This window comes from Massilia sp. Mn16-1_5 (genome assembly GCF_004798585.1).
Classification (GTDB): Bacteria; Pseudomonadota; Gammaproteobacteria; order Burkholderiales; family Burkholderiaceae_D; genus Telluria.
In genome coordinates this window covers 113882-199023 of the sequence record NZ_PPXQ01000012.1, presented here as the reverse complement: position 1 = coordinate 199023, position 85142 = coordinate 113882, and the positions used below count along the sequence as shown (strand labels likewise).

At 65.0% G+C, this 85142-nt stretch carries 75 protein-coding genes and 4 tRNA genes (1 of these 79 cut by a window edge); 43 read left to right on the top strand and 36 right to left on the bottom strand.

Annotation, left to right across the window (positions count from 1 at the left end; translation table 11 throughout):
- Window positions 1–355: 355 nt before the first annotated feature.
- The 4 genes from C2862_RS16275 (at window position 356) to C2862_RS16260 (ending at window position 4125) form a co-directional block, all read left to right on the top strand.
- Window positions 356–1585, top strand: a complete 1230-nt coding sequence (locus C2862_RS16275; protein WP_136221176.1) for a glycosyltransferase family 4 protein — start codon at window positions 356–358, stop codon at window positions 1583–1585.
- 21 nt (window positions 1586–1606) lie between these two features.
- A complete protein-coding gene (locus C2862_RS16270) occupies window positions 1607–2203 on the top strand; it encodes a sugar transferase (protein ID WP_136221175.1) in 597 nt (198 codons plus the stop codon).
- A gap of 7 nt (window positions 2204–2210) precedes the next feature.
- The gene (locus C2862_RS16265) at window positions 2211–3386 is read left to right on the top strand and encodes a DegT/DnrJ/EryC1/StrS aminotransferase family protein (protein ID WP_136221174.1); all 1176 of its coding nucleotides are present in this window, start codon (window positions 2211–2213) and stop codon (window positions 3384–3386) included.
- A 70-nt stretch (window positions 3387–3456) separates the two neighbouring features.
- Window positions 3457–4125, top strand: coding sequence for a membrane-associated phospholipid phosphatase (locus C2862_RS16260; protein ID WP_136221173.1), 669 nt, complete (start codon window positions 3457–3459; stop codon window positions 4123–4125).
- A gap of 149 nt (window positions 4126–4274) precedes the next feature.
- Here C2862_RS16260 and wecB read toward each other — a convergent pair whose 3' ends face one another.
- From wecB to C2862_RS16215, 9 genes are all read right to left on the bottom strand, one after another.
- Window positions 4275–5384 carry a non-hydrolyzing UDP-N-acetylglucosamine 2-epimerase gene (gene wecB / locus C2862_RS16255; protein WP_136221172.1) on the bottom strand — a complete coding sequence of 370 codons (1110 nt, stop codon included), beginning with the start codon at window positions 5382–5384 and terminating at the stop codon, window positions 4275–4277.
- Window positions 5385–5438: 54 nt separating this feature from the next.
- A complete protein-coding gene (locus C2862_RS16250) occupies window positions 5439–6218 on the bottom strand; it encodes a hypothetical protein (protein WP_136221171.1) in 780 nt (259 codons plus the stop codon).
- Window positions 6215–6910, bottom strand: coding sequence for a hypothetical protein (locus tag C2862_RS16245; RefSeq protein ID WP_136221170.1), 696 nt, complete (start codon window positions 6908–6910; stop codon window positions 6215–6217). Before C2862_RS16245 ends, C2862_RS16250 begins: the two co-directional genes overlap by 4 nt.
- A complete protein-coding gene (locus tag C2862_RS16240; protein WP_229467471.1) occupies window positions 6882–8096 on the bottom strand; it encodes a glycosyltransferase family 4 protein in 1215 nt (404 codons plus the stop codon). The genes C2862_RS16245 and C2862_RS16240 overlap by 29 nt, the downstream gene beginning before the upstream one ends.
- A gap of 65 nt (window positions 8097–8161) precedes the next feature.
- Window positions 8162–9328 carry a DegT/DnrJ/EryC1/StrS aminotransferase family protein gene (locus tag C2862_RS16235; protein WP_136221168.1) on the bottom strand — a complete coding sequence of 389 codons (1167 nt, stop codon included), beginning with the start codon at window positions 9326–9328 and terminating at the stop codon, window positions 8162–8164.
- A 15-nt stretch (window positions 9329–9343) separates the two neighbouring features.
- Entirely contained in the window at window positions 9344–9949 is a 606-nt protein-coding gene (locus C2862_RS16230; protein WP_136221167.1) for an acyltransferase, read from the bottom strand.
- Between the two features lies 1 nt (window position 9950).
- On the bottom strand, window positions 9951–11012 hold the full coding sequence (locus C2862_RS16225) for a Gfo/Idh/MocA family protein (protein ID WP_136221166.1): 1062 nt from the start codon (window positions 11010–11012) through the stop codon (window positions 9951–9953).
- Window positions 11013–11033: 21 nt separating this feature from the next.
- A complete protein-coding gene (locus tag C2862_RS16220; protein ID WP_136221165.1) occupies window positions 11034–12362 on the bottom strand; it encodes a nucleotide sugar dehydrogenase in 1329 nt (442 codons plus the stop codon).
- A gap of 51 nt (window positions 12363–12413) precedes the next feature.
- Window positions 12414–14243: a nucleoside-diphosphate sugar epimerase/dehydratase gene (locus tag C2862_RS16215; RefSeq protein WP_229467470.1), complete on the bottom strand. Its 1830-nt coding sequence runs from the start codon at window positions 14241–14243 to the stop codon at window positions 12414–12416.
- Between C2862_RS16215 and C2862_RS25300 the strand changes: the two genes are divergently transcribed.
- On the top strand, window positions 14242–14487 hold the full coding sequence (locus C2862_RS25300; protein ID WP_168710078.1) for a hypothetical protein: 246 nt from the start codon (window positions 14242–14244) through the stop codon (window positions 14485–14487). The genes C2862_RS16215 and C2862_RS25300 overlap by 2 nt on opposite strands.
- Window positions 14488–14892: 405 nt before the next feature.
- Here the strand turns inward: C2862_RS25300 and C2862_RS16210 are convergent, their stop codons facing one another.
- Entirely contained in the window at window positions 14893–15837 is a 945-nt protein-coding gene (locus C2862_RS16210; protein ID WP_136221163.1) for an N-acetylmuramoyl-L-alanine amidase-like domain-containing protein, read from the bottom strand.
- A 235-nt stretch (window positions 15838–16072) separates the two neighbouring features.
- Between C2862_RS16210 and C2862_RS16205 the strand changes: the two genes are divergently transcribed.
- From C2862_RS16205 to C2862_RS16180, 8 genes are all read left to right on the top strand, one after another.
- Complete coding sequence (locus tag C2862_RS16205; protein WP_136221162.1) at window positions 16073–19036, top strand: TonB-dependent receptor; 2964 nt, start codon at window positions 16073–16075, stop codon at window positions 19034–19036.
- A 247-nt stretch (window positions 19037–19283) separates the two neighbouring features.
- Window positions 19284–20804, top strand: coding sequence for a Rieske 2Fe-2S domain-containing protein (locus C2862_RS16200; RefSeq protein WP_136221161.1), 1521 nt, complete (start codon window positions 19284–19286; stop codon window positions 20802–20804).
- Between the two features lie 317 nt (window positions 20805–21121).
- Entirely contained in the window at window positions 21122–21286 is a 165-nt protein-coding gene (locus C2862_RS25295) for a hypothetical protein (protein ID WP_168710087.1), read from the top strand.
- Window positions 21287–21326: 40 nt separating this feature from the next.
- Window positions 21327–21500, top strand: a complete 174-nt coding sequence (locus C2862_RS25290; protein WP_168710086.1) for a hypothetical protein — start codon at window positions 21327–21329, stop codon at window positions 21498–21500.
- Window positions 21501–21718: 218 nt separating this feature from the next.
- On the top strand, window positions 21719–22090 hold the full coding sequence (locus C2862_RS16195) for a LiaI-LiaF-like domain-containing protein (RefSeq protein WP_136221160.1): 372 nt from the start codon (window positions 21719–21721) through the stop codon (window positions 22088–22090).
- Window positions 22083–22853, top strand: a complete 771-nt coding sequence (locus tag C2862_RS16190; protein WP_229467469.1) for a LiaI-LiaF-like domain-containing protein — start codon at window positions 22083–22085, stop codon at window positions 22851–22853. The genes C2862_RS16195 and C2862_RS16190 overlap by 8 nt, the downstream gene beginning before the upstream one ends.
- Window positions 22853–23941 (top strand): sensor histidine kinase, encoded by a 1089-nt coding sequence (locus C2862_RS16185; RefSeq protein ID WP_136221159.1) that lies wholly within the window; start codon window positions 22853–22855, stop codon window positions 23939–23941. Before C2862_RS16190 ends, C2862_RS16185 begins: the two co-directional genes overlap by 1 nt.
- A gap of 3 nt (window positions 23942–23944) precedes the next feature.
- On the top strand, window positions 23945–24673 hold the full coding sequence (locus C2862_RS16180; protein WP_136221158.1) for a LytTR family DNA-binding domain-containing protein: 729 nt from the start codon (window positions 23945–23947) through the stop codon (window positions 24671–24673).
- Here C2862_RS16180 and C2862_RS25535 read toward each other — a convergent pair whose 3' ends face one another.
- From C2862_RS25535 to C2862_RS16170, 3 genes are all read right to left on the bottom strand, one after another.
- On the bottom strand, window positions 24674–26956 hold the full coding sequence (locus C2862_RS25535) for an ATP-dependent DNA helicase (RefSeq protein WP_210736016.1): 2283 nt from the start codon (window positions 26954–26956) through the stop codon (window positions 24674–24676). It lies immediately after the preceding gene.
- Window positions 26953–28602, bottom strand: a complete 1650-nt coding sequence (locus tag C2862_RS25530; protein ID WP_210736014.1) for a VRR-NUC domain-containing protein — start codon at window positions 28600–28602, stop codon at window positions 26953–26955. The genes C2862_RS25535 and C2862_RS25530 overlap by 4 nt, the downstream gene beginning before the upstream one ends.
- A 102-nt stretch (window positions 28603–28704) precedes the next feature.
- Window positions 28705–29481, bottom strand: coding sequence for a hypothetical protein (locus tag C2862_RS16170; protein ID WP_136221157.1), 777 nt, complete (start codon window positions 29479–29481; stop codon window positions 28705–28707).
- A gap of 105 nt (window positions 29482–29586) precedes the next feature.
- Here C2862_RS16170 and C2862_RS16165 point away from each other — a divergent pair, with 105 nt between their 5' ends.
- The 4 genes from C2862_RS16165 to C2862_RS16150 all read left to right on the top strand — a co-directional run bounded on the left by C2862_RS16165 (window position 29587) and on the right by C2862_RS16150 (window position 35991).
- On the top strand, window positions 29587–30423 hold the full coding sequence (locus C2862_RS16165; RefSeq protein WP_136221156.1) for a M15 family metallopeptidase: 837 nt from the start codon (window positions 29587–29589) through the stop codon (window positions 30421–30423).
- A 98-nt stretch (window positions 30424–30521) separates the two neighbouring features.
- Entirely contained in the window at window positions 30522–34247 is a 3726-nt protein-coding gene (gene tssM, locus C2862_RS16160; RefSeq protein WP_136221155.1) for a type VI secretion system membrane subunit TssM, read from the top strand.
- Entirely contained in the window at window positions 34247–35212 is a 966-nt protein-coding gene (gene tagF / locus C2862_RS16155) for a type VI secretion system-associated protein TagF (RefSeq protein ID WP_136221154.1), read from the top strand. The genes tssM and tagF overlap by 1 nt, the downstream gene beginning before the upstream one ends.
- A 56-nt stretch (window positions 35213–35268) precedes the next feature.
- A complete protein-coding gene (locus C2862_RS16150) occupies window positions 35269–35991 on the top strand; it encodes an OmpA family protein (protein ID WP_136221187.1) in 723 nt (240 codons plus the stop codon).
- A 62-nt stretch (window positions 35992–36053) separates the two neighbouring features.
- Here C2862_RS16150 and icmH read toward each other — a convergent pair whose 3' ends face one another.
- From icmH to tssJ, 3 genes are all read right to left on the bottom strand, one after another.
- On the bottom strand, window positions 36054–36818 hold the full coding sequence (icmH, locus tag C2862_RS16145; RefSeq protein ID WP_136221153.1) for a type IVB secretion system protein IcmH/DotU: 765 nt from the start codon (window positions 36816–36818) through the stop codon (window positions 36054–36056).
- Window positions 36815–38161, bottom strand: a complete 1347-nt coding sequence (gene tssK, locus C2862_RS16140; protein WP_136221152.1) for a type VI secretion system baseplate subunit TssK — start codon at window positions 38159–38161, stop codon at window positions 36815–36817. Before tssK ends, icmH begins: the two co-directional genes overlap by 4 nt.
- A 63-nt stretch (window positions 38162–38224) precedes the next feature.
- Complete coding sequence (gene tssJ / locus C2862_RS16135; RefSeq protein WP_136221151.1) at window positions 38225–38758, bottom strand: type VI secretion system lipoprotein TssJ; 534 nt, start codon at window positions 38756–38758, stop codon at window positions 38225–38227.
- Window positions 38759–38950: 192 nt separating this feature from the next.
- Here tssJ and C2862_RS16130 point away from each other — a divergent pair, with 192 nt between their 5' ends.
- The 7 genes from C2862_RS16130 to tssA all read left to right on the top strand — a co-directional run bounded on the left by C2862_RS16130 (window position 38951) and on the right by tssA (window position 46338).
- On the top strand, window positions 38951–39526 hold the full coding sequence (locus tag C2862_RS16130) for a M48 family metallopeptidase (protein WP_229467468.1): 576 nt from the start codon (window positions 38951–38953) through the stop codon (window positions 39524–39526).
- Between the two features lie 19 nt (window positions 39527–39545).
- Complete coding sequence (gene tssB, locus C2862_RS16125) at window positions 39546–40046, top strand: type VI secretion system contractile sheath small subunit (protein ID WP_136221149.1); 501 nt, start codon at window positions 39546–39548, stop codon at window positions 40044–40046.
- A 9-nt stretch (window positions 40047–40055) separates the two neighbouring features.
- Complete coding sequence (gene tssC, locus C2862_RS16120; RefSeq protein WP_136221186.1) at window positions 40056–41543, top strand: type VI secretion system contractile sheath large subunit; 1488 nt, start codon at window positions 40056–40058, stop codon at window positions 41541–41543.
- Window positions 41544–41574: 31 nt separating this feature from the next.
- Window positions 41575–42066 (top strand): type VI secretion system tube protein Hcp, encoded by a 492-nt coding sequence (locus tag C2862_RS16115; RefSeq protein WP_136221148.1) that lies wholly within the window; start codon window positions 41575–41577, stop codon window positions 42064–42066.
- 77 nt (window positions 42067–42143) lie between these two features.
- Window positions 42144–42656, top strand: a complete 513-nt coding sequence (tssE, locus tag C2862_RS16110) for a type VI secretion system baseplate subunit TssE (RefSeq protein ID WP_136221147.1) — start codon at window positions 42144–42146, stop codon at window positions 42654–42656.
- Window positions 42657–42678: 22 nt separating this feature from the next.
- Window positions 42679–45321 (top strand): type VI secretion system ATPase TssH, encoded by a 2643-nt coding sequence (tssH, locus tag C2862_RS16105; RefSeq protein ID WP_136221146.1) that lies wholly within the window; start codon window positions 42679–42681, stop codon window positions 45319–45321.
- Between the two features lie 12 nt (window positions 45322–45333).
- Window positions 45334–46338, top strand: a complete 1005-nt coding sequence (gene tssA, locus C2862_RS16100) for a type VI secretion system protein TssA (protein WP_136221145.1) — start codon at window positions 45334–45336, stop codon at window positions 46336–46338.
- 120 nt (window positions 46339–46458) lie between these two features.
- Here the strand turns inward: tssA and phaP are convergent, their stop codons facing one another.
- Window positions 46459–47040: a TIGR01841 family phasin gene (gene phaP, locus C2862_RS16095; RefSeq protein WP_136221144.1), complete on the bottom strand. Its 582-nt coding sequence runs from the start codon at window positions 47038–47040 to the stop codon at window positions 46459–46461.
- A gap of 164 nt (window positions 47041–47204) precedes the next feature.
- On the opposite strand from phaP, the gene cueR reads away from it, so the two are divergent.
- Window positions 47205–47594 (top strand): Cu(I)-responsive transcriptional regulator, encoded by a 390-nt coding sequence (cueR, locus tag C2862_RS16090; RefSeq protein WP_136221185.1) that lies wholly within the window; start codon window positions 47205–47207, stop codon window positions 47592–47594.
- An 86-nt stretch (window positions 47595–47680) separates the two neighbouring features.
- On the opposite strand, the gene C2862_RS16085 is transcribed toward cueR, so the two are convergent.
- From C2862_RS16085 to C2862_RS16075, 3 genes are all read right to left on the bottom strand, one after another.
- Window positions 47681–47765, bottom strand: a tRNA-Leu gene (locus C2862_RS16085).
- A 65-nt stretch (window positions 47766–47830) separates the two neighbouring features.
- Window positions 47831–47915 (bottom strand) — tRNA-Leu (locus C2862_RS16080).
- A gap of 61 nt (window positions 47916–47976) precedes the next feature.
- Window positions 47977–48061: transfer RNA gene (locus C2862_RS16075), tRNA-Leu, on the bottom strand.
- A gap of 324 nt (window positions 48062–48385) precedes the next feature.
- On the opposite strand from C2862_RS16075, the gene rnr reads away from it, so the two are divergent.
- From rnr to C2862_RS16055, 4 genes are all read left to right on the top strand, one after another.
- Window positions 48386–51286 (top strand): ribonuclease R, encoded by a 2901-nt coding sequence (gene rnr / locus C2862_RS16070; protein ID WP_168710084.1) that lies wholly within the window; start codon window positions 48386–48388, stop codon window positions 51284–51286.
- The gene (rlmB, locus tag C2862_RS16065; protein WP_136221143.1) at window positions 51283–52017 is read left to right on the top strand and encodes a 23S rRNA (guanosine(2251)-2'-O)-methyltransferase RlmB; all 735 of its coding nucleotides are present in this window, start codon (window positions 51283–51285) and stop codon (window positions 52015–52017) included. The genes rnr and rlmB overlap by 4 nt, the downstream gene beginning before the upstream one ends.
- A gap of 286 nt (window positions 52018–52303) precedes the next feature.
- Window positions 52304–53041 carry a serine O-acetyltransferase gene (gene cysE / locus C2862_RS16060; RefSeq protein ID WP_136221142.1) on the top strand — a complete coding sequence of 246 codons (738 nt, stop codon included), beginning with the start codon at window positions 52304–52306 and terminating at the stop codon, window positions 53039–53041.
- Between the two features lie 8 nt (window positions 53042–53049).
- Window positions 53050–53733, top strand: a complete 684-nt coding sequence (locus tag C2862_RS16055) for a YceH family protein (protein WP_136221141.1) — start codon at window positions 53050–53052, stop codon at window positions 53731–53733.
- On the opposite strand, the gene C2862_RS16050 is transcribed toward C2862_RS16055, so the two are convergent.
- From C2862_RS16050 to C2862_RS16035, 4 genes are read right to left on the bottom strand one after another with little or no spacing between them, the layout of a single operon-like run.
- On the bottom strand, window positions 53693–54502 hold the full coding sequence (locus C2862_RS16050) for a hypothetical protein (protein ID WP_136221140.1): 810 nt from the start codon (window positions 54500–54502) through the stop codon (window positions 53693–53695). The genes C2862_RS16055 and C2862_RS16050 overlap by 41 nt on opposite strands.
- Window positions 54503–54504: 2 nt before the next feature.
- Window positions 54505–55497: a hypothetical protein gene (locus tag C2862_RS16045; protein ID WP_136221139.1), complete on the bottom strand. Its 993-nt coding sequence runs from the start codon at window positions 55495–55497 to the stop codon at window positions 54505–54507.
- Window positions 55494–56366 carry an ABC transporter ATP-binding protein gene (locus tag C2862_RS16040; RefSeq protein WP_136221138.1) on the bottom strand — a complete coding sequence of 291 codons (873 nt, stop codon included), beginning with the start codon at window positions 56364–56366 and terminating at the stop codon, window positions 55494–55496. The genes C2862_RS16045 and C2862_RS16040 overlap by 4 nt, the downstream gene beginning before the upstream one ends.
- Window positions 56363–56731, bottom strand: coding sequence for a GntR family transcriptional regulator (locus tag C2862_RS16035; RefSeq protein WP_136221137.1), 369 nt, complete (start codon window positions 56729–56731; stop codon window positions 56363–56365). Before C2862_RS16035 ends, C2862_RS16040 begins: the two co-directional genes overlap by 4 nt.
- A gap of 438 nt (window positions 56732–57169) precedes the next feature.
- Here C2862_RS16035 and C2862_RS16025 point away from each other — a divergent pair, with 438 nt between their 5' ends.
- Window positions 57170–59398 (top strand): hypothetical protein, encoded by a 2229-nt coding sequence (locus C2862_RS16025; protein ID WP_168710083.1) that lies wholly within the window; start codon window positions 57170–57172, stop codon window positions 59396–59398.
- Here C2862_RS16025 and C2862_RS16020 read toward each other — a convergent pair whose 3' ends face one another.
- The 3 genes from C2862_RS16020 to C2862_RS16010 are packed head-to-tail and all read right to left on the bottom strand — an operon-like array spanning window position 59399 to window position 61374.
- Window positions 59399–60172 (bottom strand): UDP-2,3-diacylglucosamine diphosphatase, encoded by a 774-nt coding sequence (locus C2862_RS16020; RefSeq protein ID WP_136221135.1) that lies wholly within the window; start codon window positions 60170–60172, stop codon window positions 59399–59401.
- Window positions 60173–60229: 57 nt separating this feature from the next.
- Window positions 60230–60721 (bottom strand): peptidylprolyl isomerase, encoded by a 492-nt coding sequence (locus C2862_RS16015; RefSeq protein ID WP_136221134.1) that lies wholly within the window; start codon window positions 60719–60721, stop codon window positions 60230–60232.
- Window positions 60722–60762: 41 nt separating this feature from the next.
- Window positions 60763–61374, bottom strand: a complete 612-nt coding sequence (locus tag C2862_RS16010) for a peptidylprolyl isomerase (protein WP_136221133.1) — start codon at window positions 61372–61374, stop codon at window positions 60763–60765.
- Between the two features lie 271 nt (window positions 61375–61645).
- On the opposite strand from C2862_RS16010, the gene cysS reads away from it, so the two are divergent.
- The 6 genes from cysS (at window position 61646) to C2862_RS15980 (ending at window position 67777) form a co-directional block, all read left to right on the top strand.
- Complete coding sequence (gene cysS, locus C2862_RS16005) at window positions 61646–63040, top strand: cysteine--tRNA ligase (protein ID WP_136221132.1); 1395 nt, start codon at window positions 61646–61648, stop codon at window positions 63038–63040.
- Complete coding sequence (locus C2862_RS16000; RefSeq protein WP_136221184.1) at window positions 63040–63735, top strand: DNA-3-methyladenine glycosylase; 696 nt, start codon at window positions 63040–63042, stop codon at window positions 63733–63735. The genes cysS and C2862_RS16000 overlap by 1 nt, the downstream gene beginning before the upstream one ends.
- Before the next feature lie 66 nt (window positions 63736–63801).
- On the top strand, window positions 63802–64779 hold the full coding sequence (locus tag C2862_RS15995; protein WP_136221131.1) for an acetyl-CoA carboxylase carboxyltransferase subunit alpha: 978 nt from the start codon (window positions 63802–63804) through the stop codon (window positions 64777–64779).
- A gap of 10 nt (window positions 64780–64789) precedes the next feature.
- Window positions 64790–66202 carry a tRNA lysidine(34) synthetase TilS gene (tilS, locus tag C2862_RS15990; RefSeq protein ID WP_136221130.1) on the top strand — a complete coding sequence of 471 codons (1413 nt, stop codon included), beginning with the start codon at window positions 64790–64792 and terminating at the stop codon, window positions 66200–66202.
- 136 nt (window positions 66203–66338) lie between these two features.
- Window positions 66339–67586, top strand: a complete 1248-nt coding sequence (locus tag C2862_RS15985; RefSeq protein WP_136221129.1) for an aspartate kinase — start codon at window positions 66339–66341, stop codon at window positions 67584–67586.
- A gap of 97 nt (window positions 67587–67683) precedes the next feature.
- Window positions 67684–67777: transfer RNA gene (locus C2862_RS15980), tRNA-Ser, on the top strand.
- 155 nt (window positions 67778–67932) lie between these two features.
- Here the strand turns inward: C2862_RS15980 and C2862_RS15975 are convergent.
- Window positions 67933–68367 (bottom strand): hypothetical protein, encoded by a 435-nt coding sequence (locus C2862_RS15975; RefSeq protein WP_136221128.1) that lies wholly within the window; start codon window positions 68365–68367, stop codon window positions 67933–67935.
- A 198-nt stretch (window positions 68368–68565) separates the two neighbouring features.
- On the opposite strand from C2862_RS15975, the gene tssF reads away from it, so the two are divergent.
- Window positions 68566–70413, top strand: coding sequence for a type VI secretion system baseplate subunit TssF (gene tssF, locus C2862_RS15970; protein WP_136221127.1), 1848 nt, complete (start codon window positions 68566–68568; stop codon window positions 70411–70413).
- On the top strand, window positions 70377–71513 hold the full coding sequence (gene tssG, locus C2862_RS15965) for a type VI secretion system baseplate subunit TssG (RefSeq protein ID WP_136221126.1): 1137 nt from the start codon (window positions 70377–70379) through the stop codon (window positions 71511–71513). Before tssF ends, tssG begins: the two co-directional genes overlap by 37 nt.
- On the opposite strand, the gene C2862_RS15960 is transcribed toward tssG, so the two are convergent.
- Together C2862_RS15960 and C2862_RS15955 are read right to left on the bottom strand one after the other, a co-directional pair.
- Window positions 71470–72534 carry an aryl-sulfate sulfotransferase gene (locus C2862_RS15960; RefSeq protein WP_136221125.1) on the bottom strand — a complete coding sequence of 355 codons (1065 nt, stop codon included), beginning with the start codon at window positions 72532–72534 and terminating at the stop codon, window positions 71470–71472. The two genes, tssG and C2862_RS15960, sit on opposite strands and share 44 nt — an antisense overlap.
- A gap of 33 nt (window positions 72535–72567) precedes the next feature.
- Window positions 72568–72999: an aryl-sulfate sulfotransferase N-terminal domain-containing protein gene (locus C2862_RS15955; protein ID WP_136221124.1), complete on the bottom strand. Its 432-nt coding sequence runs from the start codon at window positions 72997–72999 to the stop codon at window positions 72568–72570.
- Between the two features lie 182 nt (window positions 73000–73181).
- Here C2862_RS15955 and C2862_RS15950 point away from each other — a divergent pair, with 182 nt between their 5' ends.
- Together C2862_RS15950 and C2862_RS15945 are read left to right on the top strand one after the other, a co-directional pair.
- Window positions 73182–75641, top strand: coding sequence for a heavy metal translocating P-type ATPase (locus C2862_RS15950; RefSeq protein WP_136221123.1), 2460 nt, complete (start codon window positions 73182–73184; stop codon window positions 75639–75641).
- A 117-nt stretch (window positions 75642–75758) separates the two neighbouring features.
- On the top strand, window positions 75759–76181 hold the full coding sequence (locus C2862_RS15945) for a hypothetical protein (RefSeq protein WP_136221122.1): 423 nt from the start codon (window positions 75759–75761) through the stop codon (window positions 76179–76181).
- Here the strand turns inward: C2862_RS15945 and C2862_RS15940 are convergent.
- The gene (locus C2862_RS15940) at window positions 76130–77086 is read right to left on the bottom strand and encodes a cation diffusion facilitator family transporter (protein WP_136221121.1); all 957 of its coding nucleotides are present in this window, start codon (window positions 77084–77086) and stop codon (window positions 76130–76132) included. The two genes, C2862_RS15945 and C2862_RS15940, sit on opposite strands and share 52 nt — an antisense overlap.
- Window positions 77087–77176: 90 nt before the next feature.
- On the opposite strand from C2862_RS15940, the gene C2862_RS15935 reads away from it, so the two are divergent.
- The gene (locus C2862_RS15935) at window positions 77177–79855 is read left to right on the top strand and encodes a bifunctional acetate--CoA ligase family protein/GNAT family N-acetyltransferase (RefSeq protein ID WP_136221120.1); all 2679 of its coding nucleotides are present in this window, start codon (window positions 77177–77179) and stop codon (window positions 79853–79855) included.
- 58 nt (window positions 79856–79913) lie between these two features.
- Here C2862_RS15935 and C2862_RS15930 read toward each other — a convergent pair whose 3' ends face one another.
- The 5 genes from C2862_RS15930 to C2862_RS15915 all read right to left on the bottom strand — a co-directional run bounded on the left by C2862_RS15930 (window position 79914) and on the right by C2862_RS15915 (window position 83726).
- Window positions 79914–81158, bottom strand: a complete 1245-nt coding sequence (locus tag C2862_RS15930; protein WP_136221119.1) for a DEAD/DEAH box helicase — start codon at window positions 81156–81158, stop codon at window positions 79914–79916.
- A 73-nt stretch (window positions 81159–81231) separates the two neighbouring features.
- Entirely contained in the window at window positions 81232–82428 is a 1197-nt protein-coding gene (locus tag C2862_RS15925; protein ID WP_136221118.1) for an RNA-guided endonuclease TnpB family protein, read from the bottom strand.
- Window positions 82422–82766: a recombinase family protein gene (locus C2862_RS15920; protein ID WP_136221117.1), complete on the bottom strand. Its 345-nt coding sequence runs from the start codon at window positions 82764–82766 to the stop codon at window positions 82422–82424. The genes C2862_RS15925 and C2862_RS15920 overlap by 7 nt, the downstream gene beginning before the upstream one ends.
- Window positions 82767–82862: 96 nt before the next feature.
- Window positions 82863–83003: a hypothetical protein gene (locus tag C2862_RS25285; RefSeq protein WP_168710082.1), complete on the bottom strand. Its 141-nt coding sequence runs from the start codon at window positions 83001–83003 to the stop codon at window positions 82863–82865.
- A gap of 33 nt (window positions 83004–83036) precedes the next feature.
- Window positions 83037–83726, bottom strand: coding sequence for a hypothetical protein (locus C2862_RS15915; protein ID WP_136221116.1), 690 nt, complete (start codon window positions 83724–83726; stop codon window positions 83037–83039).
- Between the two features lie 174 nt (window positions 83727–83900).
- Between C2862_RS15915 and C2862_RS15910 the strand changes: the two genes are divergently transcribed.
- Window positions 83901–84422, top strand: coding sequence for a hypothetical protein (locus tag C2862_RS15910; RefSeq protein ID WP_210736010.1), 522 nt, complete (start codon window positions 83901–83903; stop codon window positions 84420–84422).
- Window positions 84423–84534: 112 nt separating this feature from the next.
- On the top strand, window positions 84535–85142 hold the 5' portion of the coding sequence (locus tag C2862_RS15905) for an NAD(P)/FAD-dependent oxidoreductase (protein ID WP_136221115.1). 697 nt of this gene lie beyond the right edge of the window; 608 of the gene's 1305 nt are visible here — the first part of the coding sequence; its start codon is at window positions 84535–84537; its stop codon lies beyond the right edge, outside the window.

Below are 85142 nucleotides of genomic sequence, written 5' to 3'. Positions count from 1 at the left end.
TGCTCGTCCGACCGGCCTGGGCTTTGATATCGGCGCGTACGAAAAGAAATAAGGACGTCGCACTGTCGATTTAATAGCAAGATTCATATCTTGAAACCCCTTGAGTGGAAGCACTCAAGGGGTTTTTCTATTGGGCGCCAAGTGGCCGATCCTGTTAACGCATCAACGTGACGTTGAGACGGCTCAATGTAAAAAATGATAACTCACGTAGATTCTTGAACGGGCTAGCATTGTCTTTGTTCGTCCTGTAAGCCCGAGATTGCCTCTGTTCAGTCAATCCTAATGACGAACAATCACCGACGACTTATTGCGGCGCCGCTTTGACTGGCAATGCACTCGTACAGGTTCCGAAACCATGCGCATTCTCTACATCAATCACTATGCCGGCTCTCCGCGCCATGGTATGGAGTACCGGCCCTATTATTTGGCGCGAGAATGGGTGCGTGCAGGGCACGTTGTACAAATTATCGGCTCTTCTCAGTCGCATATCAGAAGCAAGCAGCCCCAACTCGCGGGTCGAGGCCGCTTGGAGGAGACGATTGACGACATTTTATACACATGGTTTGAAACGCCGCCCTATATCGGCAACGGCATTGGACGGGTACGCAATATGGGGTCCTTCGTCAGCCGCTTGTTCCGCGAAAGTAAATGGATTTCGGCATCGTTCAGGCCGGATGTGGTCATCGCCTCGAGCACCTACCCGATGGACGTGTGGCCTGCGCACCGCATCGCAAAGCTGGCCGGCGCGAAACTGGTCTTTGAAATCCATGACTTATGGCCACTGACGCCGATGGAACTGGGTGGGAAGTCCCGCTGGCATCCTTTCATCATGCTGATGCAAGCAGCCGAGGACTACGCGTATCGCCATGCGGATGCGGTCGTGTCGATGTTGCCGAAAGTGCGCGGCTACGTGGAATCGCGCGGAATGGCACCGAATAAATTACATATCGTGCCCAATGGAATAGACCCGAGCGAATGGTTCGCAGGGAGTTCCGCGTTACACGCCGCAGCCGCGGAGGTGCTGAGCACGCTACACGAGCGCGGATACCCTTTGATCGGCTATGCGGGAACGCACGGCATCTCCAATTCGCTGGAAACGTTTCTGAGTGCTGCAAAGCTAATGCGTGAGGAAAAGGTCGCTTTCGTTCTGGTTGGCGATGGGCCGGACAAGGCACGTCTGCAGAAGTGGGTGTCGGAAGAGCAAATGGCAAATATCTGTTTTATCGATCCAATTCTCAAAGCGCAGATTCCCGCTTTGCTACGGCATTTTGATGTGGCCGGTATCAGCTGGCGACGGCAATCGCTCTATCGTTTCGGTATCGCCCCCAACAAGCTGATGGACTACATGATGGCAGCGCGGCCCGTGCTGCATGCTGTTGAAGCTGGGAACGACCCAGTAAGTGAAGCGGGTTGTGGCTTGACCATTCCCCCTGAAGACCCACCAGCAATGGCGGACGGTATCCGTGCGTTGCTGTCCCTGAATAAAGACGAGCGCGAGGCGATGGGGCAGCGGGGCAAGGAATTCGTGTTGAACAATCTGACCTATCCAATCCTGGCAAAAAAATTCCTGGCAGCGTGTAATTAATGCCGCGCTACGTGAAACTATATGTCTACATTCGATTTCGCATTAAAGAGAACCTTCGATATCTTCGTTTCTCTTATTGGCATCGCCGTTCTCTTCCCGTTAATCATCATATGCTGGATCATCGCGGCCATCGAAACCCGAAGCAATGGATTTTTTATACACGAACGGATTGGGCGGCATGGTCACGTCATCAAAGTATATAAAATTAAAACCATGTATCCGAGCAATGGTAAGCGGAGTCCAATTGCTTCCAATAATGCGGCGTCGATCACCAGGTCGGGTGCGTTTTTTCGAAAATACAAGCTTGACGAATTGCCCCAGCTCTTCAACGTATTGTCGGGAAGTATGAGTATTGTCGGCCCGCGGCCGGATGTGCCAGATTATGCCGATCAATTAGAGGGGGGTGATCGGATTATATTGCGCTTACGTCCGGGTATTACGGGTCCGGCATCCATCAAGTACAAGGCCGAGGAAGAGTTACTGTCGGCCTCGGAAGACCCTGTTTTATACAACGACACGGTTATTTGGCCGGACAAGGTAAGGATCAACAAGGAATATTACAACAGATACTCTTTTGTAGCTGATATCAAATATATTATCCAGACCTTTTTAAAGTGAGGGCTACATGAACATGCCGGTCGCCAGCTGGCCGAGTTTCTCCGATGAGGAGGCGACAGCCGTCAAGAATGTCATTCTCTCCAATAAAGTGAACTATTGGACCGGTTCCGAATGCCGCGAATTCGAGAAAGAATTTGCAGCATGGACAGGAAGCGAATATGCGATTGCACTTTCCAATGGTACGCTGGCATTGGATGTCGCACTCATAGCGCTCGGGGTGCAGGCTGGCGACGAAGTCATCGTCACTCCGCGTACTTTCCTCGCCTCTGCAAGTGCCATCGTCAATGCCGGCGCCACTCCGGTGTTTGCCGACGTCGACCGGGAAAGCCAAAATATCACCGCCGAGACGATCAGGGCAGTAATGACGCCCCGCACCAAGGCGATCATCTGTGTCCACCTGGCAGGGCTGCCGTGCGACATGGATCCCATCATGACGCTGGCGGAAGCACACGACATTTTTGTGATCGAGGATTGTGCCCAGGCTCACGGCGCCCGCTATAAAGGCCGGATGGTTGGCAGTATCGGACATATCGGTGCATGGTCGTTCTGCCAGGACAAGATCATGACGACGGGGGGCGAGGGCGGAATGGTGACGACCAATTCGCGCAAGTTGTGGTCGGCCATGTGGTCTTACAAGGATCACGGCAAGTCGTGGGAAGCGGTATATGAGCGCTCGCACCCACCCGGCCACCGTTGGGTCCATGAGTCCTTCGGCACCAACGCGCGGATGCTGGAAACCCAGGCCGTCATCGGCCGCATACAACTGCAGCGAATGGCTTTATGGACGGCGCAGCGGCGAGTAAATGCGGCGCGAATCGCTGCGGTGTGCCGGGAATATGCCGTCGTGAGGGTCCCGGTGGTCCCCGCCAACGTAGAGCATGCGTTCTACAAGTTCTATGTCTTTGTCGAACCGGATAAACTCGCCAATGGCTGGACACGCGATCGGATAGCGAATGAAATTGCGGTCCAGGGTGTTCCTTGTGCCCCGGGAAGCTGCTCCGAGGTTTATCTGGAGAAGGCTTTCGACAACACGGGCTTTCGTCCTGAGCGCCGCTTGAAAGTGGCGCAGGAATTGGGCGAAACGAGCCTCATGTTCCTGGTACACCCGACGCTGACGGACGCGGACATCGAAAGAACCTGCCAGGTGATCGGCGACGTGTTGTCCATCGCCGAGAAAAAATAGTTGGGAAGCCTGGTCTGGCATTGATTCTCAGATGGCTGCCAGACCTCGTGCTCGCTAGATAGCTACCATAATGATGATCGCGCAACTCGTCGATATTGGTCATACGGCAGTCATGGTTCCTGTGGCTGCCGCAATCGGGGCCTGGCTGGTGATGGGGCGGACCTGGCGGCTGGCCCTGTGTTGGTGCCTGATGTTCGCTGCCGGTCTCAGCATCGTGGCGATGTCGAAAATTGCGTTTCTCGGATGGGAAACCGGCATTCCTTCCATCGACTTCCAGGCGCTGAGCGGGCATGCATTCCGTTCGGCTGCAGTGATTCCGGTTTTCTTTTTCGTCGTGTTACAAGTCGCACAGGCGTCCTGGCGGGCGGCAGGGGTCGTGTTTGGTATGGTAGTCAGCCTTGGCGTGGGCGTCCTGCTGGTCCGCTTCCAGTTTCATACGGTCTCGGAAGTCATTCCCAGCCTGGCGTTGGGGAGTACGGTGAGCCTGGGCTTTGTCCGCGTCGCAAACAAACTGCCGGCGCCGCTGATCAACCGCTGGAGTGTTCTATTCAGCCTGACGATGTTTCTTGTTATGTGCGGCCTCAAGCCCTCCAAGATCAGTCCTCATCTGGTTGATGTCGCGCTTTATCTTTCGGGCCGGGACTATCCGCATCTGTGGTCCAGACAACAAGATGTGCAATCTCCTCGTCTCGTCTGCAGGCCAGCAAATTCAAGTTTTAGACCAGCCAGGAGCTATTGACCCGGGAGCCGGTGCCGCGTGGGATGCCAGTGACCATGCAGGGCAAGGCGTCAATGCTCGCTCCGCGGTACTCGGGCAACCCGGAGTGGAGCCCGCTACGGAAGGGCTGAGGCCAGGGCGGAAGATCCCCGGCCTGGACCCCGCATGCTTCAGTTCAGGTCGCTCGACAGCTGTTGCACAATCCGGCTTGTCGCATCGCCGTCGCCATACGGCGCGATCGCTGCGCCGGTGCTGCCAAGACTGTCGAACAGGCTCTTCCGTACCGACGCGGCATCGACCGGCGGGGCAAGCCGGTTCCAACCGGCGTCCACCAACTCCGTCCATTCCGTTTCGTCGCGTAAGGTTACGCAGGGCACCCGATAGAAGAAGGCTTCCTTTTGGACACCGCCTGAGTCTGTGGCGATCACTGCTGCATGTTTTTCGAGCTGCACCATCGCCAGATAGGCCAGCGGCTCAAGCAGTACCACTGCTTGCGCCAAGGCTTGCAGCTTACCTTGTTGCGCCAGCACGCCGCGTGTGCGCGGGTGCAAGGGCAACACCACCGGCAGGTCTTTGGCCACATGGATCAGGGCTTCGACAATAGCGCCTAGCCTGGCCGGATTATCGGTATTTTCCGCGCGGTGTATCGTGGCAAGGCAATATGCCCCGGGTTGCACACCATGCTCCCGAGTCAGCTTGCCCAGCGTACCGTCATGCGGGCCGACGCGTGCGCCGTGATGCAAGGCCACATCGAACATGACGTCGCCCACCATATGGATGTGGTCCGGTGCCATGCCCTCGCGCCGCAAATGAGCGCCAGCCCCTTCGTTAGGCGTAAACAGCCATCGGGCGACGCGGTCGGTCAGGATGCGATTGATTTCTTCGGGCGAGGCCATGTTGAACGAACGCATGCCAGCCTCCACATGGGCCACCGGAACGTGCAGCTTGATCGCCGCGAGTGCACCAGCCAGTGTGGAATTGGTGTCGCCGTACACCATCACGGCGTCTGGTTTTTCTGTCGACAGCACTTGTTCTATTGCGGTCAACATACGCCCGGTCATCTCGCCATGGCCGCCGCCGTGGATATCGCAATGATAGGCGGGCGGCGCCATGCCCAGTTCGGCGAAGAACACGTCGGACATATTGGCGTCGAAATGCTGGCCGGTATGGACGACGATTTCCGTTAGCCGGTCCGAGGCGGCGAGGGCCGCGGAAACGACGCTGGCTTTGATGAATTGCGGACGTGCGCCAATGATGGTGACGATTTTTTTAGGTGGCATGGTGGTACCTGTGGCGTAGACGATGAGGGCGGGCGTGGGCAGGGTGCCGCTGGATCACCAGGTCAGGTTTTCGTAAAACCGAGTCAGGTTCTCCTTGGTATTGGCTCTCCAGTTCGTTTCAACCTGACGCGGATGGGTCAGCAAATAAATCCGCCGGTGGCCTCGCAGGGCCTTGTGCGGCGAAGTAGGGTGGTAGAACTGCGGCGGCGGGCGGTCGGCGATATAAATATCGACGTGCTCCATCAGGATACGATCGTAGGACTCGACTTCGATTCCACAACGGCGGCGCAGCTCCTCGTCGGCCAGGATTTCGGTGTTGTTCACCTTGAGTATGCGGTTGGCAAAATCGCCGTGCCCCGCCACCGTTCGCAGCTTGATTCCGACACGCTGTTCGATACGCTCGAAATTTGTCATGAAGTCCTTACGGATTTCCGGCAGCCTGGCGCGCAGCGGCTCCGCGCACCTGATCCTGTTTTTCTTGGCATAGGTCGCCAGCTCTTCGTAGTGGTAGCTCGCTTCGCTGCCGTATTCCTCGATTTCGCGCATCAAGCCGACATCCAGGGTGCAGAGCCTGAAGTAGAAGCTCGATTTGATACCGTATTTCTTTTCGAGCTCGAACAGTTTGCGCGTGGTGCGTAGGTCGCTATCGATGTCATGGCGATGGACCATGACACGCTCCGGCAAAGCTTGGCCTTTGCTCACCATGTCGTGGTAGCAGCGCACCGATGTTTGTACAAAACCCGCCTGCTTGGCGGCACGGACCAAATCCTCGTATGCGGGCAGCTGAGATGGCATCAGGTAATCGCCATATAAACGGTTGAGAATGGCGTTCATTGGATCGAATATTTCGCGCGATAGGGTTGGAATCCGAGCATGGTCTTGAACATCTTCAAGCCCTGGCTGGCACCGAAATACGTGTCGTACATCAGGTAGCGGCAGCTGCGTTCCTCGATCAGGCGGGAGACGATTTCCGTGACCATCAGGTGCATCGCACCGTCGTTGTTGCGGATGCCGAGCAGCCGGTTGAACGAGACAAAATTTCCGTAGCGGCCGAGGTCACCATAGGCCATCAACCTGCCGGCGGGGTTGAAAACGCCGTAATGCAGGTGATTCCTGGCACGCGAGTAATGGGTCACCTTCTCAAGGTAAGCACGATCCATCGGCCGTCCCTGCCTGACCTGTACCGAGGTGTTGATCTCATAGATCTCGTCTACGTAGTCGTTGCGATCGATCTCGACCACGCGGTAGCCTTTGGTACGTGCCCGGCGCGCATGGTAAGCCCCCGAGTTGCTACCCTTGATGCTGTCCAGGTACTCCTGGTAGCTGCCGAAGTGCGTCAAGTCGACCAGGGCCGCGCCCAGGGCCTTGTTCTGGAACACTTTGTAGCGTGGGTGGCGCTTGGTGAAGTAACGATGCATCATGTCGACATCGTCAGGTTCCAGGTCCAAGCGAAACTCCAGCCGCGCTACCGGAAGCTTGGCGATGGTGACACCTAGGTCAATGAGCTGGGACAGTTTGTTTGGCATGCGAGATCACTCCATAGAAATCGATCAGCCTGGCTGCCTGGACCGACCAGTTGTACTTATCGTGGACCGCTTTGCGGCCGTTCTCGCCCATCGACCTGGCGATGTCCGGATTAGCCAGCAGATAGTCGATCGCCGCGGCGATCGCCTTCGGATCGGTAGGATCGACGCACAGGCCGCACCGATTGCCCTCGATGATCTCGCGCCACAGCGGAAAATCCGACGCGATCACGGGGATGCCCGAGGCCATGTACTCGAACATCTTGGTGGGCAGCGAGTCGAGGTGGTTGGGCAGAGGCAGGAAGTTGACCAGTCCCGCCGCCGAACGCCGCATCACGTCGCGCACCCCCGCGCGGTCGAGGAAGCCGAGTTCGTTGACCCTGGCCCAGCCCGGATCGGCCTTCACCTGCGCTTCGACGGCCGGTTCGAAAAAGCTTCCCACCAGGTTGAGCCGGCCCGACGAGCCCAGCAACGCACAGGCATGGACCAGCTCGCGGATCCCGCGGACCTCGCCGATACCGCCGACGTAGCACACTTCGGACAGCTTGTCGGCGCTGCCGTGGGCCGCGTCCAACTCCTCCGCCATCGGGAAATTATTCACGTCGACCGTCAGCGGGTGGATCTTGAGAAAAGAGTCGCGAATAAAGGGTGTTGCGGCGATGATGCCGTCGAAGCGCGCGCACACGTAACGTTCGAGCAGGGCAAAGCTCTTCGAGAGCACGCGCCGCGTAACGGGACCCAGGTAGGGTTTGCCCAGCAGCTGGCGCGGCACATCCTCGTGCGAATCGAAGATGACGGTCTTGCCGCGGCGCTTTAACGCGAGACCGACCAGGATCAGTTCGGGATCGTGCAAGTGATAGATGTCGGCATCGAGCGCAATGGCTTGCTCGAACACGCGGCGCGTGGTGCGGAACACGCGTTGCAGGAGGCCTGGCAGCCGCCCCACGTCGGCAATCGTCACGCCATCCCTGCATTCGTTGCCCTTGCCGTCAGCCACCACCAAGCTCACCTCATATCCATGTGCGGCGAGGGTGCGGCACTGCTTCATGAAAATGCGGGTGTCGTTGCGCTGATGTGCGGAGCTCAGGTGGGCAACCCGGCGCCGGGCTTGTTTTCCCTGGGCCGGCAGTGCGACACGGTCTTCGAGCGTGCTTGCGTTCGACATGGTGCGAGTAGTGTGAGTGGTCATGATGCGGGAACGCGCGCCGGCGCTGCCTTGGTGCGGCGTCGCGTCCCCTCCAAAACGGGTGCCGCTCAGCGCGCGTCGCTTGCCGTGTCAGCCAGTGCGTCCTCTGCCAGCAAACCGGCAAGCTCGCCGGAGCCAGGCGGCGTGACGCCGGCCGCCTTCAGCAGCGCGACCGCGACTTCACGGGTGGTCGCGGCCGACTGGTAGGGGCCCATTGGCAGGCTCATCACCATGGCCGACATCGCGTCCGCGACCGGGTAGCTTTCGCCAGCGGCCAGGTGGGCGTAGGCCGGCTGCCGGTGCATCGGCACGGGGTAGTGCACCGCCGTTGGAATGCCGGCAGCGTGCAAGGCTGCCTGGACGCGCTCGCGCTCCTCGACCACCACCGTGTACTGGGCGTAGACCGAGCTGCGTTCCGGCGCCCGTCCCACCAGGCCGACGCGTCCCGACAGCAAGGCGTTATAACGGGCCGCGGTCGCGGCGCGCTCGGCGCACTCCCATTCGAAGCGATCGAGCTTGGCCAGCACGACGGCGCATTGCAGCGTGTCCATTCGTCCGCCAACGCCGATCCGGGTGTGTACATAGCGACGTGACTGGCCGTGCACGCGGATTTCGCGCATGGCGGTGGCCAGGCCGTCGTCGCTGGTAAAGATCGCGCCGCCATCGCCATAGCAGCCGAGCGGTTTACTGGGAAAGAAGCTGGTGCAACCGATGGTGGACAGATTGCAGCTTTTCTTGCCGCGGTAGGTCGCGCCAAAGCTCTGGGCAGCATCTTCGATGACCGCGAGGCCGTGGCGGGCGGCGATCGCGTTGATTTCATCCATGTCGGCCGGCTGGCCGTACAGCGACACCGGCATGATCGCGCGGGTGCGCGGCGTGATCTTCGCTTCGATCAGGTGCGGGGCAAGGTTACAGGTTGCCCGGTCGATGTCCACAAACACGGGGGTGGCGCCGAGCAGCACGATGGCTTCCGCGGTCGCGATGAACGAGAAGGGCGTGGTGATGATTTCGTCGCCAGGCTTGATGCCAAGTGCCATGAGCGAGATCACCAAGGCCTCGGTGCCCGACGCGACCGTGATGCAATGCCGCGCACCGGTGTACTGGGCCAGGCGCGACTCGAGTTCGGCTACCTCGGGACCCATGATGTACTGGCCGTGGTCGAGTACGGCCTGGATCCGGCTGTTGATCAGTTCGCGGGATGCTGCATATTGTGCTTTGAGATCGATAAATTCCATGTCGAATCCGTGAGGTCAGGGTTGAGGGTGCGGCACCAGGGTGCAGACGCCGCCCTGCAACAGATAAATGTCTCCGGTGTGCGGGCAGCGCGCTTCGCCACTGCCTTTCATTCGCAGCGGCAGGCGTTCGCCGAAGCGGCTCATCCAGCCGATCTGGCGCGCCGGCACGCCCGCCATCAGTGCAAACGCAGGCACGTCGCGCGTGACCACGGCCCCGGCGCCGATGAACGCGTATTCGCCGACGGTGACGCCGCAGACGATGGTGGCGTTGGCGCCGATCGTCGCACCACGCTTCACCAGGGTGCGCCGGTATTCGTTCTTGCGTTCGACTGCCGCGCGCGGGTTGTGGACATTCGTGAACACCATGCTGGGACCGCAAAAAACATCGTCTTCGAGTGTGACAGCGTCGTAGACGGACACGTTGTTCTGGATCTTGACCCGGTCGCCTATGCGTACGTCGTTACCGACAAAAACGTTCTGGCCGAGCGAGCAGCCGGCGCCGATGCGCGCCGCGGCACAGATGTGGGCGAAATGCCAGACCCGGGTCCCCGGCCCGAGGGTAGCGCCGGCGTCGACGATGGCGCTCGCATGAATAGGGGAGTCGATCGGATGGCGGTCCATCTCAGTACTCCAGCGGCAGGGCGACGCGCTTGCCGTCCCGCGCCGACATATAGGCGGCGACCAGCACTTCGAGCGACTTGAGGCCCTCGCGGCCGTCCGTTTCCGGCTCGGCCTCACCGCGCAGCACCTTGATAACATTGTCGTAGTAGAGCGGATGGCCGAAACCGTAGACCGAGGTGGTCTGGTAGCTGGCGTCGCGCACCTTGTCGTCGTCGGCGTCGGGCTGGGCGAATTCCCATTGCTGGACCTCGTTGACGGCGACGCCGCCAATGCGCACCGTGCCATGTTCGCCAAGGATGGTGATCGATCCTTCCATGTTGCGCGGATAGGTCAGCATCGTGACGTTCATCGAGCCGAGTGCGCCGTTGCGCCAGCGCAAGCTGATGACGCCGGTGTCCTCGACCTCGATGTTGCGCGCCAGCGTGGCCGTGTAGGCCTGCAGGCTTTCGACGGGGCCGACGATCCAGTCGATCAGGTCGACGTAGTGGCTGGCCTGGTTCATGAAGGCGCCGCCGTCGAATTCCCAGGTGCCGCGCCATTTGGCGCTGTTGTAGTACTCGTCGGGGCGGGTCCAGAACACGTTCAGGTTCACCATGTAGATGCGCCCGAAACGTTTTTTCTCGACGGCGCTCTTGAGCAGCTGGAGCGTCGCATTGCGGCGGTTCTGCTTGACGACGAACAGGCGCACGCCGGCGGCGTCGGCGGCCGCCACCATGCGCTTGCCGTCTTCCCAGCGTGTGGCCATCGGTTTTTCGGTGATCACGTGGCGGCCGGCGCGGGCGATCTGGACTGCCTGTTCCGGGTGCAGGCCGGACGGCGTCGTGACGATGAAGGCGTCGGCATCGCAGCGCGCCAGCATCTGGTCGAGGCTGGTGTAAGCCTCGGCGCCGGTCTTGTCGGCCGCGACGGCCAGTGCGCGCGGGTCGACGTCGCACACGCCGGCCAGTTCGCAGCGGTCGCTATGCTGGCGGATGGCGCCGAAGTGGTTGTTGGCGATGCGGCCGCAGCCGACCAGGGCAAAACGAATCTTGCGATCGAGGATGGCAGGGGGATAGTTGCGCATGATCTTCTCCGGTGGACGAGCTCAGGCCTTCACGACGTTGGGCAGGCGTTCGAGGTAGACGCCGCGGGTGTCGACGATCAGGTTGGCGTAGCGGCGGATCATGTCGTAGTCGAAGGCACTGTGGCTGGTCGCCAGCAGGACCAGGTCATAGGAGGCCAGCGCGTCCGGGGTCAGTTTCACGCTCGACAGGTCGAAGCGGTGCTCGCGCATGCGCGGGAAGACCGGCACGTGCGGATCGGAATAGTCGACGTGCGCGCCCTTGTCGCGCAGGATCTCCATCAGCTCGACCGAGGGCGATTCGCGCATGTCCTCGACGTCCTTCTTGTAGGCGATGCCCAGCACCAGCACACGGCTGCCCATGACCGAGCGTCCGCGCTGGTTCAGCGCATCGGTCACCTTGCCGATCACCCAGTGCGGCATGTCGCTGTTGATTTCGCCTGCCAGTTCGATGAAGCGGGTATGGACGCCGTACTGGCGCGCCTTCCAGGTGAGATAGAAGGGATCGATCGGGATGCAGTGCCCGCCCAGTCCGGGACCCGGGTAGTAGGGCGTGAAGCCGAAGGGCTTGGTTGCGGCGGCGCGGATCACTTCGTGGATGTCGATCTCCATCTTGTCGGCGATGATCTTCATCTCGTTGACCAGGCCGATGTTCACGGCGCGGTGGATGTTCTCGAGCAGCTTGGTCAGTTCGGCGGCGCGGGTCGAGCTGACTGGCACCACACGGTCGATCGCCGCGCCGTACAGGGCCACGCCCGCCTCCAGGCAGGCCGCGGTGCTGCCGCCGCAGACCTTGGGAATGGTGCGGGTCTCGAAATGCGGGTTGCCCGGGTCTTCGCGTTCGGGGGAGAACACGAGGAAGACGTCGCGTCCCACGGCCAGGCCGCGCGACTCGAGGCGCGGGCGCAGTTCCTCCTCGGTGGTGCCGGGATAGGTGGTGCTCTCGAGCGAGATCAGCTGGCCCGGACGCACGAAGGGCAGCAGCGCGTCGGTGGTGTCGAGCACGAAGGAAAGGTCGGGCTCGCGATAGGCGTTGAGCGGAGTCGGCACGCAGATGATCAGGACATCCGGCTCGCCTGCGCGCGTGAAATCGCTGGTGGCCTCGAATCCGCCAGCACGCGCAGCCCCGATTGCCTCTGCCGGGATGTGCTCGATATAGCTTTCGCCGCGATTGAGCTTGTCGACCTTGGCGGTATCGATGTCGATCCCGAGCACCCGGAAGCCGACTGCCGCGTAGCGCAGCGTCAGGGGCAGCCCGACGTAGCCGAGTCCGATGATGCCGATGACCGCGGTGCGGTCGCGCAGTTTGGCAGTGAGCTGCTGCAGGTGGGCCGATTGTTGTTCGTCGCGCATGTGTTCCTCGCCAACTTTAAGTGGTGGGTGGGTGGAGAAGGGGCGGTGCCGCTAGATGCGGAAGGGCACGAATTTGTGGATGAGACTCAGCCTTGCCTTGCCCGATTCGAGTTCGGGTTCGGGGGCTTGCGCCGGTGTGCTGGCCGGAAGCTGGGGTGTGTATTCGCTCACGATGGCCTTGACCATCGATTCGATCATGCCGCGTTCGTGCGTTTCGCAGGCCATCATCAGGCAGGTGATGCAGGTCTCGAGCACGCTCGGACGCAGGGCGTTTTCCTTCATGCGCATGATGCGCGGGTGTTCGCTGGGGAACACGGTGCCGTCGGTCAGCAGTTCCTCGTGCAGCTTTTCGCCCGGGAACAGGCCCACGAACTTCACTTCGATGTCGCCTTCCGGGTGCTGCGACGTCTTCTCGGTCAGGCCGGACATGGCCAGCAGCGTCCGCGCCAGTTCGACGATGCGTACCGGTTCGCCCATGTCGAGGACGAAGACGTCGCCGCCCTTGGCCATGGCGCCGGCCTGGATGACCAGCTGGGCCGCCTCGGGAATCAGCATGAAGTAGCGCGAGACGTCGGGGTGGGTGATGGTCAGGGGGCCGCCACGTGCGATCTGGCGCTGGAACAGGGGAATGACCGAGCCCGACGAGCCGAGCACATTGCCGAAGCGGACCATGCAGAAGGTCGTCCGCCCGTCGTGCTTGGCGGCTGCCGCCTGGAAGATCAGTTCAGCGATACGCTTGCTGGCGCCCATGATGTTGGTCGGGCGTACCGCCTTGTCGCTCGAGATCAGGACGCAGGTTTCGACCTGGTGGGTGGCGCAGGCGGCGGCGATGACCTGGGCGCCCAGCACGTTGTTGCGCAGGCCCTCGACGATGTTGGTTTCGACCAGCGGCACGTGCTTGTAGGCGGCGGCGTGGTAGACCGTGTCGACGTGGCCGCTGGACAGGATGCGCTCGACCAGGTCGGCATTGCAGACCGAGCCGAGGTGGGCGTCGATGCGCAGGTCGGGGAAGCGGGTGCTAAGTTCCTGGCGGATCGTGTACAACGCGAATTCGGAATGGTCGAGCAGATGCAGGCGGGTCGGACCGAGCGTGACGATCTGGCGGCACAGTTCGCTACCGATGGAGCCGCCGGCCCCGGTGACGAGCACCGTCTTGCCGCGGACGCAGCGGGCGAACAGGTCGAGCCGCGGCGGTACCGGCGGGCGGCCGAGCAGGTCCTCGAATTTCAGTTCGCGGATCGAATCGCGGGGGCGGGTCCGTTCGTCGGCCAGGTCGACCAGCCGGCTCAGGATCTTGGTGGTGACACCGGCACCGGCAAGGCGCTGCATGATGTCGCGCAGGCGTTCCGGCGGCATGCCGGGCACCGCGATGACGACGGTGCGGATCCCGTGTGCGCTGACCAGGTCGGCCAGGCGGTCGGTGTGGAACACGCGCAGCCCGGCGATGGTGCGGTCGTTCAGGGCGCGCTTGTCGTCGAAAAAGCAGACCGGGCGGTATTCATCGCTGTTGCGCATGGTTTGTGCGAGGCGCGCGCCCGCTTCGCCGGCGCCGTAAATGGCGACCGCATCCGAGGCCGGCCGGCGCGTGCTGTGATTGCGCAGAAAATTACGCATGCCGATGCGCGAGGTGACGACATAGGAAAAGACGATGAACCAATAAATCGCCAGCGCACTGCGTGGAAACATCGCATCGTTAATCGCGAACAGCACGACATAGGCGCATAAGACTGCGATCCCGAGCGCCAATCCGGTCGCGCTCAATAAGCGGCCGTCGATAAAGCGAATCACCGCGCGATACAGGTCGGACATCGAAAAAGCGGCGATGGTTACCAGTGCGACGATCAGGTAGGAGGCGGGGCCATAATGAGATGCGAGTTTCATGTCGCCGCCGCGCAATAACATCGCGATCAGAAAACATAATGGCAATGCGACCAGGTCGATACAGACCATCAGCGCTATTTTGGTAGTCCGGTGCAGCGATACCATTGCGGCGCAAAACTGGCTTAATACACGGTTCGATAAGGTTGGCATGATGCGCGTTACTCGTCGGGTGATTGCAATGGGATCGCTAAAGGCGGCGCGTGAAATGGCAGTGCGTAATGAAATAAAAAGCGGGAAGAGATAAAAAGATTTTGTCGGAAATGATCTCTAGGAAAATATAATCCGTTACAAAACGACTATGATTGTTGAGTAAAATTATTATCTGCTTCAGCCGGATTGCTGAGTTTGACCCTGCTCAACCGCGAATTGCGAATTAAAACGAAACAGGCTGTTTATTTAATTTAGGAAATGTAATTTGGAAATAAATCGCGATCCGATCGGCAATAGATTTCCTCTTGGAATAAACTAAGGAGCAATTGCGCGGCAAGAAGAAGCTGGCCGTGACACCGGGGCGCGTCAAAGGCGTACGTGGAGGGGAAGGGCGGGAGCAGCGCCAGCTACAAAGAGGCACTGCCGCACAGGGGCGGCAGCGAAGGAGAAAGGCGGCAGGCTAAGGACGCCTGTGGCAGGCGCCGCGCAGCATGGTGGTTCAGGTACCCGGACGGGGCTGCGGTGCCATGGGCGGCACCACGATGTTGTCGTTCAGGCGCAGGAACTTGAAGCCGGCCAGGCGCTGGCCGTTCTTGCCTTCGCGTGCATTGCGCGCCTCGCGCTCGGCGGCGCGGGCAATGAAGGATTCGAAGCTTTCCTCGCGTACCTTCGGTTCCTGCGAATGCAGGAAGTGGCGCTCGCCATTCGGCCCGAGCACCACCAGGCCGACGTGCGACGCCCAGTGCTCGCCGTCGCGGGTCGAGATCACGTTCACGAAATCGCCTTCGCGCAGCTGGCCCGCGATGGCCGCGACCTGTTCCTTCGGCACATAGCTCTGGCGGCTGGTTTCGACCGGGATGTCGCGTTCGGTGTTGTGGCGCGTTTTGAGAAAGCGCGCGCGGTCGACCCGCATCCCGTAGCTCGGCCCGTTCGGTCCCGCCAGCTCGGCGCTGATGTCGGTGACGAGCCAGTTGTTGGCAACGTTCCAGTCCATCTCGGTATAGTGATTGCGCGTGGCGACCCCGATCACGCCGTCGCGGTAACGGATGCGCTGCAGCATCCAGAAAAACTCTTCCCATGAGCGCGACAAGGCCATCGCATAGGTGTGTTCCGCAAACACGACGCAGTCGCTGCGCTCGAGGCTGAACATCGGCAAATCGTCGTGGACTTCGAAGGGAAACTCGCCGAGCAGGTTCAGCAGGTAGGGCTGGCCCAGGTTCTTGCGGCCGATGGCGGCGATGCGGTGCCGCAGGTCGGGCTCGGCGGCGTGCACCCAGGCCACATAACGCCCGGCTTCGACCGGCGTCATCTGATAGATCTGTTTCTGGAGGATGCTCTCGATCGCCACCGAAGCGGCGGGTGGCGTCCTGGCGGGCGACAGGGTGGTCTGGCTGGCACAGCCGCCAAGCGTTGCGGCAGCGAGCAGCAGGGGGACAAAGCGCATGAACGGGTCTCCGTGTGGTGTTTTCAAGACGCTAACGCGGCCACGCGGAATTTGACAATAACAATTTGTCGTTCATCCATCACCTGATGTTGTGCCAGTCAAACATTCCTTCAAGTTATGGCTACGGGATCACAAGTAATTTTCCTGTAATTAACTTATAGCTAATACTATCACTATGGCAGCGCTCGTCCGCCGCCCGCCGCAGTACACATACTTATATCAGGAGAGAGAGAGCATGTTCAAACAGAAGCCCCTGGCAGCTGCCGTTTCGATGGCGTTGTGGAGCCTGACCGCCTTGCCGGCGATGGCGCAGACGGCAGACGCCGAAGCGCCGATGCAGACCGTCGAAGTGACGGGTATCCGCGCCTCGATGGCCAAGTCCTTGAGCGTCAAGAAGAATGCGACCGCCAACGTCGAGGTGATCACGGCGGAAGACGTGGGCAAGATGCCGGACAAGAACCTGGCCGATTCGCTGCAGCGCCTGGCAGGTGTTGCCGTCCGTACCGACTACGACGAGGCGGAAAAGGTCTCGATGCGCGGGACGAATGCCGACATGACCCTGATCATCTTCAATGGCCATACCGTTTCCGGTGGCGATTGGTATGTTGCCGACCAGCTCTCGAGCAGCCGTTCGACCAGCCTGTCGCTGATGCCTTCGCACGTGCTGAACCAGGCGCTGGTGTACAAGACCTCGCAGGCGAATATCGTCGACGGCGGCCTGGCCGGCACCATCAACGTCACGACGCGCAAGCCGCTGTCGCAGAAAGAGCGCCTGAGCGGCGTCATCAGCGCCGGTGTCAGCTACGCCGACCTGCCGGGCCGCGCCGCGCCGGACATGAACGCCACCGTCAACTGGAAGAACGAAGCGGGCACCTTTGGCGTGATCGTCCAGGGCTTCGCCGAAAAGCGCCATGTGCGCCGCGATTCCGTGTCGCGCTTCGCGTATGCGGGCGGCAGCGGCTGGGACGTGATCGACACCTCCAAGATGCTCGGCATTACCGATGCCTCGCTCGCCGGTACCGGCTATACCGCGGCGGACCTGAACGGCGTGCGCCTGCCGGGTTCGATGAGTACCGAATTCGTGGAAAGCGTGCGTGACCGCAAGGGCGGCATGTTCTCGCTCCAGTTCAAGCCGAACAGCGACCTCGATATGACCATGACCGGCTTCCATTCCGGCATGAAGGCGAACAACTTCGGCCGCCTGAACGCGGGCGCCATGTTCAGCATGCTGCGCGGCGAAGCGGGACCGACGGGCGGCACTGCGCCGACCTCGGTGAACGGACAGCGCGTCTATGCGCAGATCAAGAACCCTGTGATCGTGAACGAAACCACGCTCTACGGCGACCAGCTGCGCGTGCTCAAGAGCGCCGACATCCTGTACCCTGCCGGCACGCCGCCGCAGTATATCGGCGAGACCGAGGGCGCTTACCGTGACGGCGCCAAGTCGAGCAGCGCCTTCCTGGACCTGGACGTCAAGTACCGCGTCAACCAGGACCTGACCCTGAAATCCCTGTTCTCGACCACCCGCGGCGTCGGCCAGACTGGCCTCGACCAGGGCCTGACCTACACCCGCTACGGCACCGGCGTTTCCTACGCGCTGGGCAGCCTGCGCGACGCGCCCTTCGTCCAGTACTACGGTACCGGTGCGAACGTTCCCGGCCGCAATGCGGACGGCAGCGGCTTCGCCCTAACCGGGCGCGCCGCATCCGGCGTCAAGACCACCGACAAGGAAAGCAGCCTGCAGCTGGATGCCGAATACCGCCTGGAAAAAGGCCTGTTCCAGTCGATCGAGACCGGCGTGCGCTACGCCGACCACCGCCGCGACAGCGCACGCCGCTTCCCGCAGCTGCGCAGCAGCGTGCTGGCGACCAATGCACCGACCGGTGCCGACACCTGGATCCCGTATCCATCCGATTTCGGCGCCGGGCTGGACGGCCCTAGCGGCTGGGACAATACCAGCTGGACGCTGACTCCGGACGCGCTGAAGGCGTATTTCGCCGCCAACAGCAAGGCGACCTCGCCCGACTGGGAGCGCCGCGCCGCGAGCGAGCTCGACATGCGCGAGCGCCAGAGCGCTGCCTACGTGATGGCCAACCTGGAAATGGATCGCCTGTCGGGTAACATCGGCATGCGCTTCGTCCGTACCCGCGTCAATGCGCAGGTCCCGATCCCGCTGCCGACCGGCGCCTGCGCCCGTTCCGCACCGAACCAGCCGGCGATTCCTTGCCCGGCCTTCCCGACCGCGCTGACGACCGTGGGCGAAGGCGTGCAGTACTACGACGACACCGTGTTCAATCCATTGGCCGGCGTCGTGTACTACAAGCGGCCGACCGACCAGACCTTCGACAACTACCTGCCGAGCCTGAACCTGCGCTACGAGCTGACCAAGGACATGATCGCGCGCTTCGGCGCCAGCAAGACCCTGGGCCGCCAGAACTACAACCTGCTGGGCGCCGGCTATAGCGGCGCCACCTGCCTCGTCACCGGTTGCACCGTCAACGGCCCGAACCCGAACCTGGGGCCGATGGTCGCGAAGAATGTCGATGCATCGTGGGCATGGTATTTCGCGCGCCGCTCGATGGTTGCCGTGAATGTCTTCTACTCGAAGATCGACGGCTATCCGAAGACCGGTTCGCCTGGTGCGGACAGCGTCGAGCTGGTCGACCCGCGCGACAGCATCCTGAAGACCTTCGCCGTCAACAGCTCGCTGCAGCAGGGTGCGAAGATCGCGGGCATCGAGCTGTCGTATGAGCAGCCGTTCGGGAACACGCCGTTCGGCTTCACCTCGAACGTCAGCCGCGCCAAGACCAAGGTCGACGACGGCCGCCCGATGACCGGCGCTTCCGAATATGCGGCCAACCTCGGCGCCTACTTCGAGAACGACCGCCTGTCGGCGCGCCTGGTGGCGAACTACCGCAGCGAGTACGTGAACACGACGACCGCGCCGACGCCGAACTCGACGAACAACAAGTCGCTCGTCAATGGCATCCTGATGTTCGCGGCACCGACCATGGCGGCGCCCGTGACGACGCTGGCCTTCAACGCCAGCTACAACATCTCGCCGAACCTGATTGTCTCGTTCGACGCGACCAACCTGACCAACGTCAAGCGTGCCTATTATCGCTACAGCGAAGAAGAGCAGCAAAAGCTGGACGTGATCGGCCGCCAGTTCTACCTGAACCTGAAGTACAAGTTCTGACAGGCAGGATTGCAGGTTGACAGGGGAGCCCAGCTCCCCGGACTGCCCCCAAGGGCCGGAGACGGCCCGCGGGGGCTTTTTCATTGCGAAGCGGGACGCGCATGCCAGGACGTGCAGCTGGGCGCGCGCAAGCCTTGTGCGTCATCAAACGGACGTCGCGGCGCATGGCTGCGCTTACGTACGCTCAAGTCGCCGGCTTTTGTTGGGGACTAGTGTGTAAGGCCACCTTCATCCTCCCGGTTCCCATATGAACGCCGAACTCACATTCTGGGGGCACAATTGCTTCCTCGTTGAAACCGACACCGAGGCCCTGCTGATGGACCCGTGGCTGAACGACACCGGGGCATTCTTCGGCGGCTGGCACCAGTGGCCGCCCAATGGGCACCTGCGCAGCGAGGTCCTCGCGCGCTGCGCCGGCAAGGCGCTGGCGATTTTCCTGACGCACGAGCACCAGGATCACTTCGACCAATCGACCCTCGCGCTGTTCGCCACCCATCCCGACTGCACTGTCTATATACCGGCCTACAAGGACAAGTTCCTGCAGGAGGCCTTGGGCCGGATGGGACTGCGTACGGTCGAACTCGCGGAAGGCGAGATTGCCGGGAACGGCATCCGCCTGCGCCTCTTCATCGACGACAGCGGCATCAATCATGACAGCGCGGTGTTCGTACAGGCTCCCGGTCTCACGTTCTTCAACCAGAACGACTGCAAGCTGTTCGACCGGCTGCGCATGCTCAAGAACGAGCTGGGCGAGATCGATTACTACAGCGTGCAGTTTTCGGGCGCGAACTGGCACCCGGCATGCTTCGACCTGCCCGAGGGCCAGCGCCGCCTGCTCGCCAGGAAGAAGGTGCTCGCCAAATTGCGCAATGTGCTGACCGGCGTAAAAATGCTGGCGCCGCGCCAGTTCGTGCCGGCCGCGGGACCGGCCTTTTTCCCCTTCCTCGATCCGGCATTGAATAGTGGCGAGGGCACGATCTTTATCCACCAGGACGAGCTGGGCAAATACCTGGCGCAGAACGGTGTCGCCAACGTCGTGTATCCGCGCCCGGGCCAGCGCGTGGCGATGGATACCAGCCGTACGCCCATCCCCGGCCCGACACTTGACGAGCTCGCGCACTACCGCGCCACGCATCGCGACGTGTGGCAGGAACTTGGCGACAGCTTCTCGAAAGAGCGCTTCGCCCAGGTGCTGCAGCGCCGCCTGGACCTGATCGCCGGCATCGCCTTGCCGCCGGATACGCCGGCGGTCGCTTTCAACTGGGGCCCGTCGGAGGAAGACTGGCTGGTGGCCGACCTGGCGGGCAACAAACTGCTGCAGTCACAGGAGCCGGGTGCGCCCTGCGAGATCATCACCGCCGACACTAAGTATTTCTCGCTGATGTGCGGCGCGGACCGCTGGCAGGACATCGTGCTCAGCATGCAGGCGCGCGTGCAGCGGGTGCCCGACGTGTACAACACGGTGGCCAACATCTTCCTTTTCGCCGACGAATCGAACCTGCGAGCCTCGCTGCTCCAGAACCTGAATCTCTCGAAGGAGCGGATCGTCATCGAGCACCGCGGGCAAAAATATGAAATCAACCGCTACTGCCCGCACCAGGGCGGCGACCTGGCCTATGCCCTTATCGACGACGACATGAACGTGGTCTGCCCGCGCCACAGCTGGCGCTTCGATCTCGGCTGCGAAGGCATGTGCAAGTCATCGGGCATGAGTATCGAGGCCGTGAAGCTGGTGGAAAGCCCGGGCGAACCTGCCAGCGCGAAGTGACGCGAAGCGCCGCCGTTTGCGCGGCGTGGCGTAGTCGACAAGGGAGCGTCAAGCTCCCTTTTTTACGTCCGTGTATGCCTTGTCCTACAACACGACGCGCCGACTCGGCAGCTCATCCGTGCTTCCAGTGTGCGGCATCTAACGGTCCATGTCCTATGCACCCGATATGATGAAGCCGTGTGAGTGAGGCGCCAGCGAATCCGTTCTGCAGGCCTGCCAAATACCTCAACAGGTTAGCCGGTCGCCTCGAGGATCGGCACCAGATTCCGGCCGGCGCCAGATGGCGGCGGCCCATAAAAACCGGAAGCGGAGGCCCCATGTCTGCCACGACCAAGAACCCACCGAAGCACCTGGTACGCGAATACCTCGCGCGCCGGACACGCGATCCGCAGCCGCCGCCGACGCCCGAGGAAATCCGGCGCCAGCTTGGCTGGGGTATGCTGATGCCGGCGGACCTGAAGCTCGGCACCGGGCGGTCGTGATCTCACTTCCGGGCACATCGTTTTAATAGAGGAGAAGCACATGACCAAACGTATCGGCAACAAACACGAAGCCCAGCACCGCGGCAAGGACGAACGTCTCGACATCCGCCGCACCAACATCGAACGCGAGGCCGTCAAGCAGGCCACCGCGCGCGCCAAATACCGCAACCAGGTCAAAGGCCAGCCGCCGATGAACCTGTCCGCATCTGCCTGATGTCGCCTGATTTCCCTGGCCGTACATAGCCCGCCCGCAAGGCGGGTTTTTTTTGTCCCGCGCTAACGATCCGCTCTCGCTCTGATCGTCTACCCTTGCGCGGCGCCGTTCGCCGATTTCTTCGCCATTCGCCGACCCCGGGCCGCCATTCGCCGAAAGGCGCTTTCCTTGCGCGCCGCTCCCCGTTATCGTCCCACCATCACAACACGGAGGGCGACATGAGTACCGAACGCAGCTACACAGCACGCAAGCAATTGATGTGGGGACTGGTCCTGATCGGGCTGGGCGTGATCTTCCTGCTCGACCGCGCCGACCTCGTCGATGCGTCCACGTTCTGGCATTATTGGCCGCTGCTGCTGGTCGTGGCCGGCATCAACCAGACCATCGGCTACCCGAGCGCGCGCGAATTCAGGAGCGGGCTATGGACGATCTTCATCGGCTTGTGGCTGTTCGCGGTATTCGAGGAACTCTTTGGCCTCACCTTCGGCAACAGCTGGCCGCTGTTCCTGCTGATGGCCGGCCTGCAACTGGTGCTCGCACCGCTGATTTCGCGCCGTTTCCCGGCAACCAAGGAGAAAGACCATGCTTAAGGACACCCTCGAGGACCGCCGCGCCGCGCGCCAGGCGCGCCGCGCCAACCGCGGCATGACCAGCCAGGTCCTGATGGGCGTGCTGGTGATCGCCGTCGGCCTGCTGTTCCTGCTCGATAACCTCGACATCATCGATCTCCACGACGCCCTGGCGTTCTGGCCGATGGTCTTCATTTTCGCGGGCGTGGCCAAGCTGCTCGATACCACCAGCCCGGACGGCTACCTGGTCGGCCTGGCCGGCATCGGCATCGGCGTGACCATGATCCTGCATCGCCTTGGGATCATCTATTTCTCCTGGCGCGCCTTCTGGCCGCTGATCCTGATCGCCGTCGGCGCGATGGTGGTCTACCGCGCCACGACCGGCAGGCCCACGGCGCGCTTCGGCGTGGCCGTCATGGACGGCAAGGACGCCGGGCAGGAAAGCGAAGACAGTGCAGCCCGGAGCGTGGACGTGACGGCGATACTGGGCGGCTTCGAGCGCCGCGTGCACAGCAAGGACTTTCGCGGCGGCGAAGTGACCGCGGTGATGGGCGGCTGCGCGCTCGACATGCGCGACGCGTCGATCGCCGGCGAAGCGGTGATCCATGTGTTCGCCTTCTGGGGCGGGGTCACGCTCAAGGTACCACCCGACTGGACCATCGTCCTGGAGGGCACGCCGATCCTGGGCGGCTTCGAAGAGAAGACGATCGCGCCGCCGGACAACAGCAAGCGCCTGGTCGTGCGCGGATACGCGATCATGGGCGGCGTGGAAGTGCGCAACTGATGATCGGGGCGCCCGGCAATCGCCGCAGCACCGCGCTCTACCTGGCCGCCTGGGCTTTGCTGGGCGCGCTGCTGGCCGGCCTGATGGTGGCGGCCGGCGACGCGCCCTGGGGCGCCAGCCTGCTGTTCGCCGTGCCGCTGGCGCTGGTGTACGGCTGCGCCAGCGGGTTCTCCTCGTATTACCTGTGCCGCGCCTATCCGCTCGCCGGCAAGCCGCTGTATGCGGTGCTGGGCGTGTTCACCTGCAGCGCGGTGTGTGCCAGTGCGCTCTGGACCGCGGCTGGCGGCGGCTTTGCCGACTCCTTGCGTGGCCTGGTTCCGGGCATGCCGGCCATGACACGTCCCTTCGCAGCCCTGATGTTCGGGCTGGGCGTCATCCTGTACGGCCTGAGCGCGGTGGCCCACTACCTGGGCCTGGAGTTCGAGCGTGCGCGCAGCTTCGAGCGGCGCGAGCTGGAGATGAAGCTGGCCGCGCAGGAAGCCGAGCTGCGCATGCTGCGTACCCAGATCGATCCGCACTTCCTGTTCAACAGCCTCAATTCCATCAGCGCGCTCACCTCGATCGACCCGGGCCGCGCGCGCGGCATGACCTTGCAGCTGTCCGACTTCCTGCGCCGCAGCCTGGGCATGGATGCGCAGCGCAAGGTCGCGCTGAACGAGGAGATCGCGCTGGTGCGCGCCTTTCTCGCGATCGAACAGGTGCGCTTCGGTGCGCGCCTGCGCTTCGAGGAAGCGATCGGCGAAGGGGCGGGCCTGTGCCTGCTGCCGCCCATGCTGCTGCAGCCCTTGGTGGAGAACGCCGTCAAGCACGGCATCGGCAACCGCCTGGAGGGCGGTACGGTGCGCATCGCTGCCGAATGCGCGGGTTCGCTGCTGCGCATCCTGGTCGAGAACGACGCCGACGAGGAAGCTCCTGCGCCGGCCGGCGCCGGCTGCGGCATCGGTCTCGCCAACGTGCGCCAGCGCCTGCTGGCGACCTATGCGCACGAGGCGAGCGTGCACTGGGCGCGTTTTGACGCGCGCTTCCGGGTCGACATCGCGCTGCCGATCGAGACCAGATCCGAACTCAACCCCAAGGCGGAGACCTGAACCATGCGTGTCATCATCGTCGACGACGAATTCCTGGCGCGCGCACTCTTGCGCGAATACCTGGCCGAGCATCCCGCGATCGAGATCGTGGCCGAATGCGCGAACGGCTTCGAGGCGGTCAAGGCGATCGCCGAACTGCAGCCGGACCTGGCCTTCCTCGACATCCAGATGCCGAAACTCGACGGCTTCGAAGTGGTGGAGCTGGCGGGGGCGCGCACGCAATACGTGTTCGTCACGGCCTACGACCAGTTCGCGCTGAAGGCCTTCGAAGTGCGCGCGATCGATTACCTGTTGAAACCCTTCAGCCGCGAGCGCCTGGCCCAGGCACTGGACAGCGCCAGATCCCGCACGACGCCGCCGGAGCAGGTCGAGGCGGTGGCGCAGGAGGCGGCCCGCCGCAACGGCCCGCTCGAGCGCATCCTGATCCGCGACGGCGCCCGCGTGCACGTGGTCCCAAGCAGCAGCATCGACTGGATCGAGGCCCAGGACGATTATGTCCAGATCAGCGCGGGCGGCCGCACGCATTTGAAGAACGGACGCATGGCCGAACTCGAGCAAGGCCTCGATCCGGCGCTGTTCCTGCGCGTGCACCGTTCCTACATCGTCAACGTCGGCGCGATCGAGCGCATCGAGGCGGCGAGCAAGGACAGCTGGTGCGCGGTCCTGAAGGACGGCAAGCGGGTGCCGGTCAGCCGCAGCGGCTATCAGAAGGTGCGCGAGCGCATTGCCTGATTACGTGATCCGGTCGACCTGCCACCAGCGCGGCAGCAGGGCGCGCACGGCAGGCTGGTCGAAGCGGTCGTCGATCAGGTAGACCACGCCTTTGTCAGATTCGGTACGGATCACGCGCCCCGCCGCCTGCACCACCTTCTGCAAGCCCGGATACAGATAGGTGTAGTCGTAGCCGGCGCCGAACATCGCCTGCATGCGCGCGCGCAGCTGTTCGTTGACCGGGTTCAGTTGCGGCAGGCCGAGGGTGGCAACGAAAGCGCCGATCAGGCGCGCGCCCGGCAGGTCGATCCCTTCGCCGAAGGAGCCGCCCAGCACCGCGAAGCCGATGCCGCGTCCTTCGGGCTGGAAGCGATCGAGGAAGGCGGCGCGTTCAGGCTCGCTCATGCGCCGTTCCTGGCGCCAGGTCGGCACCTCCGGATGCAGCGCGGCGAACAGGTCGGCCACCTGTTCCAGGTAATCGAAACTACTGAAGAAGGCCAGGTAATTGCCCGGCGCCTGGGCGTACTGCTCGGCCATCAGGTGCGCGATCGGCGCCAGCGAGGCACTGCGGTGCTGGTAGCGCGTCGAGATGCGGGCGGCGATGTGCACCGCCAGCTGGCCGGCGTGGAAGGGCGATTCGACGTCGACCCAACCGGTGTCGGCGGGCAGGCCGAGCAGGTCGGCGAAATAATGCCAGGGGCTGAGCGTGGCCGAGAACAGGGTCACCGAATGCGCCCCCTCGAAACGTGGGGTGAGGAAGGGCGCCGGCACCACGTTGCGGATGCAGAGCACGCTATCCTTGCCGCTGCGGGTGAGGTCGTACAGCGAATGTTCGCCAAAGGATTCGGCCAGACGCGTGAAGTGCAGGGCGTCGAAGTGGAAGCGCTGCAGGGCCGGGTCGAGCGGGCCCGGGTTCTCGGCGACGAAGTCGTTGATGGCGCTGGTGGCGTTGGTGAGCGCATTGAGCAGCTTCTCGCCGGGCGCGTCGAGCACCTGGTACGGGAGTCCGGCGGACTGGTCGATCTCGGCCCAGACCCGGCCGATTTTGGTAAGCGCCTTTTTCACCACGGGAGGCGCAGCAGCGCGGGCGGCGCGCAGGGCGACCCGATCGAGTTCGCCCGAATACATCGAGCGTGCACGCGCGACCATGTTGTGGGCTTCGTCGACCAGCACGCTGGCGCGCCAGCCGTTCGCCTGGGCCATCGCGTAAAGCATGGCGCTGCCGTCGAAATAATAGTTGTAGTCGCCGACCGCGATGTCGGTCCAGCGCGCCATTTCGCTGCCCAGGTAGTAGGGGCAGACGTCGTGCCGGAGGCCGACCTCGCGCAGCGCGGCGCGGTCCAGCACCGGTACTTCCAGTGCGGCCCGGCGCGCGGCCGGGAGGCGGTCGTAGAAGCCTTGCGCCAGCGGGCAGGAATCGCCGTGGCAGGCCTTGTCCGGATGCTCGCAGGCCTTGTCGCGCGCGGTCAGCTCCAGCACGCGCAGCGGCAGCGCGGGCGCGTGCGCGCAAATCGCCTGGGCGGCGTCGAGCGCGAGCTGGCGGCCCGGCGTCTTCGCGGCGAGGAAGAAAATCTTGTCGATGCGCTGGCCTGGCGCCGCCTTCAGTACCGGGAACAGGCTGCCGATGGTCTTGCCGATCCCGGTCGGCGCCTGGGCCAGCAGGCAGCGCCCGGTCGCATTCGCCTTGAACACGTTCTCGGCGAGCTGGCGCTGGCCGGGGCGAAAGTCCGCATGGGGAAAGCGCAGCGCCCCCAGGGCCGCGTCGCGCGCCTCGCGGTGGCGCAATTCCTGTTCGGCCCAGGCCACGAAATGGCCGCAGGCTTCCTCGAACATGGCTTTCAACTCGAGCGCGCTGCGCGTCTCGCGCAAGGAGGTCTCGAGGCCGCTGCCGATCTCGTAATACACCAGCGCGAGATTGACCTGCTCCAGAGCGCGTGCGGCGCACAGCAGGTGGCCGTAGACGCGCACCTGGGCCCAGTGCAGGTGGCGGTGGTTGTCCGGCATCGAGGACAGCTGGCCGCGGTAGGTCTTGATCTCTTCGATCAGGTTCTGCTCCGGGTCGTAGCCGTCGGCGCGGCCGCGCACGTGCAGGGGACCGTAGTCGCCGCTCAGCGTGACTTCGGTCTGGTAGCCTTCGCCGCGGCGCGCGGTGACGACCGCATGGCCGACGATGCCTTCCTGGGCGGTGGGCGAGGGCGTGAAACGCAGGTCGAGGTCGCCGCGCTTGGCCGTGAACTCACACAGCGCACGCACAGCGACGACATACTGCGCGACATCCTGCGCAACGAACGAGGCCTCGCTCAAGCAGCCTGCTCCCACTGCAGGTAGCACACCGCCACCGGCATGTCGTGCTGCGCGCAGTACTCGATCCAGCGCAACTGGTTGTCCTGCAGGCGGTCGCCCGGGCCCTTCACTTCGATCATGCGGTAGCGGCCTTCGTCCGGGAAGAACTGGATCAGGTCGGGGAAGCCGGTGCGGTTGGCTTTCAGGTCGGCCAGGATGCGTTCGCACCAGCGCTTCACGTGCGCTGCCGGGATGCAGTCGAGCGCCAGTTCCAGCAGCGGGCGGTCGAGGTATTCCCAGGCGACGAAAGGCGCCGAGATGCCGGCCTTTTCCTCGAAGTGGGCGAGGATGGTGGCGCGGTAGCGGCCGTCGTCGCACTGCGCCAGGCAGTCGGCGAATTCGGCGGCGCGGCGCTGGTGGAAGTCCAGGCTGTACAGGTCGGCCGGGGCGCGGTGGAAGGGGTGGAAGAAGGCGCCGGGAATGGCGGCGAAGATCGCGCGCCAGCACAGCAGGCCGAACAGGGCGTTCGCCAGCATGTTCTCGACGTAGAACACGGGCGCCGCCTCGCTGCCGAGGTGGTCGCGCACCGCGCCCTCGACCCAGGGACCGTCGCCCGGCACAGGCAGGCAGAGGTCGAGGCGGGCCGGGGCCGGCGGGCGCGGAGCGATCGCTTTCGGGTGGCCGAGCTTGCGCGCCAGGCGTGGCTTGAGGCGCGCCAGGTGCTGGCGTTCGGCGTCGTTTTCCGGCGTGCTTTCCGCTTCCTGCAGCAGCTGCCAGGCCTCGAGGTAGCGCTCGGCCTTTTCCAGCACGCGGATCGCGCGCCCGCGCGCACCCGGATAGCCGCACTGCGTGTAGATGTCGATTGCGCGCGGCCAGTCCTGCAGCTTCTCGACGTGCTGGCCGACCTGGAACAGGAATTTTTCGCGCCGGCTGTCGAGCCACTCGTTCTCGAAAGGCTGCAGCGGCAGGTCCTGCAGGACGTCCTCGATCGGTTCCAGCCCTTCGGCGAAACGCTCGCGGCAGGTGTGCAGGTGCAGGTAATGGTCGATGTCGCGGCGGTCGCGGAAACCGCGCGAGGCGGGCGAGAACTCGACCTGCTCGTAGCGGAACAGGCCGAGGTCGGCCAGCACGAACTCGGTCCAGTCCTGGCGCAGATTGCCGAAGAAGATCAGGCGCAGCCGTTCGCACAGGGGCTTGACCAGGATGCGGAAGGCGACGTCGGTGCAGCCGGCATACCACTCGGAGAAGGCGCGGCTCTCGGCAAAGGCCTCGCGCAGGGCTTCGAGCTGCTCGGCCTTGCGTGCACTCTTTTGGTGCAATTTGTCGCCAAAGGCAGCCACGAGTTCCGGCTTGGCCAGGAGTTCGAACAATTCGTCGAGGTTGAGCACGGGATCGAGCGCGATCCATCCACTGGGCAGCAGCTGGCGGGCCGCCTCGACCGGGCAGCCGATCTCCGCGTAGATCATCTTGCTGGCGCGGAAGAGCTCGCCCTTGCGCATGACCATGCGCACGAACAGCGCGCGTGCGGCCTGCGGCAGCGTGGGGAAGGCGGCGATGAAGGCTTGCTCTTCCTCGGTCAGCAGGTCGCGGTAGCGCCCGCCGATCCAGTCGAGGACATTCTGGAAGTTATCCAGGTAATAAAACTCGTTTTCCAGAACCCTGTGCATGATGTGAGGCGACAACTGTGCTTATGTACAGTATAGCCTCAGGAAGTGCCAAGGCCCAGCCCTTTCGGCCGCATGGATGAGCGGCCGTGGTTTTTTGCCACATCAGGGACGGGATGGCTTCGACGGGCACTTGGGACCGGTGCAACCGGCTTCGCCGCGGTGGCGCTCGGAGTGCTGGATGATGGCCGAGATCAGGGCGACGTCGCTGTCGACCGGCGCTTCGGCCGTTGCGGCGGGCTTGCGTGCCTGTGCGGTATTGTCGGCTTTTGCTTTCGTTTTCGCTTTCGCAGCGGTGGCGTTGCGCGCCTGGACCGGTTTTGCCGGTTTCGCCGGGCGCTTGACCTGCTTCGGGGCCTTGTCCACTTTTTTCTCCACCCGTGCGACCGTGCGGACCGGCTCGGGCTTGGCGGGTGTGGCGGGCTTGGCCTGCACGCTGTCCTGCGCGGGCGGTGCGGGCGCTGGCGTCGGCTTCGTGCCCTTGACTTCCTCCGGCGGCAGCATGACCAACGGCGGCACCGCGCTGGCGACGGTCGCGTCGCGCTTGCGTGCGGATTCGTCCACGATGACGGCCGGGTGCGGCGCCTCGACCGGGTTCGCGGCGGCGAGCGCTGGCGGCGCCTGGGGCGGCAGGACAGGATCCGGCATGGTCGGCACCACCTCCACGTTGCTTGCATCGTGCGCGGACTGCAGTTCCTGCGCGCTCGTGTGATTGTCATAGGCGAGCCAGGCGATGCCGCCGACCAGGATGCCGGCCAGCGCCGCCGCCGCGCCGTAGGAGGCCAGGCGCACGCCCGACATGCGCGGGCCCATGCGCCGCGCCGAATCGCGTTCCAGCATCGCGAGGATGTTTTCTTCTCCGGCGCCGCGGCGCGACGACATCAGGTTTGGTCTTGTCGAGCCTGCTTGATTTTCGTCTGTAGGGCGCACGGCATACCTCCTAAGATGGACGTTTCTGTGTCGATTAGAAACCCTCTGGGAAAACCCATGCTGATCTTTGTCGCACTTCTGTATTTTTGCGTCGCGTGCAGCCTGATCTGGCTGGCCTGCTTCCCGACCGGACGTGCATGGATCAACCAGTTCATGTTCGGCCTGCGCAGCCGCATCGCGCGCGCCTCGCTGCGGCGCCCCGAACTGCCGGCCCATGCGCTGCCATCGCGGCGTTCGCTGCAGCAGTCAAGCAGGGCGCTGATGAAGGCGCTGCGCCGCCACTGGATCGTGCTGGCCATCGTGGTGCCGGCGGTGGCGATCCCCTCGCTGCTGGCGCTGGCCCTGCGCACGCCCGACATGCTCCCCGGGTACGAGCCGGTCGAAGCACTGCCCGACGCCCAGATCGCGGCCCTGCTGCAGGGCGAACAGCTGGTGCCGCCGAGCGACCCGCCGCCGCTTGCCTTCTCGACCCAGGAAGTGGTGCAGGTGCGGCCGATGCTGGTCAATGCCAGCCGCAACTGGGGCCTGATGCATCCGGACTTCAGCCAGCGCCTGCTGCTCGCTTTCAAGATCATGAAGGAGCGGCACGGCTACGACATGGCCCTGCTGGAGGGCTACCGCAGCCCGGCGCGCCAGGACATGCTGGCGCAGATGGGCGGCGCCGTGACCAACGCGCGCGCCTTCCAGAGCTGGCACCAGTACGGCCTGGCCGCCGACTGCGCCTTCTGGCGCGACGGCAAGCTGGTGATCTCGGAAAAGGACCCCTGGGCCATGCGCGGCTACCAGCTGTATGGCGAGGTGGCCGAGCAGCTGGGCCTGACCTGGGGCGGACGCTGGAAGATGATGGATCTGGGGCATACCGAGCTGCGTCTCAGGGGTGTCATGCGGCGCTGAGGCGCTCCGCCCCGGTTGAGGAAGGTCAAATTTTCCACAGGCAATTGATGCGAGCATTGCCTGTCGGACTTTTCCCTAACCTTCACAACGCTCCCGCCATGGCCCGTCTCTGGAAGTTTCTCACCGACAGCCGCGTGCTTGTCGTGATCGGCATCACCGCCTGCATCGGCATCCTGTTCCTCAGCGCAGACACCTTCGAGCTTGGCGCCATCTGGGCCGTGATCGGGGCGCTGGTCCTGCTTGCCCTGTTGGGCAGTTACTGGGGCGTGCGCCAGTTGCTGCGCAAGCGCGCGGCAAGCCGCCTCAGCGCCAGCCTCGCCGAAGACGCAGGCGCCGTCGACAATGCGAAAAGCGAAGTGGCAGTCCTGCGCAAGAACATGCTGGAAGCGATCACGACGATCAAGACCTCGAAGCTGGGCCTGACGCGCGGCGGCGCGGCGCTCTACGAACTGCCCTGGTACATGATCATCGGGAATCCGGCGGCGGGCAAGAGCAGCGCCATCGCGCACTCGGGCCTGACCTTCCCGATCCCCGGCAGCAAGGCGGTGCAGGGCGTGGGCGGCACCCGCAACTGCGACTGGTTCTTCACCACCGACGGCATCCTGCTCGACACGGCCGGCCGCTATTCGGTGCAGGAAGGCGACCGCGCCGAGTGGTTCAGCTTTCTCGAACTGCTGAAAAAGCACCGTCGGCGCGCGCCGATCAACGGCATCCTGATCGCGGTCAGCGTGGCGGAACTGACGGCCGGCCCCGCCAGCGCTTCGATGGAACTGGCGAAAAGCCTGCGCACGCGGGTCCAGGAACTGACCGAGCGCCTGGGCGTGTATGCGCCCGTCTATGTGATCTTCACCAAGGCCGACCTGATCGCGGGCTTTTCCGACTTCTTCCACGATGCCGAACGGTCCGAGCGCGACCGCGTTTGGGGCGCGACGCTGCGCTACAACCGGCGCAGCACGCCGCAGGACGTGCTGGCCTTTTTCGACACCCATTTCGACGAGCTGCACGACGGCCTGAAGGAGTTGAGCCTGGCGAACATGGCGGGTAACCGCAGCGCGCGCATGCGGCCCGGCGTCTTCACCTTTCCGCTCGAATTCGCCGCCATCCGCAGTCCGCTGCGCGCCTTCCTGTCGACCCTGTTCGAAGAGAATACCTACCAGTTCAAGCCCGTGTTCTGCGGCTTTTATTTCACCAGCGCGCTGCAGGAAGGGCAGGTGCAGGACCTGTCGTCGAAACGCGTGGCCAGCCGTTTCGACCTCGAACTGAAGGACCGCAAGGGCGCCGAAGCGGGAGAGGAAGCCCCGGCCGAAGAGGGTTACTTCCTGCTCGAGCTGTTCCGCAAGGTGATCTTCGCCGACAAGGACCTGGTCAAGCGCTACAGCAATCCGGCCAGCACGCGTATCAAATACGCCGCCTTCTTCGCGGCCACCGTGATGCTGGGCGCGGCACTGGGCGGCTGGAGCTGGTCCTACATGGGCAATGTCCAGCTGGTGGCGAACGTGCAGGCCGACCTCGACAAGGTCATGCGGCTGCAGGACAAGCGCATCGACCTGCAATCGCGCCTGGAAGCGCTCGACATCCTGCAGGACCGCATCGAACAACTGAGCCGCTACCGCGAAGACCAGCCCTGGGCGCTGTCCTTCGGCCTGTACCAGGGCGAGGAGCTGGAGCGCAAGCTGCGCGACGAGTACTTCGCCGGCGTGCGCGCCGTGATGGTCGAACCGGTGGCGGGCGCGCTGGAAACCATGCTGGCCGAGGTGAATGCGCATGCCGACGCGCTCGATCCCAACGCCCAGGCCGCGCCCAGCAGCAAGCCGGGCCAGCCCTACCAGGAAGTCTCGCCGACCAATGTCGCCGATGCCTACAACGCGCTGAAAACCTACCTGATGCTGGGCGATAAGACCCGTGCCGAACCGGGCCATCTGAACGACCAGCTGACGCGCTACTGGCGCACCTGGCTGGCCGCGAACCGCGGCGCCATGCCGCAGGAGCAGATGATCCGCAGCGCCGAGCGCCTGCTGAGTTTTCACCTGTCGCAGATTCATGACCAGGCCTGGCCGCAGGTGACCCTGAAACTGAGCCTGCTCGATTCGGCACGCGAAAACCTGCGCCGCGTGGTGCGCGGCACGCCGGCGCGCGAACGCGTGTATGCCGACATCAAGACCCGCGCCGCCACCCGCTTCCCGGCGGTGACAGTGGCGCGCATCGTCGGCGACAACGATGCCGGCCTGGTGGCGGGCAGCCACGCGGTCAGTGGCGCCTTTACCCGCGCCGCCTGGGACAAATACGTGCAGGGCGCGATCCGCGACGCCTCCAACCGCGAGCTGCAAAGCACCGACTGGGTGCTCAAGACGGTGGCCAAGGATGACCTGACCCTGGAGGGCAGCCCCGAGCAGATCCAGAAGACCCTGGTCGACATGTACAAGGCCGAGTATGCGAAGGAGTGGGCCAAGTTCGTACAGGGCGTGACGGTCACCGACCTGCGCGGCTTCGACAGCAGCGTGATCGCGATGAACCGCCTGGGCGACCCGCAAGCCTCGCCGATCGCGCGCCTTTTAAAAGCCATCTACGAGGAGACCTCCTGGGACAATCCGGCCGCCGCGCGCGCGAATCTGGGCAAGACGGAGCGCACGCTGGCGAACTGGTTCAAGGAAGTGATCCTGCGCCGCGCGCCGTCGGACGCGCGCACCCTGGCCGATGCGGTTGGGCCGGTGGCCGCCGGCCAGGCCGGCGCGATGGGACCGATCGGGCGCGAGTTCGCCGGCGTCGCGCGCCTGGTCGGTCCGCGCGAAAAGGAAGCCTCGCTGATGAACGGTTACCTGGATTGCCTGTCGCGCCTGCGCACCCGCCTGAACCAGCTGAAGAACCAGGGCGACCCCGGTCCCGGCGCCAAGCAATTCATGCAGCAGACCCTGGAAGGCAGCGGTTCGGAGCTGGCCGATGCCCTCAAATACGTCGACGAGCAGATGCTGACCGGGATGAGCGACGGCCAGAAGGCCGCGCTGCGTCCGCTGCTGGTGCGGCCGCTGGTGCAGACCTTCGCGATGATCGTGCTGCCCTCGGAATCCGAGATCAACAAGACCTGGCAGGCGCAGGTGCTCGAACCCTTCCAGAAGACGCTCGCTGAAAAATATCCGTTCTCCCCGAGCAGCAAGATGGAAGCGACCAGCGTCGAAATCGGCCAGGTGTTCGGACCGGAAGGGGCGGTCGCGAAGTTCATCAACACGGCCATGGGACCGCTGGTGATCAACCGCGGCAGCATGCTCACCGCGCGCACCTGGGCCGACATCGGCATCACGCTGGCGCCGCAGGCCGTGTCGGGCTTCCCGGGCTGGGTCGCGCCGCTGGCCAGCAATGGCGTGGCGCCGGCCAGCGGCGGCGCGCCGCAGAAGGTCTTCCAGCTGCAGGCGCAACCGGCGCCCGGCACCACCGAATACACGATCGAGATCGATGGCCAGCAGCTGCGCTACCGGAATACGCCGCCGGTCTGGACCAACATGGTATTCCCCGGCCCGGGGCCGGCCGGTGCGCGCGTCAGCGCGGTCACGTTCGACGGCCGCACGGTGGAGCTGTTCAACGAGGCCGGCCAGTTCGGCATGCGCAAGATGATCGAAGCCTCGACCCAGACCCGCAAGAACGGCGGCGTGAACGAGCTGCGCTGGGTCAGCGGCAATATCGCCATCGTGGTCGACCTGCGCGTGGTCAGCAACGCCGAAGCGGCCAGCAGCGGCGGCAAGGGCTTCCAGGGCCTGCGCCTGCCGCAAACCATCGTCGGCCGCGCCGTTCCCGAGCCGGCCACCATCAGCCTGGCCGCGGGAGGCCACTGATGCGCGCGCCTGCACTGGATCGGATCGGCTACTTCGGCAAGGTTCCGACGCGCAGCGACTTCGTCAAGCTGGCGCACGACGCCTCCGCGCTGGGCATGCTGGACGACTGGCTGGCAACCGTCATGCAGCGCCTGCCCTCCGACGCGCGCTGGAAGATCAACTACGACGCGATGGCGCCGGTGAGCTTCGCCTTCGTCGGCCCGGCGCGGCGCCACGCCGTGGCCGGCCACCTGGTCGCCAGCCACGACGCGCCCGGCCGGCGCTATCCCTTCCTCATGATGCGTACCCTCGACGTCCCTGACCCCGGCGCTTTTGTGTCGCGCTGTCCGCTCGCTTTTGCCCCGCTCTGGTCCTTCCTGGAGGCCGCGGCGCCGCAGGTGGTGCAGGCCGTCGACCCGACCCTGCACTTGCAGGGCATCAGCGACGCCGCAATCACGCTGGGCGAAGCCGACGGCGCGCTGGCCGCCTTCCTTGCCACCGGCACCATCGGTTCGCTGTCGAACCTGCTGGGCGACGAGGACGCCAGCCGCGTCATCCTCGCGCTCGGCCTGCTGCTGCAGCCGGTCATGCACAGTAAACCAACCCAGCTCGACAAGAGCCTGGTGCTGCCGCTGCCCGACGACGAGGCGCTGCGCGCGCCGGTGGCGGCCTTCTGGCTGGAACTGGTGGCGCCGTTCGTGCACCGCGCGGCATTCGACCTGGCGCTGTTCCTGACCCGGCAGGACGACCGGCCGGTGCTGGTGATCGGCTTTTCCGGCGCCGCGGCCCAGACCCTGCGCGGCATCATCGATCCGCTGGTCGGCCAGGAGCTGCAGGTGCGCCTGCTGGACACCGGCTGGATCGACGAGCAGCTTGGCCTGGACGTCGACGTGCGCGCCCTGGCCAGCTACCTCGACCAGCCGCAGCTGCCTCTCAAGATGGCGCGCGACCTGTTCCTGAAGACCTTCATCGGAGACGCAACGTGAGCAAGACGATTCTTTTCGCCGGCTGCCTGCTGGCGTTCGGTAGCGCCCGGGCCCAGATGCCCGCGCCCGCAGCGGCACCGGCAGCGAGCGGGCCGATCGTGGTGGCCGGCACGGTGGCCGACGAGGCCAGCAAGGCGGCCCTGCTGGGTCGCCTGCGCGCCGTGTACGGCGCCGAGCGCGTGGTCGACCAGCTCGCGGTCGGCACGGTCTCCACCCCGGCCAACTGGAACGAATACGTGGGCCGCCTGATCGGCCCGAACCTCAAGATGATCAGCCGCGGCCAGCTGAAAGTCGACGGCAACACGGTCAGCCTGCGCGGCGACGTGGCCAACGAGGGCCAGCGCCAGCAGATCGCCGGCGACATCGCCGCCAGCCTGAACCCGACCTATACGGTCAACAACGGCTTGCGCGTGGCCGCCTCCGAGCAGAGCGTGCTGGACGCCGCGCTGGCCAACCGCATCATCGAATTCGAGTCGGGCAAGGCCGCGCTGACACCCTCGGGCATGGCCATCCTCGACCAGATGAGCGAGGCCCTTAGAAAGCTGAACGGCATCAAGGTCGAAGTGATCGGCCACACCGACAACGCCGGCTCGCGCGCCGGCAACCTCTCGCTCAGCCAGGCGCGCGCCGAAGCCGTGAAGACCTATGTCGCCGCGCGCGGTATCCAGGCCGATTCGATCTCGGTGTCGGGCGAGGGGCCCGACCGGCCGGTGGCGGACAACCGCACGCCGGACGGGCGGGCACGCAACCGGCGGATCGAATTCAAGGTCGCCCAATAAGCGTCACACAAACAGGAACGCCGCCGGTAGCGATACCGGCGGCGTTTCGTCTGGCGCCCGGCTCAGGGCAGGGTGATCGTCACGTTCGCCGCCCGCGGCGGCAGCTTGACGAGGTCGTTGTAGCTGGCCAGCGCCGTCCCGGTGTCGTGCGAGAGCTTAGCCCGGAAGCCGGCATAGGCGCCCAGGCCGGCGAGCGCGAACACGGCGGACAGCACCCACAGCGACAAATCGCTGCGCAGGGTGTTGACGATCTGGTCGGGCCGCTCGGCGTGCGGCGCGAAGCCGCGGTTCTTGCCGCGCATGCGGGCGATCTCGTCGCCCAGGCGCGCCACCAGGTAGTTCAGCTTGTCGTGGCCGTCGAGCGCATAGCGGCCTTCGAAGCCGAGCAGCAGGCACATATGGAAGACTTCCAGTGCCTGCAGGTGCACGGCGCCTTTCGCGCGCAAGTCCTCCAGCCGGTGGAAGAAGTGCTCGCCGGCGAGCTGGTCGCCGAACACGCGCAGCTGCAGCGGGCGGGTTTCCCAGGCTTCGCGCACTTCGAAGTCGGAGCGCAGGATGATTTCGTCGACCGCCGAGCAAAAGGCGTATTTTGCCGCCGTGACGTCTTCGGCCGCCACGCCGATGGCCTTGGCGTTGCGGTCGACGTCGCCCAGGAAGGTCGTCATGTGGTCGGCAAAGGCGGCCTTGTCGTGCGGCCCGCAGCCGTTCTTCAGCAGGAACAGGGCGTAGAAGCCTTCGTACATCAGGTCGACCAGGGATTGCGGCGCATGGCCGGCGGCGCCGCGGCTACTCGTGGGCGCGACGCGCCGTTCGACGTGGGCGCTCATGCCGCCACCCCGATCAGGTCGAGCTGCAGGTCGCGGATCCCGTTCGGCACGAAGATCGAGATCGCCTGCGCCCTGAGCATGTTCTCGTACAGGACGCCCTTGTTCTCGAGCGCGAAATAATGGGTGTCGGGCCGCACCGGCAGCGCCGCCGGCACCTGGGGCGCATGCATCAGTTTCACGCCGGGCAGGGCCGAGAGCACGAAGGTGTCGACGTCCTGCGGCGCGCCGAGCTTGAAGCGGCGCGGCACCGCGTCGATCAGCTGCAGCGCCGGCATGTCGGCCGACACGGCGAGATACAGCATGGTCTGGGCGTTGATCCTGCCCGAGTCGAGCGCCCCGGTATGGTAGGACGGCCGCTCGTTCGACAGCGCGATCGAGAAGTAGCGGCTGGAGACGACGGTATCGAGCAGGTCGCGCAGGATCGCGTCCAGGCGGGCAAAAGCGGGGCCGGGATCGAGGTGCGAATAGGCCGGCAGGTCTTCCAGCGTGTAGCTGCGCGAATAGGCCATCAGGCCGCCGGCCAGGGCCAGCATGTCGCCGAACAGGCGCTCCGGATGCAGGTCGGGATGATGCAGGTAGTGCGACAGCGCCGCATAGCCGGTGCTGGCCGTATGCAGCAGCCAGAACGAGGACATGTCGCCTCCGCGAATCTCCACCACCTTGCGGCTCGGCTCGCGCATATGGCCGTAGAGCGCGTTCACCTTGGCCAGCAGCTTTTCCATCAGCCGGGCAAGGGCGTTCTGCAGCCCGGGCGCGCCTCCGATCGACACGCTTGGCGCGATGAAAGCGGGATCGACTTCGAAACCGCCGGTGGCGACGCGGCGCAGGCGCACCAGCGGGAAACTGTCGTAGGCGTCGAGAAGCTCGACGTCCGACACCAGGCGCACCGTCTTCCTCAGGTAGGCGATGTTGGCGTCGGCGGCTTGCGTGAACAGGTCCTGGGTATCGCGCTCGTGCTGCACGAAACGGGCATCGTCGCGTTCGACGTCCGGCTCCGCGCAGTTCTCGCCATGGGGCTTCAGGGCCGGCAGGGCCGCATGGAAGGTGATCGACTGGGTCGATGGCGGCAGGGCGCCGAGCTTGACCTGGAGCGGCAGGGCGTCGCCGTCCGGTGCACGCACGATCTCGCCATCGGGGAAGACCAGCGACAGCGCATCGATGCGCAGCAGGTCGCTGGCCAGGGCTTCGTGGTCGATCGCCAGACGCCGCACGCCCCAGGCGTAGGGATGCAGGGCGCGCGCGGTCTGGTTCAGGCGCGCCTCGTGGTAGCGGTCCTGCTGCTGGAAATGCTGGGGGCGCAGGAACAATCCCTCACCCCACAGCAGTTTCGATGGCATGTTCACTATTACCTCGCGAAGAAAATGTTTGCGGGAAAAAGTCGAGCTTGCGCGAAGGACGCCGGATCCTCATTGACAGCGCGCAGAAGCCGGCGCGGCGATGCTGGGTTGCGCGCCCAGGCCCGCCGCCAGCGCGCAGGCCTGGAGTGCCACGGTGAGCCCGGCGCTTTCCGCCTCGGCGGCAGGGAAGGACATGCGCCAGCGCTGCGGCGCCGGCGAGTGGAACAGGGCGACCACGCCGACATACGCGGCTTCGCGCGGCACCTTTTCCAGTACTTCGTAGCGCTGGCCGGGCACCAGGGTCACGTCCTTCACCGATACCAGGTCGGCGCCGAAAGCCTCGCGGTCGGCGCCCGGCGTCAGGAAGCTGGCGTAGGGCGCGGCTTCGAAGGCGGCGTTCTGGCGCAGCGTGTAGACGCGCGCGACCAGGGCCAGCGGCCGTCCCTGCCTGTCGGTATTGAGCTTGGGTGCGGCGTGCAGGCGCAGGGCGACCGCGCGCGGCGGCTTGAGCGCATCGGACTGGGCGGCCTGGCGCAGGGCGTTGCCGGAACAGCCTGCCAAAACCGCAGGCAGGACCAGCACGACAGGAAGAAACGCTCTCATTCGTTATTGCCTTTCGTAAATAACGTCAGCGCTCATTTAACAGCAACGCCATGCGCCGCCTCTGCGCGCGCGCAAGCCCGGCGGGCGTTGTGCGCTATTTAAGCGACCTGTGCAGTTGTTGACTAGCCGCAATTCTCTTGCAGTTGCTTCCCGAATAATGGCGGCTGGTTCAACGGACTGGAGACCGAAATGATGTTCACACGACTAATGCCGGCCATGGCTTGCGTCGCACTGCTGAGCGCCTGCGCCAGCACCGGCGACAGTGCGGCCGGCATGCCGAAGGCCGCGACGATGGCGGCCTCGGTCGCCGCGGCCGACGCCGCCATCGCGGCCGGGCAGCCCGACAAGGCTTATGCGCACCTGAAGAGCGCCAGCCAGGCCTTCCCGGCCGACAAGACCCCCTGGGTGCGCATGGCGCAGATGCGCTTCGACAGCAAGGAGTACGGCCAGGCCATCGTCGACGCGCACGAAGCGCTGGAACGCGACCCGGACGACACGCTGGCCCACAGCATCGCCGCCGTCAGCGGGCTGCGCGTCTCCAGCAAGGCGCTGGGCGAACTGACACGCAAGAACAAGATCAACGGCGACGTGAAGTCCGAGGCGCAGGACCTGGCCAAGCTGCTGCGCACGAGCCTCGGGCAGGACGACCTGGTGCCGACGAAGCCGAAGGCCCCGGTGAAACCGCGTGCGCCTGCGACGGCGACGGCATCAGCGGGCCCGGCGAAATCGCCATCGTCCTCGAACGATCCTTTCGACGCACTGAAATAAACCCCTCCCTGGAGCAGCCATGGCAAAAAACGAAAGCGTGCAGAAGCGCTTGCAAAAGGTGCGCGCGCCGCGTGTGCAGATGACCTATGACGTCGAGATCGGCGACGCCATCGAGAACAAGGAGCTGCCCTTCGTGGTCGGCGTGATCGGCGACTTCGGCAACGATCCGAGCGCCGAAAAGAAGCGCCTGAAGGACCGCAAGTTCGTCAGCGTGGATGCCTCGAACTTCGACGAGGTGCTGGGCGGCGTGGCGCCGAGCGTGCAGTTCCGCGTCGATAACCACCTGTCGGAAGAGGGCGGACAGTTCGGCGTCCAGCTGCAGTTCCGCGAAATGGCGGATTTTCGTCCTGAAGCCGTGGTGCAGCAGGTCGCGCCTTTGAAGGGCCTGCTGGAAGCGCGCACTAAGCTGGCCGACCTGCGCAACAAGCTGGCGGGGAACGACAAGCTCGACGACATCCTGAGCGAAGTGCTCGGCAATACCGAGAAGCTCGCAGGCCTGCGCAAGACGGAGGACAAATAAATGGCGGCCATGCTCGAACAGGCAATGAAGCCCACGCAGGAACTCGCGCCGGAATTGAATACGTCGCTACTCGACCAGATCGTCGAGCAAAGCCGGGTTGCCGCCTCGCCCAGCGAGCACGAACGCGCGCGCGACCTGATCTCGGAGCTCGTCACCCAGGTCATGTCGGGCACGATGGTGGTGTCGAACAACCTGTCGGCGATGATCGATGCGCGCCTCGCGGAACTGGATCGCATGATCTCGACCCAACTGTCGGCCGTGATGCACGCGCCGGAATTCCAGAAGATGGAGCGCGCCTGGACCGGCCTCCAATACCTGGTGAAGAATTCGTCCACCAGCTCGACCCTGCAGATCCGCATGCTCAACGCCAGCAAGCGTGAACTGGTAAAGGACTTCCAGGCCGCCGTCGAATTCGACCAGAGCACGCTCTTCAAGAAGATCTACGAGGAGGAATTCGGCACCTTCGGCGGCGCCCCATACGGCGCCCTGGTTGGCGACTTCGAGATGAGCCGCCAGCCCGAAGACATGTACTTCCTCGAGCAGATGTCGCATGTGGCCGCCGCCAGCCACGCTCCCTTCATCACCTCGGCCGCGCCGGAACTGTTCGGCGTCGACAGCTTCGGCGATCTGGGTAAACCACGCGACCTGGCCAAGGTCTTCGATACCGTCGAATACGCCAAGTTCAAGGCCTTCCGCGAATCGGAAGACGCGCGCTACGTCGGCCTGACCTTGCCGCGTTTCCTGGGCCGCCTGCCGTACAACCCGGTCGACGGCATGACCACGGAAGGCTTCAACTACGTTGAAGACGTGGACGGCACCGACCATGGCAAGTACCTGTGGTGTAACGCCGCCTACGCCTTCGCCTCGAAACTGACGCGCGCCTTCGAGGATTACGGCTGGTGCGCGGCGATCCGCGGCGTCGAAGGCGGCGGTCTGGTGGAGAACCTGCCGACCCATACCTTCAAGACCGACGAAGGCGAGGTCGCGCTGAAATGCCCGACCGAAGTGGCGATCACCGACCGCCGCGAGAAGGAGCTGTCGGACCTGGGCTTCATCTCGCTGGTCCACTGCAAGAACACCTCGTATGCGGCCTTCTTCGGCGCCCAGTCGGCGCAGAAGGCGAAGAAGTACGCCAACGAGGCGGCCAACGCCAACGCCATGCTGTCCTCGCAGCTGCAGTACATCTTCGCCGTCTCGCGCATCGCCCACTACATGAAGGCCATGATGCGCGACAAGATCGGCAGCTTCGCCGCCGCCTCCAACGTCGAGGATTACCTGAACCGCTGGCTCACGCAGTACGTCCTCCTCGACGACAACGCGAGCCAGGAGCAGAAGGCGCAGTTCCCGCTGCGCGAGGCGAGCGTGCAGGTGTCGGAGGTGCCGGGCCGCCCCGGCTGCTACCGCGCCGTGTCCTTCCTGCGTCCGCATTTCCAGCTCGACGAATTGTCCGTTTCTCTCCGACTGGTCGCGGAGTTGCCGCAGTCGACCAAAAACTAATCACTTTTAACCTGAACTGGAGCTAGCAAACATGGCAATCGACGTATATCTGCAGATCGACGGCATCAAGGGCGAGTCGATGGACGACAAGCACAAGGACTGGATCGAGTGCACCTCGGTGACCTGGGGCGTGAAGCAGCCGCGTTCGGCCACGGCATCGACCGGCGGCGGCCACACGGCCGAGCGCTGCGAGCACGAGGAAGTCGTGATCGACAAGCTGGCGGACCTGGCTTCGCCGATCCTGCTGCAGACCTGCTCGGCCGGCAAGACCATCCCCAAGGCGAAACTGGAATTCATGCGCGCCGACGGCCAGGGCGACCGCATCAAGTATTTCGAGATCGAGCTGGAGAACGTCCTGATCGGCGCGATCAAGCCGAAGGTGGAAGAGGGCGCGATCATCCAGGAGAAGGTCGGCCTGAAGTTCTCGAAGATCAAATGGAAGTACACCCAGCAGAAGGTCACCGGCGGCGCCGGCGGCAATACCTCGGGCGGCTGGGACCTGGCGACCAACAAGATCGTCTGATTGAAGAGGTAAAGAGCCTTGGTGCACCGCCTCCGCGGCGGCTCACCAAGGCTCCCTATATTGTCGCAGGAGATCCGATGAAAGGCTTCCGCCCCGGCCTGCTCGACCGGCTGATGGACGAGCGCAACCTGACGGGCGCAACGGCACACTCGACGCGCCCGCCGGGCGAGGGCCTGGGCATCGAGCAGATCAAGGACCACGTCGCGCGCGACCTCGAAGCCCTGCTCAACACCCGCGCGGGCCTGCCGGCCGCCGTGTTCGAACGCTTCCCGCTGGCGCGCGCCTCGATCCTCAACTATGGCCTGGTCGATTTCGCGGGCTTCTGCCTCTCCAGCGAGGAAGACCGCGCCGCCATCTGCGCCGGCTTGAAGTGCGCCATCGAAGCCCACGAGCCGCGCCTGAAGGAGGTCAGCGCGCGCCTCGAGCTGGTCGAGGGCAGCGTCAACCGGCTCGATTTCATCATCCACGCCCGCCTCGAGCTCGACGCCGGCGGCGACACCGTACATTTCAGCGCCGTGCTGCAGCCGTCTTCGCTGCACTACGCGATCAGGAAAACGGCGCGGCCCGCCAGTGGCCGGCGCCAGGCATAACCCGACACCAAGGACGCGACAAATGGACATCAACCTGAAGACCCTGATCGGCAAACTGAACGACGCGACGCGCCTGGCCGCCACGCGCGCGGCGAATATCTGCGTCGGGCTGGGCCAGTACGAAGTCGATATCGAACACCTATTCCTGGCGCTGCTCGAGCAGCCCGACTGCGACCTGGTCGTCGCCGCGCGCGCCTGCGACATCAGCGTCAGCGGCCTGGAAGCCGACCTGCGCCACGAGGTGGCGCGCTTTGCCGCCGGCAGCACGCGCACGCCGGTGTTCTCGAAGCACCTGCCGACGCTGCTCGAGCATGCATGGCTGATCGCATCATTGGGAACGAACGGACCCAACACCATTCGCAGCGGCCACCTGCTGCTGGCGCTGCTGACCGAACCGAGCCTGGCGCAGCTAGCCCAGCGTGCGTCGCCGCTGTTCGCCGATTTCCCCCTCGACCGCCTGAAGCACGACTTCGACAAGCTCACGCGCGGATCGGGTGAAACGGTCGCCCCCGCCGCCGGCATGACGCCGGGGCAGGGCGGCGACCCCGTGGGCGAACTGGAAGCGCGGGCGCCCGGCAAGACGCCGGCACTGGACCAGTTCACGACCTGCCTGACCCAGCGCGCGCGCGAAGGCAAGGTCGATCCGGTGATCGGGCGCGATCCGGAAATCCGCCAGGCGATCGATATCCTGATGCGGCGCCGCCAGAACAACCCGATCCTGACCGGCGAAGCCGGCGTCGGAAAGACGGCCGTGGTCGAAGGACTGGCGCTGCGCATCGTGCAGGGCGACGTGCCGGAGGTGCTGCGCGGGGTCGAGATCCATACCCTCGACATGGGCCTGCTGCAGGCCGGCGCCAGCGTCAAGGGCGAGTTCGAGAACCGCCTGAAGAACGTGATCGAGGAAGTGAAAAAGAGTCCGCACGCGATCATCCTCTTCATCGACGAAGCCCACACGATGATCGGCGCCGGCGGCGCGGCCGGCCAGAACGATGCGGCGAACCTGCTGAAACCCGCCCTGGCGCGCGGTGAGCTGCGCACCATCGCGGCCACCACCTGGGGCGAGTACAAGAAGTATTTCGAGAAGGATGCGGCGCTGGCGCGGCGCTTCCAGGTGATCAAGGTCGAGGAGCCGGACGAGGAGACCGCCTGCGCCATGCTGCGCGCGATGGCGCCGCTGATGGAGGCCCACTTCGGTGTGCGCGTGTACGACGACGCGATTCTTGAAGCGGTACGCCTCTCGCACCGCTACATTAGCGGGCGCCAGCTGCCCGATAAGGCGATCAGCGTGCTGGACACGGCCTGCGCCAAGGTGGCGCTGGGCCAGAGCGCGACGCCGGCCCTGCTGGAAGCCTGCATGCGCCGCATAGAGCGCATCGACGCCCAGATCGCGGCGCTGGAGCGCGAGCAGAGCGCCGGTGGCGAGCACACGGCGCGCCTGATGGTGCTCCGCGGCGAACGGATGGCCGCGCTGACCGAGCAGGAGCGCCTGACGGCGCGCTGGGAACAGGAGCGCGTGCTGACGCTTGAGATCGCCCGCATGCGCGGCGAACTCGAAGGCGGGAAGGGCGATGCGCCCGCCCTGAAGGCGGCCGTCGCGGAACTGCGCGGCCTGCAGGGCGAAGCGCCGCTTGTGCCGGTGCAGGTCGACGGCCACACCGTGGCGGGCATCGTCGCCGGCTGGACCGGCATCCCGCTGGGCCGCATGGTGAAGGACGAAATCAAGACGGTGCTGCAGCTGCAGGCCCTGCTGGACGAGCGCATCCTCGGTCAGTCGCACGCGACCGCCGCCGTGGCCCAGCGCGTACGCACGGCGCGCGCCAACCTTGACGATCCGAACAAGCCGAAGGGCGTGTTCCTGTTCGTCGGCACCTCGGGCGTGGGCAAGACCGAAACCGCGCTGGCGCTGGCCGACCTGCTCTACGGCGGCGAGCGAAAACTCGTGACCATCAACATGAGCGAGTACCAGGAAGCGCACAGCGTATCAAGCCTGAAAGGCTCGCCGCCGGGCTATGTCGGCTATGGCGAAGGCGGTGTGCTGACCGAAGCGGTGCGCCGCAATCCCTACAGCGTGGTGCTGCTCGACGAAGTCGAAAAGGCGCATCCGGACGTGCTGGAACTCTTCTTCCAGGTGTTCGACAAGGGCGTGCTGGACGACGCCGAAGGCCGCCAGATCGACTTCCGCAACACGATCATCATCCTGACCTCGAATACGGCGTCTTCCACGATGATGCAGGCTTGCCTGAACAAGACGCCGGCCGAGATGCCGAAGCCCGAGCAGCTGCTTGATGCGATCCGCCCTCAGCTGATGAAGCAGTTCAAGCCGGCCTTCCTCGGACGCCTCTGCACGGTACCCTTCTATCCGATCGCCGACGAGGTGCTGGCAAATATCATCCGCCTGAAACTGAACCGCATCGGCCAGCGCGTGCGCGACAACCACGGCGCCACCTTCGAATACGACGAGGCGCTGGTGAATGCCGTGCTGGCGCGCTGCACCGAGGTCGATTCGGGCGCGCGCAACGTCGACATGATCTTGAACGGGACGCTGCTGCCCGAGATCGCCGACAGCGTGCTGGCGAAGATGGCCGAAGGTGGCGCCATCGCGCGCATCAAGGTCGGCGCGACCAAGGCGGGCAAGTTCAAGTACGCGATCGAAGCGGTGGAATAAGCGGAGGGGGACATGTTCACTGTCGACGCACTACTCAAGCCCGTCAGCGCGGCTTCTCCCTGCGGCGAGGACCTCGCGTTCTCCCCTGAACTGGACGCGATCGCCCAGGCGCGCAAAGCCGACGATCCCTCGATCGAGCAGGGCGCCTGGGTCACGACGCTGAAGGAAGCGGACTGGAAGTTCGTGACGAAACGCTGCGCGCAGCTGATCGAAACGCGCAGCAAGGACCTGCAGCTGGCGGTCTGGCTGGCCGAGGCGAGCGCCAAGACGGCCGGCCTGCGTCTGCTGGGCGACGCCCTGCAGGTCATCGCCGCGCTGTGCGAGCGCTACTGGAATGACCTGTATCCGCAGGCCGACGAAGACGGTTTCGAGCGGCGCATCGGCAACCTGAGCTGGCTGTCGGCGCGCGTGCCGCAACTGGTTGCGCAGTGCCCGGTGACCGAAGGGACGGCCTTTTCGATGCGCGACATCGAGGCGGCGCGCGCCCGTGGGGCGGAGGCGATCGCCAATGTGGAAGCGGCCCGCGGGCGCACCTCGCGCGCATTCCAGCAAGCGCTGCTGGACGACTGCAATCACTGCCTGGCGGCGCTGGGCGAAATGGAAGCGGCGCTCGATGTCCGCTTCGAGGCCGACGGACCGGGCTTCAGCAGCGCGCGCACGGCGCTGCAGAACCTGGCGCATTTCGTCACGCCGGCCGCGACTGCCGTCGCCGCACCCGCCGCGGGAACGGTGGCGGCCGCGTCGCCATCGGCGGCCCTCCTGCCGGCGGCCGTGGCATTCCCGGCGGTCTCCGGCGCGATTGCCAGCCGCGCCCAGGCCCTGAGCCAGCTGCGCGCGGTGGCCGAGTTCTTCCGCCAGACCGAGCCGCACAGCCCGGTGGCTTACTTGGCAGACAAGGCGGCGCGCTGGGGCGAGCAGCCCTTGCACCTGTGGCTCAAGACGGTCGTGAAGGATGCGGGCGCGCTGGCCCATGTCGAGGAACTGCTGGGGATCGTGCCGCAAGAAGAGGGGAGGTGAAATATTCTTTCACCAAAGAGCTTCAAGTGAAAGAATATTCCAGGGCGGCTCGCGCCGCCCCAACAGGGCGGCACTGCCGCCCCAACAGGGCAGCACTGCCGCCCTGTTGCCTTGTGAAGCTTACTGCGCCGGCTTCTCGCCAGCCTGTTCGCTTGTTGCCGGCTTGTCGGTCCCCGGATTGACGAGCGAGGACGCCTTGGCGATCTGCTCCTCGACATTCTGGACGGCTGCGCGCGTGGCCTGGGTGACCTGCTCGTAGCCCTTGAAGGCATTGTCGATGGCGGCCTTGATGATTTCGACGGCGTTCTCCGACCCGGGCTTGACGTTCTGCGTCACGTCGTAGATCAGCGCCGACAGCGTGCTTTTTGCCTCTGCCACGTGGACGTCGGCGGCGCGGCGGAATTCGCTTTGCATGTCGTCGATGATGACTTTCAACTGGGCGCGGTACTCGGCGCTGTCACCCATGTTCGGCGCCATGCGGGCCGACAGGGCGTCGAAGGCGGCGCGGGCGTCGCGCGCCTGGGACAGGTCGCGGCTGGCTTCGAGCGTCTTGTCCATGGTGCTGCGGGCGGTGGCCATGTTCAGGTTCATCACCTGTTCCAGTCCCTTGACGGTCTTGTTGGCAAGCATGTCGAAGGTCTGCATTTGCAGGTCAAACAGGGTCTTGGTAGCGGATGCGAATTGTTCCGGACTCGTGAACATCTATGTCTCCTCGGTTCTCTATGAATACAACGATCGGCGACCTGCGGGCTAACCCGGTCTATTATTTAGCAACGATGAGCTTTTCGCAACGCCTGTCGCGCCAGGCGTGCGCGGGCCTTGAGCTTCCCACGATGGGAAGGTGTATCCTGCCGGGCATGAATGCATTGAATATCGGCGAGGCCGCGAAAGCCTCCGGCGTGTCCGCCAAGATGATCCGCCACTACGAATCCATCGGCCTGATCGACGCCGCGCGCCGCACCGAGGCCGGCTATCGCCTCTACGCGCAGCGCGACGTGCAGGTGCTGCAATTCATCCACCGGGCGCGGGCATTGGGTTTTTCGCTGGAACAGATCCGCGACCTGCTGGCGCTGTGGCAGGACAAGGCGCGTGCCAGCGCCGACGTGCGCGCGCTGGCGCGCAGCCATATCGATGAACTGGAAAAGAAAATCGCGGAGATGGAGGCGATGAAGCGGACGCTGTCGAGGCTGGCCGCATCCTGCCACGGCGACGAGCGCGCCGACTGCCCGATCCTCGACGACCTGGCCGCAGGATAAAGGGCAGGCCACAACGCAAAACGCCGCAATCCTTTTGCAAAGATTGCGGCGTTTTGCGCCGGCCGGACTTCAACCAGAAAAGCTTTTGGTGCCCACGGAGGGACTCGAACCCCCACACCTCGCGGCACATGGACCTGAACCATGCGCGTCTACCAATTCCGCCACGTGGGCCTACAGATACAACCAGGTACGACAACAACGGGTACAACAAGATACTGCGGAGTACTGCCAGTAGATGGTGCCCACGGAGGGACTCGAACCCCCACACCTCGCGGCACATGGACCTGAACCATGCGCGTCTACCAATTCCGCCACGTGGGCATTTAATACAGCATTACATTTACAACGGCACGACAAGATACAGCGGAGTACATCCAGTAGTTGGTGCCCACGGAGGGACTCGAACCCCCACACCTCGCGGCACATGGACCTGAACCATGCGCGTCTACCAATTCCGCCACGTGGGCAATGTGTTACAACCTACCGAAGCTGATACAATATCAGGCTTTCTTGTTTTTCGCTAGATCAACTTTCGCTGCTCCGGCGCCGAAATCCTTCTACTGCCACTGCTTTTCTTTCGCTTCACAATGCTGTCGTTGCGAAAGAGCCGAGATTATAGCGGAAGGTTTGCAAAAGTCAAAGACCTGCTGGCATGGTCATGCCAAGCACGCCTCGCACGCTTAGTTAGGCGAATCACAGGGTCCTCCGTTACACTACGCCTGCACAAGGTGTCAATCCAACCATGGTCCGGCCGGTCCGGACATCATTAATAAGAATCCAAGAAAACCGATTTGAAGCAACCTACTCATACTATTCCTAGCCGAGAGGAAATCCTCGGCGTGTTCCGTAACGCAGGGACGTCGCTCGATGCGACCACGCTCGCACGTGCCCTGAACGTCAAGCCCGCCGCGGTCGAAGTGCTCGGACGCCGCCTGAATGCCATGGAACGCGACGGCCAACTGCGCAGCGACCGTAACGGCACCTGGTCGCTGGCCGACCAGTCCGGCTTCATCGCCGGCAGGATCAGCGCCCACCGCGACGGCTACGGCTTCGTCATCCCGGACGAGCCGGGCAACGACCTCTTCCTCAACGATAAGGAAATGCAGAAAGTGCTGCATGGCGACAAGGTGCTGGCGAAAGTCACCGGCACCGACCGCCGCGGCCGCCTGGAAGGCACGATTGTCGAAGTCGTCGAGCGCGCGAATACCCACGTCATCGGCCGCCTGCTCAACGAAGGCGGCGTCTGGATCGTCTCGCCGGAAGACCAGCGCATGAACCAGGACATCCTGGTCGCCGGTTCGCCGGGCAAGGCCAAGTCCGGCCAGGTCGTCAGCGTCGAGCTGATCGAACAGCCGGCGCGCTTCCAGCAGCCGACCGGCCGCATCGTCGAAGTACTCGGCGAGCTGGACGACCCGGGCATGGAAATCGAAATCGCCGTGCGCAAGTTCGGCGTGCCGCACGTGTTCTCGCCGAACGCGCTGAAACAGGCCAACCGCCTGCCGAACGAAGTGGTCGACAGCGACCTCGTCGACCGTGTCGACCTGCGCGACGTGCCCCTGGTCACCATCGACGGCGAAGACGCGCGCGACTTCGACGACGCCGTCTATTGCGAACCGATCAAGATGGGCCGCGAGACCGGCTACCGCCTGCTGGTCGCGATCGCCGACGTCAGCCACTACGTCAAGCCGAACGATGGCTTGGACGGCGACGCCATCGAGCGCAGCACCTCGGTCTACTTCCCGCGCCGTGTCATTCCGATGCTGCCGGAGAAACTGTCGAACGGCCTGTGTTCGCTGAACCCGGCCGTCGACCGCCTCAGCCTGGTGTGCGACATGGTCGTCAGCGCCGCGGGCGAAGTGACGGCCTACCAGTTCTATCCGGCCGTCATCCACTCGGCCGCGCGCCTGACCTATAACCAGGTCGCCGAGATCCTCGACGATCCGCGCGGCGAGGAGGCGAACCGCCGTCCGGCCATCGTGCCGCACCTGCTGAACCTGAACGGCGTGTTCCAGGCTTTGCTGGGTGCACGCCAGATCCGTGGCGCGATCGATTTCGAGACGACGGAGACCTATATTGTCTGCAATGCGATGGGCAAGATCGAAAAGATCATCCCGCGCACCCGCAACGATGCGCACCGCCTAATCGAGGAATGCATGCTGGCCGCCAACGTCTGCGCCGCCGACCTGCTGATCCGCCACAAGCATCCGGGTACTTTCCGCATCCACGCCACGCCGACCGAGGAAAAGCTGAACCAGCTGCGTACCTTCCTCCGCATGACGGGCCTGAACCTGGGCGGCGGCACCAAGCCGACCGCCGGCGACTACGCCGCCCTGATGCGCGAGATCAAGGAGCGTCCGGACGCGGCCCTGCTGCAGACCATGCTGCTGCGTTCGATGCAGCAAGCCGTCTACAGCCCGGACAACGTCGGCCACTTCGGCCTGGCCTACGAGGCCTATGCCCACTTCACCAGCCCGATTCGCCGCTACCCTGACCTGCTGACCCACCGCGCCATCAAGGCGGTGCTGGCTGGTAAAAAGTACGAGCCGAAGGGCATCGACCTCACCAAGCTGAACACGACCGTGTCGAACGCCACGCGCAAGCAGATGGCCAAGGACAAGGCCGAGGGCAAGGCCAAGGACGAGAAGGACCTGACGATCTGGGACGCGCTGGGCGTGCACTGCTCGGCCAACGAGCGCCGCGCCGACGAAGCTTCGCGCGACGTCGAGAACTGGCTGAAGTGCTACTTCATGCAGGATAAACTCGGCGAGTCCTTCACCGGCATCGTCGCCGGCGTGACGACTTTCGGCATCTTCGTGCAGTTGGATGAGCTCTACGTCGAAGGCCTGGTCCACGTGACGGGCCTGGGCGAAGACTACTTCCAGTACGACGAAGCGCGACACCTGCTGCGCGGCGAACGTACCGGTAAAACCTTCGGCCTGACCGACCGCGTGACGGTACAGGTGGCCAAGGTCGACCTGGAAGCACGCAAGATCGACCTGGTGCTGGCGCCCGAGGGCAGCGTGGCGGCAACGCCGGCGCAGCCTCAGGCAGAACGCGAAGGCAGCAAGCTCGATCGCATCCTTGCCAACACCCAGCCGGCTGCCGCACCCGCAGCGCGCGAAGAAGGCAAGGGCGGCCGCAACAAGCGTTCGCGCCGCGGACGCAAGGAGCGTGCTGCGGCACGCGAGCTGGCTGCGCAACAGCTGGCGGAGATGACGCCTGAGCCGGTGATCGAACCGGTCGCCGAGCCGGTCGAGGTGGCCGAGGCCAAGCCTGCGCGCCGTTCGCGCAAGGCCAAGGCCGAAGACCTGCCGGCAGCCGTCGCGCAGCCTGCGCCGGTCGAGACCGAAGCACCTGCCCCTGCCAAGCGCGCACGCAAGGCCAAGGCCGCGCCGGTTGAGATTGCCGAGCCGGTAGTCGAGGCCCCGGCCGCACCAAAGCGGGCACGCAAAGCCAAGGCCGCCGAGCCTGCAGTCGCGGCACCGGCCCCGGCGCCGGAAGGCGCAGCCGAAGCGCCGGCCAAGCCGCGCCGCACCCGTGCCGTCAAGGCCGAGGCAGCCCCGGTTGTCGAAGCCGCCGCGCCAGCCCCTGCGGCAAAAAAGAGCGTCGCCAAAAAGAGCGCCGCCACCAAGTCCGCCGCCAAGGCGGCAACCCCATCCAAAACGAGCAGCAAGAAGAAAAGTAACGCATGAAGAATAAAATGATTTTCGGCTTCCACGCGGTGACCTCGCGCCTGCGCCACGAGGCCCAATCGGTGGAAGAGATCTTTGTCGATGCCGAGCGCAACGACGCCCGCATGAAGGCCCTGATCGCCAGCGCGAAAGAAGCCGGCGTGCGCGTCATGCCGGTCGACGCCGCGCGCCTCGACAAGATCGTCGGCACCCGCCGCCACCAGGGCGTGATCGCCTTCGCCAGCCAGCTGGCGCTGGCGCGCAACCTGGACGAGCTGCTCGATGCCATCGACGGCCCGCCGCTGCTGCTCATCCTCGACGGCATCACCGACCCGCACAACCTGGGCGCCTGCCTGCGCGTGGCCGACGGCGTCGGCGCGCACGCGGTCATCGTGCCGAAGGACCGCGCGGTCGGCCTGAACGCCACCGCGGCCAAGGTCGCCAGCGGCGCCGCCGAGACCGTCCCCTACATCACCGTGACGAACTTGGCGCGCACCATGCGCGAACTCAAGGAGCGCGGCATCTGGCTGATCGGCACCTCCGACGACGCCGACAAGGGCCTGTACGAAGCCGACTTCACCGGTCCGGTCGCGCTGGTGATGGGTTCCGAAGGCGAGGGCATGCGCCGCCTGACCCGCGAAACCTGCGACCTGCTCGTTTCCATCCCCATGTTCGGCTCGGTCGAAAGCCTGAACGTCTCGGTCGCCTCGGGCGTCTGCCTGTACGAAGCCCGCCGCCAGCGCGGGGCGTGATGCTTGTGCTACCAGTGCTAAATCCTTAGCCTGGTTTCAAACACTGTTTGACGCGCGGGGTGATCAAGACCAGTGGTCTTGATCACGGTTTCTCTATGCCCGCCCTACGGTGCGCTACTGCCTGTGGTCGAGGCGTAACGTAGGGCGGGCATGCCCGCGCGGACGGTGGCATCCCTTTGGCAGAGCCAACGCCCTGCCTGCCGCCACCCCCCCAAATTGACCCCCTGCCAAGCAATCCGCAACGGTATGAGCTACCATTGCCGCTGATTTTCCTTCTGTATTTATTATGTTTTCCTCGTTGCGCGAAGATATCAACAGCATCATCGAACGCGACCCGGCCGCCCGTAACGGCTGGGAAGTGCTCACGTGTTACCCCGGCCTGCACGCCATCGTCATGCACAAATGGGCGCATGCCTGCTGGAAGCTGAACCTGAAGTGGCTCGGCCGCTTCATTTCCTACCTCGCGCGCGTCATCACCGGCATCGAAATCCACCCCGGCGCGACCATCGGCCGCCGCGTCTTCATCGACCACGGTTTCGGCGTGGTGATCGGCGAGACCGCCGTCGTCGGCGACGACTGCACCATCTACCAGGGCGTGACCCTGGGCGGCACCACGCTGGTGGCCGGCACCAAGCGCCACCCGACGCTCGAACGCGGCGTGATCGTCGGCGCCGGCGCCCAGGTACTGGGCGCGTTCACGGTCGGCGAATTCGCCAAGGTCGGCTCGAACGCCGTGGTCGTGAAGCCGGTGCCGGCCGGCGCCACGGCGGTCGGCAACCCGGCCCATATCATCCGCAAGGAAGACCAGTCGAGGAGCGCGCGCATGTTCGCGGCCTACGGCGTCACGCCCAACGGCGACGACCCGCTGTCGAAGGCCCTGCGCGGCCTGATCGACCACGTCGCGCGCCAGGACGAGCAGCTGGAAAAGCTGACGGCCACCATCAAGGCGGCCGGGATCGCCTGTCCGAACATCTGCGAGGGTGATAAACTCGATTCGGCCGAACTGAACCGGCTGGTCGATTAAGGAATCTCATGACTGAAGAAACGATTGCCGGCGAGGGCAGTACGCCCGTGCTCGACCCCTTCGAGATCCGCGTGCTCGCGGTGCTGGCCGAAAAAGAAGCGCTCACGCCCGACAATTATCCGATGTCGCTGAACGCGCTCGTCAACGGCTGCAACCAGCTGTCGAGCCGCGATCCGGTAATGCAGCTGTCGGAAGAGACGGTGCAGGACACGCTGCAGCGCCTGATCGAGCGGCGCCTGGTCAGCGGCGTGAGCGCCGCCGGTGCCCGCGTCACCAAGTACGAGCACCGCATGCGCATCAAGTGGACGCTCGAGCAGGACAAGGTCGCCGTACTGACCGTGCTGATGCTGCGCGGCCTGCAGACCGCCGGCGAGATCCGTACCCGCACCGGCCGCCTGCACGAGTTCAAGACGGTGGCGGATGTCGAAGCGACGCTGCAGTTCCTGATCGATAAATATCCGCCGCTGGTAGCGAAGCTGGAACGCGCGCCCGGCACCAAGGAATCGCGCTACGGCCAGCTGCTGGGCGGCGAGATCTCCACCGCCCGCGAGGATTCGGCCTTCGGCGCCGTCTCCGCTCCGGCCGCGCCATCGTCCCGCATCGGCCAGCTGGAAGAAGAAGTCGCCGCATTGCGCGGCGAACTCGAGAACCTCAAGGCGCAGTTCGAGGCGTTTCGGCAGCAGTTCCAGTAAGGGCCGCAGTCGTCACCGGCTTGACTCTCGGCTCTTCAAAGCTGAGCTCGATCAGGGCATTATCGCTCCAGCCCGGTTCGAACAGGGCCACGCTGAAGCTGTGGTCCTCCGTTTTCAGCTCTTCGCTGCGTTCGCCTTCGCGCAGCACGGCCGCGACGACCTGCTCGTCGGTCGTGAAGCTGAAGGTATAGTCCTTGCGGTCGAAGAACCCGCACCAGTCGCTCGTACGTAGCACGCCCGTGATGGCCAGCTTGGCCAGCATCGGAATCTCCGCCTTGCCGATGCCGATCAGGACCTTGCACTCGAGCCGCAGGTCGCCCAGGCGCCGCACATTGTCCGGCAAGCCGGGCGTGCGGATGTAGGGCACCATCCGGTAGTAACGCCGCGTCTGGTTCAGCACCAGTTCGCTGTTGGCGTCGAGGGCCGCCTCGCTGCGCGGCACCGTGAACAGCCTGGCGCTGTCGAGCGCGATCGGCAGGACGAACCCGCCGTCGCCTTCGAGCCGTACGCCCAGCGCATCCTTCGGGTCCGGCACAGTGATGCCGGTGCGGTGCCGGATACGGAACTGCAGGGCAGGGACCTTTGGCGCCAGCGCATGGTATTCGTCGAAAGCATCCAGGCCCGCCACGATCGACTTGTACTTGCGCAGTTCCGGCTTACGGATCGCATTCACATGCACCGTTGTCGGCTCATCTACTTCCGGCGCCGCGGCGGCCGGGCCGCCGAGGAGCAGGGAAGCGAGCGCACATCCGATCAATGTGCGCTTCATCATTAACCCTCGTCGCGCCAGCGACGCAGGCGGATCGCAGCCAGGATCATCGCCACACCCGCCACCACGCCGCCCCAGAGAGCCGGCTTGGCCAGGGTCGACCACGAGTAGCTCAGCATCGGCAGCAGAGGGACGCCGCTGTTGGTCGGCGCCGGCAGGTCGCTGGCGCCCATGAACCAGGTGCCGGGGACCAGGCCGAGCAGGATGGCTTCCAGCACGTTGTTGATGATCCAGTCGGCATTGATGGTGACGCCGCCGGCCATGCCGAGCAGGAAGTCCAGCCATTTCAGCAGCACGGCGGCCATCAGCGGCACGCCCACGGCCCACAGGAAGACCTTCGACTTGGCCCAGCTCGACACCAGCAGCAGCCAGCCCGCGGTCGGCAGCGCCCACAGGATGTAGACCGGCAGCATGCCGACCAGGTAGAAGGGCGCCAGATAGAAGTTGACGTTGGTGAGCACCGCGCCGAACAGGTTGACGCCGTGGTAGCTGGTCGCGATCCCGGCGAAGAGCAGGATCGCCAGCGCCGCGGCGGTGGCCACGCCGATCGTGATCAGGGGCGCGACCACCAGCACCGTCACCAGTTTGGAGAGCACGGTATCGGCGTCCGAGATCGGCAACGACTTCCAGAACAGGATGCTGCGGTCGCGCCGGTCGTCGTAGAGGGCGGCCAGGCAGTAGAAGAAGGCGACGATCGGCAGCACGAAGAAGATCGGCGCGCCGACGGCGATGTAGTTATTCGCGGCGACGCTCGCCATCCGTTCGCGGATTTCGGGCGTGACGGACTTCGCCACGTTGACCGAGGTCGTGTGCACGGTTTCGCCTTCGACCCGGATGGTGACGTTTTCGGTCGCCATCTTGCCGCTGGCGACGCCGTAGCCGACCACGCCCCCGACCAGCACCACCATGATGATCGCGGCGATCAGCGGCGCCCACACGAAGCCGCCCTTGTTCTCCCAGAACTCGCGGCGCAGCAGCCATTTCATCGTATTCATGCGTAGGTTCCTTTCATCGTTGCCACGAACAGGTCGGCGACGCTCGGGTTGCGCGTCTCGCCCAAGGCGGCCAGCTGGGCGCGCGAGACGCCGCCGGCACGTGCCGAGTCGAACAGCATTACGTTCTTGCCGAACACGGTGCGCTGGTCCAGGGGTTGCAGGGCATTTGCCGCATTCACCTTGTCGGCGGCGACCATCACTTCGACATAGCGCTCGCCGACTTCGTCCATCGAGGCGGCCAGCACGATCTTGCCGTCGCGGATGAAGAGCAGGTCGGTCAGGATGTGCTCGACTTCCTCGACCTGGTGGGTCGTGATGATGATGGTCTTGTTCTCGTCAAAATAGTCTTCCAGCAGGTTCTGGTAGAACTGCTTGCGGTAGATGATGTCGAGGCCCAGCGTCGGCTCGTCGAGCACCAGCAGCTTGGCGTCGATCGCCATCACGAGCGCCAGGTGCAGCTGCACGATCATGCCCTTCGACATTTCCTTGACCTTCATGCCCGGCTTCAGGCGGGTATTGGCGATGTACTTCTCGGCGCGGGCGCGGTCGAAGCGCGGATGCACGCCGGCCACGAAATCGATGGCGTCCATTACGCGCAGCCAGCGCGGCAGGATGGCGACGTCGGCGATGAAGCAAACGTCCTGCATCAGGGCGTCGCGCTGGGTGCGCGGGTCGTGGCCCATCACCGTCAGTTCGCCGTCGAAGGGGATCAGGCCCAGGGCGGCCTTGAGCGTCGTGGTCTTGCCCGAGCCGTTGGGGCCGATCAGGCCGACGATGCGGCCGGCCGGGATGTCGAAGTCGATGCCGTCGATGGCGGTTTGCTTGCCGTAGCGCTTGGTCAGGCCACGGGCGGAAATCACGGCGCTCATGCTGAACCTCCCGGCTGCGCGGTATGCAGCAATTGTTCGACGTTCAGGCCCAGCAGGCGGATCCGTTCGACCATCGCCGGCCATTCTTCGCGCAGGAAGCGCTCGCGTTCGCTTGCAAGCAGTTTCTCGCTCGCTCCTTCAGTGACATACATGCCTATCCCCCTTCTTTTTTCTACTAGGTTTTCGTCCACCAGTTCCTGGTAAGCCTTGGAAACGGTGATCGGGTTCAGTTGGTACTCGGCCGCGATCTGGCGGACCGAGGGCAGGGCGTCGCCCGCTTTCAGGACGCCGTCGAGCATCATGTCGATGACCCGGTCCTTCAGCTGGCGGTAAATCGGTGCGTTGTCGTTCCAGCCAATGTTCATGGATGGCCCCCCTGTCGCCCGGGTGCTGCAGTGCGCTGTGTCATGTCTGGCTCCTGGTGGTGAAGTATCGCTGTGGTGTTGTAGTGAACTATAACAGTGACACTTTTTGAAGCAGGGCAAATGCGACGAAGTGCAGAAAAGCCGGCGTGAACTGCGAAAAAGGTAACTCGAACCGGTGAGTCGAGCCTGCATAGCCCGTTATCCCAGGCGCAGGTATTTCAACTCGGCATCATAAGCCAAAAAGTTGCCTGAAAACTCACCAACTATTTCACCCTGTCCGCATGCGTTTCCAGCGTGAATTCTATTGAGCGACACCTTCAAAAAAAATGTGCAAAAATCAATTATCAAATTTTCTTGTAATTTTTGTATCGTTACGACGCGTGTCGATAGGTGAACGGCGCAGGGTGCGCCAGCTAGAAAGTGCTCAAGGAGAAAAAAGTGAAACTCAAACGTTTTGAATACGCAGTTGCTACGGCACTGCTGGTGTTGCTGGCCGGTTGCGGTGGCGGCGGTGGCGGTGGCGGTGGCGGCAGCGGTGGTGGTGGCGGGACCGGTACGACGCCGCCGCCATCGGCAACCCAGTACACGCTGGGCGGCACCGTCTACGGCCTGGCCCCGGGCGTGCCGGTCACCGTCTCCAATGGCAGCGATCAGAAACTCGTCACCGCCAATGGCGCCTTCACCCTCGATGCCAAACTCAACGCAGGCGCGTCCTACAACCTCACGGCCGTTCCGCCGTCGGGTTACACCTGCCAGGTCTCCAACGGCTCGGGCGCGGCCAATGCCAACGTCACCAATGCCATCGTGGCATGCGCGCCGGTGCTGGCGAACCAGGTCGCTGGCCAGGTGGCCGGCCTGTCCACCGCATTGAAGGAGCCGCTGGCGGTCGCCGCCGATGGCTCGGGCAACCTGTATGTGGCCGACGCCGGTCCGCATACCATCTTCAAGGTCAGCGAAGCGGGTGCGGTGAGCGCCTTTGCCGGCAAGACCGGACGTCCAGGCATGGCCGACGGCTCGGCCGATACCGCCCAGTTCTGGCTCGGCGGCGCCGGCGGCCTCGCCTTCGACGCCCAGGGCAACCTGTTCGTGTCGGACGGCTGCAACGGCGAAATCCGCAAGGTCAGCGGCGACGGTACCGTCTCGACCCTGGCCGGCGCCGGCTCCAACGTCTGCAAGAACATCACGGCGGCTTCGGTCCGCACCGACGGCACCACCAGCGCGGCACGCTTCGAGCGTCCGGGTTCCATGGTGTCCGACAACGCCGGTGGCGTGATCGTGATCGATACCAACGGCGCCAAGCCCGCGATCCGCCGCGTGAGCGCGGCCGGCGTGGTCACCACCCAGGAATACAACCAGCCGGATCCGAGCGCAACGATCACCCTGCAGCGCATCGCGCGCGCGCAGGACGGCACCCTGTACTTCTCGGACTCGAACAACCGCATCTGGAAAGACGCCGGCGGCTCGCTGGCGCTCCTCGCCGGCAAACTGCTCGGCACGACGTCCGAAGACGGCACCGGCGCGGCGGCGCGCTTCATGGCCATCACCGGCATGACCGTGCTGCCGAACGGCGACATCTACGTGACCGACCTGGCCAAGGTGCGCAAGGTGACGTCGGCCGGCGTCGTGACCACGCTCGCAGGCGACAATAACAAGCGCGGCTACGCCGACGGCCAGGGTACGGCCGCGATGTTCGGCGCGCTGCTGTCGATCACCTACGATGCCAAGAGCAACAGCCTGATCGTCGTCGACAGCGGCCAGGAAATCCTGCGCAAGATCAGCCTGAGCGGCGCCGTGACGACCATCTCCGGCACCCCGGCACTGCGCGGCACGGTCGACGGCCCGGGCATCGCGGCGCGCTTCGGTTCCTTCAGCGCGCTGGCGGCCAGCACCGACGGCAGCCTGTACATGGTCGACCCGGCCACGCACGTCGTGCGCAAGGCAACCACGGCCGGCTTCGTGACGACCGTCGGCGGCGCAGTCAACACGCCGGGCACGACCGACGGCCCACTGGCGTCGGCACGGTTCAACACCCCGCAGCGCATCGCGGCCGGCAAGGATGGCAGCCTGTGGGTCTCCCAGACGACCGGCCTGCGCCGTATCCTGAACGGCAACGTGACGACCCCGAACGCGAGCATCAAGGCGGTCAACCTGGCGGTCGATCCGAACGGTAACGCCGTGATCGTGACCGGCACCGAGTCGATGCAGGTGATGCGCGTGGCGCCGGACGGTACCGCGACGCCGCTGGTCACCCTGGCCCAGGTCCAGAGCCTGCTGGGACGCCCGGATGCGAAATTCACTCCGCAATCGGTCGCGATCGACGCCGCCGGCAATATCTATATCGCCGACACCGCCACGGTCGCCGTCTACAAGCTGTCCACTGCGGGTGTGTTGTCCGTGTTCGCCGGCACGCCGTTCAATGAAACAGGCAATGTCGACGGTTCGGTCAACACCGCCACGCTCGGCTTCTACGAGATCGACCACATGACGATCGACGCTCAGGGTAACCTCTACCTGAGCGGCCAGGGCAGCGTGCGCAAGATCAGCCCGGCGGGTGTCGTGTCCACGCCAAGCTTTGGTTGGGGCAATGCCGACATCGGCGCCGTCACGGTCCTCGGTGACAAGCTGTACGGCATGACGCGCTACGCGCTGCTGCAGTCGAACCTGTAATCAGGCAGGGTCGACGGGCAAGCCGTCGAGACCATGGCGCGTGATGGCGCCATGGTCGTCGACGGCGATCCAGCCGCCGCGCGGGGGCTGGGCATCCAGCTCCCAATCGGGCAGGACATAGCGGCGCTTGCCGCCGTGCAGGTGCAGGGCAGGGCGGTGGGTATGGCCGTGGATCAGCACCTCGGCGCTTGTCGCCGTAAAGACGGATTCGATCGCCTCAGGCGTGACATCCATCGTTTCGTAGGACTTGGTCGTGTGGGCCTCGCGGCTGCCTTCGCGCAAGCCGGCGATGATGGCCTTGCGCTGGGCCAGGGGCATGGCCAGGAACTGGTCCTGCCACTTCTTGTCGCGCACCATCGCGCGAAATTCCATGTACTTCGTATCGAGCGTGCACTCGGCGTCGCCGTGTACGAGGGCGATGCGCTGTCCGCCAATATTTGCCACGTGCGGCTCGTCCAGCAGGCGCAGGCCGGCCGCTTGCGCAAAGCCGCTGCCGACAAGGAAGTCGCGGTTTCCCGCCATCCAGAACAACTCGACCCCGGCGTCGCTCAAGGCGCGTAGGGCCGCGATCACGCGTGCATGGAAGGGTGTATCGAGATCGTCGTCGCCGGCCCAGTATTCGAAGATGTCGCCTAGCAGATAGAGCCGGCGCGTGTGCGCAGCTTGCTCGCCCAGGAAGCGGAAGAAGGCCTCGGCGGTCCGCGGATGGGATTCCTGCAGGTGCAGGTCGGAAATGAAGAGCGCGGCCGTGCGCGCGGGAGTGGATGTGGACAAACGGGCTCCCGCGCGAGGGTCAGATAAAACTTGCTGCAGTTATCTTGGCAACTGAGCTTAGATTACTTCGGCTTTTTCGATGATGATCGGCTCGACCGGCACGTCGGCGTGCATGCCCGAACGCGAGGTCGCGACCTTGTTCAGCTCATCGACGACTTCGGTGCCGGCGGTAACCTTGCCGAACACGGCATAGCCCCAGCCGTCCTGGCCCGGGTAGTTCAGGAAGTCGTTGTTCTTGGTGTTGATGAAGAACTGGGCCGATGCCGAATGCGGCGCCGAGGTACGGGCCATGGCGATCGTGTACTTGTCGTTCTTCAGGCCGTTCTTGCCTTCGTTCTCGACGGTCGCGTCGGTCGGTTTCTGCTTCATGCCCGGCTCGAAACCGCCACCCTGGATCATGAAGTCCTTGATCACGCGGTGGAAAATGGTGTTGGTGAAGTGACCCTTGTTCACGTAGTCCAGGAAGTTGGCAACGGTCTTCGGCGCTTTCTCGGCGTCGAGTTCGATGGTGATGTTGCCCTTGTTGGTGGTCAGCAGTACGGAAGTCATGGGTAATCCTGTTCTATTTGTTGAAAAAGAATGCAAGACCGTTATTTTACTAGCTTATCGCCCGTAAGGACGGTGGTGGACTGGATCACGATCGGCGTCACCGGCACGTTCTGCATGCCGCGCATGTCGTCGACCATCACGCCCTTGATCTTGTCGACCGTTTCCTGGCCCTGCACGACGCGGCCGAACACCGTATAGCCGGTGCCGTCCTGGCCCGGATAATCGAGGCCGGCGTTGTCGTTGACGTTGATGAAGAACTGCGAGCTGGCCGAATTCGGGTCGCTGGTGCGCGCCATCGCCAGCGTGTACGGCTTGTTCGACAGGCCGTTCTTCGATTCGCTCGGGATCGGCTTGCGCACGCCGGGCTTGTCGATCAGCTTTTCGGTGTAGCCGCCGGCCTGGATCATGAAGCCGTCGATCACGCGGTGAAACACCGTGCCCTTGTAAAAGCCGGACTTTACGTATTGCAGGAAATTGGCCGTGCTCTTGGGCGCATGCTCGGCGTCGAGTTCGACGACGATGTCGCCCATGGTGGTCTTGATCGCGACCTGCGGATTGTCGGCAGCGACAGCGTGGCCGGCAAAGGCCAGGGCGACCGCGGCGCCGGCGAGGCGGGCAAAGAGAGCGCGGCGGGATTGTTTTTGTGCGTGCATGGAGCGTCTCCTCGGTGGACGTGGCGCAAAGCCCTGTCAAGTCTTTTGCAGAAAAATAAACCTGAGCCATATGCGGCCAGTCGGGATTTTATCAATGCTATACTTTGCGCAGAACGTCCCATTCTATCAAAAGTAGTGGTATCCAAGAACAACAAAGAGGGCTGACGGTTCCGACGCAAGAGGCAATCCCGGCACGCGCCATATAAAAGCGAACGTGTGCGGGACTCGTATTGTTCCGGACTTCCGATCCCCTCTCGAAACATCATCACCCATGAGCCAATTAAAGATCTACAACACGCTGGCGCGCGAAAAACAGGTATTCGTACCAAAGGAGGCCGGCAAGGTCGGCATGTATGTCTGCGGCATGACCGTCTACGACTACTGCCACGTCGGCCACGCGCGCATGATGATGGCGTTCGATGTCATCTATCGCTGGCTCATGGAATCGGGTTACAAAGTCAAGTACGTGCGTAATATCACGGACATCGAAGACAAGATCATCAAGCGCGCCGCCGAAAACGGCGAGACCATGTCCTCGCTGGTGAACCGCTTCACCCAGTACATGGACGAAGACACGGCCGCGCTGGGCATCCTGCCGCCGAACTTCGTGCCGCGCGCCACCGAGCACGTGCCGGGCATGCTGTCGATCATCGGCATGCTCGAGGAAAAAGGCTTGGCCTACCGCAGCGAAGACGGCGACGTCAACTTCGCCGTCCGCAAGTTCGACGGTTACGGCAAGCTCTCCGGCAAGTCGCTGGACGACCTGCGCGCCGGCGAGCGCGTCGACGTGAATACCGGCAAGCACGATCCGCTCGACTTCGTGCTCTGGAAAGCGGCCAAGGAGTCCGAGCCGGACGAAGCCAAATGGGATTCGAAATGGGGCCGCGGCCGTCCGGGCTGGCACATCGAGTGCTCGGCCATGAGCTGCGCGCTGCTGGGCGAACACTTCGACATCCACGGCGGCGGCCAGGACCTGCAGTTTCCGCACCACGAGAACGAGATCGCCCAGAGCGAGGGCGCTTTCGGCGGTCCGATGGTTAACTACTGGATCCACAACGGTTTCGTGCGCGTCGATAACGAAAAGATGTCCAAGTCCCTGGGCAACTTCTTCACGATCCGCGAGGTGCTCAAGAAGTACGACGCCGAAGTCGTGCGCTTCTTCATCGCACGCACCCACTACCGCAGCCCGCTGAACTATTCCGACGCCCATATCGACGACGCCAAGGGCGCGCTGACCCGCCTGTACACGGCGCTCAGCGACGTCGACCTCGGCAGCGAGACCCCGGCGGTGGACTGGAGCGAGGCCCACGCCCAGCGCTTCCGCGAAGCGATGGACGACGACTTCAACACGCCGCTGGCCGTGGCCGAGTTGTTCGACCTGGCAAGCGAAGTCAACCGTACCAAGTCGCTGCCGGCCGCGCGCCAGCTGAAGGCCCTGGCCGGCGTGCTGGGCCTGCTGGAGCGCGTGCCGCAGGAATTCCTGCGCGGCGGCAGCAGCCAGGGCGGCCTGGGCGAAGCCGAGATCGCCGACCTGATCGCTGCGCGCGCCGCCGCCAAGAAGGCCCGTAACTTCGCCGAAGCGGACGGCATCCGCGCCGAGCTGCTGGCCGCCGGTATCATCCTGGAAGACAAACCGGACGGGACGACGAACTGGCGTCGCGCATGATGGCAGCGGAAAAGGACAACGGCGGCGCAAGCGTGCCGGAATTCGAGGTGCCCGCGTACTGGGCCGAAGCCAAGGAAGAGCTGATGCGGCGCGACCGCATCATGAAGCGTCTCATCCCGCAGTTCGGCGACATGCACCTGAAAGGGCACCCCGATCCGTTCACGACCCTGGCCCGTTCGATCGTCGGCCAGCAGGTCACGCCGAAAGCCGCCGACGCCGCCTGGGCCAAGCTCAATGCCTGCTGCCCGAAGCTGACGCCAGGCCAGATCATCAAGCTCGGCGCCGAACAGCTGTCCGCCTGCGGCCTCTCGAAACGCAAGACCGAATACATTCTCGACCTGGCCGACCATTTCAAGGCCAAGCGCGTGCACACCAACCTCTGGTCCGAAATGGACGACGAGGCGGTGATCGCCGAACTCGTGCAGATCCGCGGCATCACCCGCTGGACCGCCGAGATGTTCCTCATCTTTAACCTGCTGCGCCCGAACGTCTTGCCGCTCGACGACGCCGGCCTGATCCAGGGCATCAGTCAGAACTATTTCTCCGGCGAACCAGTGTCGCGCAGCGATGCGCGCGAGGTCGCCGCCAATTGGGAACCGTGGCGCACGGTTGCCACCTGGTATCTGTGGCGTAGTCTCGACCCGGGTTCTGCCTCAGGTTTGGCGTCCGCAGCGGCGTCCGGTACGGTAGAATAGCGCCAAAATGCAGCATCGCCGCGTGGCCGCCCAGCGCCCCGGCCTCAGAACAACCCCGGAGGTACAATGACTAAAACAACTTTCCTCAGTTTCGAGCAGCCTATTGCCGAGCTCGATTCGAAGATCGAAGAGCTGCGTTTCGTCCAGGACGATTCCGCCGTCGACATCTCGGAAGAGATCGACCGCCTCGACAAGAAGAGCCAGCAGCTGACCAAGGACATCTATGCCAAGCTGACCCCGTGGCAAGTTTCGCAGATCGCCCGTCACCCGCAACGTCCTTACACCATGGACTACGTGAACGCGATCTTCACCGACTTCCACGAACTGCACGGCGACCGTACCTTCGCGGACGACCAGTCGATCGTCGGCGGCCTCGCGCGCTTCAACGGCCAGGCCTGCATGGTCATCGGCCACCAGAAGGGCCGCGACACCAAAGAGCGCGCGATGCGCAATTTCGGCATGCCGAAACCGGAAGGCTACCGCAAGGCGATGCGCCTGATGAAGGTCGCCGAGAAATTCAACCTGCCGATCTTCACCTTCGTCGACACCCCGGGCGCCTTCCCCGGCATCGACGCCGAAGAGCGCGGCCAGTCGGAAGCGATCGGCCACAACCTGTACGTGATGGCCGAGCTGAAAGTGCCGCTGATCGCCACCATCATCGGCGAAGGCGGTTCCGGCGGCGCGCTGGCGATTGCCGTGGGTGACGCCGTGCTGATGCTGCAATACTCGACCTATTCGGTCATTTCGCCGGAAGGCTGCGCCTCGATCCTGTGGAAGACCTCGGAGCGCGCGGCCGACGCCGCCGACGCACTGGGCCTGACCGCGCACCGTTTGAAAGCCATGGGCGTGATCGACAAGATCGTCACCGAGCCGCTGGGCGGCGCCCACCGCGATCCGAAGGGCATGGCGCAGATGCTCAAGCGCGCGCTGGCCGATACCCTGCGCCAGTTCCAGGGCATGAAGACCAAGGACCTGCTGGAAGCCCGTCACCAGAAACTGATGGCTTACGGTAAGTTCAAGGAAACCACGCCAAGCGACGAGTGAGTTTCATTCAGTGAGCAGTCCTCAAGCCGGGTCCGTCCCGGCCATTTTCGCGCGCGCACTGGCTGCGCTGCGCGACCAGTTTTCCCCTTCCTCGGTAGCAATCGCCTGCAGCGGCGGCCTCGATTCGATGGCCTTGCTGCAACTGGCCACCAGCTGGTGCCAGGCACAGTCGCTGCCGCTCTTCGTTTTCCACGTGCACCACGGACTCAGCCCGCACGCCGACGCCTGGCAAAACCACGTCGCCGCAAGCGCAAGTGCGCGCGGCCTGCGTTTCGATGTGCACCAGGTGGCCGTCGATGGTGCCGGCACCGGTACCGAGGCGGCGGCGCGCAAGCTGCGCTACCGCGCCCTCGGCGCCATGTGCCGCGAACACGGCGCGACGCTGCTTTTGACGGCTCACCATCTCGACGACCAGGCCGAAACCGTGCTGCTGCAACTGCTGCGCGGCTCCGGGCCGGCCGGGCTGTCCGGAATGGACGCGGCCAACAGCGCGCCCGAACTGCTGGGCAATCCCGATCTCGTGATGGCGCGGCCTTTATTGCCGCTGTCGCGCGCGGAACTCGAAGCCTATGCGCGTGATGAGGGCCTGGACTGGGTCGAGGACGAGTCCAACCTGGATCCGCGCTACGCCCGCAATGCGCTGCGCCACCAGGTGATGCCGGCGCTGGCGCAAGCTTTTCCCGGCTTCCAGGCCAGGTTCGCGCGCAGCGCCGCGCACGCCCAGTCGGCCCAGCGCCTGTTGACGGAACTGGCGGCGCAGGATCTGGACGCGGCCCTGGTCGACGGTGCCATCGACGTCCCCCGCCTGCGGAGCATGAGCCTGGACCGTGTCTACAACCTGCTGCGCTACTGGTTTGCCGGACAGAACCTGGCGATGCCCTCGACGGCCTGGCTGGCGGAACTGGTGGCGCAACTGATCGAGGCGCGACATGACGCCCAGCTCCTGGTCACGCACCCGGCCTGTCACCTGCGGCGCCACCGCGACCGCCTGTACGTCACACCCAAGCTACCCGATCTTCCCGGCATGCGCGACCCCGACGACGAAGGCGTGCTCGACCGGGAAGGGCAGTCCTTCCGCTGGCAGGGCGAAGGCAACATCGCGTTTCCGGATTACGGCGGCGTGCTGCACTTCGAAACGGGCGCGCCGGGCATCGGCTTCGACCCGGCCTGGCTGCGCCAGCAGGAACTGGTGATCGATTTCCGCAAAGGCGGCGAGCGCCTCAAGCTTGCCGCGAACCGGCCGACCCGTCCGCTGAAAGCGCATTACCAGGCTGTCGACATTCCCGCCTGGGAACGTACCCGTTTGCCGATCGTCAGCAGCGGGCGCGACCTGCTGTTCGCCGCGGGGCTGGGCATGGATTGCCATCACTTCGCCGCCGCCGCCGACACCGTGTCCCTGCGCTGGGAAAGTACAGCGAAATAGTTTCTATTCGAAAAGCGTATTACTTTATTTTCTTTTCATATAGCTTTTCGAACTTCCCCTCATTGCGATCTTGCAGTGCAACATGCTAGAGTAGGTGTTCCCCTTTTCACCTTTACATGCTGGGAAGCTTCCTGTTATGGCATTAATTGTCCACAAATACGGTGGTACGTCGATGGGTTCGACGGACCGCATCAAGAACGTTGCGGCCCGCGTCGCCAAGTGGCACGACGCCGGACACCAGATCGTCGTGGTGCCTTCGGCGATGTCGGGCGAAACCAATCGCCTGATCGGCCTGGCAAAGGAAATCATGGCGCAGCCGGATCCGCGCGAGCTGGACATGATCGCCTCGACCGGCGAGCAGGTCTCGGTCGGCCTCCTGGCCATGGCGCTGCTGGCCATCGGCAAGGACGCGGTTTCCTACACCGGCTGGCAAGCCGGCATCCGCACCGACTCCGCCTTCACCAAGGCGCGCATCCAGTCGATCGACGACACGCGCGTGCGCGCCGACCTCGACGCGGGTAAGATCGTCATCATCACCGGCTTCCAGGGCATGGACGAAGAGGGCAACATCTCGACGCTGGGCCGCGGCGGTTCGGACACCTCGGCCGTGGCGATCGCCGCCGCGCTGAAGGCCGACGAATGCCTGATCTACACCGACGTCGACGGCGTCTACACGACCGACCCGCGCGTGGTCGACGAAGCGCGCCGCCTGGAAAAGATCACCTTCGAAGAGATGCTGGAGCTGGCCTCGCTCGGCTCGAAAGTGCTGCAGACCCGCTCGGTCGAATTCGCCGGTAACTACCAAGTCCCGACGCGCGTGCTGTCGTCGCTGACCAATCCCCTGATGCCATTGGAAGAAGAAGCCAAGTCCGGCACCCTGATTTCGTTTGAGGAAGAAACCAACATGGAACAAGCCGTCATCTCCGGTATCGCATTCACCCGTGATGAAGCCAAGATTACCGTCATCGGCGTGAACGACAAGCCGGGCGTCGCTTTCCACATCCTGGGTCCGATTTCGGACGCCAACATCGAAGTGGACATGATCATCCAGAACCAGTCGGTGGATGGCAAGACCGACTTCACCTTCACGGTCTCGCGCAACGATTACCAGCGCGCCATGGCGGTGCTCGAAAGCCAGCGCCACGATCTCGGCTACACCCGCATCCTCGGCGACGCCAAGGTGTCGAAGGTCTCGGCAGTCGGCGTCGGCATGCGCAGCCACGTGGGCGTCGCTTCGCAGATGTTCCGCACCCTGGCGGAAGAGGGCATCAACATCATGATGATCTCGACTTCCGAGATCAAGATTTCGGTCCTGATCGACGAAAAATACATGGAACTGGCCGTCCGCGCCCTGCATAAAGCGTTTGGTCTGGAGAAAGCTTAACTTTTTTCCATATTTTTGGCCGCCTTGCCTTGACCAATCGGGCACCGGCCATTAATATGCTTGCTCTCAGCGCTAGCGACGTTTGCTGGAGTTGACTGGAGGCGTGGCCGAGTGGCCGAAGGCACTTCCCTGCTAAGGAAGCATACGGGCTTAAACCTGTATCGTGGGTTCGAATCCCACCGCCTCCGCCAAGTTACAAAAGAGAAAGCCACCCGAATGGGTGGCTTTTTCTTTTGTAACTCGGCGGAGGCGAGCAGGGCGCCTGCGCGCCCTGCGTGTGGGATTCGAAGCGGTGCGCGTACTCGCGCACCGGCGGCCCGCGGAACGTGGGCGAATCCCACCCGTACTACAAGCCACCGCCAGGTGGCTTCTTATCAGGCTTTCTCTTCGCGCTCCCGCAATGCGCCCCCGCCCGCGCCATCACCAACGCCAAATCCGTAGTCAACCGATGCAGCGACAACAAATCCGCCGCCGCATCCAGCGCCATTCTTCCAAGCCCCGCATCACCCCCTTCAACCTGCGTCACGATCCGATGCAGCGACGCCAGCAGCAGCGCATTCTCCGCCAGCCGCTCATGCAGCCCGTCAAAGGCGAGCGCCTCCATCACCTTCTCCTCATGCGCCAGGTCCGCCTCGATCGCGGCGACCATCGCCTGGAAAGCCGCGCAGAACGCGTCGTCAGGTTCCGCGCTCAACGCGTGAATGCGCACGAACAGCAGCTTGCGCGCATGGCGCAGCGCGGCGGCAGCCGTGTGTGAGGTGGAAGAGGAAAGCGGGAGCATCGCGAACTGCGCCTGAAGCCGTCCTGGCCGGATGAGCGGCTCTCCGTGCCAGACCAATATGTTAGGCCGCAATGCAGCGCCGGAGTTCCCGCGCATCGTGGTTCACATTCGACACGGCACAGCGTTCTTATCACCAGTCAAAGTCGCCCGTGCAACCCAGTGGGAGCATGGTTTCTTTGCAGGATGCGCGGAGCCGGCATGGACGATTTGCTGCGGTATTTCGAGGAAGAGCTGGGCGTCTTCGGCCAGTATGCACGCGAGTTCCGCAGCCGCTTCCCGAAGCCGGCCGGCGAGCTGCACATCGCAGGCGAAACCTACGAGGATCCGAGCGTCGCCAGGCTGATCCAGTCGGTCGCGCTGCTCAGCGCGCGCATCCACAAGCGCCTCGACGACGACTACCCCAAGTTCACGGAATCCCTGCTCGAGAGCCTGTATCCGCACTACCTGCGCCCGCTGCCTTCGTATTCGGTCGGCCGGCTGGCGGGGGCCGGGCAGGATACGGGTGAATTCGCCGGCATCCCGCGCGGTACGCCCTTGCGCAGCAGCCCGGTTGCGGGCACGGTCTGCCAGTTCAGGACCGTGTATCCGGTACTGAGCGGCCCGCTGCGCATCGCCCATGCCGCCTTTTCCATCCCCATCGGCACGCCACGCGGGGCGCGCCTGCCGCGCGGCGTGACGGCAGCCATCGCGCTGACGCTGGAAGTGAAAGGCGGCTTGCCGGCGCTGTGCGCACCCGGCCTGGGGCGGGTGCGCGTGTTCGTCGATGGCGAACCGTCGCTGCGCGCGGCCCTGATCGACGCGCTCTTCATGCGTGCGCGTGGCGCCTGGGTGGAGGCCGGGGCGGCCTCCGGCGCTGGCGAACCCTGGCTGGCCCTGGAGACCGTTCCGCTCGGCCTGGCCGGTTTCGATGAGGATGAGGCGCTGCTGCCGGCGCCAGCGCGCTCGCATCCGGCCTTTCGGCTGCTGACCGAGTATTTCGCCTATCCCGAAAAATTCAACTTCATCGACATCGACCTGCGCGAGATGGCGCGCCGCCTGCCTGCCGGATGCGAGCGCTTCACGCTGCACGTCGGCCTGGCCGGGATGGCCGGCGATTGCATCGCCGCGCGGGTACTGGCGCCCTTGTCGGCGCGCCACCTGCTGCTCGGCTGCACGCCGGTCGTGAACCTGTTTCGCAAGGCGGGCGACCCGATCCAGCTGTCGTACACCCAGGCCGAGTACCGGCTGGCGGCCGACGGCGCGCACGCATCCGCCTATGAGATCCACAGCATCGACAAGGTCAGCGTGGTGCGCGAAGCGCGCGGGCAGGCCAGCGTCACCGAATTCGGCCCGCTGTATGCGGTGCGCCACGAGGGTTCAGGCGCGCCGGGCCACTTCTGGGTGGCGCGCCGCGACGAAACGCTGGCCCGGATCAGTCCCGGACACGAACTCAGGCTGGCCCTGGTCGATCCGGACTTCACGGCGCAAGAGAGCGCCAACGCCACGATCTCGACCGAGCTGACCTGTTCGAACCGCGACCTTCCCGTGCAGCTGCGCGTCGGCCAGGCGGAGGCCGACCTGCTGGCCGAATCCAGCGGCGGCGCAATCTCCTTCCGCCTGCTGCGCAAGCCGACGCCGAGCCGGCGTTTCGCGACGGGCGAGGGCGTCCACTGGCGCCTAATCGCGCACCTGGCCCTGTGCCATGCCGGGCTGACGACGGCCGAGCTGCCCGACCTGCAGAAGATGCTGTCTCTCTACGACCTGCCGCGTTCGCCGAGCGCGCGGCGCCAGATCGCCGGTATCGTGGGCCTGGAACACGGCACCGTGCGCGCCTGGCTCAGGACCCGGCCCGTGTCCGCACTGATGCCGGGTGTCGCCATCCGCATGACGGTCGACGAAGAGGCTTTCGCCGGCAGCTCGCTGTATGTGTTCGCGCAGGTGATGGATCGCTATTTCGCCCTGAACAGCCAGCTCAACTGCTTCACCCGGCTCGAGATCGTCTCGCAGCAGACCGGAGAGGAACTATTCGCATGCGCCCCACGCACCGCCGAGCACGTACGGCCCTGATCGAGCGGCTGCTGGCGGCGCCGCAGGAATTCGAGTTCACCCAGGCGGTCTCGATCCTGCTGGCCTGGCTGGGCGAGCGGGGCGTGCCTTTCGACGCCGCCCTGCACGAGTGCCTGCGCTTCGAGAACAGCCTGGGGCTGGGCTTTCCGGCCTCGGAGATCGAAGCGGTGGCGCGAATGGAGGCGGGGGAGGGCGAGCGCCCCCGCTTCGCCGTCACGCCCACCTTCATGGGCCTGCTCGGCGTACATGGGGCACTCCCCCTGCACGTCACCGAGCGCATCGCCACCTGGCAAGGCGGGTGCGGGGATGCGGCCCCGCGCGCCTTCCTCGACCTGTTGTCGAACCGGATGCTGGCGCTGTTCTACCGTGCCTGGCGCAAGAACCGGGTCGAGACCATGGCGCCCGGCAGGGCGGGCGGCCCCGACTGTTTCAAGCCCCTGCTGCTGGCTCTGGCCGGATGCGCACCCACGCGCCGGCCAGGCGTACCCGGCGCCATGCCCGAGGATCTGGTCGCGCATTTCGCCGGCATGCTGCAGCAGCAGCCGCGCTCGCGCGTCGTGCTGGAACGCCTGCTGGCCGATTACTTCGGCGTCCCGATGGAGATCGAAGAAGCCGTCGGTTACTGGGACCGCCTCGATGCCGGCGAGCAGGCGGCGCTCGGCGTGAATGCCGAGCTGGGCGACAACGTGCTGCTGGGAGAACGCAGCTGGCGGCCGGACCTGCGTGCGCGCCTGCGCATCGGTCCGCTGGATGCGGCCGGCTTCGCCTGCTTCCTGCCCAGCGGCGCGGGCAGCGCCGCGCTGCGCGCCATCCTGCGCAGGTTCGCAGGACCAACCGTCGGCTTCGAAGTGCAATTGATCCTGCGCGCGGACGAAGTGCGGCCGCTGCAGCTGGCCGGACGCCCCGCGCAGTCCGGCCGGCTGGGACGCGACAGCTTCCTCGTCAGCCGGCAAACCCGCAGCGACCGTGCCGACATGTGCTACCTGGTCTTGCCGATGGCCCCACTGGGCGCAGCGTCCGGCACCGAGCGCAAGGCAGGGCGGGCAGCCCGCGCGCCTACTTCAGCATCAGGGCCGAGAAGTCCACTTCCTTGCCGTTGAACGCGACGGCGCAGTTACCTCCGGGATAGACGTAATCGAAGGCGATCTTGCCGGCACTGTCCAGCGCAAGGAGCTCGGTACGAACCGGCGCGGTCACGGCCGAATAGGTGATGAGATGGTGGTTCGGCGCACCAGCCTCGTACACGCTCGAGCAGATGGCCGAATAGATTGCCGGCGTCGGCGAATAGGTCCAGGTTTCGACCGCGGTGCGCGCGGCGGCATCGATCGCATAGCGCGACGGCGTGCTGTAGTCGCGCGTGATGCCCGCGGCGGTACCCGCCGGCTGGTTCACGCTGCCCAGGCCGTTATTAAACATCAGCAGCTCGCCGTTCGAGGCGATCGACAGCGAATGCTGCCCGACCGGCGGCTTGCCGGATTTCAGCTTGAGGGTGAGGGCGCGTAGCGACGGATAGTCGACATACCAGTGCTTGGTGGTGTCGCCCAGGATCCATTTGATGTGGCCGGTCGCGTAGTCGATCTTGACGACGAAGTTCTCGCGGCTCGAGATCAGCAGCGAATCGTCGGCCGCGACATAGATCGCCGAATTCATGTGGAACCAGTCGATGCCGTCGCGCACGAAGTTGGACGGATCGTCGCCGCCGGCCTGCATTGCGTCGCGGAAGATCTTCGCCATGTCCCATTCCTTGATCACTTCGCCCGTCGGGCTGATCTCCACCAGGTTGGACTCGTAGCGCAGCACCCCGCCCTCGAGCGCGTCGAGCTCGGCCAGCAAGCCCGTCTTGCCGCGCACGAGGTCGTGGTGGAAGTTGGTATAGCGGGTCGACCCCAGCGGACGCGGGGCGTAGCTGCCGTTCAGCTCGAGGCGGTACAGTTCCGGCGTGTTGGCGCTGCCGACGAAAAAGCCGTCGTCGTGGAACAGCGATGCGATCGAGGTGCTCAATCCCGTTCCCACCCAGCGCAGGTTGCCGTCGGTATCGAGCACGACCGGCGTGGTGAGATCGTTCTGCAGCATCATGTAGTCGAAGCCGGGCGCTACGGCCGCGCTGCGTGCGGTGCGCACCTGCGGGGTGTTGTAGATCGCGGCCGGGCCGGTTTAGGCGGGTGCCGTGATCGTGAGGCGCTCGACGTGGGTGGACGCGTCGCGGAAATGCGCCGTGACGGTGACGCTGTTCTGGTAATTCGCGTAGAGGCCGAAAACAGCGAAGGACAGGCGTTTGCCGGCCGCGTTCCAGGCGCCGGTCCGTTCCAACCGGGCGCGGGTGTAGGTGACCGTGACAGGCTTCGAGAACGTACCCGGCTTGGCGGCGACGGTGTACGACACGCTGTCGAGATGGGCGAAGTCCTCGAGCCTGAGCGCGAGGTTGACGATGAAGGGCGTCGGACCCGGCGTCTGCTCCACGACCGATACGTGGGCCGCTTCCGCATGGGTTTCGTCTTCTTCGGCCAGCCGGCTGCACGCCGCCGCCAGCAGGCAGGCCAGCAGCACCATACAATGACGGGCCACGTTGTGGATGGAAGGTTTCATGCATTCTCCTGGTGAGGGAAACCGAAGAGCTAAGCCTTCGATATGGAACGCGGCAGTAAGTTCACCTGCCGCGGCGCGATCGAGGACGGAATCAACGGGCGTCGCCGCGGGCGCTTGACCTTCCCACGATGGGAAGGACCAAACTGGCAGCATCGTAAAACGAGGACCCAAGCGAGGACCCCATGAACAAGAATATCGACCAGCTTGCCAAGACCGGTGTGGCCAGCTTTGATATTTCCGGCATGACATGCGCCTCCTGCGTCGCGCGTGTCGAGAAAGCCATACGCGCGGTGCCCGGAGTGGAGGAAGTCGGCGTCAACCTGGCGACCGAGCGCGCCAGCGTGCACGGGAGCGCGGCACCCGGCGCGATCCTCGCCGCCGTGAAAAAAGCAGGCTACGAGGCGGCCGTCACGCCCGACGCAGGGCCGGCGCAGCGGGAACGGGCGACGCCGGCGCGCTGGCCCCTGGCGCTGGCGGCACTGCTGACCGTACCCCTGCTGGCGCCGATGCTCGGCCAGGCCGCCGGCCTGGACTGGGCGTTGCCCGGCTGGCTGCAGTGGCTGCTGGCCACGCCGGTCCAGTTCTGGCTGGGCGCGCGCTTCTACCGCGCCGGCTGGAAGGCGCTGCGCGCAGGCAGCGGCAACATGGACCTGCTGGTGGCGATCGGCACCAGCGCCGCCTACGGCCTCTCCGTCTACCTGCTGCTGCGCGGCGGCGTCCACAGTGGCGGCCACCTGTACTTCGAATCCTCGGCCACCGTGATCACCCTGGTCCTGCTCGGCAAATGGCTGGAGGCGCGCGCCAAGGGCCAGACCGTGGAAGCCATCCGCGCGCTCGAAGCGCTGCGCCCGGACGAGGCCATCGTGCGCAGGGACGGCGCCGACACGGCCATCGCGCTCGATGCGTTGCGCGTGGGCGACCAGCTGGTGGTGCGGCCCGGTGCGCGCGTGGCGGCCGACGGCCGCGTCGTCGAAGGGCGCAGCCATCTCGATGAATCGCTGCTGACCGGCGAGAGCCTGCCGCTGGCGAAAGGGCCGGGCGCGCGCGTGACGGGCGGCGCCGTGAACGGCGAAGGCCTGCTGCTGGTCGAGGTGACGGCCGTCGGGCATGACTCCATGCTCTCGAGGATCATCCGCCAGGTCGAGGATGCGCAGGCCGTCAAGGCGCCGGTGCAGCGCCTGGTCGACCGTGTCAGCGCCGTGTTCGTGCCGGTGGTGCTGCTGATTTCACTGGTGACGCTGCTCGGCTGGGGCCTGGCGACGGGCGACTGGCAGGCGGCCCTGCTGAACGCGGTGGCGGTGCAGGTGATCGCCTGTCCCTGCGCGCTTGGGCTGGCGACGCCGACCGCGATCATGGTCGGCACCGGCGCGGCCGCACGCCACGGCATCCTGATCCGCGACGCCGAAGCGCTCGAACGGGCGCATGCGCTCGACACCGTCGTCTTCGACAAGACCGGCACCCTGACCGAAGGCCGGCCGCAGCTGGTCGCGGTCGAGGGCGACGATCCGCAAAGCGTCGCCACATTGGCCGGCGCCGTGCAGCAGCACAGCGAGCATCCGCTGGCCCGCGCCGTGGAAGCCTGGGTGCGCGAACATGGTCTCGCCGTGCCGCCGGCCGGCGCGGCGCGCGCCTTGCCGGGACGCGGCGTGCAGGCCGAGGTGGAGGGCAGGACGCTTTACCTCGGCAATGCGCGGCTGATGGAGGAGCAGGGCGCTGACCTTGATGCCTTGCGTGCCGGCGCCGGACGCCACGAGGCCGAGGGCCGCACCGTGTCCTGGCTGGCGCGCGGCGAACCGGGCGCGGTCGAGGTGCTGGGCCTGCTGGCCTTTGGCGACCGCGTCAAGGAGGGCGCCTTCGAAGCGGTCGCACGCCTCAAGGCGATCGGTGTGACGCCACACATGCTCACCGGCGACAATCGAGGGGCGGCGCGCGCGGTGGCCGATGTACTCGGCATCGAGGGCTACACGGCGCAGGTGCTGCCGGCGGAGAAGGCCGATGCGGTGCGCGCGGCGATCGCGGCGGGCAGCACGGTGGCGATGGTCGGCGACGGCATCAACGATGCGCCGGCGCTGGCGGCCGCCGACGTCGGCATCGCCATGGCGGGCGGCACCGACGTGGCGATGCACACGGCCGGCATTACCCTGATGCGGGGCGATCCGCGCCTGGTGGCCGATGCCATCGACGTCTCGCAGCGCACCTGGCGCAAGATCCGCCAGAACCTGGGCTGGGCTTTCGTCTACAACCTGGTCGGCATTCCGCTGGCCGCGTTCGGCCTGCTCAATCCGATGCTGGCGGGCGCCGCGATGGCCCTCAGTTCGGTGAGCGTGGTCGCCAATGCGCTGCTGCTGCGCGGCTGGCGGCCATCTTCCTCGCTTTCACCCATTTCAACCAAGGCCGGCAGCGTGCCGGTCAATCAATCGACAGGAGAAAAAACGATGTATGAACTGACCGTGGAAGGCATGAGCTGCGGCCACTGCGTGGGCCGCGTGACGAAGACCGTGCAGGGACTCGACCAGGAGGCGAAGGTGGAAATCGACTTGGCGACCAAGAAGGTGAAGATCGATAGCCGCGCAGAGCTGGAGAAGATCGCTGCCGCAATCGACGAGGCGGGTTATCCGGTGACGGCGCGCTCAGCCGCCTGAGTGCGGCAAGAGAGAATATTTTCGGCAGGCTGTCGCGCCTTCACTACACTTACCGATTGTCAATAAAAGTTGTAACTGGTAAGCTTCTGTTGTCGAAATATTCATAAGGGGGCCGCGATGGCCTGGATCGTCCAGCTGCTCATACCGCGCCGCCGCAAGAACCAGCACGAACTCGCCGGCCGCGCCGCCGAAGTCATCACCCAGGTGCTGTCCGACATCGGAATCGACCGCTTCCTGAACGGCACCATGCTGGTCGACCATCGCCTGCGCGTGCGCTTCGTCAGCTGCGGCGTCGCCATCGGCAGCGTGCACGCGGCGGTGCGCTCCGATACGCTGGTCCAGGCACGCTTGCTGCGCGCCGGCGACGGCAGCCTGGCGCTGGCTGCGCAGGCGCTGCAGCAGCAGATCGCGCGCCTGGTCGAGGAGTTGATGGCGGCCCTGCTGAGCCAGTCGGACACCCTGCGCGCCTTGCCGCCGCATCGCTACCGTTACGGGATCGCCGAACGGCACGCCGAACGCAGGGCCGCCGCCTCGAAATAGACCCGCGTGATTGCCGGGTCGAGTTCCTCCACCGCGCGCTCGAGGCGGGCGATCGCCAGGTCCACTTCGTCGATACGCATGCCGCGCTTGAAGCGCACGGCCGCCGTCAGCAGCACGTCGTCGGGCCCTAGCTGCATCGTCATCAGCTGGCCGACGGTCTCGATGGCCGGGTCGGCGCGAAACAGGTCCTTCAGCTTGCCGGTCTGCTCGACGCCCACGCTTTCCCCCAGCAGCAGGGCGCCGGTCTCGCGCGCCAGCGTAAAGGCCGCGCCCACCAGCAGCAGGCCGATCGCGATCGAGGCCGCCGGATCGATGTACGGATTGTCGAACAGGTGGCCGAGCCAGATGCCCGATGCCGCCACCACGATCCCGAGCAGGGCCGCGCTGTCTTCGATGAAGACGGTGAAGGTCGAGGCGTCCTTGCTGGCGCGGACCGTCTGCCAGAGCGAGGCGCCGGGCTTGCGCTTGCCGTTCAGTGCGCGGCGCGAAACGTTCCAGCTGTATCCTTCGAAGAGAAAGGCCACGCCCAGCACGACGTAGTTCCAGAACGGGTCGCCCAGCGGTTCCGGGGCGCGCAGGCTGTGGATGCCGTGCACGATCGACAGCCCGCCGCCCAGCGAAAACACGGACAGGGCCACGATCAGGGCCCAGAAATACACGGCCTTGCCGTAGCCGAAGGGATGGCGCGCATCGGGCTTGCGCGCGGCGATCTTCTCGCCGACCAGCAGCAGGAGTTCGTTGCCGGTGTCGACCGCCGAGTGGATGCCTTCGGCCAGCATGGCGGCGCTACCGGTCACTGCGGCGACGGTGAACTTGGCGGCGGCGATGCCGAGGTTGGCGACGATGGCGGCGTAGATCACCTTGCGGCTGTCGGGTGCGGCGGGCGCTGCGTCTTGTTCTGTCATGTTCGGTTTGTCGGGAGAGGAGGTTGGCTTGAGGTCCAGTCTAGCGATTTCGCGTTTATCGAAGGGCACGCCTGGACGCAAGGGCATGCGATGAGCGTCCGCAACCTGAATAAACTATTCGCGCCGCGCTCGGTGGCGCTGGTCGGCGCCTCGAACCGGCCGGGAAGCCTGGGCGCGACCCTGCTGCATAACCTGGTCACGGGCGGCTTTGGCGGGGCGATCTACCCGGTCAATCCGAAGCACACCGAACTGGCCGGCCTGCCGGTTGTTGCGAGCGTCGCCGAGCTCGCGGCCGCCCCTGACCTGGCCGTGATTTGTACGCCTCCGGAGACCGTCCCGGCCATCATCCGCCAGCTGGGCGAGAAGGGCACACGTGCGGCCATCGTGCTGAGCGCCGGCCTGGCCGACGCCCGCGACGAGCGCGGACGCTCGCTGAAGCAGGCCATGCTCGATGCGGCCCACCCCTACCTGCTGCGCATCCTCGGGCCGAACAGCGCCGGCCTGCTGGCGCCCGCGATCAAGCTCAACGCCAGCGTTGCCAACAGCGGCGCGCTGCCGGGACGGATCGCCTTCGTCTCGCAATCGGGCGCGCTGATGACGGGCGTGCTGGACCGCGCACGCTCGCGCGGCATCGGCTTCTCGCACTTCATCGCGCTGGGCGACTCGGGCGACGTCGACCTCGGCGACGTGCTCGACTACCTGGCAAGCGACGGCGCCACCGGCTCGATCCTGCTCTACGTCGAGCACCTGCGCTATGCGCGCAAGTTCATGTCGGCGGCGCGCGCGGCGGCGCGCAGCAAGCCGACCCTGGTGCTCAAGGCCGGACGCGCCGGTGGAGCGGAGCGCGCCGCCGCGAGCGAGAGCGGGGCCCTGGCCGGCATGGACGACGTGTTCGACGCCGCGATCCGGCGCGCCGGCATGCTGCGCGTGTTCACCACCGAGCAGCTGTTCGCCGCGGTCGAGACCCTGGCCCACGCCAAGCCGCTGCACGGCGAGCGCCTGGCCATTGTTGCGAATGGCGCCGGTCCCGGCGTGCTGGCCTTCGATGCGCTGGTGTGCGGCGGCGGGACTGCGGCCGCGCTGGCGCCGCAGACCTTGGAAAGCCTGGCGGCGCTGCTGCCCGCCGGCGCGCGCGCCAACCCCGTCAACCTGCAAGGCGACGCCGAACCGGAGCGCTACCGCCAGGCCCTGGAACTGCTGCTGCGCGACCCGAACACGGACGCGGTGCTGGTCGTGCACGCGCCCACCGCCAACGTCGACAGCGCCGACATCGCGCGCGCGATCGCGCCGCTGGCCAAAAGCGCCTCGCGCAACGTGCTGTCCTGCTGGCTGGGCGGCGACTCGGTCGCCGGCGCGCGCGAGATCGCCTCGAATGCCGGCATGCCGACCTTCGACACGCCGGAAGACGCGGTCGCGGGTTTCCTGCAGATCGTGCACTACCGCCAGAACCAGAACCTGCTGATGCAGGTGCCGCCCTCGGTCTCGAGCATCGCCGCCAGCGAACGCGGGACTGCGCGCGCGCTGGTGCGCGAGGCCCTGGCGGCCGGGCGCTACCTGCTGTCCGACCCGGAGACCAAGGCCATCCTGCGCGCCTATGGCATGTCGCTGGTCGAGACGCGCGCCGCCGACACGGTCGACGAGGCGGTGGCGGCCGCGCGCGGCATCGGCTTCCCGGTGGCCGTCAAGATCCTCTCGCCCGACGTGATGCACAAGTCGGACGTCGGCGGCGTCGCCCTCGACCTCGACTCGGAAGCGGCGGTGCGCGCCGCCGCCCAGCGCGTGCGCAAGCGCCTGCAGGAGATGCGGCCCGACGCGCGCTTCGAAGGCTTTTCGGTGCAGGCCATGGCGCGCCGGCCGGAAGGGCACGAGCTGATCCTGGGCGCCGCTACCGATCCCGTGTTCGGGCCGGTGATCCTGTTCGGCCAGGGCGGCATCGCGGTGCAGGTAGCGGACGACCACGCGGTGGCGCTGCCGCCGCTGAACGCCGTGCTGGCGCGCGACATGATCGACCGCACGCGCGTGGCGCGGCTGCTGGCCGGCTACCGCAACCGGCCCCCAAGCGACATGGACGCCATCGTCGCGACCCTGGTGCAGGTCTCGCGCCTGGTCTGCGACATTCCGGAAATCGTCGAACTCGACATCAATCCGCTGCTGGCCGACGCCAATGGCGCCATCGTGCTCGACGCCCGCATGCGCCTGGCGCTGGCCGACCGTTCCGGCAGCACGCTGGACCGCCTCGCGATCCGGCCCTATCCGCGCGAGCTGGAAGAGCGCATCGCCTGGGGAGACGGCGAGCTGCTGCTGCGCCCCGTGCGGCCCGAGGATGGCCCGGCCCACCTGCGCTTCTTCGACGCGCTCACGCCCGACGACGTGCGCTACCGCATGTTCGTGCGCATTCGCGAACTGAATCCCTCGCAGCTGGCGCGTTTCACGCAGATCGACTACGACCGCGAGATGGCGTTCATCGCCACCCGCAGCGGGCCCGATGGTTTGCCGGAGACGCTGGGCGTGGGACGCGTGGTGGCCGATCCGGACAACGTCAGCGCCGAATTCGCGGTGACGGTGCGCTCCGACCTGAAAGGCCACGGCCTGGGAAAAATCCTGATGCAGAAGCTGATCGACTACTGCCGCCTGCGCGGCACCCGCGAAATCGTGGGCGAGGCGCTCCCCCAGAATAACCGCATCATCGGGCTGGTGAAGAAGCTGGGCTTCGAGGTATTCCCGGCGGGCGAGGAGGGCGTGCGGAAATTCAGGCTTGTCTTAAGGTGAAAGAATATTTCACGACGCGATCGCGCTTGAAATATTCTTTCATGGCTACGTGCGGGCGTCAGCGCCGGAAGCGCACGTCTTCCGTCACCACCTTCGCATCGCCCTTCGGCTTCTTCGGTTTCTTCGGCTTCTTGATCACTTCTCCCCTGGCATTCGTCTCCGGCACCCGATGGTCGGGCGCGAAGCCGGGCTCCTCGATGCGTTGCAGGGCCTGGCCGGTCAGTCCTTCGATCGCCGCCAGCAGTTCCACTTCGTCGGCGCAGACCAGCGAGACCGCCTCGCCGGTCGCGCCGGCGCGACCCGTGCGGCCGGTGCGGTGCACGTAGTCCTCGGCCACGATCGGCAGGTCGACGTTCACCACCACCGGGAGGTCCTCGATGTCGAGGCCGCGCGCGGCGACGTCGGTGGCGACCAGGACGCGCACTTCGCCGGCCTTGAAGCGCTCCAGCGCGCGCAGGCGCGCCGGCTGCGGCTTGTCGCCGTGGATCGAGTCCGCCGCGATGCGCTTGGCCTCGAGCAGGCCAACCAGTTCGTCGACGCCGCGACGCGTCTTGGCGAAGGCCAGCACCTGGCCCCAGCCGTGCCGCTTGAGCAGGTGCAGGAAGAGTTCGGACTTGCGCTTCTTGTCGACCGTGACGACCCACTGCTTGATCGCCTTGACCGTGGTATTGCGCGGCGCCGTCTCGATCCTGACCGGGTCGCGCAGCAGCCGGTTCGCCAGCGCGCGGATCGGATCGGAGAAGGTGGCCGAGAACAGCAGGGTCTGGCGCTTCTTCGGCAGGGCTTCCAGGATCTGGTCGAGTTCGCGCGAGAAGCCCAGGTCGAGCATGCGGTCTGCCTCGTCCAGCACCAGCATCGTCACGCCGTTCAGTTTCAGGGCATTCTGGCGCTGCAGGTCGAGCAGGCGGCCGGGCGTGGCCACCAGCAGGTCCACGCCTTTACGCAGGTTCATCATCTGCGGATTGATGCTGACGCCGCCGTAGGCCACCATGGTGCGCAGCGGAAGGCCGGCGCCGTAGGCCTTGACGCTCTCGTGCACCTGTTCCGCCAGTTCGCGCGTCGGCACCAGCACCAGGGCGCGCGCCGCATTCGGCGCCGCCTGGCCCTTCATGGCAAGGCGCTGGACCAGGGGCAGGGCGAAGCCGGCCGTCTTGCCGGTGCCGGTCTGGGCCGCGGCCATGACGTCGCGCCCGGCCAGCACGGCGGGGATGGCTTCGGTCTGGACCGGGGTCGGTTCGTTGTAGCCGAGCGTGGCGAGGGTGCCTGCGATCTGGTCGATCAGGCCGAGCGAGGAAAACGACATGTGAACCTTGGAGCAAATGAACAGCCGACAGTTTACCGTTCCTCCAAACTTACGCAAAGCTGATCGTAACTGCTTAAACCTGCCTGCTGCTGGATTCCTGCTTCTCCGGGGCCGGTTTCACACCGTGCATGCGCACAGCGCCAGCGCCTGCCCCTCCACAGGCCGTTGCGGTAGAACTTACCGCCTTGTTCTTCAAATTCACGGCCGCATTGACGTCGCGGTCGTGGACCGTCCCGCAGTCCGGGCATGTCCACTGCCTGGCGCCCAGGTCCAGCCTGTCGAGCAGATGGCCGCAGATTGAACATGTCTTGCTGCTCGGATACCAGCGGTCGACCGCCACCACCCTGCCGCCGCGCCAAGCCGCCTTGTAGTTCAGCTGACGGCGCAATTCGTACCAGCCCATGTCGGCGATCGCCCGCGCCAGGCGCCGGTTGCTCAACATGCCGCGCACGTTCAGGCCCTCGATGCCGATGGTGTGGAAGCGGCGCGCGATGCTGCTGGTGAGCTGATGCAGGCCGTTGCGGCGCAGGTTGCCGATCCTGGCGTGCAGCTTGGCCAACTTCAGCTTCGCCTTGCCCCGGTTGCGCGAGCCCTTGACCTTGCGCGAGAGGGAACGCGACAGCCGGCGCAGCCGTCCCAGCAGGGTTCGCAGCGCCTTCGGGCCGGTCCACACTTCGCCGTTGGACAGCGTGGCCAGCGCCGCTATCCCGAGGTCGACCCCGACCGCGCCTTGGTTTTCGGCGGGCGGCAGGTGTGACGGTTCTATGGTATCGACGGTGATGCTGACGTCCCAATGGTTGGCTCTGTGCGAGACCGTGGCCGAGACGATCCGGCCGGCAAAGCGCAGGACCTCCCTCGTGCGCACCCAGCCCAGCTTCGGGATCTGGATACGCTTGCCCTCGACCCGGAACTGGTCGTTGGTCAAAGTAAAACGGTCGTGCTGTCCCTTCTTCCGAAACGTCGGGTAGCGCGCCCGGCGTGCGAAGAAATTCTTGAATGCTTCGCCGAGCTGGATGATCGCCATCTGCGGGGCGTTCTTCGTCACCTCTAGCATCCAGGGAAACTGCTCGCGTTTGATCGCGTTGAGCTGGCGGCGCAGCGCCAGTTGCGACGGCGCCGGCAGGGCGGGATTGGCCTTGCGCGCTTCGTACTGGCGCCGCCACTCGGCCAAGGCCCAGTTGTAGGAAAAGCGGGCAATGCCGGCTGCCCTAGCGAGATAGGTTGCCTGGACGTTGTTCGGGTCGAGGCGGATGCGGTGCGCGATTAGCACTGCGCCTCCTGGACAGCCTGGCGCACCCCTTCGATCGGTTTTTGGTTGCGGCAGCTGCGGCTGTCGTAGAGCCATGCGCAGTACCGTTCCAACACCTGCTTTTGGCGTTCCAGGTCGGCGCGCTGGTCGTGGCTGCAGGCGCGCGCATAGGCGATCGTCCGACGCGGCGCCGGAGCGGCGTGGGCGAGCCCGGAGCGGAAGGCCGCGAGGTCGTAGCGGCGTTGTCCACCTTCGGTACGCAGGGGCGCGAGACGCCCGCTCGCCTCCCAGCGCCGCAGCATACTGGTCGAGACACCAAGCGCCGTGGCCGCCATCCTGATTGGAACATGCTTGCTCATAATGCACAAGACTACTCAAGGATGCGCAAGTTCATACTAACTGTAAAGAACCCTGTGCCGGGCAGCACCGGGCAAACAAGGGCGCCTTGGCGGGCCTTAAAAGTCAATAAAACAGACCAGGGGCTGGGCCGCGATCGGCTTGACCGGTTCCTGGCGGCCCTTGCAGGCGCTGGCCAGCAGGCAGGCGAGGACGACGGCGCCGCAGCGCAGGCCTTGGCGAAGGACGGGCGATCTCATGGCGGTTCCTCCTTGGCTCCGATGATACCGTCATCAGAAGCGATAGGACAGCGCGGCACGCACCACCGGATAAACCTTGAAGTCCGAAGCGTCGTCGGCCAGGCGCTCCTGTTCGGCCGCGACGTCGCGCGCCAGGCGTTCGCATAGCGCCGTGGCGACCTGGCAGCCCTCGCTGCGCAGGCTCACACGTGCCGAGCCTTGGTAGAAGACCCCGAGGTCGCCGCCGAAGCTCCAGCCGCGCTCGCTGTTCAGGGCGTTCCCCCAGCCGATGCCGAGATAGGGCGCGGCCTTGCGGAAGTCGACCTTGCCGCGCAGCAGGCCGACGTCGGCCGCGCTGTAGCGGGTGCCGTTCAGGCTGAAGCTGCCGAGCTGGTCGGGCAAGGCGGTGGCGTCGAAGCGCGTATCGTTGTAGAGCACGCCGGCCGTGACGCGGAAATTGCGTCCGGGCTGGGGATACCAGTCGAGCAGGGCGTCGACCGTCTGCAGCTTGCCGTCGAGGTCGTATTCGACCTGGCCCGAGCGCTTGTCGAAGTCGTGCTTGAAATAGTTGATACCGAGGCGGCCGTTCAGGCCGGGCGAGATCGGCAGCACCAGGTGGGCGCCGACGCCGGTGGTGCCGAGGTCGAGCGTGGCGCCGACCTGGGCCCGGGCCGGGATCGCGGTAAAAGCGGTCGTGGCGGCGAGCAGGCAGGCCCCGCTCGAGAGAAGGGGGAAACGGGTCATCTCAGCCTCGTATGGTGGGTCCGTGTTCCGATTGTAGCGACGCTGCCGTGGCGTCCGCCGTTCGATTCCGCGCCGAAAGCCACAGCGTGGATTTTGTAAATGTGTGTTGCAGCGTACAAAGTTTTCACATTGCGTCTGATAAAGTTCGGCCAACATCACCATTAGAGGACTCTCATGAAATCCCCGATCCGTTCCCTGATCCTCGGCGCCGCCCTCGTTGCCGCCGCGATTCCCGCCATGGCCCAGACCAACGTCAGCATCAGCATCGGCCAGCCCGGCTTCTACGGCCGCATCGACCTCGGCGACTTCGCTCAGCGTCCGGTCGTCTACACCCAGCAGCCGGTGATCATCCGCGAAGTGCGCCACGTGCGCGCCGAGCCGATCTACCTGCGCGTGCCGCCGGGCCATCGCAAGAACTGGTCGCGCTACTGCGGCCGCTACGACGCCTGCGCCCGTCCGGTGATGTTCGTGCGCGACGACTGGTACACCAACACCTACGCGCCGCGCTACCGCGAGCGCCACTACGTGGAGCGTCCGGTGGTGCGCGAAGTCGTGCGCGAGGTGCGTTACGTGGAACGCGACGATCGCCGCGATCATCACGACCGTCACGACAAGCACGACAAGCACGACAAGCATGACAAGCACGGCCACGGCCATGGCAATGGTCATGGAAACGGTCACGGTCGCGGCCACTGACACGCTTCCTTGTTCCTGCGCGGCCATGGCCGCGCTCGATTTTTCCTCCGGGTGTACACTTGCCTTGTAGCCAATACCGGCTCGGCCGGCGGCACAATCAAGGGAGGAAAGTTTGCGAAGCGAAATCGTCATCGTAGGTGGTGGGGCGGGCGGACTGGAACTGGCCTGCAAACTGGGGCGCAAGCTCGGCCCCGCCAAGGTCATGCTGGTCGACATGCGCCTCTACCACATCTGGAAGCCCTCGCTGCACGAGGTGGCAGCCGGCACCCTCGACATCCACCAGGAGGGCCTGTCTTACCAGATGCTGGCCCACGATAACGGTTTTACCTTCGTCTACGGCCCCATGATGGCGCTCGACCATGGGGCGCGCCGCCTCACCGTCGGCGCCGTGCGCGCGGCCGACGGCGAAGACGTGCTGCAGGAGCGCAGCATCGAATACGGCTCGCTCGTGATGGCGGTCGGCAGCACCTCCAATTACTTCGGCGTGCCCGGCGCGCGCGAACACACGATTTCCCTGAACGCCACCGAAGACGCCGAACGCTTCCGCCTGCGCATGCTGCGCCTGATGGCGGTGGCCGAACAGGCGAGGGAAGAACGCCAGGACGCCGAGGTCGCGCTCGACGTCGTCATCATCGGCGGCGGCGCGACCGGCGTCGAGCTGGCGGCCGAACTGCGCGAAGCCTCCGGCGTGTACGCCACCTACGGCTTTTCGCGCCTGCA

Bases quoted from the DNA above. Each gene is read 5' to 3' on its own strand.
- C2862_RS16270 (WP_136221175.1), top strand. From the start codon at position 1,607: ATGTCTACATTCGATTTCGCATTAAAGAGAACCTTCGATATCTTCGTT.
- C2862_RS16235 (WP_136221168.1), bottom strand. From the start codon at position 9,328: ATGGAATTTATCGATCTCAAAGCACAATATGCAGCATCCCGCGAACTG.
- C2862_RS16250 (WP_136221171.1), bottom strand. From the start codon at position 6,218: ATGAACGCCATTCTCAACCGTTTATATGGCGATTACCTGATGCCATCT.
- C2862_RS15975 (WP_136221128.1), bottom strand. From the start codon at position 68,367: ATGCTCCCGCTTTCCTCTTCCACCTCACACACGGCTGCCGCCGCGCTG.
- C2862_RS16045 (WP_136221139.1), bottom strand. From the start codon at position 55,497: ATGAATACGATGAAATGGCTGCTGCGCCGCGAGTTCTGGGAGAACAAG.
- C2862_RS15935 (WP_136221120.1), top strand. From the start codon at position 77,177: ATGAGCGTCCGCAACCTGAATAAACTATTCGCGCCGCGCTCGGTGGCG.
- C2862_RS16150 (WP_136221187.1), top strand. From the start codon at position 35,269: ATGCCCGCGCCCGCAGCGGCACCGGCAGCGAGCGGGCCGATCGTGGTG.
- tssH (WP_136221146.1), top strand. From the start codon at position 42,679: ATGGACATCAACCTGAAGACCCTGATCGGCAAACTGAACGACGCGACG.
- rlmB (WP_136221143.1), top strand. From the start codon at position 51,283: ATGAAGAATAAAATGATTTTCGGCTTCCACGCGGTGACCTCGCGCCTG.
- tssB (WP_136221149.1), top strand. From the start codon at position 39,546: ATGGCAAAAAACGAAAGCGTGCAGAAGCGCTTGCAAAAGGTGCGCGCG.
- C2862_RS15995 (WP_136221131.1), top strand. From the start codon at position 63,802: ATGACTAAAACAACTTTCCTCAGTTTCGAGCAGCCTATTGCCGAGCTC.
- C2862_RS15985 (WP_136221129.1), top strand. From the start codon at position 66,339: ATGGCATTAATTGTCCACAAATACGGTGGTACGTCGATGGGTTCGACG.
- C2862_RS25285 (WP_168710082.1), bottom strand. From the start codon at position 83,003: ATGAGATCGCCCGTCCTTCGCCAAGGCCTGCGCTGCGGCGCCGTCGTC.
- C2862_RS15930 (WP_136221119.1), bottom strand. From the start codon at position 81,158: ATGTCGTTTTCCTCGCTCGGCCTGATCGACCAGATCGCAGGCACCCTC.
- cysS (WP_136221132.1), top strand. From the start codon at position 61,646: ATGAGCCAATTAAAGATCTACAACACGCTGGCGCGCGAAAAACAGGTA.
- wecB (WP_136221172.1), bottom strand. From the start codon at position 5,384: ATGCCACCTAAAAAAATCGTCACCATCATTGGCGCACGTCCGCAATTC.
- C2862_RS15955 (WP_136221124.1), bottom strand. From the start codon at position 72,999: ATGAAACCTTCCATCCACAACGTGGCCCGTCATTGTATGGTGCTGCTG.
- C2862_RS15945 (WP_136221122.1), top strand. From the start codon at position 75,759: ATGGCCTGGATCGTCCAGCTGCTCATACCGCGCCGCCGCAAGAACCAG.
- tssJ (WP_136221151.1), bottom strand. From the start codon at position 38,758: ATGAGAGCGTTTCTTCCTGTCGTGCTGGTCCTGCCTGCGGTTTTGGCA.
- C2862_RS16210 (WP_136221163.1), bottom strand. From the start codon at position 15,837: ATGCGCTTTGTCCCCCTGCTGCTCGCTGCCGCAACGCTTGGCGGCTGT.
- C2862_RS15910 (WP_210736010.1), top strand. From the start codon at position 83,901: ATGAAATCCCCGATCCGTTCCCTGATCCTCGGCGCCGCCCTCGTTGCC.
- C2862_RS15940 (WP_136221121.1), bottom strand. From the start codon at position 77,086: ATGACAGAACAAGACGCAGCGCCCGCCGCACCCGACAGCCGCAAGGTG.
- C2862_RS16275 (WP_136221176.1), top strand. From the start codon at position 356: ATGCGCATTCTCTACATCAATCACTATGCCGGCTCTCCGCGCCATGGT.
- cysE (WP_136221142.1), top strand. From the start codon at position 52,304: ATGTTTTCCTCGTTGCGCGAAGATATCAACAGCATCATCGAACGCGAC.
- C2862_RS16040 (WP_136221138.1), bottom strand. From the start codon at position 56,366: ATGAGCGCCGTGATTTCCGCCCGTGGCCTGACCAAGCGCTACGGCAAG.
- C2862_RS25290 (WP_168710086.1), top strand. From the start codon at position 21,327: ATGACCAAACGTATCGGCAACAAACACGAAGCCCAGCACCGCGGCAAG.
- C2862_RS16180 (WP_136221158.1), top strand. From the start codon at position 23,945: ATGCGTGTCATCATCGTCGACGACGAATTCCTGGCGCGCGCACTCTTG.
- C2862_RS16130 (WP_229467468.1), top strand. From the start codon at position 38,951: ATGTTCACACGACTAATGCCGGCCATGGCTTGCGTCGCACTGCTGAGC.
- C2862_RS25530 (WP_210736014.1), bottom strand. From the start codon at position 28,602: ATGCACAGGGTTCTGGAAAACGAGTTTTATTACCTGGATAACTTCCAG.
- C2862_RS15920 (WP_136221117.1), bottom strand. From the start codon at position 82,766: ATGAGCAAGCATGTTCCAATCAGGATGGCGGCCACGGCGCTTGGTGTC.
- C2862_RS15915 (WP_136221116.1), bottom strand. From the start codon at position 83,726: ATGACCCGTTTCCCCCTTCTCTCGAGCGGGGCCTGCCTGCTCGCCGCC.
- C2862_RS16115 (WP_136221148.1), top strand. From the start codon at position 41,575: ATGGCAATCGACGTATATCTGCAGATCGACGGCATCAAGGGCGAGTCG.
- C2862_RS16195 (WP_136221160.1), top strand. From the start codon at position 21,719: ATGAGTACCGAACGCAGCTACACAGCACGCAAGCAATTGATGTGGGGA.
- C2862_RS16000 (WP_136221184.1), top strand. From the start codon at position 63,040: ATGGCAGCGGAAAAGGACAACGGCGGCGCAAGCGTGCCGGAATTCGAG.
- C2862_RS16035 (WP_136221137.1), bottom strand. From the start codon at position 56,731: ATGAACATTGGCTGGAACGACAACGCACCGATTTACCGCCAGCTGAAG.
- tssA (WP_136221145.1), top strand. From the start codon at position 45,334: ATGTTCACTGTCGACGCACTACTCAAGCCCGTCAGCGCGGCTTCTCCC.
- C2862_RS16170 (WP_136221157.1), bottom strand. From the start codon at position 29,481: ATGTCGTCGCGCCGCGGCGCCGGAGAAGAAAACATCCTCGCGATGCTG.
- phaP (WP_136221144.1), bottom strand. From the start codon at position 47,040: ATGTTCACGAGTCCGGAACAATTCGCATCCGCTACCAAGACCCTGTTT.
- C2862_RS15950 (WP_136221123.1), top strand. From the start codon at position 73,182: ATGAACAAGAATATCGACCAGCTTGCCAAGACCGGTGTGGCCAGCTTT.
- C2862_RS16190 (WP_229467469.1), top strand. From the start codon at position 22,083: ATGCTTAAGGACACCCTCGAGGACCGCCGCGCCGCGCGCCAGGCGCGC.
- C2862_RS16050 (WP_136221140.1), bottom strand. From the start codon at position 54,502: ATGAAGCGCACATTGATCGGATGTGCGCTCGCTTCCCTGCTCCTCGGC.
- C2862_RS16245 (WP_136221170.1), bottom strand. From the start codon at position 6,910: ATGCCAAACAAACTGTCCCAGCTCATTGACCTAGGTGTCACCATCGCC.
- C2862_RS16240 (WP_229467471.1), bottom strand. From the start codon at position 8,096: ATGACCACTCACACTACTCGCACCATGTCGAACGCAAGCACGCTCGAA.
- tssG (WP_136221126.1), top strand. From the start codon at position 70,377: ATGCGCCCCACGCACCGCCGAGCACGTACGGCCCTGATCGAGCGGCTG.
- C2862_RS16165 (WP_136221156.1), top strand. From the start codon at position 29,587: ATGCTGATCTTTGTCGCACTTCTGTATTTTTGCGTCGCGTGCAGCCTG.
- C2862_RS16015 (WP_136221134.1), bottom strand. From the start codon at position 60,721: ATGACTTCCGTACTGCTGACCACCAACAAGGGCAACATCACCATCGAA.
- C2862_RS16265 (WP_136221174.1), top strand. From the start codon at position 2,211: ATGAACATGCCGGTCGCCAGCTGGCCGAGTTTCTCCGATGAGGAGGCG.
- C2862_RS16185 (WP_136221159.1), top strand. From the start codon at position 22,853: ATGATCGGGGCGCCCGGCAATCGCCGCAGCACCGCGCTCTACCTGGCC.
- tagF (WP_136221154.1), top strand. From the start codon at position 34,247: ATGCGCGCGCCTGCACTGGATCGGATCGGCTACTTCGGCAAGGTTCCG.
- icmH (WP_136221153.1), bottom strand. From the start codon at position 36,818: ATGAGCGCCCACGTCGAACGGCGCGTCGCGCCCACGAGTAGCCGCGGC.
- tssM (WP_136221155.1), top strand. From the start codon at position 30,522: ATGGCCCGTCTCTGGAAGTTTCTCACCGACAGCCGCGTGCTTGTCGTG.
- C2862_RS16205 (WP_136221162.1), top strand. From the start codon at position 16,073: ATGTTCAAACAGAAGCCCCTGGCAGCTGCCGTTTCGATGGCGTTGTGG.
- C2862_RS25295 (WP_168710087.1), top strand. From the start codon at position 21,122: ATGTCTGCCACGACCAAGAACCCACCGAAGCACCTGGTACGCGAATAC.
- C2862_RS16260 (WP_136221173.1), top strand. From the start codon at position 3,457: ATGATGATCGCGCAACTCGTCGATATTGGTCATACGGCAGTCATGGTT.
- C2862_RS16220 (WP_136221165.1), bottom strand. From the start codon at position 12,362: ATGCGCGACGAACAACAATCGGCCCACCTGCAGCAGCTCACTGCCAAA.
- C2862_RS16010 (WP_136221133.1), bottom strand. From the start codon at position 61,374: ATGCACGCACAAAAACAATCCCGCCGCGCTCTCTTTGCCCGCCTCGCC.
- C2862_RS16200 (WP_136221161.1), top strand. From the start codon at position 19,284: ATGAACGCCGAACTCACATTCTGGGGGCACAATTGCTTCCTCGTTGAA.
- C2862_RS16230 (WP_136221167.1), bottom strand. From the start codon at position 9,949: ATGGACCGCCATCCGATCGACTCCCCTATTCATGCGAGCGCCATCGTC.
- C2862_RS25300 (WP_168710078.1), top strand. From the start codon at position 14,242: ATGTCGCCGCCGCGCAATAACATCGCGATCAGAAAACATAATGGCAAT.
- tssF (WP_136221127.1), top strand. From the start codon at position 68,566: ATGGACGATTTGCTGCGGTATTTCGAGGAAGAGCTGGGCGTCTTCGGC.
- tssE (WP_136221147.1), top strand. From the start codon at position 42,144: ATGAAAGGCTTCCGCCCCGGCCTGCTCGACCGGCTGATGGACGAGCGC.
- C2862_RS16215 (WP_229467470.1), bottom strand. From the start codon at position 14,243: ATGAAACTCGCATCTCATTATGGCCCCGCCTCCTACCTGATCGTCGCA.
- tssC (WP_136221186.1), top strand. From the start codon at position 40,056: ATGCTCGAACAGGCAATGAAGCCCACGCAGGAACTCGCGCCGGAATTG.
- C2862_RS16225 (WP_136221166.1), bottom strand. From the start codon at position 11,012: ATGCGCAACTATCCCCCTGCCATCCTCGATCGCAAGATTCGTTTTGCC.
- C2862_RS16055 (WP_136221141.1), top strand. From the start codon at position 53,050: ATGACTGAAGAAACGATTGCCGGCGAGGGCAGTACGCCCGTGCTCGAC.